This window comes from Buttiauxella sp. AC142, assembly GCF_979253435.1.
On the sequence record NZ_CEEDCH010000001.1, the window covers coordinates 807,402 to 922,744 of the forward strand.

Annotated in this window: 108 protein-coding genes, 1 other RNA gene and 1 other annotated feature (2 of these 110 cut by a window edge); of the genes, 64 read left to right on the top strand and 45 right to left on the bottom strand. The window is 50.6% G+C overall.

Annotated features, from left to right (window positions below; all coding sequences use genetic code 11):
- The 4 genes from AC0IWZ_RS03655 to AC0IWZ_RS03670 all read left to right on the top strand — a co-directional run.
- Window positions 1–40: the end of a type VI secretion system Vgr family protein gene (locus tag AC0IWZ_RS03655; RefSeq protein ID WP_471678135.1), read on the top strand. The gene continues 2,363 nt to the left of window position 1, outside the view; the window shows 40 of its 2,403 coding nt (coding positions 2,364–2,403); its start codon lies beyond the left edge, outside the window; its stop codon occupies window positions 38–40.
- Window positions 33–803 carry a M35 family metalloendopeptidase gene (locus AC0IWZ_RS03660; RefSeq protein WP_410372388.1) on the top strand — a complete coding sequence of 257 codons (771 nt, stop codon included), beginning with the start codon at window positions 33–35 and terminating at the stop codon, window positions 801–803. Before AC0IWZ_RS03655 ends, AC0IWZ_RS03660 begins: the two co-directional genes overlap by 8 nt.
- Window positions 804–850: 47 nt before the next feature.
- Entirely contained in the window at window positions 851–1,732 is an 882-nt protein-coding gene (locus tag AC0IWZ_RS03665) for a hypothetical protein (RefSeq protein ID WP_471678134.1), read from the top strand.
- Between the two features lie 71 nt (window positions 1,733–1,803).
- Window positions 1,804–2,088, top strand: a complete 285-nt coding sequence (locus AC0IWZ_RS03670; RefSeq protein WP_410372385.1) for a type VI secretion system PAAR protein — start codon at window positions 1,804–1,806, stop codon at window positions 2,086–2,088.
- Window positions 2,089–2,156: 68 nt separating this feature from the next.
- Here the strand turns inward: AC0IWZ_RS03670 and sbcC are convergent, their stop codons facing one another.
- On the bottom strand, window positions 2,157–5,312 hold the full coding sequence (gene sbcC / locus AC0IWZ_RS03675; RefSeq protein ID WP_471678133.1) for an exonuclease subunit SbcC: 3,156 nt from the start codon (window positions 5,310–5,312) through the stop codon (window positions 2,157–2,159).
- Complete coding sequence (gene sbcD / locus AC0IWZ_RS03680; protein WP_471678132.1) at window positions 5,309–6,526, bottom strand: exonuclease subunit SbcD; 1,218 nt, start codon at window positions 6,524–6,526, stop codon at window positions 5,309–5,311. Before sbcD ends, sbcC begins: the two co-directional genes overlap by 4 nt.
- A gap of 189 nt (window positions 6,527–6,715) precedes the next feature.
- Here sbcD and phoB point away from each other — a divergent pair, with 189 nt between their 5' ends.
- The 4 genes from phoB to proY all read left to right on the top strand — a co-directional run bounded on the left by phoB (window position 6,716) and on the right by proY (window position 11,948).
- Window positions 6,716–7,405, top strand: coding sequence for a phosphate response regulator transcription factor PhoB (gene phoB / locus AC0IWZ_RS03685; RefSeq protein WP_034493679.1), 690 nt, complete (start codon window positions 6,716–6,718; stop codon window positions 7,403–7,405).
- A gap of 22 nt (window positions 7,406–7,427) precedes the next feature.
- Window positions 7,428–8,720 (top strand): phosphate regulon sensor histidine kinase PhoR, encoded by a 1,293-nt coding sequence (gene phoR, locus AC0IWZ_RS03690; protein WP_034493680.1) that lies wholly within the window; start codon window positions 7,428–7,430, stop codon window positions 8,718–8,720.
- A gap of 457 nt (window positions 8,721–9,177) precedes the next feature.
- Window positions 9,178–10,500: a branched-chain amino acid transporter carrier protein BrnQ gene (gene brnQ / locus AC0IWZ_RS03695; RefSeq protein ID WP_172895410.1), complete on the top strand. Its 1,323-nt coding sequence runs from the start codon at window positions 9,178–9,180 to the stop codon at window positions 10,498–10,500.
- A gap of 71 nt (window positions 10,501–10,571) precedes the next feature.
- On the top strand, window positions 10,572–11,948 hold the full coding sequence (gene proY, locus AC0IWZ_RS03700; protein WP_034493825.1) for a proline-specific permease ProY: 1,377 nt from the start codon (window positions 10,572–10,574) through the stop codon (window positions 11,946–11,948).
- A gap of 51 nt (window positions 11,949–11,999) precedes the next feature.
- Here proY and AC0IWZ_RS03705 read toward each other — a convergent pair whose 3' ends face one another.
- Entirely contained in the window at window positions 12,000–12,293 is a 294-nt protein-coding gene (locus AC0IWZ_RS03705; RefSeq protein ID WP_471678131.1) for a YicS family protein, read from the bottom strand.
- 173 nt (window positions 12,294–12,466) lie between these two features.
- On the opposite strand from AC0IWZ_RS03705, the gene malZ reads away from it, so the two are divergent.
- From malZ to AC0IWZ_RS03725, 4 genes are all read left to right on the top strand, one after another.
- Complete coding sequence (gene malZ / locus AC0IWZ_RS03710) at window positions 12,467–14,284, top strand: maltodextrin glucosidase (protein WP_471678130.1); 1,818 nt, start codon at window positions 12,467–12,469, stop codon at window positions 14,282–14,284.
- Between the two features lie 174 nt (window positions 14,285–14,458).
- Window positions 14,459–15,100 (top strand): hydrolase, encoded by a 642-nt coding sequence (locus tag AC0IWZ_RS03715; protein ID WP_034493684.1) that lies wholly within the window; start codon window positions 14,459–14,461, stop codon window positions 15,098–15,100.
- A gap of 3 nt (window positions 15,101–15,103) precedes the next feature.
- Window positions 15,104–15,646 carry an antibiotic biosynthesis monooxygenase gene (locus AC0IWZ_RS03720; RefSeq protein ID WP_034493685.1) on the top strand — a complete coding sequence of 181 codons (543 nt, stop codon included), beginning with the start codon at window positions 15,104–15,106 and terminating at the stop codon, window positions 15,644–15,646.
- A gap of 23 nt (window positions 15,647–15,669) precedes the next feature.
- Window positions 15,670–17,538, top strand: a complete 1,869-nt coding sequence (locus tag AC0IWZ_RS03725; RefSeq protein WP_471678129.1) for an amidohydrolase — start codon at window positions 15,670–15,672, stop codon at window positions 17,536–17,538.
- A 60-nt stretch (window positions 17,539–17,598) separates the two neighbouring features.
- Here AC0IWZ_RS03725 and AC0IWZ_RS03730 read toward each other — a convergent pair whose 3' ends face one another.
- Both AC0IWZ_RS03730 and acpH read right to left on the bottom strand, forming a co-directional pair.
- Window positions 17,599–18,201 carry a peroxiredoxin C gene (locus tag AC0IWZ_RS03730; protein ID WP_115630557.1) on the bottom strand — a complete coding sequence of 201 codons (603 nt, stop codon included), beginning with the start codon at window positions 18,199–18,201 and terminating at the stop codon, window positions 17,599–17,601.
- A 200-nt stretch (window positions 18,202–18,401) separates the two neighbouring features.
- On the bottom strand, window positions 18,402–18,983 hold the full coding sequence (gene acpH / locus AC0IWZ_RS03735; protein WP_034493687.1) for an ACP phosphodiesterase: 582 nt from the start codon (window positions 18,981–18,983) through the stop codon (window positions 18,402–18,404).
- 104 nt (window positions 18,984–19,087) lie between these two features.
- Here acpH and queA point away from each other — a divergent pair, with 104 nt between their 5' ends.
- The 7 genes from queA to AC0IWZ_RS03770 all read left to right on the top strand — a co-directional run bounded on the left by queA (window position 19,088) and on the right by AC0IWZ_RS03770 (window position 25,872).
- The gene (gene queA, locus AC0IWZ_RS03740) at window positions 19,088–20,158 is read left to right on the top strand and encodes a tRNA preQ1(34) S-adenosylmethionine ribosyltransferase-isomerase QueA (RefSeq protein WP_471678128.1); all 1,071 of its coding nucleotides are present in this window, start codon (window positions 19,088–19,090) and stop codon (window positions 20,156–20,158) included.
- A gap of 81 nt (window positions 20,159–20,239) precedes the next feature.
- A complete protein-coding gene (tgt, locus tag AC0IWZ_RS03745) occupies window positions 20,240–21,367 on the top strand; it encodes a tRNA guanosine(34) transglycosylase Tgt (RefSeq protein WP_471678127.1) in 1,128 nt (375 codons plus the stop codon).
- A gap of 21 nt (window positions 21,368–21,388) precedes the next feature.
- Complete coding sequence (gene yajC, locus AC0IWZ_RS03750) at window positions 21,389–21,721, top strand: preprotein translocase subunit YajC (RefSeq protein WP_034493690.1); 333 nt, start codon at window positions 21,389–21,391, stop codon at window positions 21,719–21,721.
- Window positions 21,722–21,748: 27 nt separating this feature from the next.
- A complete protein-coding gene (gene secD, locus AC0IWZ_RS03755) occupies window positions 21,749–23,596 on the top strand; it encodes a protein translocase subunit SecD (RefSeq protein WP_072011135.1) in 1,848 nt (615 codons plus the stop codon).
- A 10-nt stretch (window positions 23,597–23,606) separates the two neighbouring features.
- Complete coding sequence (gene secF / locus AC0IWZ_RS03760) at window positions 23,607–24,578, top strand: protein translocase subunit SecF (protein WP_034493692.1); 972 nt, start codon at window positions 23,607–23,609, stop codon at window positions 24,576–24,578.
- A gap of 140 nt (window positions 24,579–24,718) precedes the next feature.
- Complete coding sequence (locus tag AC0IWZ_RS03765; protein WP_471678126.1) at window positions 24,719–25,084, top strand: VOC family protein; 366 nt, start codon at window positions 24,719–24,721, stop codon at window positions 25,082–25,084.
- A gap of 68 nt (window positions 25,085–25,152) precedes the next feature.
- Window positions 25,153–25,872 carry a helix-turn-helix transcriptional regulator gene (locus AC0IWZ_RS03770; RefSeq protein WP_471678125.1) on the top strand — a complete coding sequence of 240 codons (720 nt, stop codon included), beginning with the start codon at window positions 25,153–25,155 and terminating at the stop codon, window positions 25,870–25,872.
- Window positions 25,873–25,903: 31 nt separating this feature from the next.
- Here AC0IWZ_RS03770 and AC0IWZ_RS03775 read toward each other — a convergent pair whose 3' ends face one another.
- The gene (locus AC0IWZ_RS03775; RefSeq protein WP_410372376.1) at window positions 25,904–26,797 is read right to left on the bottom strand and encodes a nucleoside-specific channel-forming protein Tsx; all 894 of its coding nucleotides are present in this window, start codon (window positions 26,795–26,797) and stop codon (window positions 25,904–25,906) included.
- 381 nt (window positions 26,798–27,178) lie between these two features.
- Window positions 27,179–27,739 (bottom strand): SadB/YajI family lipoprotein, encoded by a 561-nt coding sequence (locus tag AC0IWZ_RS03780; RefSeq protein WP_034493694.1) that lies wholly within the window; start codon window positions 27,737–27,739, stop codon window positions 27,179–27,181.
- 151 nt (window positions 27,740–27,890) lie between these two features.
- Between AC0IWZ_RS03780 and nrdR the strand changes: the two genes are divergently transcribed.
- The 6 genes from nrdR to pgpA all read left to right on the top strand — a co-directional run bounded on the left by nrdR (window position 27,891) and on the right by pgpA (window position 31,984).
- Entirely contained in the window at window positions 27,891–28,340 is a 450-nt protein-coding gene (gene nrdR / locus AC0IWZ_RS03785; RefSeq protein WP_034493695.1) for a transcriptional regulator NrdR, read from the top strand.
- A gap of 5 nt (window positions 28,341–28,345) precedes the next feature.
- Window positions 28,346–29,461 (top strand): bifunctional diaminohydroxyphosphoribosylaminopyrimidine deaminase/5-amino-6-(5-phosphoribosylamino)uracil reductase RibD, encoded by a 1,116-nt coding sequence (gene ribD / locus AC0IWZ_RS03790; RefSeq protein WP_410372375.1) that lies wholly within the window; start codon window positions 28,346–28,348, stop codon window positions 29,459–29,461.
- Between the two features lie 79 nt (window positions 29,462–29,540).
- Window positions 29,541–30,011 carry a 6,7-dimethyl-8-ribityllumazine synthase gene (gene ribH, locus AC0IWZ_RS03795; protein WP_034493696.1) on the top strand — a complete coding sequence of 157 codons (471 nt, stop codon included), beginning with the start codon at window positions 29,541–29,543 and terminating at the stop codon, window positions 30,009–30,011.
- Window positions 30,012–30,031: 20 nt separating this feature from the next.
- Window positions 30,032–30,451 (top strand): transcription antitermination factor NusB, encoded by a 420-nt coding sequence (gene nusB, locus AC0IWZ_RS03800; RefSeq protein ID WP_034457944.1) that lies wholly within the window; start codon window positions 30,032–30,034, stop codon window positions 30,449–30,451.
- 62 nt (window positions 30,452–30,513) lie between these two features.
- A complete protein-coding gene (gene thiL, locus AC0IWZ_RS03805) occupies window positions 30,514–31,491 on the top strand; it encodes a thiamine-phosphate kinase (RefSeq protein WP_471678124.1) in 978 nt (325 codons plus the stop codon).
- Entirely contained in the window at window positions 31,472–31,984 is a 513-nt protein-coding gene (gene pgpA / locus AC0IWZ_RS03810; RefSeq protein WP_034493698.1) for a phosphatidylglycerophosphatase A, read from the top strand. Before thiL ends, pgpA begins: the two co-directional genes overlap by 20 nt.
- Window positions 31,985–32,074: 90 nt before the next feature.
- On the opposite strand, the gene AC0IWZ_RS03815 is transcribed toward pgpA, so the two are convergent.
- The 4 genes from AC0IWZ_RS03815 to xseB all read right to left on the bottom strand — a co-directional run bounded on the left by AC0IWZ_RS03815 (window position 32,075) and on the right by xseB (window position 36,180).
- Complete coding sequence (locus tag AC0IWZ_RS03815) at window positions 32,075–33,049, bottom strand: aldo/keto reductase (protein WP_410372373.1); 975 nt, start codon at window positions 33,047–33,049, stop codon at window positions 32,075–32,077.
- A gap of 54 nt (window positions 33,050–33,103) precedes the next feature.
- Window positions 33,104–34,966 carry a 1-deoxy-D-xylulose-5-phosphate synthase gene (dxs, locus tag AC0IWZ_RS03820; RefSeq protein WP_034493830.1) on the bottom strand — a complete coding sequence of 621 codons (1,863 nt, stop codon included), beginning with the start codon at window positions 34,964–34,966 and terminating at the stop codon, window positions 33,104–33,106.
- 71 nt (window positions 34,967–35,037) lie between these two features.
- Window positions 35,038–35,937, bottom strand: a complete 900-nt coding sequence (gene ispA / locus AC0IWZ_RS03825) for a (2E,6E)-farnesyl diphosphate synthase (protein WP_034493700.1) — start codon at window positions 35,935–35,937, stop codon at window positions 35,038–35,040.
- Complete coding sequence (gene xseB, locus AC0IWZ_RS03830) at window positions 35,938–36,180, bottom strand: exodeoxyribonuclease VII small subunit (RefSeq protein WP_034493701.1); 243 nt, start codon at window positions 36,178–36,180, stop codon at window positions 35,938–35,940. It abuts the gene before it with no gap.
- Window positions 36,181–36,384: 204 nt separating this feature from the next.
- Between xseB and thiI the strand changes: the two genes are divergently transcribed.
- Window positions 36,385–37,833 (top strand): tRNA uracil 4-sulfurtransferase ThiI, encoded by a 1,449-nt coding sequence (thiI, locus tag AC0IWZ_RS03835; RefSeq protein WP_471678123.1) that lies wholly within the window; start codon window positions 36,385–36,387, stop codon window positions 37,831–37,833.
- Between the two features lie 92 nt (window positions 37,834–37,925).
- Here the strand turns inward: thiI and yajL are convergent, their stop codons facing one another.
- Window positions 37,926–38,519 (bottom strand): protein deglycase YajL, encoded by a 594-nt coding sequence (gene yajL / locus AC0IWZ_RS03840; protein WP_410372370.1) that lies wholly within the window; start codon window positions 38,517–38,519, stop codon window positions 37,926–37,928.
- On the bottom strand, window positions 38,479–39,393 hold the full coding sequence (gene panE / locus AC0IWZ_RS03845) for a 2-dehydropantoate 2-reductase (RefSeq protein ID WP_471678122.1): 915 nt from the start codon (window positions 39,391–39,393) through the stop codon (window positions 38,479–38,481). Before panE ends, yajL begins: the two co-directional genes overlap by 41 nt.
- A 127-nt stretch (window positions 39,394–39,520) precedes the next feature.
- Between panE and AC0IWZ_RS03850 the strand changes: the two genes are divergently transcribed.
- Window positions 39,521–40,012, top strand: a complete 492-nt coding sequence (locus tag AC0IWZ_RS03850; protein ID WP_064516617.1) for a YajQ family cyclic di-GMP-binding protein — start codon at window positions 39,521–39,523, stop codon at window positions 40,010–40,012.
- A gap of 94 nt (window positions 40,013–40,106) precedes the next feature.
- On the opposite strand, the gene AC0IWZ_RS03855 is transcribed toward AC0IWZ_RS03850, so the two are convergent.
- The 8 genes from AC0IWZ_RS03855 to AC0IWZ_RS03890 all read right to left on the bottom strand — a co-directional run bounded on the left by AC0IWZ_RS03855 (window position 40,107) and on the right by AC0IWZ_RS03890 (window position 48,954).
- The gene (locus AC0IWZ_RS03855; RefSeq protein WP_471678121.1) at window positions 40,107–41,468 is read right to left on the bottom strand and encodes an MFS transporter; all 1,362 of its coding nucleotides are present in this window, start codon (window positions 41,466–41,468) and stop codon (window positions 40,107–40,109) included.
- 118 nt (window positions 41,469–41,586) lie between these two features.
- Entirely contained in the window at window positions 41,587–42,474 is an 888-nt protein-coding gene (cyoE, locus tag AC0IWZ_RS03860) for a heme o synthase (protein WP_034493708.1), read from the bottom strand.
- A gap of 11 nt (window positions 42,475–42,485) precedes the next feature.
- Window positions 42,486–42,815 carry a cytochrome o ubiquinol oxidase subunit IV gene (locus AC0IWZ_RS03865; RefSeq protein WP_034493709.1) on the bottom strand — a complete coding sequence of 110 codons (330 nt, stop codon included), beginning with the start codon at window positions 42,813–42,815 and terminating at the stop codon, window positions 42,486–42,488.
- A complete protein-coding gene (locus AC0IWZ_RS03870) occupies window positions 42,815–43,429 on the bottom strand; it encodes a cytochrome o ubiquinol oxidase subunit III (RefSeq protein WP_034493710.1) in 615 nt (204 codons plus the stop codon). The genes AC0IWZ_RS03865 and AC0IWZ_RS03870 overlap by 1 nt, the downstream gene beginning before the upstream one ends.
- Window positions 43,419–45,410, bottom strand: a complete 1,992-nt coding sequence (gene cyoB / locus AC0IWZ_RS03875) for a cytochrome o ubiquinol oxidase subunit I (RefSeq protein WP_410372367.1) — start codon at window positions 45,408–45,410, stop codon at window positions 43,419–43,421. The genes AC0IWZ_RS03870 and cyoB overlap by 11 nt, the downstream gene beginning before the upstream one ends.
- A gap of 19 nt (window positions 45,411–45,429) precedes the next feature.
- Window positions 45,430–46,377: a cytochrome o ubiquinol oxidase subunit II gene (gene cyoA / locus AC0IWZ_RS03880; protein WP_471678120.1), complete on the bottom strand. Its 948-nt coding sequence runs from the start codon at window positions 46,375–46,377 to the stop codon at window positions 45,430–45,432.
- A 474-nt stretch (window positions 46,378–46,851) separates the two neighbouring features.
- Complete coding sequence (gene ampG / locus AC0IWZ_RS03885) at window positions 46,852–48,327, bottom strand: muropeptide MFS transporter AmpG (RefSeq protein ID WP_471678119.1); 1,476 nt, start codon at window positions 48,325–48,327, stop codon at window positions 46,852–46,854.
- Between the two features lie 48 nt (window positions 48,328–48,375).
- Window positions 48,376–48,954: a lipoprotein gene (locus AC0IWZ_RS03890; RefSeq protein ID WP_034457986.1), complete on the bottom strand. Its 579-nt coding sequence runs from the start codon at window positions 48,952–48,954 to the stop codon at window positions 48,376–48,378.
- Window positions 48,955–49,259: 305 nt separating this feature from the next.
- On the opposite strand from AC0IWZ_RS03890, the gene bolA reads away from it, so the two are divergent.
- The 9 genes from bolA (at window position 49,260) to AC0IWZ_RS03935 (ending at window position 59,777) form a co-directional block, all read left to right on the top strand.
- The gene (bolA, locus tag AC0IWZ_RS03895; RefSeq protein WP_034457988.1) at window positions 49,260–49,577 is read left to right on the top strand and encodes a transcriptional regulator BolA; all 318 of its coding nucleotides are present in this window, start codon (window positions 49,260–49,262) and stop codon (window positions 49,575–49,577) included.
- Between the two features lie 356 nt (window positions 49,578–49,933).
- Window positions 49,934–51,232 (top strand): trigger factor, encoded by a 1,299-nt coding sequence (gene tig / locus AC0IWZ_RS03900; RefSeq protein ID WP_034493714.1) that lies wholly within the window; start codon window positions 49,934–49,936, stop codon window positions 51,230–51,232.
- Window positions 51,233–51,570: 338 nt separating this feature from the next.
- Window positions 51,571–52,194, top strand: a complete 624-nt coding sequence (clpP, locus tag AC0IWZ_RS03905) for an ATP-dependent Clp endopeptidase proteolytic subunit ClpP (RefSeq protein WP_034457992.1) — start codon at window positions 51,571–51,573, stop codon at window positions 52,192–52,194.
- A gap of 130 nt (window positions 52,195–52,324) precedes the next feature.
- Window positions 52,325–53,599, top strand: coding sequence for an ATP-dependent protease ATP-binding subunit ClpX (gene clpX, locus AC0IWZ_RS03910; RefSeq protein ID WP_034457994.1), 1,275 nt, complete (start codon window positions 52,325–52,327; stop codon window positions 53,597–53,599).
- Window positions 53,600–53,782: 183 nt separating this feature from the next.
- Window positions 53,783–56,137: an endopeptidase La gene (gene lon, locus AC0IWZ_RS03915; RefSeq protein WP_034493715.1), complete on the top strand. Its 2,355-nt coding sequence runs from the start codon at window positions 53,783–53,785 to the stop codon at window positions 56,135–56,137.
- Between the two features lie 209 nt (window positions 56,138–56,346).
- Window positions 56,347–56,619 (top strand): nucleoid-associated protein HU-beta, encoded by a 273-nt coding sequence (gene hupB / locus AC0IWZ_RS03920; protein ID WP_034493716.1) that lies wholly within the window; start codon window positions 56,347–56,349, stop codon window positions 56,617–56,619.
- A 236-nt stretch (window positions 56,620–56,855) separates the two neighbouring features.
- Window positions 56,856–58,727 (top strand): peptidylprolyl isomerase, encoded by a 1,872-nt coding sequence (gene ppiD / locus AC0IWZ_RS03925; protein ID WP_471678118.1) that lies wholly within the window; start codon window positions 56,856–56,858, stop codon window positions 58,725–58,727.
- A 151-nt stretch (window positions 58,728–58,878) separates the two neighbouring features.
- A complete protein-coding gene (locus AC0IWZ_RS03930; RefSeq protein WP_471678117.1) occupies window positions 58,879–59,256 on the top strand; it encodes a ComEA family DNA-binding protein in 378 nt (125 codons plus the stop codon).
- Between the two features lie 122 nt (window positions 59,257–59,378).
- Window positions 59,379–59,777 carry a YbgC/FadM family acyl-CoA thioesterase gene (locus AC0IWZ_RS03935; protein WP_034493719.1) on the top strand — a complete coding sequence of 133 codons (399 nt, stop codon included), beginning with the start codon at window positions 59,379–59,381 and terminating at the stop codon, window positions 59,775–59,777.
- Between the two features lie 40 nt (window positions 59,778–59,817).
- Here the strand turns inward: AC0IWZ_RS03935 and queC are convergent, their stop codons facing one another.
- On the bottom strand, window positions 59,818–60,513 hold the full coding sequence (gene queC, locus AC0IWZ_RS03940; RefSeq protein ID WP_034493720.1) for a 7-cyano-7-deazaguanine synthase QueC: 696 nt from the start codon (window positions 60,511–60,513) through the stop codon (window positions 59,818–59,820).
- 65 nt (window positions 60,514–60,578) lie between these two features.
- Complete coding sequence (locus AC0IWZ_RS03945) at window positions 60,579–62,282, bottom strand: SgrR family transcriptional regulator (protein ID WP_471678116.1); 1,704 nt, start codon at window positions 62,280–62,282, stop codon at window positions 60,579–60,581.
- A 102-nt stretch (window positions 62,283–62,384) separates the two neighbouring features.
- Between AC0IWZ_RS03945 and cof the strand changes: the two genes are divergently transcribed.
- A complete protein-coding gene (gene cof, locus AC0IWZ_RS03950; protein ID WP_471679089.1) occupies window positions 62,385–63,206 on the top strand; it encodes an HMP-PP phosphatase in 822 nt (273 codons plus the stop codon).
- Between the two features lie 152 nt (window positions 63,207–63,358).
- On the opposite strand, the gene AC0IWZ_RS03955 is transcribed toward cof, so the two are convergent.
- A complete protein-coding gene (locus tag AC0IWZ_RS03955; protein WP_410372364.1) occupies window positions 63,359–64,420 on the bottom strand; it encodes a PLP-dependent cysteine synthase family protein in 1,062 nt (353 codons plus the stop codon).
- Window positions 64,421–64,534: 114 nt separating this feature from the next.
- On the opposite strand from AC0IWZ_RS03955, the gene AC0IWZ_RS03960 reads away from it, so the two are divergent.
- The 5 genes from AC0IWZ_RS03960 (at window position 64,535) to amtB (ending at window position 70,505) form a co-directional block, all read left to right on the top strand.
- Window positions 64,535–64,996 carry an Lrp/AsnC family transcriptional regulator gene (locus AC0IWZ_RS03960; protein WP_034493833.1) on the top strand — a complete coding sequence of 154 codons (462 nt, stop codon included), beginning with the start codon at window positions 64,535–64,537 and terminating at the stop codon, window positions 64,994–64,996.
- 58 nt (window positions 64,997–65,054) lie between these two features.
- Window positions 65,055–66,833, top strand: a complete 1,779-nt coding sequence (locus tag AC0IWZ_RS03965; RefSeq protein ID WP_471678115.1) for a SmdA family multidrug ABC transporter permease/ATP-binding protein — start codon at window positions 65,055–65,057, stop codon at window positions 66,831–66,833.
- Window positions 66,826–68,604, top strand: coding sequence for a SmdB family multidrug efflux ABC transporter permease/ATP-binding protein (locus tag AC0IWZ_RS03970; RefSeq protein ID WP_259268208.1), 1,779 nt, complete (start codon window positions 66,826–66,828; stop codon window positions 68,602–68,604). The genes AC0IWZ_RS03965 and AC0IWZ_RS03970 overlap by 8 nt, the downstream gene beginning before the upstream one ends.
- A 243-nt stretch (window positions 68,605–68,847) precedes the next feature.
- Window positions 68,848–69,186 carry a P-II family nitrogen regulator gene (gene glnK, locus AC0IWZ_RS03975; RefSeq protein ID WP_002891893.1) on the top strand — a complete coding sequence of 113 codons (339 nt, stop codon included), beginning with the start codon at window positions 68,848–68,850 and terminating at the stop codon, window positions 69,184–69,186.
- Window positions 69,187–69,218: 32 nt separating this feature from the next.
- Window positions 69,219–70,505, top strand: coding sequence for an ammonium transporter AmtB (amtB, locus tag AC0IWZ_RS03980; RefSeq protein WP_034493725.1), 1,287 nt, complete (start codon window positions 69,219–69,221; stop codon window positions 70,503–70,505).
- A gap of 56 nt (window positions 70,506–70,561) precedes the next feature.
- Here amtB and tesB read toward each other — a convergent pair whose 3' ends face one another.
- Window positions 70,562–71,422, bottom strand: coding sequence for an acyl-CoA thioesterase II (gene tesB / locus AC0IWZ_RS03985; RefSeq protein ID WP_034493726.1), 861 nt, complete (start codon window positions 71,420–71,422; stop codon window positions 70,562–70,564).
- Between the two features lie 215 nt (window positions 71,423–71,637).
- Between tesB and AC0IWZ_RS03990 the strand changes: the two genes are divergently transcribed.
- Window positions 71,638–72,213 carry a YbaY family lipoprotein gene (locus tag AC0IWZ_RS03990; protein WP_034493727.1) on the top strand — a complete coding sequence of 192 codons (576 nt, stop codon included), beginning with the start codon at window positions 71,638–71,640 and terminating at the stop codon, window positions 72,211–72,213.
- A gap of 39 nt (window positions 72,214–72,252) precedes the next feature.
- Here the strand turns inward: AC0IWZ_RS03990 and AC0IWZ_RS03995 are convergent, their stop codons facing one another.
- On the bottom strand, window positions 72,253–72,564 hold the full coding sequence (locus AC0IWZ_RS03995) for an MGMT family protein (protein ID WP_034493834.1): 312 nt from the start codon (window positions 72,562–72,564) through the stop codon (window positions 72,253–72,255).
- 172 nt (window positions 72,565–72,736) lie between these two features.
- On the opposite strand from AC0IWZ_RS03995, the gene ffs reads away from it, so the two are divergent.
- An RNA gene (gene ffs / locus AC0IWZ_RS04000) (signal recognition particle sRNA small type) lies at window positions 72,737–72,833 on the top strand.
- 170 nt (window positions 72,834–73,003) lie between these two features.
- On the opposite strand, the gene AC0IWZ_RS04005 is transcribed toward ffs, so the two are convergent.
- On the bottom strand, window positions 73,004–74,980 hold the full coding sequence (locus tag AC0IWZ_RS04005; protein ID WP_471678114.1) for an alkyl/aryl-sulfatase: 1,977 nt from the start codon (window positions 74,978–74,980) through the stop codon (window positions 73,004–73,006).
- A gap of 260 nt (window positions 74,981–75,240) precedes the next feature.
- On the opposite strand from AC0IWZ_RS04005, the gene AC0IWZ_RS04010 reads away from it, so the two are divergent.
- Window positions 75,241–75,879: a helix-turn-helix domain-containing protein gene (locus AC0IWZ_RS04010; protein ID WP_471678113.1), complete on the top strand. Its 639-nt coding sequence runs from the start codon at window positions 75,241–75,243 to the stop codon at window positions 75,877–75,879.
- Between the two features lie 42 nt (window positions 75,880–75,921).
- On the opposite strand, the gene yczR is transcribed toward AC0IWZ_RS04010, so the two are convergent.
- Window positions 75,922–77,352, bottom strand: coding sequence for a MocR-like transcription factor YczR (gene yczR / locus AC0IWZ_RS04015; RefSeq protein WP_471678112.1), 1,431 nt, complete (start codon window positions 77,350–77,352; stop codon window positions 75,922–75,924).
- Window positions 77,353–77,442: 90 nt separating this feature from the next.
- On the opposite strand from yczR, the gene yczE reads away from it, so the two are divergent.
- The 3 genes from yczE to AC0IWZ_RS04030 all read left to right on the top strand — a co-directional run bounded on the left by yczE (window position 77,443) and on the right by AC0IWZ_RS04030 (window position 79,376).
- Complete coding sequence (gene yczE, locus AC0IWZ_RS04020) at window positions 77,443–78,057, top strand: membrane protein YczE (RefSeq protein ID WP_034493836.1); 615 nt, start codon at window positions 77,443–77,445, stop codon at window positions 78,055–78,057.
- A gap of 35 nt (window positions 78,058–78,092) precedes the next feature.
- Window positions 78,093–78,914: a GNAT family N-acetyltransferase gene (locus tag AC0IWZ_RS04025; protein WP_471678111.1), complete on the top strand. Its 822-nt coding sequence runs from the start codon at window positions 78,093–78,095 to the stop codon at window positions 78,912–78,914.
- Window positions 78,915–79,022: 108 nt separating this feature from the next.
- Window positions 79,023–79,376, top strand: coding sequence for a DUF1428 domain-containing protein (locus AC0IWZ_RS04030; RefSeq protein WP_034493731.1), 354 nt, complete (start codon window positions 79,023–79,025; stop codon window positions 79,374–79,376).
- An 82-nt stretch (window positions 79,377–79,458) separates the two neighbouring features.
- On the opposite strand, the gene norW is transcribed toward AC0IWZ_RS04030, so the two are convergent.
- The gene (norW, locus tag AC0IWZ_RS04035; RefSeq protein ID WP_471678110.1) at window positions 79,459–80,592 is read right to left on the bottom strand and encodes an NADH:flavorubredoxin reductase NorW; all 1,134 of its coding nucleotides are present in this window, start codon (window positions 80,590–80,592) and stop codon (window positions 79,459–79,461) included.
- Window positions 80,589–82,028 carry an anaerobic nitric oxide reductase flavorubredoxin gene (norV, locus tag AC0IWZ_RS04040; RefSeq protein ID WP_471678109.1) on the bottom strand — a complete coding sequence of 480 codons (1,440 nt, stop codon included), beginning with the start codon at window positions 82,026–82,028 and terminating at the stop codon, window positions 80,589–80,591. Before norV ends, norW begins: the two co-directional genes overlap by 4 nt.
- A 218-nt stretch (window positions 82,029–82,246) precedes the next feature.
- Here norV and norR point away from each other — a divergent pair, with 218 nt between their 5' ends.
- Window positions 82,247–83,761 carry a nitric oxide reductase transcriptional regulator NorR gene (gene norR / locus AC0IWZ_RS04045; RefSeq protein ID WP_471678108.1) on the top strand — a complete coding sequence of 505 codons (1,515 nt, stop codon included), beginning with the start codon at window positions 82,247–82,249 and terminating at the stop codon, window positions 83,759–83,761.
- 5 nt (window positions 83,762–83,766) lie between these two features.
- Here the strand turns inward: norR and AC0IWZ_RS04050 are convergent, their stop codons facing one another.
- Window positions 83,767–85,332 carry an EAL domain-containing protein gene (locus AC0IWZ_RS04050; protein ID WP_471678107.1) on the bottom strand — a complete coding sequence of 522 codons (1,566 nt, stop codon included), beginning with the start codon at window positions 85,330–85,332 and terminating at the stop codon, window positions 83,767–83,769.
- A 143-nt stretch (window positions 85,333–85,475) separates the two neighbouring features.
- Between AC0IWZ_RS04050 and AC0IWZ_RS04055 the strand changes: the two genes are divergently transcribed.
- The gene (locus AC0IWZ_RS04055) at window positions 85,476–86,198 is read left to right on the top strand and encodes a GntR family transcriptional regulator (RefSeq protein WP_471678106.1); all 723 of its coding nucleotides are present in this window, start codon (window positions 85,476–85,478) and stop codon (window positions 86,196–86,198) included.
- Here AC0IWZ_RS04055 and AC0IWZ_RS04060 read toward each other — a convergent pair.
- Window positions 86,186–87,385, bottom strand: a complete 1,200-nt coding sequence (locus tag AC0IWZ_RS04060) for an enolase C-terminal domain-like protein (RefSeq protein WP_471678105.1) — start codon at window positions 87,383–87,385, stop codon at window positions 86,186–86,188. The genes AC0IWZ_RS04055 and AC0IWZ_RS04060 overlap by 13 nt on opposite strands.
- Window positions 87,386–87,689: 304 nt before the next feature.
- Here AC0IWZ_RS04060 and AC0IWZ_RS04065 point away from each other — a divergent pair, with 304 nt between their 5' ends.
- A complete protein-coding gene (locus tag AC0IWZ_RS04065) occupies window positions 87,690–89,060 on the top strand; it encodes a PTS transporter subunit EIIC (RefSeq protein ID WP_471678104.1) in 1,371 nt (456 codons plus the stop codon).
- A gap of 68 nt (window positions 89,061–89,128) precedes the next feature.
- Here the strand turns inward: AC0IWZ_RS04065 and AC0IWZ_RS04070 are convergent, their stop codons facing one another.
- The 4 genes from AC0IWZ_RS04070 to AC0IWZ_RS04085 are packed head-to-tail and all read right to left on the bottom strand — an operon-like array spanning window position 89,129 to window position 92,438.
- Window positions 89,129–89,800 (bottom strand): methionine ABC transporter permease, encoded by a 672-nt coding sequence (locus tag AC0IWZ_RS04070; protein WP_410372350.1) that lies wholly within the window; start codon window positions 89,798–89,800, stop codon window positions 89,129–89,131.
- Complete coding sequence (locus tag AC0IWZ_RS04075; RefSeq protein WP_172895372.1) at window positions 89,785–90,576, bottom strand: methionine ABC transporter ATP-binding protein; 792 nt, start codon at window positions 90,574–90,576, stop codon at window positions 89,785–89,787. Before AC0IWZ_RS04075 ends, AC0IWZ_RS04070 begins: the two co-directional genes overlap by 16 nt.
- A complete protein-coding gene (locus AC0IWZ_RS04080; RefSeq protein ID WP_471678103.1) occupies window positions 90,573–91,382 on the bottom strand; it encodes a MetQ/NlpA family ABC transporter substrate-binding protein in 810 nt (269 codons plus the stop codon). Before AC0IWZ_RS04080 ends, AC0IWZ_RS04075 begins: the two co-directional genes overlap by 4 nt.
- An 18-nt stretch (window positions 91,383–91,400) precedes the next feature.
- The gene (locus tag AC0IWZ_RS04085; RefSeq protein ID WP_471678102.1) at window positions 91,401–92,438 is read right to left on the bottom strand and encodes an isopenicillin N synthase family dioxygenase; all 1,038 of its coding nucleotides are present in this window, start codon (window positions 92,436–92,438) and stop codon (window positions 91,401–91,403) included.
- Between the two features lie 297 nt (window positions 92,439–92,735).
- Here AC0IWZ_RS04085 and ykgO point away from each other — a divergent pair, with 297 nt between their 5' ends.
- On the top strand, window positions 92,736–92,876 hold the full coding sequence (gene ykgO / locus AC0IWZ_RS04090; protein ID WP_072011136.1) for a type B 50S ribosomal protein L36: 141 nt from the start codon (window positions 92,736–92,738) through the stop codon (window positions 92,874–92,876).
- Between the two features lie 25 nt (window positions 92,877–92,901).
- On the opposite strand, the gene AC0IWZ_RS04095 is transcribed toward ykgO, so the two are convergent.
- From AC0IWZ_RS04095 to acrA, 6 genes are all read right to left on the bottom strand, one after another.
- Complete coding sequence (locus AC0IWZ_RS04095; RefSeq protein WP_034493742.1) at window positions 92,902–93,360, bottom strand: YlaC family protein; 459 nt, start codon at window positions 93,358–93,360, stop codon at window positions 92,902–92,904.
- Window positions 93,361–93,462: 102 nt separating this feature from the next.
- Window positions 93,463–94,017, bottom strand: a complete 555-nt coding sequence (maa, locus tag AC0IWZ_RS04100; RefSeq protein ID WP_115630472.1) for a maltose O-acetyltransferase — start codon at window positions 94,015–94,017, stop codon at window positions 93,463–93,465.
- A gap of 329 nt (window positions 94,018–94,346) precedes the next feature.
- A complete protein-coding gene (locus tag AC0IWZ_RS04105) occupies window positions 94,347–94,565 on the bottom strand; it encodes an HHA domain-containing protein (RefSeq protein ID WP_034493744.1) in 219 nt (72 codons plus the stop codon).
- 28 nt (window positions 94,566–94,593) lie between these two features.
- A complete protein-coding gene (gene tomB / locus AC0IWZ_RS04110) occupies window positions 94,594–94,968 on the bottom strand; it encodes an Hha toxicity modulator TomB (protein WP_034493745.1) in 375 nt (124 codons plus the stop codon).
- A gap of 553 nt (window positions 94,969–95,521) precedes the next feature.
- Window positions 95,522–98,671: a multidrug efflux RND transporter permease subunit AcrB gene (gene acrB / locus AC0IWZ_RS04115; protein WP_471678101.1), complete on the bottom strand. Its 3,150-nt coding sequence runs from the start codon at window positions 98,669–98,671 to the stop codon at window positions 95,522–95,524.
- Between the two features lie 22 nt (window positions 98,672–98,693).
- On the bottom strand, window positions 98,694–99,893 hold the full coding sequence (acrA, locus tag AC0IWZ_RS04120) for a multidrug efflux RND transporter periplasmic adaptor subunit AcrA (protein WP_034493747.1): 1,200 nt from the start codon (window positions 99,891–99,893) through the stop codon (window positions 98,694–98,696).
- A gap of 143 nt (window positions 99,894–100,036) precedes the next feature.
- On the opposite strand from acrA, the gene acrR reads away from it, so the two are divergent.
- Window positions 100,037–100,678, top strand: a complete 642-nt coding sequence (gene acrR, locus AC0IWZ_RS04125) for a multidrug efflux transporter transcriptional repressor AcrR (protein WP_034493748.1) — start codon at window positions 100,037–100,039, stop codon at window positions 100,676–100,678.
- A gap of 143 nt (window positions 100,679–100,821) precedes the next feature.
- A complete protein-coding gene (mscK, locus tag AC0IWZ_RS04130) occupies window positions 100,822–104,160 on the top strand; it encodes a mechanosensitive channel MscK (protein ID WP_471678100.1) in 3,339 nt (1,112 codons plus the stop codon).
- Window positions 104,161–104,194: 34 nt separating this feature from the next.
- Here the strand turns inward: mscK and rsmS are convergent, their stop codons facing one another.
- Window positions 104,195–104,395 (bottom strand): pleiotropic regulatory protein RsmS, encoded by a 201-nt coding sequence (rsmS, locus tag AC0IWZ_RS04135; RefSeq protein ID WP_471678099.1) that lies wholly within the window; start codon window positions 104,393–104,395, stop codon window positions 104,195–104,197.
- A 32-nt stretch (window positions 104,396–104,427) separates the two neighbouring features.
- The gene (gene priC / locus AC0IWZ_RS04140) at window positions 104,428–104,964 is read right to left on the bottom strand and encodes a primosomal replication protein PriC (protein ID WP_034493750.1); all 537 of its coding nucleotides are present in this window, start codon (window positions 104,962–104,964) and stop codon (window positions 104,428–104,430) included.
- Between the two features lie 57 nt (window positions 104,965–105,021).
- On the opposite strand from priC, the gene AC0IWZ_RS04145 reads away from it, so the two are divergent.
- The 4 genes from AC0IWZ_RS04145 to AC0IWZ_RS04160 all read left to right on the top strand — a co-directional run bounded on the left by AC0IWZ_RS04145 (window position 105,022) and on the right by AC0IWZ_RS04160 (window position 108,639).
- Window positions 105,022–105,399: a DUF454 family protein gene (locus tag AC0IWZ_RS04145; protein ID WP_471678098.1), complete on the top strand. Its 378-nt coding sequence runs from the start codon at window positions 105,022–105,024 to the stop codon at window positions 105,397–105,399.
- Window positions 105,400–105,525: 126 nt separating this feature from the next.
- The gene (gene apt / locus AC0IWZ_RS04150) at window positions 105,526–106,077 is read left to right on the top strand and encodes an adenine phosphoribosyltransferase (protein WP_034493753.1); all 552 of its coding nucleotides are present in this window, start codon (window positions 105,526–105,528) and stop codon (window positions 106,075–106,077) included.
- 228 nt (window positions 106,078–106,305) lie between these two features.
- A complete protein-coding gene (gene dnaX, locus AC0IWZ_RS04155) occupies window positions 106,306–108,222 on the top strand; it encodes a DNA polymerase III subunit gamma/tau (protein ID WP_410372345.1) in 1,917 nt (638 codons plus the stop codon).
- Window positions 107,558–107,622 (top strand) — a sequence feature (DnaX frameshifting element). It overlaps the preceding gene by 65 nt.
- A gap of 87 nt (window positions 108,223–108,309) precedes the next feature.
- Complete coding sequence (locus AC0IWZ_RS04160) at window positions 108,310–108,639, top strand: YbaB/EbfC family nucleoid-associated protein (protein ID WP_034458087.1); 330 nt, start codon at window positions 108,310–108,312, stop codon at window positions 108,637–108,639.
- A 56-nt stretch (window positions 108,640–108,695) separates the two neighbouring features.
- Here the strand turns inward: AC0IWZ_RS04160 and AC0IWZ_RS04165 are convergent, their stop codons facing one another.
- Window positions 108,696–109,601, bottom strand: a complete 906-nt coding sequence (locus AC0IWZ_RS04165) for a LysR family transcriptional regulator (protein WP_034493755.1) — start codon at window positions 109,599–109,601, stop codon at window positions 108,696–108,698.
- A 110-nt stretch (window positions 109,602–109,711) separates the two neighbouring features.
- Here AC0IWZ_RS04165 and AC0IWZ_RS04170 point away from each other — a divergent pair, with 110 nt between their 5' ends.
- The 6 genes from AC0IWZ_RS04170 to hemH all read left to right on the top strand — a co-directional run.
- Window positions 109,712–110,578 carry a pirin family protein gene (locus tag AC0IWZ_RS04170; protein ID WP_410372344.1) on the top strand — a complete coding sequence of 289 codons (867 nt, stop codon included), beginning with the start codon at window positions 109,712–109,714 and terminating at the stop codon, window positions 110,576–110,578.
- Window positions 110,579–110,649: 71 nt separating this feature from the next.
- Complete coding sequence (locus AC0IWZ_RS04175) at window positions 110,650–111,327, top strand: isochorismatase family protein (RefSeq protein ID WP_115630456.1); 678 nt, start codon at window positions 110,650–110,652, stop codon at window positions 111,325–111,327.
- A 108-nt stretch (window positions 111,328–111,435) separates the two neighbouring features.
- Window positions 111,436–112,041, top strand: coding sequence for a recombination mediator RecR (recR, locus tag AC0IWZ_RS04180; RefSeq protein ID WP_034493758.1), 606 nt, complete (start codon window positions 111,436–111,438; stop codon window positions 112,039–112,041).
- 115 nt (window positions 112,042–112,156) lie between these two features.
- On the top strand, window positions 112,157–114,031 hold the full coding sequence (htpG, locus tag AC0IWZ_RS04185; RefSeq protein ID WP_471678097.1) for a molecular chaperone HtpG: 1,875 nt from the start codon (window positions 112,157–112,159) through the stop codon (window positions 114,029–114,031).
- 180 nt (window positions 114,032–114,211) lie between these two features.
- Window positions 114,212–114,856, top strand: coding sequence for an adenylate kinase (gene adk, locus AC0IWZ_RS04190; protein ID WP_034458097.1), 645 nt, complete (start codon window positions 114,212–114,214; stop codon window positions 114,854–114,856).
- A gap of 134 nt (window positions 114,857–114,990) precedes the next feature.
- Window positions 114,991–115,343, top strand: partial view of a ferrochelatase gene (gene hemH, locus AC0IWZ_RS04195; RefSeq protein WP_471678096.1) — the start only. Its footprint extends 610 nt past the window's final position; only the first 353 of its 963 coding nucleotides appear in the window; it begins with the start codon at window positions 114,991–114,993; the stop codon falls past the right edge of the window.

Consider the following 115,343-nt stretch of genomic DNA (forward strand, 5'->3'; position numbering starts at 1 on the left):
TCCGGACTTTGATACATTTTGGGGAGATGAAAATGAGTAATACAACAAAAGGAAAACCATCAAAGAAAACAACAATCATTAATCAATGTAAAATTAATGATTTCAATGCAATGATGAAAGAGGCTGGCGAAGCCATGGATAGAGTGCTGGCGCGAAGGAAAAAAGATCTTGAAAACTGGGGTAATGACGAGCAAGAGGAATTTTACGCTATATTTGGCTCCAAAGGTGAACGATTGGTTCATGTAAACATGCCGATAAAAGGAGTCGAAAATATTGTTGAAATAAAAGCATTAGATGTTATGAAAGATTGCATCAGAAGGCTTTGCGAGATTAAGAAAAAATTAACAACCGATAGTTATATCAATTTAATCTATGATCCTGATAACCCTGAGGCTCCAACCAATTCTAAAATCCCCCGAGACCCCAATCTTCCGGATACATTTTGTGCTTATGTAAATCCAGAACAACAAGATAACTACAAAGTAAATATAGGGATAAATTTTACTGGGAGAATAAATGCTAAAAATATGAGGGCTTGTGGAGAGGTAATGGGAGAGAGTTCTCGTGTATCTACACTGTGCCATGAAATAAGTCATTTTAAGAAGAAATTTGTCGATTCTTCCTTAGGAGGAATGGGTACAGTTGATTACGATGTTGATGGTCACAGAAGGGAGCCAACAGAAGAGGATAAGTGGACCCTTATAGAGCACCAGTCCGGGGCGATGAAACTTATAGATAAGGGAAGCGAGAATGTTTTTGATAATTCTTATAACATTGAAAAATATTTTGAAATAATAGTATAACCCTTTGATAGTTTGACAACCAAACACGATCATATAAGGACAAGGGAATGTTACATATCGTTAAAAATAAATCATTAAGTATTCCGCTTATAGGGGTATTTTTTTTATTATCATTTCAGTTGGTTGCCGGTGATTTAACAGTTATGAAATATGGGTATGGTAAGCGAGGGTTCAATGGTACAGACTATGAAAAGGCGGAGGTTCATTTTCTGAACGAAAAATATGATGAATATACTGTTTTTGATTTTAAAAAAATATATAAAAACACAAAATTTAATGCCGATATTGGCCTTTCGATTGAACAAAAGAACAATGATGTTTTAGCAACGGTTACCATTAAAAATCTCGGTACTAAAACTTTTTATATTCGGAAAATAGAATTCCCTTTGTATTTATCATCTGAGAAACCTAACAAACACGGTGTAGCTAAATCCATGTCATGTGGCTCAGGTTTTTTCGTAACTACCAGCAATATATTACTGGATTATTTAGGTTCAATGTGTGATTACGGTGGTAATTTTGATAAGGAAGACTGGGCTGAATTTCAAGCAGGAGAGACCTTTTCATATACAGTAATGCTCAATGATAGTTTTGTATTTTTTCACGATAAAAAAAATTATGAGATTGGAACTGCAGAGTATAATTTAGTTAATGATGAGTGGTTCCTGGATCGTGATATATATAACTATTTGTTTTCTATATTTGATGTAGAATTATATGATTGTTATTTAAAAGGTAACGTTAAATATATTTATAAGAAAAATAAAATATGTCAAAGGTATTATTTTAGGGATAAAGGAATGGAGAAAACATTCGATATGATAAATTTTGACGGCATAAATAATGATAATGAAATTAACATAATGTCTAATCAGGTTAGTGTGGAAATTGATGGAAGAAAAATCAAGTCTCTGTTTGATGAAGACTGATTTGATAGAGTTAATATATTTCTATATTAATATTTTGATGTGAAACCATTAAACAATCCCGGAGATAGAATATGCCCTTCGCCGCAAAACTCAATGACAAAGGCTCCCAACATGATGGCTACCGCGAAACTGTCATAACAGCGGGTTCACCAACCGTATCCATTGACGGGTTACCGGCAGCCCGAATGGGGGATCCGTTGACACCCCATGACAAACCTAAACATCCGCCTCACCCGCGTAAAATAGCGAGTGGTTCAGGCACCGTATTTATTGATGGTCTTCCCGCAGCGAGAGCCGGTGATGCTATTGATTGTGGTGGCGTTGTTATTGGTGGTAGTACGGTTAATATTGGCTGAGCATCAGGCGGTGCTATCAGAATACGGCTTCTTAGATGGAAGCCGTCCATTCCAGAAAGTTAGAGGGATCACCCGACCGCAAACTCTTTCGCCAGCCGACTTACGCCTAATCCGTTAATCTTCTTCACCTTAATCTGCACCGGAATACGCTCTTTCATCGCTTCGACGTGGCTAATAACCCCGATGGTTTTACCGCTGGCGTTAAGCGTGTCGAGCGCATCCAGCGCGGTATCCAGCGTTTCTGCATCCAGTGTGCCAAAACCTTCATCAAGGAATAGCGAGTCGATTCGTGTTTTATGGCTGACCAGGTCTGAAAGTGCCAGCGCGAGTGCAAGACTGACCAGGAAACTCTCTCCGCCAGAAAGCGTGCGAGTGTCGCGCACCGCATCGGCCTGCCAGGTATCGACCACCTGCAATTCCAGCGCTTCGCTGTCTTTGCGTTGCAGCAAATAGCGCCCGTGTAAACGGTTGAGCTGGTTGTTTGCCAGCCACACTAAGTTATCGAGCGTCAGTCCCTGGGCAAATTTACGGAATTTGTCACCTTCCTTCGAACCAATCAGCGCATTGAGATAGCCCCAGTCTTCAACTTGCTGCTGGCACTCAACAATAGACTGCATCAACCCTTGCTGGCGCTGGCGGTTTTCTGCGTCATGGCGGAGCTGTTGCTGAATTTGCCCCTGCTGTGTCGTGTTGTCGCGCAGCTGCTGATTGCATTGCGTCAGTTGGTCTTGCAGGGCATTAAGCTCGACATCGGCAACCAGCGTTTCCGGGCGTGCAGATTTGTGTTCTGCCAATGCTTTTTCAACCTGCCCGAAGAGCACGGTCTGCTGCTGAAGTTGTTGCTCAAGCTGTTGTTTTTTAAGTTCGAGTCTTTGGCATTCGGCTTCATCCAGCAACGCTGCCTGGAATGTTTGCGCATCAGCAAACGGGCTGGCGGCGAGTGCTGCGAGAAATTGCTCGCTTGCCTGAGCAACGCGCGTTTCTTCTTGCTTTTGTTGCTGTTGCAGCGTCCGCCACTGGCTTTCCAGCGCAATACAATCACTGTGCAGGCTATGCCAGTTCTGTAACGCCGCATTTTGTTCGTTTTCCGCTAGCGGTGCAGGCGTGGTGCCATCGTCAACAAATGTGCTGAGAATATTTTCCAGCAACGTCAGTTGCTGTTGCACGCGGGGAAGCTGTTCATGGCGCTGTTGCCACTGTTGTAATTCCTGCTGACGCTCCGCCAGCCAGTTATTCTCTTCGCCAGGAGTCGGGTATTGCAGCCCAGCGTTATTAAGCGCGGTAGTGATTGCTTCGCGCTGTATAGCAATTTCAGCGACAAGTTTAGCGTGTTGAGCACGTGTCTGAGCAAGCTGCTCTTCCAGCACAATGCGCTGGCTTAAGTGATGTAACTGTTGTTCGCGCTGTTCTTCGCTTTCCAGCCACTGCTGGAGGTCGTCTTCCGGCGCGAGAGTCAGTTGCAGATTTGCGCACAGTTGTTGCCAGCGTAAGCGCAATCCGTTTTCTTCTTCGTTCAGCGCAGTGATAGCCGCCAGCAGGTTTTCGCGCTGTTTACGCTGCGTATCAAGCTGGCCTTTCATCGCAAAGCCCGCTTCCGCAAGAATGGCGACTTCACGTTTAAGCTCGGTTAGCCGCTGCTGATTTTCTCCGGGCTGAATCGCCTGATAATCAGAGACCGCCGGATGTTGCGTCGAGCCGCACAGAGGGCAAGGTTGATGAGGCTGTAAACGAGCGCGCTCGGCTTCAAGGCTGACGATACGCAGTTCAAGCTCACACACTTTCTCGAGATCACTCTCATGCTGGCGGCGTTCTTTATATTGCTGGCGCTTTAAAACCAGCTCCGCATCACCCTCGGAAATTTGTTTTTCGAGGGCGGCAATCTCTTGTTGTTGCTGCGATTTGCGTTTGAGAAGCGATGAAAATTGAGGCTGTAATGTGGCGAGCTGCTGGCGCTGCGGACGTGCAGCCATCGTTGCTTGTAAGTAGGCACTTACTTCATCAGCACTGATAGACATTTCAGCGACTGGCAGAAGTTCGAGCTTCTTCTGGCTTGAATCGATATTACGCTGCAATTCCTGTAGTTTTTCAGCCTCACGCTGCTGCTGACCAAACCCCATGCGCCAGCCCGCCAGCTCAGTCCCCCATTGGCTGTATCGGTCGTGAGATTTCAGCCATTCCTGGAGTTGCGTGCTTTCCTGCGTGAGTTTTGCAGCCATGCTTGCGGCAGCCTGCCGTGTCTGCTGGCGTCGTACTGTCGCCTGATGTAAGCGAGCATTCACTTCTTCACACTGAGCATGTGTGTTTTGCAACGTTGCCTGCAACTCCTGCAAACGTTGCCAGTCAGGGCGCAGTTTTTCTGCCGGTTGTGCGCGAGTCAGTTTATCTAATTCTGGGGCGGCAGCTTCTATTGCCCGGTTCGCCGCATTCAACGATTGTTCTGCCTGCGCATGTTTTTGCGTGAACTGCGTCAGTTGGCCTAGCCATTGCTGATGCTGCTGGAGTTTCATTTGTTCTGCGAGTAGCGCTTTTTCTTCAGCGCTCAAGGTCTGCAAACTCTCAGAAAGCCGCTGGTGCTGCTCTTCACTTAACAACGCTACGCCAGCGGCCTGCGCTTGTAGGTTCTCAAGCTGGCTGCGCACATTTTTATGATTCTCGAACACCGCCGCAGAAACGGTGCCGTAAATTTCAGTTCCGGTCAGCTCTTCGAGCAAAGAGGCGCGGTCATTGGCATTGGCATTTAAGAACGCGGCAAACTGACCCTGGGATAGCATCATTGAGCGGGTGAAACGGTCGTAATCCAGACCGGTAAGTTTGGCCGTAACCTCAAGTTTGTCTTTCACTTTATCGGCAATAATCCTGCCACTTGCCACTTCTGCAAGCTCGACACGCGGGGCTTGTAGATTGCCGTTGGCCGCATTGCGCGCCCGGTTCTGGCTCCAGAAGGCACGATAGGCAACTCCTTTTACTTCAAATTCCACTTCCGCCAGGCATTCGGCGGTATCGCGCGTCATGAGATCATTTTGCGATTGCGTGACGGTATTGAGGCGCGGTGTCTGGTGGTAAAGCGCGAGACAAATCGCATCGAGCAGCGTGGTTTTCCCTGCTCCTGTTGGCCCGGTTATGGCAAACAAACCGTTGCTGGCGAACGGTTCGCGGGTGAAATCGACTTTCCATTCCCCTTTCAGGGAGTTGAGATTTTTTAGGCGCAGGCTAAGGATTTTCATGCTTCTTCCTCCACGTCATGCAGGCTCGCCACCGTTTGGGCAAATAGCGTTCGCAAACGTTGCGCTCGTTCTTCGGAGGTGTCTTCCTGAACCAGGCGGCGCTCAAAAACCTCTTCAACCGTCAGTTCACTCAGCGTTTCTTTATGTTGCTGGGCGATAACGCGCTCGCGCTGTTCGCGGCTGCGGCGCAGCAACACCACTTCGACGGGGAGCGTTTCGGTTAATTGCTGAATATGGCGTTGCATATCATGCAGATATTCTTCGGTAGCGATTTCAATATCCAGCCAAACTTTGGGTTCTGCTGGTGCATCGCACCACTGCGCGAGTTGCTGTTCGATTTCACTCAGAGAACCTTTGATGACCGCTAAAGGCTGGCTGACAGGCACCGTCAGCGGAGTCACTTCATGAAGCACGCCTTCGGCAAACTCAACCAGATAAACACTTTTGTTCTTGCCCGTTTCGTCAAAACTTAACGGGATGGGCGAGCCGCTATAGCGAATATGTTCAGTGCCACCAATGAGTTGGGCGCGATGGATATGGCCGAGTGCGATGTAGTCGGCAGCAGGGAAATGCTGCGCCGGGAAAGCATCCAGCGTGCCGATGTAAATATCGCGCACCGCATCGCTTTTGGTTACACCCACGGTGGTTAAATGGCCGGTAGCGATAATCGGCAGCTTCGCATCAGCGCGTAATTCGCAGGCGGCGGTGTAACACTGCTGGTAATGTTCGCTGATGGCTTCCATCAACGAACGCTGCTTTTCGTGGCCGGAAAGTCCCGCCTGGCTGTTTTGAATATCCCGGGGGCGCAGGAACGGAATCGGACAAAGAATGGCACCCGGTTCGCCCGATTTAGTGTTGAGTACGATAGCTTGCTGGCTGGCATCATGCCGCGCACTGGCGATGACATAAGTATTCAGGCACGCCATTAATTCACGAGATTCATTCAGCGTGGCAACGGAATCGTGGTTTCCCGCCAGCACCACAAGGGAGCAGCCGGTTTGCTGCAGTTGCACCACAAAACGGTTATACAATTCGCGCGCGTAACTCGGCGGCGAGCCGGTATCAAAAATATCGCCTGCGACAATTATCGCATCCACATCATGCTCGACTGCGGCTTGCAGCAACCATTCAAGAAACGCCTGGTGCTCTGGCCCACGGCTTTTGGTATAAAAATTTTGACCAAGATGCCAGTCTGATGTGTGAATAATGCGCATTGGTTGTCCCTTGGCATAAAAAAGCGTGGCGGGATTATAAAGCGGATGAGCAAGAACGACACAATTGAGTGTCATAATTCATTGTGATGAGTCGCCAGGCATTTATGTTTTTCATAAATCTGTCATAAATCTGACGCATAATGGCACCGCATTGAAACAACAATAATTATTCCTTGAGCAGGGCGAATCATGGCGAAGCGTATTTTAGTCGTAGAAGATGAAGCTCCAATCCGTGAAATGGTGAGCTTTGTGCTCGAACAAAACGGTTTTCATCCTGTAGAAGCGGAAGATTATGACAGTGCAGTGAATCTGCTTATCGAACCCTTTCCGGATTTAATTTTACTGGACTGGATGTTACCGGGTGGTTCAGGTATTCAATTCATTAAGCATCTGAAACGTGAAGCATTAACACGTGAAATCCCTGTCATGATGCTGACGGCGCGTGGCGAAGAAGAAGACCGCGTGCGAGGGCTTGAAGTTGGAGCCGATGACTATATTACCAAACCGTTTTCCCCGAAGGAGCTGGTGGCACGCATTAAAGCTGTGATGCGCCGCATCTCTCCGATGGCGGTGGAAGAGGTGATTGAGATGCACGGACTGAGCCTTGATCCGTCATCGCACCGCGTCATGACTGGTGAGAACCCGTTGGATATGGGGCCAACAGAATTTAAATTATTACACTTCTTTATGACACACCCGGAACGGGTGTATAGCCGTGAGCAACTGCTTAATCATGTATGGGGCACCAATGTTTATGTCGAAGACCGAACGGTGGACGTACATATTCGGCGGTTACGCAAAGCGCTTGAACATAGTGGACATGACAGAATGGTACAAACAGTACGCGGTACGGGTTATCGGTTCTCAACCCGCTTTTAATTCCTTGTCAGGAGAATGACGCGTGCTGGAAAGGTTATCATGGAAAAGGTTAGTGATGGAGCTGGTGCTCTGTTGCATACCCGCCGCCATCTTAGGTCTTATTTTCGGCCATTTACCGTGGTTTTTATTACTGGCAGTTACCGGACTGCTGGTTTGGCATTTCTGGAATTTACTGCGTTTATCGTGGTGGCTGTGGGTGGATCGCAGTATGACGCCGCCGCCAGGCCGCGGGAGTTGGGATCCCCTGTTGTACGGTCTTCATCAGATGCAGTTGCGTAACAAAAAGCGCCGCAAAGAGTTAGGTAATCTGATTAAGCGTTTTCGTAGCGGAGCCGAATCGCTGCCCGATGCGGTAGTTCTGACCACGGAAGAAGGGACGATTTTTTGGTGTAACGGTCTGGCGCAACAATTGCTGGGGTTACGCTGGCCGGACGATAACGGGCAGAACATCCTTAACTTATTGCGCTACCCGGAATTTACTCGCTATCTGTCGCAAAAAGAGTTTTCACGTCCGTTAACTTTGGTACTCAATACGGGACGCCATCTGGAGTTCCGTGTGATGCCCTACAGCGATGAGCAGTGGCTGCTGGTGGCTCGCGATGTGACTCAGATGCACCAGCTCGAAGGGGCGCGACGTAATTTCTTTGCTAACGTCAGCCACGAACTGCGAACGCCGCTCACGGTGCTGCAAGGTTATCTGGAGATGATGCAGGACCAGACGCTTGAAGGGCCGCTGCGTGAGAAAGCATTAGGCACGATGCGCGAGCAAACTTCGCGCATGGAAGGGTTGGTTAAGCAGCTTCTGACGCTTTCAAAAATAGAAGCCGCTCCGGCCATGGTGCTCAATGAAAAGATTGATGTGCCGCTGATGCTGCGTGTTGTAGAGCGTGAGGCGCAAACTCTCAGCCATGAACGGCAGACGATACAATTTGATATCGACCCCACGCTGAAAGTCTTTGGCAATGACGAGCAACTCAGGAGTGCGATTTCCAATCTTGTTTATAACTCGGTCAACCATACGCCAGAAGGCACGCATATTACGGTGAGCTGGAAACGCGTGGCGGGTGGGGCAAGTTTTAGCGTGACTGATAATGGTCCGGGGATTTCAGCAGAACACCTTCCGCGCCTGACGGAGCGTTTTTACCGCGTCGACAAAGCGCGTTCGCGTCAGACGGGCGGCAGCGGGCTTGGGCTGGCGATAGTCAAACACGCTTTAAGTCACCATGACGCACGCCTGAATATTGAAAGCCAGCCGGGCAAAGGTTCGACGTTTTCCTTTGTTTTGCCCGAGCGTTTAATCGTTAGCGAGAAATAGACTGATAATCAGTTTTCGTCGCCTGGATAAGCGAAGCGTCATCCGACATTAGCGCAATAAGTGTCAAAATAACTTTCCACAGGCCAGTTTTCTGGCCTGTGTTTTTTTTGCCCACATGTTAATAAAAAATCCTCGATTGTTTATAATTTAACCACACAAAAGACCATAATCTTTTCTTATGATTAATCAGATTCACTAAATATGTTGTTAATTAAAGGATATCAATCTGGTTTCTGGATCCGTTCTTGCCTTCAAACGCTATAAGCGTTTTAATTGCCGCCCTGTGATTGGCAGACCGACTGGATATGAGTGGTAATTCAAACAACTATTCTTCTCCACCGATCCCGGAAAGGATTTTCCGCTGTCGAGTCTACTGATTGCCGCTTTTATGCCGAGTTAACAGGTATAAAAATTTGAATACTTTCAACACCACACATCCACAGGCTGCAAATATTTTATGACCCATCATTTGAAATCTCGAGACATCCTCGCACTGGGCTTTATGACCTTTGCGCTGTTTGTCGGCGCAGGCAATATCATTTTCCCTCCTATGGTGGGGCTACAAGCGGGTGAACACGTTTGGATTGCGTCACTTGGCTTCCTGGTGACGGCTGTAGGCCTGCCAGTGCTGACTATTGTCGCCATCGCTCGTGTCGGTGGGGGCATTGATAGCCTCAGTTCGCCAATTGGCCGCCGTGCTGGTGTGTTGTTAGCCACTATCTGCTATCTGGCTGTTGGGCCGCTGTTCGCCACGCCGCGTACTGCTACCGTTTCTTTTGAAGTGGGAATTGCCCCGCTGGTCGGTACCGGTGAGTTACCGCTGTTTATCTACAGCCTGGTTTACTTTGCGATTGTGATCGGCGTTTCGCTGTATCCGGGCAAACTTTTAGACACCGTTGGCCATGTGCTGGCCCCGGTAAAAATTGTCGCGCTGCTGGCATTGGCTGCGGGCGCAATGTTGTGGCCTGCGGGTGGTATCAGCACGGCGACTGAAGCGTATCAGAATGCTGCGTTCTCAAACGGCTTCGTGAATGGTTATCTCACCATGGATACCTTGGCATCGCTGGTATTCGGCATAGTGATTGTCAACGCCGCGCGTTCTCGTGGGGTGACTGAATCCCGCCTGCTGACGCGCTATACCATTTGGGCTGGCTTGATTGCCGGTGTTGGCTTAACGCTGATTTATCTGGCTCTGTTCCGCCTGGGTTCTGACAGCGCAACATTGGTTGCCGATCAAAACGCGAACGGTGCCGCAATTCTGCATGCGTATGTGGCTCATACTTTCGGCGGTGCGGGTAGCTTCTTCCTGGCAGCCTTGATTTTCCTGGCTTGCATGGTCACGGCAATTGGCTTGACATGTGCGTGTGCTGAATTCTTCAGCCAGTATTTGCCACTGTCTTATCGCTCGTTGGTATTTATCCTGGGCCTGTTCTCAATGGTGGTTTCCAACCTGGGTTTAAGCCATCTGATTCAGGTTTCCATTCCAGTGCTGACGGCAATTTACCCGCCGTGTATCGCGTTGGTGGTGTTGAGTTTTACCCGTCCGTGGTGGCATAACTCAACCCGCGTGATTGCTCCAGCGATGCTCATCAGCACCTTGTTTGGTATTCTCGATGGGATTAAATCATCGGCAATCAGTGATATTTTGCCCGCGTGGGCCGCGCGTTTGCCGCTGGCCGATCAGGGGCTGGCATGGTTAGCGCCAACGGTGATTATGGTGGTTCTCGCCATCATTTGGGACCGCGCCGCAGGGCGACAGGTGGCTTCAACCGCCCACTAAAATTTTTGATTTTCTTTAACCACGGGGCTTTGCTCCGTGGTTTTTTTATTGTTAAGCAGGGTGTGGAATCAATGGAAAACGCTAATAAGCTCAAGCGCGGCTTGAGTACCCGGCACATACGCTTTATGGCGTTGGGTTCGGCAATTGGCACCGGGCTGTTTTATGGCTCGGCAGACGCTATCAAAATGGCTGGTCCAAGTGTGTTGCTGGCTTACATCATCGGTGGTGTGGCGGCATATATTATTATGCGCGCGCTGGGCGAGATGTCGGTTCATAACCCATCAGCGAGTTCTTTTTCTCGCTATGCGCAAGATAACCTCGGCCCGCTGGCAGGCTATATCACCGGCTGGACCTACTGTTTCGAAATCCTGATTGTGGCAATTGCGGATGTCACCGCGTTTGGCATCTACATGGGGCTGTGGTTCCCGGCGGTGCCGCATTGGGTCTGGGTGTTGAGCGTGGTGTTAATCATTTGCGCCATCAACCTGATGAGCGTGAAGGTGTTCGGCGAGCTTGAATTCTGGTTCTCGTTCTTCAAAGTTGCCACCATCATCATCATGATTGCTGCCGGTATTGGCATCATCGTGTGGGGTATTGGCAACGGCGGCCAGGCAACGGGGATCCACAATCTGTGGACCAACGGCGGCTTCTTCAGCAATGGCTGGATAGGCATGATTATGTCGTTGCAGATGGTGATGTTTGCCTATGGCGGCATTGAAATCATCGGTATTACGGCTGGCGAAGCGAAAGATCCGCAAAAATCTATCCCGCGCGCTATCAACTCCGTACCACTGCGTATCCTGGTGTTCTACGTGGGTACGCTGTTTGTCATCATGTCCATTTACCCGTGGAACCTGGTGGGAACAGAAGGTAGCCCGTTTGTGCTGACTTTCCAGCATATGGGGATTAACGCTGCGGCAGGTATTCTGAACTTCGTGGTGATTACCGCGTCCCTTTCAGCGATTAACAGCGATGTGTTTGGTGTGGGTCGTATGTTGCACGGTATGGCGGAGCAGGGCAGCGCACCGAAAGTGTTCGCTAAAACTTCACGTCATGGCATCCCTTGGGTGACGGTATTAGTGATGTGCTTTGCGCTGTTACTGGCGGTGGTACTGAACTATCTGATTCCAGAAAACGTCTTCCTGGTGATTGCATCGCTGGCAACTTTTGCCACGGTATGGGTATGGATAATGATTCTGCTGTCGCAAATCGCTTTCCGTCGCAAGCTTTCACCAGAAGAAACCAAAGCGCTGAAATTCCCGGTTCCGGGTGGGATTGCAACCACCATCGTTGGCCTGATCTTCCTGGTGTTTATCATTGGGTTAATTGGCTGGCATCCAGACACTCGCATCTCACTATATGTGGGCTGCGTATGGATTGTGATGCTGCTGGTGGGCTGGATGTTTAAACGCCGCCAGATATTGGCCGCGAGCGAAAGCAACAGCTGAGTTTAAGCACCGATAAACGGTGGATGGCGTAAAACGTCATCCGCCGTATCACTACATCTCCGGGCACTCGACCTTACTTATCGCATCCCAGTAGTTTTTCTCGTTATTGCGTTCCAGAGCAATCCTCGCATCACGGATATACCGCTTATTATCTCCGTTGGAGAGGATTTTGTTCCCCCACGCTTCATCCGACATTTTCTTTTGTGGATGGCAGGTCTTTTTTAAGTCAACCGTAATCTGTTGTTTATACTTGCCAAATTCCAGACCTTCGTACGGCGAGCTGGCGAGTGTATTGGCCGAGTAAATGACGAAAAGAAACAGGGTGAGGTTGCGGGCGATAGACATTTCAATTTCCTCAGGCAGTGAGAATGTTCTCACTATAGGTAGCGCTAACTTATTAAGCAAACGGCTTAATTTCTCCACCCCCGTATTCCTCCCCCAATAAAAATAGCAATGATGAGTGATCCCCAGCTACGCTGTGGCAAGGTGGCGCAAATTAATTATCTGGGGACACGATTATGTTGAATGCCTGGCACCTCCCGGTGCCCCCTTTCATACAAACACGTAAAGATAAGCTGCACATCACGTTATGGGTTTCCGGCACCGACTTACCGCAGCGCGTCGTTTTGCGCTATGAAAAAGATAACGAAGAAACCTCGCTTCAAATGACTCGTCAGAAAGCGGCTCCTGAAAGTGGGGTGGTCGCCTGGCGTGGAGTAATTGATTTATCCGAAGGCCAGCCGCGCCGCCGCTACAGCTTTAAGCTGTTGTGGCTGGATAAACAGCGCTGGTTTACGCCGCAAGGTTTGAGTTCTATTCCTCCAGCGCGCCTCGAGCAATTTGCGGTCGATCTTCCGGATGATGGCCCGCAATGGGTGCAGGATCAGGTTTTCTATCAGATTTTCCCCGATCGTTTCGCCCGCAGCGAGCAACGCACGCCGGAGCAGGATCAGGTTTATTATCACCACGCCGCCAAACGCGACATTATCTTGCGTGACTGGGATGAACCGTTGATCGCGGACGCGGGTGGATCAACGTTCTATGGCGGCGATCTGGACGGTATCAGCGAAAACCTGCCGTATCTCAAGATGCTGGGCATCACCGCGCTGTATCTCAATCCGATCTTTACCGCGCCGAGCGTCCATAAATACGATACGCAGGATTACCGCCACGTTGATGTCCAGTTTGGCGGCGACCATGCATACCTGCGGCTGCGGAAAAATACGCAGCGTTACGGTATGCGTCTGATGCTCGATGGTGTATTCAACCATAGCGGCGACACTCATCAATGGTTTGATCGCCAGCAAACGCATAGCACTGGGGCCAGCCACAATCCACAATCACCCTGGCGGGATTTTTACAGTTATAACCAAGACGGGCGCGCGCTCGACTGGCTCGGCTATTCCAGTTTGCCCAAGCTCGATTACCAGTCAGCTTCGCTGGTTGACGAGATTTACCAGGGCGAAGACAGTATCGTGCGCCACTGGTTGCGGGAACCATGGGGCATCGACGGTTGGCGGCTTGATGTGGTGCACATGCTCGGCGAAGCGGGTGGCGCGAAGAATAATCTGCTGCATGTCAGCGGTATCACCAAAGCGGCAAAAGAAACCCAACCAGAAGCGTATATTTTGGGCGAGCATTTTGGCGATGCGCGTCAGTGGTTGCAGACCGATGCCGAAGATGCGGCGATGAACTATCGTGGTTTTACTTTCCCTATCTGGGGATTCCTTGCGAACACGGATATTTCCTACGATCCGCAATATATCGACGCCGAAACCTGCATGATGTGGATGGATGAGTATCGCGCCGGGCTTTCTCATCAGCAGCAACTGCGGATGTTTAACCAGCTCGATAGCCATGATACGGCGCGCTTCAAATCGATCCTTGGCAAAGATGCTGCGCGCTTGCCGTTGGCCGTGGTGTGGCTGTATTGCTGGCCTGGTGTTCCTTGCGTTTATTATGGCGATGAAGTGGGCCTGGATGGCAACAACGATCCCTTCTGTCGTAAGCCTTTCCCGTGGAACCCGGATCATCAGGATCTGGATTTGCTCGCACTTTACCAACGTCTTGGAAAGCTACGCCACAAAAGTCGCGCTTTGCGCCACGGTGGTTGCCAGGTCATTTATGCTCAGGGTGATGTGGTGGTATTTGTTCGTGTCTATCAGGGCGAGCGGGTACTGGTGGCAATCAACCGGGGTGAAGAAACGGCGGTTAACTTGCCGTGGGAGCCATTGCTAAACAACAAAGCCTGGACTCAGCTTGAAGGTGAAGCGAGTTTTGAAAATCACCAGCTTTCGTTGCCTGAGGTTTCTGTTGCGGTGTGGCGTTGCCAGTGATTCTGTAACCGGTTTCCCCTTTTGCCAGGCGGAGGGGGAAACCGGTGCTATTCTTATTCTTCGTCTCCCTGCTTAAGACCCGATTAAGTTAGACATTTCCAGATCTCATGCCAATTGGGAGGTAGCACTGCGTGCTTTCTCCTTAATTATTCTGATGAAATTTAAGGAAACCTGATGTCTATACGTGAACTTCTCGACCCAACTAACTCCACACTGATCTTTATCGATCACCAACCACAAATGTCGTTTGGTGTTGCTAATATCGATCGCCAGACCTTGAAAAACAACACGGTAGCGCTCGCCAAAGCTGGCAAAATCTTTAACGTTCCCACTATTTTTACCTCGGTTGAAACCAAAAGCTTTAGCGGCTACATCTGGCCTGAACTGCTGGCGGTACATCCTGAAATTACGCCCATCGAACGCACTTCCATGAACTCATGGGAGGACGCTGCTTTTGTCGCGGCAGTGAAAGCGACCGGGCGCAAAAAACTGGTGATCTCTGCATTGTGGACAGAAGTGTGCCTGACTTTCCCTGCATTAATGGCGCTGGAAGAAGGATTTGAGGTTTACGTCGTTACGGATACCTCTGGCGGGACTTCTGTGGACGCGCACGAGCGCTCTATTGACCGTATGGTGCAAGCCGGCGCTGTGCCCGTCACCTGGCAGCAAGTGTTGCTCGAATATCAACGTGATTGGGCACGCCGCGATACCTACGATGCGGTGATGGACCTGGTGCGCGAGCACAGCGGCGCATATGGCATGGGGGTCGATTACGCCTACACCATGGTTCATGGCGCACCGGAACGGAAAGCCTGACAGATGGCTGACAACAACACTGTCACGCTGGTGATTACTCACGCCCTGATACCGGGACAGTCTACGCGCTACGAAGAGTGGCTCGCGAAAATCATGCCTGCGGCGGCGCGCTATCCTGGGCATCTTGGCGTACATGTTATTCGCCCAACCACTGGAAATGATATTTACAACATCGTTATCCGCTTCGACACCCTGGAAAATCTCACCGCCTGGACGAAATCGGCGGAGCGGGAAGCGCTCGTCGATGAGATCAAACCGATCCTGAGTCAGGACGATCATCTGGAGGTACGCACCGAAAACGTTTTTTGGTTTACCCCGGAAACGCCGACCGTAAAACGTCCGGCAAAGTGGAAGCAATTCCTGATAACGCTGGCGGTGATCTTCCCCAGCACCAATGTTGTCCCGCGAATCACCGCTGTGATTTTTCCGTCCTGGCATGGCTCGCTTTTGTTGCACCTCATTAACGATGCGCTGGTTGTCGCGCTGGTGGTCTGGCTTTGGATGCCAGGTATGACGCGGCTGTTTGCGGGCTGGTTGAAAAAATAACGTTTCACTGCGGAGAACAGGTTATGTCGCAATCTGCTTCATTAATTCTCACGAACGGACAATTTCACACGCTTGATAGCGAAGCGCCGTTGGCGCAAGCGGTGGCGATAAAAGACGGCAAAATTATCGCTGTGGGTAACGAATCATGGGTAATGAGTTTTGCTGACAATCAAACACAACGGATCGATCTCAAAGGTCATACCGTCATTCCCGGCCTCAATGATTCGCATCTGCATCTGATTCGCGGTGGATTGAACTACAACCTCGAATTACGTTGGGAAGGCGTGCCTTCCCTTGCTGATGCACTGCGTATGTTGAAAGAGCAGGCGTTACGCACGCCATTTCCGCAATGGGTACGCGTGGTCGGCGGCTGGACGGAATTTCAGTTTGCCGAGCGCCGGATGCCAACGCTTGAAGAACTCAATGAGGCTGCACCGGATACGCCCGTTTTTGTGTTGCATCTCTACGACCGCGCACTGTTAAACCAGGCCGCGTTAAAAGCAGTGGGATACACCAAAGAGACGCCAAATCCGCCGGGTGGCGAAATCATGCGCGACCGCAATGGCAATCCAACCGGAATGTTAATAGCCAAACCGAATGCGATGATTCTGTACTCAACGCTGGCAAAAGGGCCGAAATTACCACTGGAAATGCAGGTAAATTCGACGCGCCAGTTTATGCGCGAACTCAACCGGTTGGGCATCACCAGCGCGATTGATGCCGGGGGCGGGTTCCAGAATTACCCGGAGGATTACCAGATAATCGACCAGCTTCATGCGCAAAAACAGATGACGGTGCGTATCGCCTATAACCTTTTTACTCAGCGTCCGCAGCATGAGCTGGAGGATTTTGAAAAATGGACGGATATGCTCAAACCGGGGCAGGGGACGGATTTCTATCGCGCCAATGGCGCCGGAGAAATGCTGGTCTTTTCCGCCGCCGACTTTGAGGATTTCTTGCAGCCGCGCCCGGATTTGCCCGACGGGATGGAACAAGAGCTGGAACGTGTGGTGCGCCATCTGGTTGAGCATCGCTGGCCGTTCCGTCTACATGCGACTTATAACGAGTCCATCAGCCGCATGTTGGATGTGTTTGAGAGGGTGAATCGCGATATTCCGTTTGACGGTTTGCACTGGCTTTTTGACCACGCAGAAACCATCACTGAAAAGAATATCGAGCGTGTTAAGGCGTTAGGCGGCGGGATTGCCGTTCAGCATCGCATGGCATTTCAGGGGGAATATTACGCCGCACGGTACGGAGCAGAAGCGGTTAAACAGACACCGCCGATAGCCAAAATGCTGGCTGCGGAACTACCTGTCGGCCTTGGCACTGATGCCACGCGTGTGGCGAGCTATAACCCATGGACGGCGCTGTACTGGCTGGTTTCCGGGCGTACCGTGGGTGGAATGCAAATGTATGACGACAATAACCGTCTGTCGCGTGATGTGGCGCTTGAATTATGGACGGCGGGCAGTGCGTGGTTTTCCAGCGAACAAGGCAAAAAAGGGCGTATTAAAGCCGGGCAACTGGCCGATTTAGTCGTCCTTTCAAAAGATTATTTCAAAGTGACAGAAGAGGAAATTAAAGTCATCGAGTCGGTGTTGACGCTGGTGGATGGCAAAGTGGTTTATGCCGCAGGCATGTTTACCTCCCTGGCTCCTCCTCCGATTCCCGTGTTACCCGAATGGTCGCCCGTCGTAAATGTGCCTGGGCACTATCGAGCCGAACCGCCCGCAGCGGCAAAAGTGGGCATGAACGCGCAAGTTCATCAATGTTGTGGGAGCTGTAATGTGCATGGTCATCAACATGACGCAGCGCGTAAATCGGCGATACCGGTTTCTGATGAAGGGGCATTCTGGGGCGTGATGGGCTGTTCTTGTTTTGCGTTTTGAGCAGAAAAAACCATTAAAAAAGGCCGCTTGCGCGGCCTTTTTGGCAAAAACATTTAGCGATTACAGGCTAGAAACGTTTTCGCTCAGGTATTTAGCAACGCCGTCTGGAGACGCGTTCATGCCTTCTTTCCCTTTTTCCCACTGAGCAGGGCACACTTCGCCGTGCTCTTCGTGGAATTGCAGCGCGTCAACCATACGCAGCATTTCATCAACATTACGGCCCAGCGGCAGGTCGTTAACAACCTGGTGACGCACGATACCGTTTGTGTCGATCAGGAAAGAACCACGCAGCGCAACGCCTGCGTCTGGATGTTCGATGCCATAAGCTTTCTGAATTTCACGCTTAATGTCAGCAACCATCGCGTATTTCACTTCGCCGATACCGCCGTTTTCAACAGGGGTTTTACGCCATGCGTTGTGAACGAATTCGGAGTCAAAAGATACACCAACGACTTCTACGCCACGTTTCTGGAATTCTTCGTAACGCTTGTCGAACGCAATCAGTTCAGACGGGCACACGAAAGTGAAGTCCATTGGCCAGAAGAACACAACGGTGGTTTTACCATTGGTGTGTGCTTTGAAGTTGAAGTTTTCAACGATTTCGCCACTGCCGAGAACGGCTGCAGCGGTAAAGTCAGGGGCTGGACGAGTAACCAGGACCATATGTACTCCTGTTAATTTTGTTAAAGTGAGTGTTAACGCAACGGGGGGAGTATAGGGGTGGCAATCCCTCTAACTCAAGCATACTGCGCCAATTAATCAGATAGGATTTACCTATCAAAAAATGAATATTCACATAGCGGCGATCCAAAATAGCCCTTTTTAGTAAAAGGGCAAGTATTTAATCGTGGTGCTGCGACAGGCTACAAATTCTTTCGTTCGGCCAGTTCCATCATGCGTGGGTAAAACTGCCAGAACAGCTCCTCAAGTTCGTTATAATGGGTATCGAGATCCTGCCAGGAGGCTCGCAAAGCATCGAGTTTTGGTCTACGCGACGCCATCCCATTGAGAACATTCGCAATAAACGCCATGTCGCTGTAACGCTCGAGCCAGCGCTCGTCCCACAAGTACTGATTAAGATTGATAAAGCGGGGCGGGGTATCTGACAGGAAGGGTTCGATCCTGGCGCGTGCATAAGCGACAAATTCCGGCAGAGGGATCGCTGGGTTCAGGGTTTGCCAGTGGCGTGACACAAAATGATCCCACATCACATCAAGCGTTATTGGTGCGACGCGTCGGGTTTCCGGGCGGAACCATTGCCGCGCAATCGCCACTTCCGGTAAACCATCAGTCAGAACATCCACACGGCGGTGCATTCGGATGCCAGCCACTACATCGCCTGGGAAACTTTCATCCGGGTTTCCACGCACAAAATCAGCCAGCAGATTTCCGAGAAGGGAACTGTCAGCAAGACTTGCGAGATGTAAATGGGCGAGAAAATTCATAGTAACCTTATTCGTAAATGGCGTAAGGGGAGGCTTATTCCTTGCAGGGAAAGCCCCCTGGCACTAGACTGTAGCGCCACTTTTTAAGTCTTGAGTTCTAAACCATGCGTGTTGCCGATTTTTCCTTTGAATTACCTGAATCCTTGATTGCCCATTATCCACAAGCACAGCGTAGTGGGTGTCGTTTGCTGTCGCTGGAAGGGCTGACAGGTAATTTAACGCATGGCACTTTCACCGATCTGCTCGACAAGCTCAACCCTGGAGATTTGCTGGTCTTTAATAATACCCGCGTCATCCCGGCACGCCTTTTTGGCCGTAAAGCGAGCGGCGGTAAGATTGAAGTGCTGGTCGAGCGTATGCTGGATGACAAACGCATTCTCGCGCATATCCGCGCCTCTAAAGCACCGAAACCAGGCGCTGAATTGTTGCTGGGCGATGATGAAAGCGTACATGCCACCATGGTTGCGCGCCACGATGCGCTGTTTGAAGTGCAGTTTGAAGATGAGCGCAGCGTGCTTGATATCTTAAACAGCATCGGCCATATGCCGCTGCCGCCGTATATCGACCGCCCGGATGAAGAGTCTGACCGCGAACTTTATCAAACCGTGTACAGCCAGAAACCGGGGGCTGTAGCCGCACCGACCGCTGGCCTGCATTTTGATGAACCACTTCTGGAAGCGCTGCGCAATAAAGGTATTGAGCAGGCGTTTGTCACGCTGCACGTAGGAGCCGGGACATTCCAGCCAGTGCGCGTTGATAGCATCGAAGACCACATCATGCATTCCGAATATGCGGAAGTGCCTCAAGATGTCGTTGATGCTGTATTGGCTTGTAAAGCACGTGGTAATCGCGTTATCGCGGTTGGCACCACATCCGTTCGTTCGTTAGAAAGCGCGGCTCAGGCAGCAAAAAATGACCTGATCGAACCTTTCTTTGGCGACACACAAATTTTCATCTATCCAGGTTATCAATACAAAGTGATTGATGCGCTGGTGACCAATTTCCACCTGCCGGAATCGACGCTGATCATGCTTGTTTCCGCGTTTGCTGGTTATAAAAACACCATGAACGCCTATAAAGAAGCCGTAAGTTCCGAATATCGCTTTTTTAGTTACGGGGATGCCATGTTCATCACGTACAATCCGCAGGCGATTAATGAGCGCCCTGGCGCTTAATCATTGAATTTTGCGCCGCTGGCTATCGCCAACGGCGTATTGGCTTAATCATCAGACTGTTTATCTGATGCAGGAGAAAATGTGAAATTTGAATTAGATACCACCGATGGACGCGCCCGCCGTGGCCGCCTGGTGTTTGACCGTGGCGTAGTAGAAACGCCAGCTTTTATGCCAGTTGGCACTTACGGCACCGTAAAAGGGATGACGCCGGAAGAAGTTGAAGCCACTGGTGCGCAAATTATTCTGGGCAACACTTTCCATCTGTGGCTGCGTCCTGGCCAGGAAATCATGAAGTTGCACGGTGACTTACATGATTTCATGCAGTGGAAAGGCCCAATCCTGACTGACTCTGGCGGTTTCCAGGTGTTCAGCCTGGGCGATATCCGTAAGATTACCGAAGCTGGTGTGCACTTCCGCAACCCAATCAACGGCGATGCGATTTTCCTCGATCCTGAAAAATCTATGGAAATTCAATACGATCTCGGTTCTGACATCGTCATGATCTTTGATGAATGTACGCCTTACCCGGCTGACTGGGATTACGCTAAGCGTTCAATGGAGATGTCTCTGCGTTGGGCACAGCGCAGTCGCGATCGCTTTGATTCTCTTGAGAATAAAAATGCGTTGTTTGGCATTATTCAGGGCAGCGTTTACGAAGATTTACGAGATATCTCGGTAAAAGGTCTGGTAGAGATTGGCTTTGATGGCTACGCTGTCGGCGGCCTTGCAGTAGGTGAGCCGAAGGAAGACATGCACCGTATTCTGGAGCATGTTTGCCCACAAATCCCTGCGGACAAGCCTCGTTACCTTATGGGCGTAGGTAAACCGGAAGATTTGGTTGAAGGTGTTCGTCGCGGTATTGATATGTTCGACTGCGTGATGCCAACCCGTAATGCACGTAATGGCCATCTATTCGTCACCGAGGGCGTGGTGAAAATCCGTAATGCGAAGCATAAAGATGACACTTCGACGCTGGATTCTGAGTGTGATTGCTATACGTGTCGCAATTATTCACGTGCCTACTTGTATCATCTTGACCGTTGTAACGAAATACTCGGCGCGCGGCTCAACACGATTCATAACTTGCGCTACTACCAGCGTTTAATGGCTGGTTTACGCAAGGCCATTGAAGAGGGTAAATTAGAGCACTTCGTGAGTGATTTTTACGAGCGAATCGGTAAACCAGTTCCACCTTTGAATGTTGATTAATTTAATAATGAGGGATTTTTAATGAGCTTTTTTATTTCTGATGCGGTAGCCGCAGGTGCTTCACCTGCGCAAGGTAGCCCGTACTCTTTGATTCTTATGCTGGTGGTATTTGGTCTGATCTTCTATTTCATGATCCTGCGCCCACAGCAAAAACGTACTAAAGAGCATAAAAAGCTGATGGACTCCATCTCTAAAGGGGATGAAGTGCTGACTACCGGTGGTCTGGTTGGTCGCGTAGTGAAAGTAGCTGAAACTGGCTATATCTCTATCGCACTGAACGACACTACCGAAGTCGTTATCAAGCGTGATTTCGTAGCTGCCGTTCTGCCGAAAGGCACTATGAAGGCGCTGTAATATTCGTTTTTCCCTAAGGGAACTACCGTGCTAAACCGCTATCCTTTGTGGAAGTACATCATGCTGATCGTCGTCTTTGCCGTCGGTCTGCTATACGCACTTCCCAACCTATATGGTGAGGATCCGGCAGTTCAGATCACTGGCGCGCGCGGCGTCGCCGCCAGTGAGCAAACGCTGATCCAGGTCCAGAACACCTTAAACGCAGAAAAAATAACCGCTAAGTCTGTGGCGCTGGAAGAAGGTGCGATCCTTGCACGCTTTGATACCACTGACACGCAACTGCGTGCTCGTGAAGCGCTCATGGGCGTCCTTGGCGATAAATACGTTGTCGCTCTTAACCTTGCTCCAGCTACTCCTCGCTGGTTATCTGCCATTTCCGCAGAACCGATGAAACTCGGTCTTGATCTGCGTGGTGGCGTGCACTTCCTGATGGAAGTTGATATGGATACCGCCCTGAGTAAACTCCAGGAGCAGACCATTGATAACTTGCGCACCGATTTGCGCGACAAGAGCATTGCTTACACCAACGTGCGTAAAGCCGATAACTATGGTGTTAATGTTGTCTTCCGTGACAGCAAAACGCGCGATGACGCTATCTCTTATTTAACTCCACGCCATCGTGATCTGGTGATTTCTGCTCAGGGCAGCAACGCAATGCGTGCTGTAATGACAGATGCTCGCCTGAGCGAAGCGCGTGAATATGCCGTTCAGCAGAACATTAATATTCTGCGTAACCGTGTAAACCAACTGGGTGTGGCTGAACCTCTGGTACAGCGTCAGGGTGCGGACCGCATCGTCGTTGAACTGCCAGGTATTCAGGATACAGCACGTGCAAAAGAGATTCTTGGCGCGACTGCAACGCTTGAATTCCGTCTGGTTAACACTAACGTAGATGCTTCCGCTGCGGCTTCTGGCCGTGTGCCGGGCGATTCCGAAGTGAAAGATACCCGTGAAGGTCAGCCGGTTGTCCTGTACAAGCGTGTGATTCTGACCGGTGACCACATCACTGACTCGACTTCCAGCACCGATGAATACAACCAGGCTCAGGTGAATATTTCACTCGATAGTGCTGGCGGTAACATCATGTCTAACTTCACCAAAGACAACATCGGCAAACCGATGGCGACTCTGTTTGTGGAGTACAAAGACAGCGGAAAGAAAGATGCAACCGGTCGTGCGATTCTGGCGAAACAAGAAGAAGTTATTAACGTGGCAAACATTCAGTCACGTCTGGGTAACAGCTTCCGTATCACCGGCATCAGCAACCCGAACGAAGCGCGTCAGCTTTCTCTGCTGCTGCGTGCTGGTGCGTTGATTGCGCCTATTCAGATTGTTGAAGAGCGTACCATCGGCCCAACTTTGGGTATGGAAAACATCAAGCAAGGTCTGGAAGCATGTCTGGCAGGTCTGGCCGTTTCAATCATCTTTATGCTGTTCTTCTATAAGAAGTTTGGCCTGATTGCGACCTCAGCGCTGTTGGTTAACCTGGTGATGATTGTTGGGATTATGTCCCTGTTACCAGGGGCGACGCTCACTATGCCAGGTATTGCGGGTATCGTGTTAACCCTTGCGGTGGCGGTGGATGCCAACGTACTGATAAACGAACGTATTAAGGAAGAACTTAGTAACGGGCGCTCGGTACAACAGGCTATCCACGAAGGCTACCAGGGCGCGTTCAGCTCTATCTTCGATGCCAACATTACGACGCTTATCAAGGTCATCATCCTGTATGCCGTAGGCACCGGGGCAATTAAAGGCTTTGCAATCACAACCGGTATTGGTGTGGCGACGTCCATGTTTACCGCCATTGTCGGTACCCGTGCCATCGTAAACCTGTTGTACGGCGGCAAACGCATCAACAAGCTGTCTATCTGAGGAGTGCGTTGTGGCACAGGAATATACTGTTGAACAATTAAACTACGGCCGTAGAGTCCATGACTTTATGCGCTGGGATTTCTGGGCTTTCGGTATCTCCGGGTTCCTGTTAATCCTTTCTATCGCCATTATCGGTGTGAAAGGTTTTAACTGGGGTCTGGATTTCACTGGCGGTACGGTTATCGAAATCTCGCTGGAAAAACCAGCAGATTTAGACCAGATGCGCGAAGCACTGCAAAAAGCGGGCTTTGCGGAGCCGCTGGTTCAGAACTTCGGTAGCAGCCGTGACATCATGGTGCGCATGCCACCTGCCCAAGGGGAAACCGGTGGGCAAGTGCTGGGCAGCAAGGTTGTTCAGGTTATTAACGAAGCGACTAACCAGAATGCTGGCGTAAAACGTATCGAATTTGTCGGCCCAAGTGTGGGTGCGGATCTGGCTCAGAATGGGGCACTGGCGTTGTTAGCCGCGCTTATCTCAATTCTGGTTTATGTCGGCTTCCGCTTTGAATGGCGTCTGGCTGCGGGTGTGGTAATTGCGTTGATGCACGACGTGGTGATTACTCTGGGCGTGCTGTCGCTATTCCACATTGAGATTGACCTGACAATTGTCGCATCGTTGATGTCGGTTATCGGTTACTCACTGAACGACAGTATCGTAGTATCGGACCGTATTCGTGAGAACTTCCGTAAGATTCGTCGCGGTACACCGTATGAAATCTTCAACGTTTCTTTGACGCAAACGCTGCATCGTACGTTGATTACTTCTGGTACTACCTTAGTCGTGATTCTGATGCTGTATCTCTTCGGTGGAGCAATGCTGAAAGGCTTCTCACTGACGATGCTCATCGGTGTTTCTATCGGTACGGTTTCTTCTATCTACGTCGCGTCTGCACTGGCGTTGAAACTGGGCATGAAGCGTGAGCACATGCTACAGCAGAAAGTAGAGAAAGAAGGTGCGGATCAGCCGTCGATTCTGCCTTAATCATCAGGTCGTTCACTGATAGTAAAACCGCAGCCCTGGTGCTGCGGTTTTTTTTCGCCTGAGCAAAAGTCTCCTGACAGTAGGCTGTCAGGAGGGGCTGGGTAGACTCAATGTTGAACATCACCATTGAGGAGTTAAAAATGAACACTATCATCAATTGGTTTGAAATCCCTGTGCAGGATCTTGAACGGGCTACAGCATTTTATGAGGCTGTTTTTACAGCTAAATTTCATCGCGAATCGATGCCTGGAATGGAAATGGCCATATTCCCACACGATAAACCCAATCCTGGCGGTGCATTACTGAAGGCGGATGCGTTTAAACCTTCCGCGCAAGGGTCTGTGGTTTACCTGCATGCTTCTGATTTAACGACCATGCTTGAACGAGTCGCAAAAGCTGGCGGGGAATGTGTTTTTGGTCCGCAAGTTTTGCCTGATGATATTGGTACTTTTGCGCTGATTTTAGATAGTGAAGGGAATCGAGTTGGGTTACATCAACCCGCGTAAGGACAGATATACTCAATGAGCAATGCCTGCTGATTAATCGGCAGGCATAACCATCACCAGGGAGGCCTATGAGCCGAAGAGCTGACCGCCTTTTTCAGATAGTCCAGATCCTGCGTGGGCGGCGTTTGTCTACGGCAGCCATGCTTGCGGAGCGGCTCGAAGTTTCTGAGCGCACCATTTATCGTGATATTCGCGATCTTTCCCTTTCAGGCGTTCCTGTTGAAGGGGAGGCGGGTTGCGGCTACCGGTTATTGCCCGGTTACGATTTACCACCGCTGATGTTTACTCCCGGCGAAGTGGAAGCCTTAGTGGCGGCTATTCGTTTAGTTCAAACGTGGAGCGGTGAAACTCTGGCGCAAAATGCCGGAACAGCGGAAGAAAAGCTGTTGGGGATACTGACGCCACAACGACGCGCAGTGGCGGAGCGATGCCGGATTATCTCGCCGGATTTTAATAAGTATCCGCAGGTAAAAATTTGGTTTGACGTTTTTCATGCCGCTATCGGCAAACTGCAGATGGTGAATCTGAGCTACCGGGATGAAAAGGGAAATGCGTCGAGCAGAAAAGTACATCCGCTCGGACTGACCTTCTGGGGCGAAGTTTGGTTGTTGGTGGCCTGGTGTGAAACGCGTGAAGATTACCGCAGTTTCCGGTTGGACAGGTGCCTTTCGGTGACGCTCACTGGTGAGTACTTTGCTGAGCGGCCCGATCGTTCTCTGGCTGACTTCATTAATTTGCAGCATAGCGAAGGCTGTTTACCAGACACAAAAAAGCCGATCGGCAAATAGCGGATCGGCTTTTCGATGATTCAGACGGTTATCAGAAGTTGTAACCTACAACCAGGTAACCACCCCAACCGGTAGAACGCACATTGAAATCACCATCACCGAAGTTCAGGCTGGCGTTATCTGCCCACTGACCACCGTTGTGCCAGTAACGAGCAACCACAGAGTAATGCCAGTGATCGTAGTTCAGCGCAAGGATATGGCTGGAAGCGATGGAGTTGCTGGTACGGGCGTGTTTGCCCTTATTGTCGATGAAGTTGTCATCGCCCAGATCTGAACCCCAGTCGAAGTTGGTGAAGCCGATGTAGCTCAGGTTACCGCCCCACAGGGAAGTAATCGGCACAAAGTATTTCACTTTGAAACGGTAGCCATCCCACTCGTTTTCGTTGGACGCGCCATAGTTCTGCCACTGGTATTTTGCATACACGTTCAGAGACAGGCTCATCGGCAGACCGGTGTCGATGTCGGTACCCAGACCCATATACCAGGTGTTTTGTTTGCTGGCATCGTCGCCGTGAGCACCCATATCGTAGATATAGTTGTTCGCGATGTACCATTCTTTAAATGGACCAAATGCCAGGCTAGTGCCGGTCAGCTTGTCGATAGAGAAGCGGGGTTCAATCTCCATAAACATACGAGAACCGTCATCCCAGATGCCCTTATCGTTGCCGTTGCCCCACTCGAAGGTTTTTGGAATATCGATGTAGCCATAAAAATCTAACCAATCTTTTTTGGCAAACGCTTCATATTCCAGGTAGACGTCGTTAGTGATTTTTGGTCCGAAACGCGTGTGGTAGCTACCTACAACGTTAACGCTTTGGTGCCACCAGTCGGAAACGTACTCAGAGTTTTTAGTATCGTCGGCGTGCGCCGTGAAAGAGCTTGAAAGCGCCAGGGCGGTGCTAGCCGCCAAAATAATTTTTTTCATAATTTTATATGCCACTGTTTTTTCATGATTCCCGTGAGGGCAGGAGGCGAGTCATCACCTAAAGTCATCAACCATTCAGCTGGTTTCTTATTGACGCGCCTATTATAGAAATCCCTGCTCACAAAAATATGTTTCATTTCACATTATCGCCACATGCGTAATCGATTGCGTTCACGTTTGCGCACATTAAAAACGGGCGATATTCTACCTGCTTCGTAAATTTAAGCAAATGCATGAGGCAAAGTTACAAATATATGTGATTCAGATCACTGGATTTATTGGCGGTACGGTAGGCCATTTGTCACACTTTCTCTGGCAAGATGTAACAAAAAACGCAGATGTTACTGAGGTTTACCCCCACTGGCGTGAGGGTTGCGGAGATTATTGCGCGGGCAATGCCTGTGAAGGGTCTACCGGCTGAATGTCATGAATACGCACGAAACCGGGTTGATTTGGTGAAAGCCCTGAAAGTTGCAATGGAATGCTGACATCGCTCGGCGCTAAGACGCTGGCAGGTGCGCTGAATTGTTGCGACTGAACGTTCACTTCCTGGTAGTTATCGGTCGTGCCCTGAATCTGCCCCCATTCTACTTTGCCAGTGAAAGCAGGCAGCGGATCGTTCGACTCGCCCTTAATGATGAGCATCACCCGGCTGCCGTTGGCTTCAGGCGTGATGCTGCTCAGAGACATTTGCAAATTGCCCAATTGGCTGTTCAGGCGAGCGGGCGTTTTGGAGCCGGGTAGCAAATAAACGCCAGTTGTTGATTTGGCATTGAGCGAATTTTGTTGCGTCAGCTTGACGGTCTGGTCGGTGAGTTGGGTCATTTCTTTATTTAACGAACCCACTTCATTCTTCATCTGGCGGACTTCAGTTTGTTGGGCGCAGGCGCTGAGGCTTACCAGGCTGCTAACCAGGAGAATTCTTAGGTAACTCTTTGTCATCGCTAATTTTTCCTTAAAGTTTCGTCCTGATTTAAGCGTAGTCTGGCAGGAATGAAAAGTCATATTTCTTAGCATTACGTGGCGTTGCCTTTGTACTACCGCTACTTCGCGGTAAACTATTCTTCATTTGAAAAATCATTCAGGACGCGCCATGCATTGCCCATTCTGTTTCGCAGTAGACACCAAAGTGATTGATTCCCGGCTTGTCGGCGAAGGGTCTTCCGTGCGTCGTCGCCGTCAGTGCCTGGTTTGTAATGAACGTTTCACGACGTTTGAAGTGGCAGAACTTGTTATGCCGCGCGTGGTGAAAAGTAATGATGTTCGTGAGCCGTTTAATGAAGACAAACTGCGCAGCGGTTTTTTAAAAGCGCTGGAAAAGCGCCCTGTCAGTTCCGATGACGTAGAAATGGCGATAAACCATATCAAATCCCAATTACGTGGCACCGGCGAGCGTGAAGTACCGAGCAAAATGATCGGTAATCTGGTGATGGAGCAGCTCAAAAAACTCGATAAAGTGGCCTATATCCGCTTTGCTTCGGTTTATCGCAGCTTTGAAGATATCCGTGAATTTGGCGAAGAAATTGCCCGCTTACAGGATTAATGCTGATGTCGCTTGATGAAAAATTTATGGCGCGTGCTCTGCAACTGGCAAAGCGCGGACGTTTCACCACCATGCCAAACCCGAATGTTGGCTGTGTGATTGCCAAAGATGGCGAAATCGTTGGCGAAGGTTTTCATTTTCGTGCGGGCGAACCTCATGCAGAAGTTCACGCGTTGCGTATGGCGGGCGACAAAGCACAAGGTGCGACGGCGTATGTCACTCTGGAACCCTGCAGCCACCATGGGCGCACACCGCCTTGCTGCGATGCTTTAATTGCTGCGGGGGTGAAGCGAGTGGTTGCCGCGATGCAGGATCCGAATCCGCAAGTTGCCGGGCGAGGTTTGTACCGTCTGCAACAGGCTGGCATTGATGTCAGTCACGGCTTGATGATGAATGAAGCCGAGGCCATTAACCGCGGTTTCCTGAAGCGTATGCGTACTGGCTTCCCTTATATTCAACTTAAACTTGGTGCATCGCTGGACGGACGTACCGCCATGGCGAGCGGCGAAAGTCAGTGGATCACTTCGCCTGAATCACGCCGCGATGTGCAGCGTCTGCGTGCGCAAAGTGCCGCGATTCTTAGCAGCAGTGCCACGGTTCTGGCGGATAACCCTTCATTAACCGTACGCTGGAATGAATTAGATAGCGCCACACAGGCGGTTTATCACGAAGAAAACCTGCGTCAGCCAACACGCATTATTCTGGACCGTGAAAATCGAGTGACGCTAGAGCATAAAATTATCACGCAAGCAGGAGAGACCTGGCTTGCCCGATGCAATGCAGACCAGCAAACGTGGCCCGAAGGGGTTGAGCAGTTTATCGTGCCGGAGCATAACGGCCATCTGGATCTGGTGGTGATGATGATGCTGCTGGGCAAGCGCCAGATAAACTCTATTTGGGTAGAGGCGGGCGCCACCCTCGGCGGCGCGCTGCTGCAGGCAGGTCTTGTTGATGAACTGATTGTCTACGTTGCGCCAAAATTATTAGGCAATGATGCGCGTGGCCTGTGTAACCTGCCAGGGCTTGAAAAACTCGCTGATGCGCCCGAATTTAGCTTTAGCGAAGTTCGTCAGGTCGGCCCAGATTTGTGCCTGCATTTGACACCGCGATACGCGCGTTAGTAAAACGTAAGCAGCCGCGAAAAGATTATGATAAAATCCGCCCCCCTAACGGGGCTAAACAGAACCGGAAAGGAAGAATATGAACATCATTGAAGCAGCCGTTGCTACTCCAGACGCTCGCGTCGCCATCACCATCGCGCGTTTTAATAACTTCATCAATGACAGCCTGCTTGACGGTGCGATTGACGCCCTGAAACGTATTGGCCAGGTTAAAGATGAAAATATCACCGTGGTCTGGGTTCCGGGTGCTTATGAGTTGCCACTGGCGGCAGACGCACTGGCGAAAACCAAGCGTTATGACGCAGTGATTGCGCTGGGTACGGTTATCCGTGGCGGCACAGCTCACTTTGAATACGTTGCTGGTGGTGCCAGCAACGGCCTGGCGCATGTTGCTCAGGAAACGGGTATTCCAGTCGCCTTTGGCGTGCTGACCACTGAAAGTATTGAACAAGCCATCGAACGCGCTGGCACAAAAGCCGGTAACAAAGGTGCAGAAGCTGCACTGACCGCGCTTGAAATGATTAATGTATTGAAAGCCATCAAGGCCTGATTTTTTGTAAGGGGAAATCTGTGAAACCTGCTGCTCGTCGCCGTGCCCGTGAGTGTGCCGTTCAGGCGCTTTACTCCTGGCAGTTATCTCGAAATGACATCGCTGATGTCGAATACCAGTTCCTGGCGGAACAGGACGTCAAAGACGTTGACGTTAACTACTTCCGCGAACTGTTGGTCGGGGTGGCTACTAACAGCGCGTATCTGGATGGGCTAATGAAGCCTTATCTGTCCCGTCAGCTCGAAGAGTTGGGTCAGGTAGAAAAAGCGGTTCTGCGTATCGCACTGTTTGAACTGGCTAAGCGTGATGACGTGCCGTACAAAGTGGCGATTAACGAAGCCATCGATCTTGCGAAAACCTTCGGCGCCGAAGACAGCCACAAGTTCGTGAATGGTGTACTTGATAAAGCTGCTCCGCAAATTCGTCCCCGCAAGAAATAATCTCCAGGCCGGTTAACCCCGGCCTATTTTTCATTCCTTTATTAAACTCAGAGGCATTACGCATGGCATGCGGTGAGTTTTCTCTGATTGCCCGTTATTTTGATCGCGTAAGCAGTTCCCGTCGCGATGTGGAAACCGGAATCGGCGATGATTGTGCATTGCTGACGATAGCCGAGAAGCAAGTCCTCGCGATCAGCACCGATACGCTAGTCTCAGGCATCCACTTCCTGCCGGATATTGACCCTCGTGATTTAGGCTACAAAGCGCTGGCGGTTAATTTGAGCGATTTGGCTGCTATGGGCGCCGATCCGGCCTGGCTGACGTTGGCTATTACCCTTCCTGAAGTCGATGAAAGCTGGCTTGAAGCCTTCAGCGACAGCCTGTTTGAACAACTCGATTACTACGATATGCAGCTGATTGGCGGCGACACCACGCGTGGCCCACTCGCGATGACGCTCGGCATTCATGGCCTCGTGCCAGCGGGGCGTGCTTTAAAACGCAGCGGCGCACGTCCTGGCGACTGGATTTACGTGACGGGTACACCGGGCGATAGCGCCGCAGGTCTGGCTATTTTGCAGGACCGTTTAGCGGTTAAAGAGGCTACACAATCTGCTTATCTGAAAAAGCGCCATTTGCGACCGACGCCGCGAATCCTGCATGGTCAGGCATTACGTGATTTAGCGAGCAGCGCCATTGACCTGTCTGACGGGCTAATTTCCGATTTAGGTCATATCCTTAAAGCCAGCGAGTGCGGGGCGCGTATCGATCTCGACGCTCTGCCATATTCGACCGCCTTAAAAGAAAACGTCAGCGCAGAACGTGCGTTGCAGTGGGCGCTTTCGGGTGGCGAAGATTACGAGTTATGCTTTACGGTCCCGGAAATGAACCGTGGCGCACTGGATGTTGCGATAGGCAATCTGGGTATTCCATTTACCTGTATCGGTCAGGTTGGGCCTGAGTCTGAAGGGCTACAGTTTTTACAAAATGGCAAACCGGTTACGCTGGACTTAAAAGGATACGATCACTTTGCTCCGCTCTAAAGATGTAGCTAAAAGCCGTCTCAAGCTCAGCAATCCGTGGCATTTACTTGCTACCGGTTTTGGCAGTGGATTAAGCCCGATTATGCCTGGCACAGTGGGGTCGCTTGCGGCGATCCCGTTCTGGTATTTGATGACTTTCCTGCCGTGGCAGGTCTATTCCATGGTCATCATGCTGGGTATTTGTATCGGTGTTTATCTTTGCCATCAGACCGCACGCGACATGGGCGTTCATGACCACGGCAGCATCGTGTGGGATGAGTTTATTGGCATGTGGATTACCCTGATGGCGCTGCCTGTTAACGACTGGCGCTGGGTGGCCGCAGGATTTTTAGCTTTCCGTATTCTTGATATCTGGAAGCCATGGCCCATCCGTTGGTTCGATCGCAACGTTCACGGCGGCATGGGGATTATGGTGGATGATATTGTCGCAGGCGTGGTTGCTGCGGGGATTATTTACCTGATTGGTCACCATTGGCCGATTGGTTTGTTCTGATTTGAACTAACCCTCACCCCGGCCCTCTCCCTGAGGGAGAGGGAGAGGGAGAAAACCGAAGTTCCCTCTCCCACAGAGAGGGCGAGGGGGTTACTTAAATCCAACCCTCTCATGTGGTTGATAAACCGTTTCCAGCTCGGCAATCTCTTCTGGCTTCAGCGTTAAATCCACCGCTCCAAGCAAATCATCCAACTGATGTTCGCGAGAAACGCCAATAATTGGCGCGGCAATACCTCGTTTACTCAGCAACCATGCCAGTGCAACCTGCGCACGCGACACGCCTTTATCATCAGCGACATTCGCCAGGCGTTCGGCAATCATGGCATCGTTATCTTTACTGCCGTCATAGAGATTTTTACCAACCTCATCGGACACTGAACGTGCCGTGGTATCGCCCCACGGACGAGTCAATTTACCGCGAGCCAGTGGACTCCACGGGATCACCGCGATCCCTTGTTCGTAGCACAGCGGCAGCATATCGAGTTCTTCTTCACGATAGATCAGATTGTAGTGATCCTGCATGGTGGCGAAACGCGCCCATCCATGTTGATCCTGTAAGGCCAGCGCCTGCGCGAGTTGTGAACTGTGCATCGAGGACGCGCCGATATAACGCGCTTTACCCGCTTTCACCACGTCATTGAGCGCTTCAAGCGTCTCTTCAATGGGCGTGTTGTAATCCCAGCGGTGGATTTGCAGCAGATCGACATAATCGGTGCCGAGGCGGCGCAGGCTGTCGTCTATCGAACGCATAATTTGTGGACGCGAAAGGCCTTCCGCTAAATCACCGACCGGGAAGTACACTTTGGTGGCGAGAACGGCATCTTCGCGACGCATGAAATCTTTAAGAGCGCGCCCGACAATCTCTTCGCTGCTACCGTCGGAATAACTATTGGCGGTATCAAAGAAATTAATGCCGTTATCGATGGCGTGCTTGATGATGAGGCGGCTGCTCTCTTCGGGAAGCGTCCAGGCGTGATTGCCACGGTCTGGCTCACCAAAGGTCATGCAACCCAGGCAAAGACGGGAAACCTTGAGGTCTGTTTTTCCTAACGTGTTGTATTGCATGGTTCCACTCCGGCTATTCAGGTTCTTTAAGCATAGCAGGAGTGGAGCAGGGGATTATTTGAGCCAGTCGCGGATCTTGGTTTCCATACCAATTGCATCAAGACCGATGGCGGCGCGCGCTTCTTCCTGCGTGCCTTGCGGAATAAAGTAATCCGGCAGACCGATATTGAGAACCGGAACCACTTTACGATTAGCCATCAGCACTTCATTCACGCCACTGCCAGCCCCACCGATAATGGCATTCTCTTCAATGGTCACTAACGATTCGTGGCAGCCTGCCAGTTCAAGAATCAGCGCTTCATCGAGCGGCTTCACAAAGCGCATATCGACCAGCGTTGCGTTAAGTGACTGCGCAACGGCCTCGGCTTCTGGCAACAAAGTGCCGAAGTTCAGCAGCGCGACTTTTTCACCTGCGCGTTTCTTCACGCCTTTGCCGATTGGCAGTGATTCCAAAGGTTGCAACTCAGCGCCCGTCCCGGTTCCACGCGGATAACGCACGGCAGATGGGCCGTCGTTGTAGTGGTAACCCGTATGTAGCATCAGGCGGCATTCGTTTTCATCGCTTGGCGTCATGATGACCATTTCCGGAATGCAGCGCAGGAAGGAGATATCAAACGCGCCCTGGTGGGTTTGCCCGTCAGCACCGACAATTCCGGCGCGGTCGATGGCAAACAACACCGGCAGTTTCTGGATAGCGACGTCGTGAATCACCTGATCGTAAGCACGTTGCAGGAAGGTCGAATAAATGGCGACAACCGGCTTGTAACCGCCAATCGCCAAACCTGCGGCGAATGTTACGGCGTGCTGTTCGGCGATGGCGACATCAAAATATTGCGACGGGTACTGGCGTGAAAATTCAACCATGCCCGAGCCTTCGCGCATTGCTGGCGTCACGGCCATGAGTTTGTCGTCATGGGCGGCGGTTTCGCACAGCCAGTTACCAAAGATTTTTGAATAGCTCGGCAGGCCACCAGATGCTTTTGGCAGCGTGCCGCTTTGCGGGTCAAACTTAGGCACCGCATGGAAGCTGATAGGGTCTTTTTCCGCTGGCGCGTAACCACGACCTTTTTTGGTCATGATGTGCAGGAATTGCGGGCCGTTCAGGTCACGCATGTTTTTGAGCGTGTTAACCAGCCCGACCACATCGTGTCCGTCAACCGGGCCAATATAGTTAAAGCCTAACTCTTCAAACAACGTACCCGGAACGACCATGCCTTTCAGGTGTTCTTCGGTGCGTTTGAGCAGTTCTTTAATTGGCGGTACGCCAGAGAAGACTTTCTTGCCGCCTTCGCGCAGAGATGAATAGAGTTTGCCTGAAAGCAGTTGTGCGAGGTGGTTGTTCAAGGCCCCGACATTCTCGGAAATCGACATTTCGTTGTCGTTGAGTATCACCAGCATGTTCGGGCGAATATCACCGGCGTGGTTCATCGCTTCAAAAGCCATGCCTGCCGTAATCGCGCCATCACCAATCACGCACACGGTGCGGCGGTCTTTGCCTTCTTTCTGAGCGGCAACAGCGATACCGATTCCGGCGCTGATGGAGGTGGACGAGTGACCCACACTCAGAACGTCATATTCACTTTCGGCACGCCATGGGAACGGATGCAGGCCGCCTTTCTGGCGGATGGTGCCAATTTTGTCACGACGTCCAGTAATGATTTTGTGTGGATATGCCTGATGACCGACATCCCAGATCAGCTGGTCGAACGGTGTGTTATACACATAGTGAAGCGCCACGGTCAGTTCTACCGTGCCAAGACCAGAGGCAAAGTGCCCGCTGGAGCGGCTTACGCTATCGAGCAGGTAACGACGCAGCTCGTCACAAAGTTTCGGCAAGCTCTCTTTTGGCAACAGGCGTAGCTCAGGGGCTGACTCCACCAGTGCGAGGGTCGGGTATTTGGCAATATCAAAACTCATTAGAAACTCATCGTGGTTTTTACCCTTCATCCTTCAAGCCTGCGCCTGAATGCCAAAGAGTAAGTTAATAATTATTTATCACGTTGGATGATGTAGCTCGCTAACGCTTCCAGTGCGGTAGTGTCTAACGACTGGCGAGCCAAGCCTTCCAGCGCCCTCAGAGAATCCTGGTAAAGATCCCACGCTTTAGTTTTGGCATTTTCTAGCCCCAGCAATGCCGGATAAGTGCTTTTACCCAATTGCTGGTCGGCGCCCTGGCGCTTACCCAATGTTGCGGTATCACCGATAACGTCGAGAATATCGTCCTGAACCTGGAATGCCAGGCCGATGCTTTCTGCATAACGGTCCAGCAATGGCAGTGCGTTACGGCCAGCTTCACCGGCACTCAACGCGCCCAGGCGAACAGCGGCACGAATTAACGCTCCGGTTTTATGACGATGAATACGCTCGAGGCTTTGCAAATCGACATGCTTGCCTTCGGCTTCAAGATCCAACGCCTGGCCGCCACACATTCCCGCCACACCGCTAGCCACAGCCAACTCTTTTACCATCGCTAATCGATCAGCAATAGCAACACCAGGCATAGGGGCATCACTGAGTATAGAAAACGCCAGCGTTTGCAGAGCGTCTCCGGCTAATATCGCGCTGGCTTCACCAAATTTAATGTGACAGGTGGGCTGCCCACGACGCAGATCGTCATCATCCATGGCGGGTAAATCGTCATGAATCAAAGAATATGCATGGATGCACTCAACTGCCGCAGCAGGCGCATCCAGTGTTTCTTGCGCTATGCCGAACATTTCTCCGGTCGCATAGACCAGAAAAGGGCGGAGTCTCTTCCCACCAAATAATGCGCCATAATGCATTGCCTCAACCAGAGGAGTGTTCTGAAACGGTAGCGGTGCCAGAAAACGCAGCAGCGCATCGTTGGCCCGTTCTGCGTGGGCCTGCAACTGATGGTTAAAATCCATTTACTCGTTATCCGGGGTAAAAGGCTTGAGTGGGGCGTCTTCGCTATCGTTTAGCAGGATTTGTACGCGTTGTTCTGCCTGTTGCAGTTTCACCTGACCCTGGCGCGCAAGTTGCACACCACGTTCAAATTCATTTAACGCCTCTTCGAGCGCTAAATCTCCGCTCTCCAGACGAGTAACAATCTGCTCAAGCTCCACAAGCGCAGTTTCAAAACTGGCCGGGACTTCGGTTTTTTTCGGCATAGTGAATGTCTGACTCTAATAATTTTTGCGACTCTGCAATGGTAGCGGAAACTGACAAGCAAGTAACCATGAGCATGTTGGTTAGCAGAGGTTAGTGATATACTTGCGCGCCTCGGATGCAGCGGCAACTCGCCGTTGCAGTTCTTTAAGTCTTCCAGCCCGCATGATTAGTCATGCCTGGCTCATCAACGAATCTAAGCCGCCATGAAGTTTATCATTAAATTGTTCCCGGAAATCACCATCAAGAGTCAATCTGTGCGCATACGCTTTATTAAGATGCTCACCGGGAACATTCGCAACGTTTTAAAGCACTACGATGAAGACCTGGCGGTTGTTCGCCATTGGGACAACATTGAAGTTCGCGCTAAAGATGAAAATCAGCGCATCGCCATTCGTGAAGCGCTGACCCGCATTCCTGGTATCCACCACATTCTTGAAGTTGAAGATGTGCCATTTACCGATTTGCATAATATCTTCGAACAGGCGCTGGAGCTTTATCGCGAGCAACTGGAAGGCAAAACCTTCTGCGTGCGAGTGAAACGTCGTGGTAAGCATGAGTTTAGTTCGATTGAAGTTGAACGCTATGTCGGCGGTGGCCTGAATCAGCACATTGAATCGGCGCGTGTAAAACTGACTAAGCCTGATGTGACCGTTAATCTGGAAATTGAAAACGATCGCCTGCTGCTGGTGAAAGGCCGTTATGAAGGTATCGGCGGCTTCCCGATTGGTACCCAGGAAGATGTGTTATCGCTGATTTCCGGTGGTTTCGACTCCGGTGTTTCCAGCTACATGCTGATGCGTCGCGGTTGCCGCGTGCATTACTGCTTCTTTAACCTGGGTGGTGCAGCGCACGAAATCGGCGTCAAACAAGTCGCGCATTACCTGTGGAACCGTTTCGGCAGCTCCCACCGCGTGCGTTTCGTGGCGATCAACTTTGAGCCTGTGGTGGGTGAAATCCTCGAGAAAGTCGAAGACGGCCAGATGGGCGTGGTGCTTAAACGTATGTTCGTGCGTGCGGCTTCCCGTGTTGCAGAGCGCTACGGCGTGCAGGCACTGGTTACTGGCGAAGCGCTGGGCCAGGTTTCCAGCCAGACGCTGACCAACCTGCGTTTAATCGACAACGTTTCCGATACGCTGATTCTGCGCCCGCTTATTTCTCACGACAAAGAGCACATCATCGATCTGGCGCGTGAAATCGGTACCGCTGATTTCGCTCGTACCATGCCGGAATATTGCGGTGTTATCTCGAAAAGCCCAACCGTCAAAGCGGTGAAGGCGAAGATTGAAGCAGAAGAAGCCAACTTCGATTTCTCGGTCCTCGATCGCGTGATTGAAGAAGCGACCAACATCGACATCCGTGAAATTGCCAATCAGAGCAAAGAAGTGGTAACGGAAGTTGAAACCGTTGGCGAATTTGGCCCGAATGACGTGTTGCTGGATATTCGTTCTATCGACGAACAAGACGATAAGCCATTTAAGCCAGAAGGCGTGGAAGTGGCGTCGCTGCCGTTCTATAAACTGAGCACCGCATTTGGCGATTTGGATCAGAGCAAAACATATTTGCTGTGGTGCGATCGTGGTGTGATGAGCCGTTTGCAGGCGCTGTATCTGCGTGAGCAAGGTTTTGAGAACGTGAAGGTTTATCGCGCTTAATTCCACACCCTCATCCCAGCCTTCTCCCCCAGGAGAAGGAGAAGAACGGTTTTTCCCCTCTCCCTCAGGGAGAGGGCCAGGGTGAGGGTGGTTTAGTAATCTCTGTAACTGTAAATTCCCGCCGCCATCACCAATTGCTGTGAAACCTCATGAGCTTTTTCACGGCTCACCAGCAAATCAATAATCTTCAGCGCGAAATCTATTGCCGTACCCGGCCCCTGGCTGGTCAGCAGATTGACGCGTGGGTCCCAGACGATACGTTTATCCTGCCATTGTGCTTCTGGAATCGTCTCTTTCAGCCCCGGAAAACCAGTCATATTGGCGATTGGGAAAAGCTCATGCGGAACCAATACCGTACCGGCTGCGGCACATATCGCGGCAACGATGCGCCCCGAAAGATGGAACTGGCGTACGGTTTCCACTAACAGCGGGCTGTCACGGAAACATTCGGCCCCTTTCAAACCACCGGGCAAGACAATGACATCAAACTCGCCGTCTGCCACTTCAACCAGCGGGGCATCTGCCAGCAGTTTTACCCCTCGTGAACAGACAATCGTGAGATTTCCGTCACTGGCAACGCTGGCGGTCGTCACGCTGATTCCGGCTCGCACCAGAAGATCGATGGTGGTAACGGCTTCCGTTTCTTCAGTTCCAGGAGCCAGGCAAACCAGTGCTCGTGCGCTCATACTCATTCTCCTTACGCTTAATCAGCTCATACAAGCGGCTGTTCACCGGCACTGAAAGGCCATGGGCGCGCGCGCGTTGCAGTAAATAACCGGTAATGTAATCAATCTCGGTGTGACGTTGCACCCGAACATCCTGAAGCATCGAAGAGATGTTCGCAGCGGTGCTTTCGATAACTTCTTCGACATAAAAAAGCAGCGCTTCGGCTGATGTATGGTGGCCTTCACGTTCCATCACCATCGCGACTTCATTGCAAATTTGGCTCACTTCGCCAGGGTAGTGACGTAATTCCCCATTAGGGCAATTGTAGAGCGCGGTGAGCGGGTTAACCACGCAGTTCACCGCCAGCTTCTTCCAGTTAGCCGCCATAATATTGTTGTGCCAGGCTATTTCCGGTAAAGCGTGGTGCAGCATATCGGCCAGAAAACTAAAATCGTTGCCTGCTGCATTGCCGGGACCAATATGCGTGATGCCGTTAGCAACGTGAATAATCATATTGCCATCATGACGTGCTGCGTGCGTAGTGACTCCAGTCAATAACGGTTGAGAGAGTGTGGCGAGTTCCTCAAGCGTACCCATTCCATTGTGCAAAAGCAGAATAGGGCAGGTGACGGGAAGCCGCGCTGCGAGTGTTTTCACCGCAGTGGAAACCTGCCAGGCTTTAAGTGTGACCAGCAATAATTCGCTGCTGGCGAGAAAATCAGGATCGTTGGCCGTCAGCGTTTGGTTAAACACGCTACCGTCGGTTTCGAGTACATTGACATGGCAAAAAGGCTGCGGCACACGCAACCATCCCTGAACCTCATGTCCTTGCTTATAAAGTGATGCCAGCCAAAGTTGGCCAAGTGCACCGCAACCCAGTACGGTGATTTTCATTTTGCCTCCTGCCAGCAGATGTTTGTCTTAATCTATATTATACAGAGCTCTCTACTGCTTTAACGGGTTGTTTTGCGTGGCCCAGCAGGTATTATGCAACGCAACAAAAAGAGAGGGAGAAGAAAGCATGCCATCTTTTGACATTGTGTCTGAAATTGATATCCAGGAAGTGCGTAACGCGATTGAAAACGCGGAGCGTGAGGTTGCTACTCGTTTTGACTTCCGCAATGTACCGGCGACATTTGAACTGAATGAGAAAAATCAGTCCATTAAAGTAGCCAGTGAGTCTGACTTCCAGGTCAACCAGCTGTTGGATATTCTTCGTGCCAAGCTGCTTAAGCGCGGTATCGAAGGGGCTTCAATTGATGTGCCGGAAGAGTTCGTGCACAGCGGTAAAACCTGGAGCGTTGAAGCGAAGCTCAAGCAGGGCATTGAATCGACTATCGCCAAGAAAATTGTGAAGCTGATTAAAGACAGCAAAACCAAGGTTCAGGTGCAGATTCAGGGCGAAGAGTTGCGTGTAACGGGCAAATCTCGCGACGATTTACAGGCCGCAATGGCGCTGGTTCGTGGTGGTGATTTGGGGCAGCCGTTCCAGTTTAAAAACTTCCGCGACTGATTTACGCCCTCACCCCGGCCCTCTCCCCCAGGAGAGGGGGAAAACCTATCAAATGCCCTCTCCCTGTGGGAGAGGGGTAGGGTGAGGGTTGTTTTTACCCTTTTACCAACTGCTCAATCTCAAACCGATTCGTCAGTTTGCTGTCTATCTTCACGTAAGCACTGCGTTCCTGCGCAATAATATTCACATCACTCACGCCATTTTGAGCAAGTATTCGTTGCTTCAGCGTTTCGTCATCCGCCACATCTTCCGGTAATTCAATACGCAAGCTTGCGACATACGGTGGCTCAGTCATCGTGCTGCTTACCAGCAACCAAATCATTGCCAGCAATGCGCCCGCGAGGAAAACGGTTTGCGAATCAAATAATCCGTCAATCCAGCCGCCAAATGAACCGCCAATCGCCACACCCAGGAACTGGCTGGTGGAGTAAATTCCCATCGCTGTGCCTTTATAACCGGCTGGCGATTCTTTGCTGATAAGTGACGGTAAGATGGCTTCCATCAGGTTAAAGGCGAGGAAGAACAACTGCACGCCTAACACCAGTTCCCAGAAATGCGGGCCGGAACCCCACAGCACAATCTCAGCAATCAGCAGTAGCGCAACGCAGCCAACAAAAACGCGTTTCATGCGGCGTTTTACTTCCGCATAAATGATAAAGGGAACGACCGATGCGAAAGCAATGAGCATCGTGCACAGATAGATTTTCCAGTGCTCGGAGGCCGGGAAACCCGCCTGTTCGAGTTGACCGGGTAGGGCGACAAACGTCGACATCAACATGATGTGCAGGCACATGATGCCGAAGTTCAGCTTGAGTAATTTCGGTTCTGCCAGCACTTTGCTAAAGCAGCCTTTCACCATGCCGGACTCACGGTTTAGCACGTGGCTTTTAGAATTCGGCACCACCCAAAGGGTGATTAAAATGCCGCAGGTCGCCAGAATCGCAATCATCCAGAACAGCGCATTTAAGCCCAGGTTATGAGTGATTATTGGGCCGAGCACCATGGCAATGGCGAAAGTGACGCCAAAGCTGACGCCGATAAACGCCATGGCTTTGGTGCGATTCTGTTCGCGGGTTAAGTCTGAAAGTAGGGCCATAACCGCAGCGGCAATCGCGCCGGAGCCTTGCAATGCGCGGCCGAGGATCACGCCCCAGATGGAATCAGAAAGTGCGGCAATAACGCTGCCCAGCACGAAAATTAAGAGTCCGCCGATAATCAGCGGCTTGCGCCCAATTCGGTCGGAAAGTAGACCAAAAGGAATCTGGAAGATAGCCTGTGCGAGGCCATAAATACCGATGGCGATACCAATCAGCGCTTCGCTCGCGCCCTGGAGTGCCATGCCATAAGTGGTAAGAACCGGGAGCACCATAAACATGCCGAGCATGCGTAGTGAAAATACCGTGCCTAAACCCCACGTCGCACGTAACTCGACGGGCGTCATTTTATAATCGTTCATTACCACCTCTGATAAAAAGCCGGCCTTAGTGTAGTGCGTGGGAAAAGGAGGGTAAATGGATAGATTGTTAACACAAATAAAAAAGGGCGCAAATGCGCCCTTTTAAGAGGTTCACGACTTACCAGACGTAAGTCATCAGATTTTGTGAATCTGGCACCATAAAGTCGACTGACATCATTACGCTGAGTGAAGTGATGGCAACGATTGAAAAGACGAACAGTTTGCGCGCCCAGACTTTATCGTCTTCGACTTTATACCCACGCAATGCCATGCCTAACCACCAGACGCTTACTGCGGCGGCTACAACCAGATATTTCCATCCGGCATAACCGCCCAGTGACAGCATCAACGTTGCGACGGCAAAGGCGATGATATAAACCGTAATGTGGTTTTTTGCGACCGAAATTCCTTTAACCACCGGCAACACCGGAATGTTAGCGGCCTGGTAATCTTTAAAGCGGAAGATGGCAATCGCATAGGAATGCGGCATCTGCCACAGGCTAAAGATAGCCAGCAGGATCAAAGCACCGGCATCAAATTCATTGGTGACAGCGCAGTAACCAATAACCGGCGGTGCGGCACCGGACAGGCTACCGATCAGCGTGCCGTAGACGGAGTGGCGCTTCATGTACAGGCTATAAACGCCGACATAAACCACAAAGCCCATCACGCCTAACCACATGGCCAGCGGGTTAGCACCAAACCACAGCAGCATGAAGCCAGCAATACCCAACAAGGTGGCGTATACCAGCGAGGTTTTCGGCGCAATCAGGCCTTTGACCAGAACCCTGTTCTTGGTTCTCTCCATTTTGCGGTCGATGTCGCGGTCAATGAAGTTGTTATAAACACAACCCGATGCCACGACCAACGACACCCCAACCAGGGTGGAGATAAACAGGGTGTAATCAATACTGCCCTTTGAGGCCAGTAAAAATCCGCCAATGACAGAAATTAAATTGCCGAAAATAATTCCTGGTTTAGTGACTTGTAGGTACCGCTTCATCATATAGGCTGCTCTTAGTGAACCATCATGTTCTGGTTGAGGTTCCACATAATCCAGATAGAGCCGACCACCAGAATGGCAATTATTAGCGCAGTAAAGGCAAAGGCTACCAGGTTCCAACGTTCCTCAGAAGAGGTGTTCATGTGCAGGAAGCACACCAGGTGAACCAAAATCTGTACTACCGCACTGCCCAGCACCACGCCAAGAATCACGGCGTGGGAGGCGGTACCTGTCATGACCATCCAGAACGGAATTGCCGTCAGGATGATCGACAGGATAAAACCTGTCATGTAGGTTTTAACGCTACCGTGGTGGGCGCCAGCGTGTTCATTTGAATGGCTCATTACATCGCCCCCATCAGATAAACAACCGAGAATACGCAGATCCATACTACGTCCAGGAAGTGCCAGAACAGGCTCAGGCACATCAGGCGAGTGCGGTTAGCACTGGTCAAGCCGCGGCGATAGACATGGAACATCATCAACGCCATCCAGACCAGGCCAGAAGTTACGTGCAGACCGTGCGTACCGACCAGGGCAAAGAAGCCTGACAGGAAGCCGCTACGATCCGGCCCGAAACCTTCCACAATCAGATGATGGAATTCATAGATTTCCATCGCGACGAAGCCCGCACCGAACAGGAAGGTCATCGCAAGCCAGGAAATAACCTGGCTCTTGTTGCCTTTGTTCATGGCGATAATCGCCATGCCGTAGGTGATGGAGCTGAATAGCAGCAGGGCAGTTTCAACCAGCACAAATGGCAGTTCGAAAATGTCTTTCCCTGTCGGACCGCCGGCAGTGCCGTTCACCAGAACGGCATAGGTAGCAAACAAGCAACAGAACAGAATGCAGTCGCTCATCAGGTAGATCCAGAAACCAAAGACTTTGTTGGTTCCTGCATCGTGATGCCCATGCTCCGCAGCGTGGGCGTTAGCGTGAGTGAGAGTTTCAGTTGACATTTTTCAGCCCTGCTTTGGTAATTTCATCGAAGTGCTGGTTTTCCAGTTTTTCGACTTCCGCAACCGGAACGTAGTAATCCACATCTTCGTCGAAGCTTTTCGCAATCCAGGTGATGATGATGCCTGCGAATGCCGCAATCGCCATCCACCAGATGTGCCAGATCATCGCGAAACCAAACACGGTAGCGAACGCGGCAATGACGATGCCCGCAGCGCTGTTACGTGGCATATGAATTTCTTCATAATGCGTTGGCTGTTTGTACGCTTCGCCTTTCTCTTTCATTTCCCAGAATGCATCACGTTCATGAACGTGCGGCAAGTGAGCAAAGTTGTAGAACGGAGGAGGGGAAGAAGTTGACCACTCCAGCGTACGGCCACCCCACGGGTCACCTGTCAGGTCACGGTTCTGCTCGCGGTCACGAATAGAGACGTAGAACTGAATCAACTGAGACAGAATACCCAGAGCAATCAGACCCGCACCACAAGCTGCAACAACCAGCAGAGTGTGGAACTGTGGATCAATCTGTTGGCTCAGGCGACGGGTCATACCCATGAAGCCCAATACGTACAGCGGCATAAATGCGACGAAGAAGCCGATGATCCAGAACCAGAAGGCACGTTTACCCCAGGTTTCGTTCAGGGTGAAGCCGAAGGCTTTTGGCCACCAGTAAGTCAGGCCAGCGAAGCAACCGAATACCACACCACCGATAATCACGTTATGGAAGTGAGCAATCAGGAACAGGCTGTTGTGCAGTACGAAGTCAGCACCCGGAACCGCTAACAGAACACCGGTCATGCCACCAATAGAGAAGGTGACGATGAAGCCAATGGTCCACAGCATCGCGGAGTTGAACTCGATACGACCCTGATACATGGTGAACAGCCAGTTGAAGATCTTCACCCCTGTTGGGATGGCGATGATCATTGTGGCGATACCGAAGAAGGCGTTGACGTTCGCGCCGCTGCCCATGGTGAAGAAGTGGTGCAGCCAAACGATGAACGACAGTACCGTAATCGCGATGGTCGCCCACACCAGAGAGGTGTAACCGAACAGGCGTTTTTTCGAGAATGTCGCAACCACTTCGGAGAACACACCAAACACAGGCAGTACCAGGATATAAACTTCCGGGTGGCCCCATGCCCAGATGAGGTTGATATACATCATCATGTTGCCACCCATATCATTGGTAAAGAAATGGGTGCCAAGGTAGCGGTCAAGGGTTAACAGTGCGACGGTCACGGTAAAGATTGGGAATGCCGCGATAATCAGTACGTTGGTACACAGCGAAGCCCAGGTAAACACCGGCATTTTGAACATAGTCATGCCAGGCGTACGCATATTCAGGATAGTCACGAAGAAGTTAATACCCGTTAATGTCGTACCGATCCCCGAGAGCTGGAGTGCCCATATCCAGTAGTCGACGCCGACCCCCGGACTGTACTCTATGCCCGATAGCGGCGGATAAGCCACCCAACCGGTCTGTGCGAATTCACCCACCCCAAGAGACAGGTTAACCAACACCACACCTACAACAGTGAACCAGAAGCTCAGGTTGTTCAGGAATGGGAAGGCAACGTCACGCGCACCAATCTGCAACGGCACGACGATGTTCATCAGGCCGATAACAAATGGCATCGCCACGAAGAAGATCATGATTACGCCGTGGGCAGTAAAGATCTGGTCGTAGTGATGAGGTGGCAGGAAGCCTGCTTCTCCGGCGGAAGCCAGAACCTGCTGGCTACGCATCATGATGGCGTCAGCAAAGCCACGCAGAAGCATGACGATTGCGACAATCACGTACATTATGCCGAGGCGTTTGTGGTCAACCGAGGTGAACCACTCTTTCCATAAATATTCCCACTTACCGAAGTAAGTGATAGCTGCAACTAGCGCCAGTCCCCCGACGATAATTGCTGCCACCGTAACCATGACAATGGGTTCATGGTATGGGATTGCATCCAGTGTAAGTTTTCCGAACATCGTATTATTCCTCGGCCCCTTAGTGAGAGGTTTCCGCGTGACTCATGTCCATGCCTTCCATTCCTTCGTGCGCTGCATGCTCGCCTTCAGGTTGGGTCATGTCCATGCTCTTCCCGTGCCCCATGAATTTGCTAATAACGTCTTTAAACAAATCTGGCTTAACAGCGGAGAAGTATTCGACTTTGTTGTATTCGCTAGGCTGTGCCAGTTTCTCGTAAGTTGCCATATCGTTCATGACTTCCGGAGACTGTTTGGCTTTAGCTACCCACTGGTTAAAGGTGTCCATATCTGGGGTGGCGATTGCCTTGAACTTCATCCCAGAGAAACCTTTACCGCTGTAGTTAGACGAAATACCGTCGTAGGTGCCTGCTTCGTCTGCAATCAGGTGCAATTTAGTTTGCATACCTGCCATTGCGTAGATTTGGCTGCCCAGGCGCGGAATAAAGAAGGAGTTCATCACTGAGTTAGAGGTGATTTTGAATTCCACCGGGGTGTTGGCCGGGAAGGCAATTTCATTGACCGTAGCAATACCTTGCTCTGGGTAGATGAAGAACCATTTCCAGTCCATAGCGATAACTTCGATGGTCACCGGCTTCGCATCGTGAACAAGCGGTTTGCTTGGCTCAAGAGCGTGCGTGGTTTTCCAGGTTAGTACCGCGAGGAAGATGACGATAAGGATAGGAATCGTCCAGACCACAGCTTCAACTTTGTTCGAGTGCGACCAGTTGGGGCTGTATTTGGCGTTTTTGTTTGATGCACGATATTTCCAGGCAAAACCGATAGCCATTGCGATAGCGGGTATAACGACTATCAACATCAGCCCGATCGCTGTCAGTATCAATGAACGTTGTTCCAGTCCAATTTGTCCTTTGGGGTCCAGAAGTGCAGAATCACAGCCACTCAGTAAAAAAGTGCCTGTAATTAATGCCAACCATCCCAAACTTTTATTGTATTTCCTGAGTCTCATTTAACGACCTCAATTCCGGGGAGCTCTAATTGTCGTTTAAAGTGTGGAGGCATTTTACGGGAAGGTTACATTACTGTAAACATGAATGGCATAGTGTCAGTGTGGTGTTACTGGGTTCTGCCAACAATGTCACATAGAATGCAACAAACTGTAAAATCTCGAGATAGGCCGCGGCCCGGCAAGGTTATAACGAAAACCTATGTTGCCATTAATAGTACAGGTTAATTGGTATAACCAATCATTTTGTTAAACATAAATTTAACAAGTTAGCATCAATTGACAAACGAATTGATCTACAAATTTAATTAACCAAAAGCTGAATCGGTTAAAGGCAGGGTGAAAATAATTTCTCTGCTAATTATGTAAAAAAAGAGTCTTGCTTTCGGGAAATAATTCACTCAACTTATTGTCTGCGTATTAATTGAACAATATAGTCACGCGTCGAAACTTATTATTAATATTTATCTGGCGGTTTTAGACCAACGCCGTTTTTCGTAAAGCCAGATAATCAAGCAGCCCACCAAACAAAATCCCCCCAATTGCAAATAATGCCCCCCATTCGAGGAACTGAATGTTGAAGGCCCAGTTTGTGAGGCCGATGGCATTGGTAATCAACACAACCAACCACACCGCGAGAAGTGCGCAGCCCAGCATTAATGCGCGAAGCGCAATGCGATAGGCCGATGAAAATTCACTGCGTGGAATGAAGCTATCGTTATTTTGCGTATATTCCAGCGTCGTTTTGCAAACTAAAAGCAGCAAGATGCCGGGTACCGCGGCGACCACGGAAAATAAGTAAAACGTAGGCCAACCCTGGGCTTCAACAAACCAACCGGCTATTGGCCCGACATAAACACGACCTACAGCCGAAAGAGCCGATAACAAAGCGAATTGGGTCGCGGAAAAAGATTTATTACACAGTGTCATCAGAAGGGCGACAAATGCTGCCGTACCCATCCCGCCGCAGAGATTTTCAAAGAAGACAGCGCTCGCCATGCTGATCATGTTTTTGTCGGTGACCGAGAGAATCCAGTAACCCGCATTGGACACCGCCTGCAAAATGCCAAAGATCAGCAACGCGCGGAACAGCGACAGGCGTTGCATCAAAATGCCGCCGTACAATGCGCCAATAATGGTGGCAATCAGCCCCAGCGATTTATTCACGACGCCGACTTCACCGGCATCAAAACCCACACCACGAATCAAAAATGTAGTCGTTAAACTCATGGCAAACGCATCGCCGAGTTTGTACAACACAATTAGCAGTAGGATAAGCCAGGCATTGTTGCGCCCAAAGAAATCACGCAAAGGGGCGACAACGGCTTGTTCAAGGCTTTTTGGAACGGGGATCGCATCAGTCGGTTCAGGCGCAAACAAAGTGGCAATGATACAAGGCAGCATTAATGCGGCCATCAGCCAATACATGCCTTGCCAGCCGAGGTATCTATCCGCAAGCCAGAGCGCCAAACCACCAGAAACCAGCATCGCCAGGCGATAACCCAACACACTGATTGCTGCGCCCGTGCCGCGTTCTTCTGCCGGAAGAATATCGGTTTTCCAGGCGTCAAAGACAATATCTTGTGAAGCCGAGCAGAAAGCAATGATGACCGCTAGCGCCGCCATCCAACGCAACTGCGAGCCGGGTTCAAGGAAGCCCATGCCCGCAATAGCAATCAATAACAAGACTTGGGTAATCAGCAGCCAACCACGACGACGCCCCAGCAGCGGCGGCGTATATCTGTCCATAATCGGCGACCACAGAAACTTAAACACATAGGCTTGCCCGACGAGCGAGAAGAAACCAATGGTTTTAAGATCGATGTTTTCCACCGTCATCCATGCTTGTAGCGTGCCGGAGGTGAGGGCGAGAGGGAGGCCGGACGCAAAGCCTAAAATCAGAAGAATGGCTGATTTAGGTTGCTGGAAGAGACGCAGATAATGGTTGGGCATACTTTGCTCTACAGCCAGCCCGCATGACACGGGCTGGTGGGGTATTGATTAACGAGCGTTCTGCTTAATAAAGTCGTGAACGCTGGTGTCCTGAGCCATATCAGCAATGGTATCAGTCAATACGGAGTTCACCGCGTTGGCGATATTCTTGTTGGTAGCCTGGAACGCCCCTTCTACGTTATAGCTAGAACGGTAGTTTTTGGTCATCTTGTTGCCATTTTTTGCTGTCGCAATGATCACGATGTCAGCTTTAGTGGCGATGTTGTAGCGCACGCTGCCCTGAGACACGTCAGCAAATAACTGGTTTACGATGATTTGCAGATCAACCGGGCTGTTTGGCCCAACCATGTAACCACGTGCAGTCATCTGTTTTTCCAGCACTTCTTGCAGCAAGAAGCGCAGGTCACGAGATGGAGTCAGCGTAACCAGTTGGTTATCACGGGTGACTTTCGCCAGCGCCTGGTCTTTACGTTGATCAGCACCGTTGATGCTTACAGTTACGCCCATCAGGCTTGGGTCTTGCTGTGGCAAGCTGATCGTCGGAGAAACATCAATGGTCGTTGGTGGTGTTGCGCAGCTGGCCAGCATAAATACGGCGACCAACGGGAATAATAATTTTTTTAACATGTTCGCTATCTCAATGTACTCAAGGGGCAGGCAGATAAAAAATCACGCCATCATAACACTGCGGTTGCCCAGTGGAAGTAGCTAACGCACGTAATTTCATCGCGTTGCGCTTTTTCTGAGCGGTTGCAAAGCTATCTGACCACTTTGCCCCCAATTAGTGCCGTAATCACATTAAGCTACAGGGGCTTGGCTCAGAAAATAGGACGAAAGCTAAATAATTGTTGGAATTCCGTTAATAAAACGGCTAAAAGCGGCTAACATTTAAAGGGATGAGTGGCATCTCTACGTAGTCGAGGAGAAAGTTCATGATGATGCGCGAGCAAATAGAATCAAAATTAAGGGCAGCGTTTGAACCCGTGATCCTGGAAGTCGCGGATGAAAGCTATCGTCACAATGTCCCGGCGGGTTCAGAGAGTCATTTTAAAGTGGTTCTGGTCAGCGATCGTTTTGTGGGTGAGCGTTTTTTAAATCGTCATCGTATGATTTATGGCACTTTAAGTGCGGAACTCTCGTCCACAGTGCATGCGCTGGCCCTGCACACCTATACCATTAAGGAATGGGAAGGATTGCATGACACTATTCTCGCCTCCCCACCTTGTCGTGGAGCAGGTTCAATCGCCTGAAGTTAACCTTCAGGCTTGCAACTAAGGGAACTTTTCCTTTATGTTGCGGTATATGAATCGTGTTTTACAAAACGGCCTGCGGGCCGTTTTGTTTTGTCTGAAATAACCCTTGTTTTTCCAGGGGCAGGACAATAAATCCAAAAGAACTGTGAAAAGGGCCGCAGCAACACTGTGTTGCCGTTCTCGACTCACCTTGGTGATGCCGCTATAATGCTGCGTCTTATTTTTCGGAATGTCTTCGGGACGATTCTGACGACAGGGAATGTGATTCTGATTCAGAAGGCATCCCGGTTCTGTGGAGCGCAAATGAGCACTTCCAGAGTTGACCGAGCACTGTGATTTTTTGAGGTAACAAGATGCAAGTTTCAGTTGAAACCACTCAGGGCCTTGGCCGCCGTCTCACGATTACTATCGCTGCAGACAGCATCGAAACCGCTGTAAAAAGCGAGCTGGTCAACGTGGCAAAGAAAGCCCGTATCGACGGTTTCCGTAAAGGAAAAGTGCCGATGACTGTTATCGCACAACGCTATGGCGCTTCTGTTCGCCAGGACGTGTTGGGCGAACTGATGAGCCGCAACTTCGTTGACGCGATCATCAAAGAAAAAATTAATCCAGCTGGCGCACCAAACTACGTTCCAGGCGAATACAAACTGGGCGAAGACTTCACCTACGCGGTTGAGTTTGAAGTGTACCCAGAAGTTGAGCTGCAAGGTCTGGAAGCAATCGAAGTTGAAAAACCGGTTGTTGAAGTGACTGACGAAGACGTTGATGCAATGCTGGACACCCTGCGTAAGCAGCAGGCGACCTGGAAAGATTCTGACGCTGCTGTAACTGCAGAAGACCGCGTTACCATCGACTTCACCGGTTCTGTAGACGGCGAAGTATTCGAAGGCGGCAAAGCGTCTGACTTCGTACTGGCAATGGGCCAGGGTCGTATGATCCCTGGTTTCGAAGAAGGTCTGGTTGGTCACAAAGCTGGCGAAGAGTTCACTATCGAAGTGACCTTCCCGGAAGACTACCACGCTGAAAACCTGAAAGGTAAAGCGGCTAAGTTCGAGATCGTTCTGAAGAAAGTTGAAGAGCGTGAACTGCCAGAATTTACTGAAGAATTCATCAAACGTTTTGGCGTTGAAGATGGTTCAGTTGCGGGTCTGCGTACCGAAGTTCGTAAAAACATGGATCGTGAGCTGAAAGGCGCAGTGCGTAACCGCATCAAGTCTCAAGCAATCGACGGTCTGGTTAACGCGAACAACATCGACGTTCCAGCTGCACTGATCGACAGCGAAATCGACGTTCTGCGTCGCCAGGCTGCTCAGCGTTTTGGTGGCAACGAGAAACAAGCGCTGGAACTGCCACGTGAACTGTTCGAAGAACAAGCTAAACGTCGCGTAGTTGTTGGCCTGCTGTTGGGCGAAGTGATTCGTACCCACGAGCTGAAAGCTGACGAAGAACGCGTTAAAGGTCTGATCGAAGAAATGGCTTCTGCCTACGAAGATCCGACTGAAGTTATCGAGTTCTACGGCAAAAACAAAGAACTGATGGACAACATGCGTAATGTTGCTCTGGAAGAACAAGCTGTTGAAGCAGTACTGTCTAAAGCGAAAGTGTCTGAAAAAGCGACTACCTTTAGCGAACTGATGAACCAACAAGCGTAAGCATAATTTTTGGCATCATCGCCAAAATATTGCTGCATCAAGCCCGTCACCCAATGGTGGCGGGCTTTTTTTATCAGTGACTCCCTGAAAACACATCAATAAAACGCAGTTTCAGGGTTAGCGTAACAAGAAAAGGTTGTTATGCTTGAAACAGGGTAAGCTCATCCCCATAAATACGGGTATGGCTAGAAAACAGAACCCCTGACTGATAATCCGTCCATTTAAGGTTGGAGACGCAAGGAGCTTAGTCTTCTTTTAAGGAGCGTAGTCTTCTTTTATCGTCTCAAGTAGAATCAGTGCAGCAGGTATCGAAGGCTCAATTATTCCAGGAGACGGAAATGTCATACAGTGGCGAAAGAGATCAATTTGCACCCCATATGGCCCTGGTGCCGATGGTTGTTGAACAGACATCGCGTGGCGAGCGTTCATACGATATCTATTCCCGCTTGCTCAAGGAACGTGTCATCTTTATGACAGGCCAGGTCGAAGACCATATGGCTAACCTTATCGTGGCGCAGATGCTGTTCCTGGAAGCAGAAAACCCAGAAAAAGACATCTATCTCTATATCAACTCACCAGGTGGCGTCATTACCGCTGGGATGTCTATCTACGATACGATGCAATTTATTAAGCCGGATGTCAGCACTATCTGTATGGGACAGGCCTGTTCTATGGGGGCTTTCCTGCTGACCGCTGGTGCTAAAGGTAAGCGTTTCTGCTTGCCGAACTCACGAGTCATGATTCACCAGCCGCTGGGTGGCTATCAGGGGCAGGCAACGGATATCGAAATCCATGCGCGTGAAATCCTGAAAGTCAAAGCGCGTATGAACGAACTTATGGCGCAACACACGGGCAAATCTCTTGAAGAAATAGAGAGAGACACAGAGCGTGACCGTTTCCTCGCAGCAAGTGAGGCGGTAGAGTACGGCTTAGTTGACTCAATCCTGACTCACCGTAGCTAATGCCCGATAACAGTGAGCCGTATACTATAGTTACTGTAGTGGCTCATAGTGCGCTTACGATTGGCTGCGCCGTAGAATGGCACTTGCACCGTCTCGTACGGTGCAAAGAAACAGAAAAGAGGTTTTACCGATGACAGATAAGCGCAAAGACGGTTCAGGCAAACTGCTTTACTGCTCTTTTTGCGGCAAAAGCCAGCATGAAGTGCGTAAACTGATTGCCGGGCCGTCAGTGTATATCTGCGATGAGTGTGTCGACTTATGTAACGACATTATTCGCGAAGAGATTAAAGAGGTCGCACCGCACCGCGAGCGTAGTGCGCTGCCGACTCCGCATGAAATCCGTCACCATCTCGATGATTACGTCATCGGTCAGGAACAGGCTAAAAAAGTCCTGGCGGTTGCGGTTTATAACCATTACAAACGTCTGCGTAACGGCGACAGCACCAACGGTATCGAACTGGGCAAAAGTAATATTCTGCTCATCGGGCCGACGGGTAGCGGGAAAACCCTGCTGGCTGAAACCCTGGCGCGTTTGCTGGATGTTCCATTCACCATGGCAGATGCCACAACGTTAACCGAAGCGGGTTACGTGGGTGAAGACGTTGAAAACATCATCCAGAAACTGCTGCAAAAATGTGATTACGATGTGCAAAAAGCACAGCGCGGTATCGTGTATATCGATGAGATCGACAAAATCTCCCGCAAATCTGATAACCCGTCCATCACTCGTGATGTGTCTGGTGAAGGTGTGCAGCAGGCGTTGCTGAAACTTATCGAAGGTACCGTTGCAGCGGTTCCACCGCAGGGTGGACGTAAACATCCACAGCAAGAATTCTTGCAGGTTGATACCTCCAAGATTCTGTTTATCTGTGGTGGTGCATTCGCAGGCCTCGATAAAGTTATCGCTAACCGTGTCGAAACCGGTTCTGGTATCGGCTTTGGTGCGACCGTAAAAGGTAAGTCTCAGAAGGCGACTGAAGGGCAGTTACTGGGCCAGGTTGAGCCGGAAGATCTGATCAAATTTGGTCTGATCCCTGAGTTTATCGGCCGTCTGCCAGTTGTTGCTACGCTGACTGAACTGAGCGAAGAAGCACTGATCCAAATCCTGAAAGAACCGAAAAACGCCCTGACTAAGCAATATCAGGCGTTGTTCAATCTGGAAGGTGTGGATCTGGAATTCCGCGACGAAGCGCTGGATGCGATTGCCAAGAAAGCAATGGCACGTAAAACCGGTGCTCGTGGTCTGCGCTCCATCGTTGAAGGTGCACTGCTCGATACCATGTACGACCTTCCTTCCATGGAAGACGTCGAGAAAGTGGTGATTGACGAGTCCGTCATCGACGGTCAAAGCAAACCATTATTAATTTATGGTAAGCCAGAAGCGCAACAAGCATCCGGTGAATAATTCGCCAAAATAACCAGTCAGTTAGTATAAAAAGGGGGATTTATATCCCCCTTTTGCTTTTCCTTCATTCCTGCCATTGAATGTGCGGGAAACATCCCAATATACTGACTTACTTGTTGGTGATGCCATAAAAGCGGAGGCATTGCCCCATCACCAGGCGGACCTTAACTAAGAGAGAGCTCTATGAATCCTGAGCGTTCTGAACGCATTGAAATCCCCGTATTGCCATTGCGCGATGTGGTGGTTTATCCGCACATGGTAATTCCACTGTTTGTCGGGCGAGAAAAATCCATTCGTTGCCTGGAAGCGGCCATGGATCATGATAAAAAAATCATGCTGGTGGCGCAGAAAGAAGCCTCGACAGATGAGCCAGGTGTTAATGACCTGTTCTCAGTGGGAACCGTCGCATCCATTTTGCAAATGCTGAAACTGCCAGACGGCACGGTAAAAGTGCTGGTTGAAGGTTTACAGCGTGCGCGTATCACCACGCTTTCTGACAACGGTGACCATTTCTCAGCGCAGGCTGAGTACCTGAATTCGCCAGCTATCGAAGAGCGCGAACAGGAAGTGCTGGTGCGCACCGCAATTGGTCAGTTTGAAGGCTACATCAAGCTGAACAAAAAAATCCCGCCAGAAGTGCTGACATCGCTGAATAGCATTGATGATCCTGCTCGTCTGGCTGACACCATTGCGGCCCATATGCCATTGAAACTGACTGATAAACAGTCCGTTCTTGAGATGTCCGATATTAACGAACGTCTTGAATATCTGATGGCCATGATGGAGTCGGAAATCGATCTGCTGCAGGTTGAGAAGCGCATTCGCAACCGCGTTAAAAAGCAGATGGAAAAGAGCCAGCGTGAGTACTATCTGAACGAGCAAATGAAAGCCATTCAGAAAGAACTCGGCGAAATGGACGACACGCCAGATGAAAACGAAGCGCTAAAACGCAAAATCGACGCGGCTAAAATGCCGAAAGAAGCGCGTGAAAAAACCGAAGCGGAACTGCAAAAACTGAAAATGATGTCGCCAATGTCTGCGGAAGCTACCGTGGTTCGTGGTTACATTGATTGGATGGTGCAGGTTCCATGGAATGCGCGCAGTAAAGTGAAAAAAGATCTGCGTCAGGCGCAGGAAGTCCTCGATACCGATCACTACGGCCTTGAGCGCGTGAAAGATCGTATCCTGGAATACCTCGCAGTCCAGAGCCGCGTTAACAAGCTCAAAGGGCCAATCTTGTGCCTGGTAGGGCCTCCAGGTGTAGGTAAAACCTCACTGGGTCAGTCCATCGCACGTGCGACAGGACGTAAATATGTGCGCATGGCTTTGGGTGGCGTACGTGACGAAGCTGAAATTCGTGGGCACCGTCGTACTTACATCGGTTCCATGCCGGGAAAACTGATTCAGAAAATGGCGAAAGTGGGCGTTAAAAACCCATTATTCCTGTTGGATGAAATCGACAAAATGTCTTCTGATATGCGTGGCGATCCGGCATCTGCTCTGCTTGAAGTGCTTGATCCAGAACAGAACGTGGCGTTCAACGACCATTATCTGGAAGTGGATTACGATCTCAGCGATGTGATGTTTGTAGCAACGTCCAACTCCATGAATATTCCGGCGCCATTGCTGGATCGTATGGAAGTGATTCGTCTGTCCGGTTACACCGAAGATGAAAAACTGAATATTGCTAAACAACACCTGCTGACCAAGCAAATTGAACGCAACGCGCTGAAAAAAGGCGAAATTACCGTTCACGATAGCGCTATTACCGGCATCATTCGTTACTACACGCGTGAAGCAGGTGTGCGTAGTCTGGAACGTGAAATTTCCAAACTGTGTCGTAAAGCGGTTAAACAGTTGCTGCTGGATAAAACGCTCAAACACATCGAAATCGACGGCGATAACCTGAAAGATTTCCTTGGCGTGCAGCGCTTTGACTATGGTCGTGCAGACAGCGAAAACCGCGTAGGTCAGGTAACAGGCCTTGCGTGGACCGAAGTTGGCGGTGATTTGCTGACTATCGAAACCGCCTGTGTGCCGGGCAAAGGCAAGCTGACTTACACCGGTTCTTTGGGTGAAGTTATGCAGGAGTCTATCCAGGCTGCACTGACCGTGGTGCGCGCGCGTGCAGAGAAATTAGGCATCAATGCTGATTTCTATGAAAAACGCGACATCCACGTTCACGTACCGGAAGGTGCGACACCGAAAGATGGCCCAAGCGCGGGTATTGCGATGTGTACCGCGCTGGTATCTTGCCTGACAGGTAATCCTGTTCGTGCAGATGTGGCGATGACCGGCGAAATCACGCTGCGTGGTCAGGTTCTGCCAATCGGCGGTTTGAAAGAAAAACTGCTGGCGGCACACCGTGGCGGCATTAAAACTGTTCTGATTCCGGATGAAAATAAACGTGATCTGGAAGAGATTCCTGACAACGTTCTCGCCGACCTGGATATCCATCCGGTGAAGCGAATCGAGGAAGTTTTGGCTCTTGCCTTGCAGAATGAGCCTTACGGAATGCAGGTCGTCACCGCAAAATAGTGACCTGACGCATATTCAGTGCATAAAATCAGAGCTGGCTGGTGAATTGTCACTTGCCAGCTTTTTTTGTATCGCTACTTTAGACTGCTGGTGATGCGTGCCATTAACAACGGGTGTTGTAAGGGCATGACAGGCCTGATATAACTGCTGCGCGGTCGCACTTTGAAGGATACTGGTGCGATATAAATTATAAAGAGAGGAAGAGAAGAGTGAATAAATCTCAACTGATAGACAAAATTGCCGCAGGTGCTGATATTTCTAAAGCCGCGGCTGGACGTGCATTAGACGCTGTGATTGCTTCTGTTACCGAATCTCTGCAATCTGGGGAAGACGTGGCATTGGTTGGCTTTGGTACCTTTGCTGTTAAAGAGCGTGCTGCCCGTACAGGCCGTAACCCTCAGACCGGTAAAGAAATCACTATCGCTGCTGCAAAAGTCCCAGGGTTCCGTGCTGGTAAAGCGCTGAAAGAAGCGGTTAACTGATTTATCGTCCGCTTCAGGGCAAGGTTAATCTAGTAAAGTTAGGTCAGGGCGCATCGTTAGATGTGCCTTTTTTTATGCATGGCTGTTAATTTTGCGCATGTTTGATGATTTGAACCTGTTTTCTTGTCACAATACCCGCTTGCACGCAGCGGCACAGCAGTACGCGTATTCAGGGATGCCCATTTAGCGACTGCGCTGGGTTTACCATTCACACTACAGTGGAGTGTTGTTACACCATGATGGACAATTTACGTACGGCGGCCAACAGCCTCGTAATCAAGATAATTTTCGGGATCATTATCGTGTCATTCATTTTGACTGGCGTGAGTGGATACCTGATTGGCGGAAGTGCCAACTACGCCGCAAAAGTGAATGGCCAGGAAATCAGCCGTGGTCAGTTTGAAAATGCCGTTGCCAGCGAACGTAATCGCCAACAGCAGCAACTTGGCGAACAATTCTCTGTACTGGCTGGCAATGAAGGCTACATCAAGCAGATGCGCCAGCAAGTGCTGTCACGCCTGATTGATGAAGCGTTAATGGATCAATACGCCAAACATCTTGGTCTTGGCATTAGCGACGAACAAATCAAACTCGCTATCTTCAAAGAGCCCGCTTTCCAGAATAACGGTAAATTTGATAACGCCCGTTATACCGCAATCATCAACAACATGGGGATGACTGCTGACCAATATGCACAAGCGCTGCGTAACCAGCTAACGACGCAGCAGTTGATCAACGCCGTTGTCGGTACTGATTTCATGCTGGCAGGTGAAACTGACGAGCTGGCAGCCCTGGTATCACAGCAACGTGTTGTTCGTGAAGCGACCATTGATGTGAATGCTCTGGCAGCGAAGCAAGAAGTGACCGAGCAGGAAATCAACACCAGCTACGAGCAAAACAAAAACCAATACATCGCCCCTGAACAGTTCAAAGTAAGCTACATCATGCTTGATGCCGCTTCTCAGAAAGTTGAAGTGGCGGATACAGATATTCAGTCCTACTACGACCAGCATCAGGACGAGTTCACTCAACCTCAACGTAACCGTTACAGCGTGATTCAGACCAAAACTGAAGCAGAAGCTAAAGCGGTTCTGGATGAACTGAATAAAGGCGGTGATTTCGCGGCCCTGGCAAAAGAAAAATCTGCTGACATCATCTCTGCCCGTAACGGCGGTGACATGGGTTGGCTGGAGTCAGGTACCACTCCTGATGAGCTGAAAAATGCCGGTCTGAAAGACAAAGGCCAGTTGTCCGGTGTTATCAAATCTTCAGTCGGTTTCCTGGTTGTGCGTCTTGATGACATCCAGCCTGCGCAAACCAAACCGCTGTCTGAAGTTAAAGACGCGATTGCAGCGAAAGTGAAGCAAGATAAAGCAGTTGATGCTTATTACGCGCTGCAACAAAAAGTGAGCGACGCGGCAAGCAACGATAACGAATCTCTGGCAAGTGCTGAAAAAGTGGCTGGCGTTAAAGCGGTTGAGACTGGCTGGTTCGGTCACGATAACTTACCGGCAGAGCTGAACTTCAAGCCTGTTTCCGATGCCATTTTCAATGGTGGTCTGGTGGGTGCGAACGGAACTCCGGGTATGAACTCTGACATCATCACTGTTGATGGTGATCGTGCGTTCGTTATTCGTATCGCTGAACATAAAGCCGAAGCCATTAAACCGTTAGCGGAAGTTCGTGACCAGGTTATCGCGAAGGTTAAATTCCAGAAAGCGGAACAACAAGCGAAACTGGATGCTGACAAAACGCTGAATGCTCTGAAAATGGGCAAAGGCGATGAAGCGATGAAAGCTGCGGGCTTGAGCTTCGGTACGGCAAAAACTGTCGTGCGTACTGGCCAGGATCCTATCAGCCAGGCGGCCTTCTCACTGCCGTTACCTGCCAAGGACAAACCTTCTTATGGCGTGGCTAACGACATGCAGGGCAACGTCGTTCTGCTGGCTGTGGATGAAGTGAAAGCCGGTGATATGCCAGCTGAGCAGAAAAAAGCCATGGTTCAGGGGATTACCCAGAACAATGCGCAAATCTCTTTCGAAGCGCTGATGACCAGTCTGCGCAAAGAAGCGAAAATTAAGATGGGCGACAGCATCGAACAGCAGTAACACTCTTCGAGGTTACTCGCAGTAAACTGCAACGCTCTGCAACAATCAAAGGCCGCTTTCGCGGCCTTTTCCACATTTGAAGATTGCCAATTGTTCCTGTTTTTTTCCCCGAGTAAGGTGGCCTCGCTGTCAACACACAAGGAGAAACAGCATGAAAACAGGATTCAAAACCGGACTTAAAGCAATGTGTATTGCCGTGGCACTTATTGGCGCAAGCACATGTACCCCGGCTGCAGCCGCACCGGCTGTCGTTAAAAATGACACAGCACAACAGCACACTGATAAAACCACAGCCACTCCCGTAACGGTTGCTAAACCCGGCGATGCTGACGATGGCGTAGTGAGTATTAACACCGCCAGTGCGGAAGTGCTGGCGCAGGCAATGAACGGTGTCGGCTTGAAAAAGGCGCAGTCTATTGTGAGCTACCGCGAAGAATATGGTCCATTCAAAGCGCTCGAACAGCTTCAGGAGGTGCCAGGGATTGGCAGTGCGTTGGTAGAACGCAATCTGTCTCACATTAAGCTTTAACGCTTAGTGCTGAACGTTCGCGTAGCGTAGAAATTTTGCTATGCTAAAAACAGGTCATACCAGTTTCGTATGGCCTGTTTACCTCACCTGACTATTAAAATTAGAGATAGGGTTTTAGCGCTATGCAGACACATATCAAAGTCCGTGGTTATCACATGGATGTTTACCAGCACGTAAACAACGCCCGCTACCTTGAGTTCCTTGAAGAGGCTCGTTGGGAAGGGTTGGAAAATACGGCTGGTTTCCAGTGGATGACGGAACACAACATCGCGTTCATCGTGGTCAATATCAATATTAACTATCGCCGCCCTGCGGTATTGGGTGATTTGCTACGCATCGAAAGTAGCTTGCAGCAACTCAACGGCAAAAGCGGCGTATTGAGTCAGGTTGTGAAGCTGGAACCAGAAGGTGAGATAGTGGCAGATGCGCTGCTGACTTTCGTCTGCATTGATTTGAAAACACAGAAGTCAGTTCCGCTGGAAGGGGAATTGCGCGAGAAACTCGTGCAAATGATGGAATAGCAGAAACAGGAAAGGCGTGGTAAACACCACGCCCATTGAATTATTTGAGACCGGTTTTCTTTTTCATCGCCGCCATTACCGCGGGTTTATCCGCCAGATAGTGGTTCAGGCCGTTAGCCCGTAAGTGACAGGCCGCACATTCACCACATCCGTCGCCCTGAATCCCGTTGTAGCAGGTCAGCGTGTCGTTACGCACCAGTTCCAGTTGCTGCCAGTAATCAGCCAGCGCCCAGGTTTCTGCTTTATCAAGCCACATCAGTGGAGTTTCAAAACGGATATCACGAGCCATACCGAGGCTGACAGCATGGTTCAGCGCTTTCACAAACTCATCGCGACAATCCGGGTAGCCAGAGAAATCTGTTTCACAAACGCCCGTAATAACCGCTTCGGCTTCAACCTGATACGCATAAATTGCGGTCAGCGTCAGGAACAAAATATTGCGCCCTGGAACGAAGGTGCTGGGAATGCCGCTTTCTTGCGGGTCGTAATCAGGCACAGGAATGTTATCGCGCGTCAGGCTGCTGACAGCCAGTTCGTTCAGCAATGTGACATCCAGAACTTTGTGGGCACGAGCGCCTAATTTCAGCGCTAATTCGCGGGCAACGTCAATCTCAGCGCGGTGGCGTTGGCCATAATCAAACGTCACACAATGGACTTCATCATATTGCTGTAAGGCCTGAATCAGGCAGGTTGTGGAATCCTGGCCACCACTAAAGACGACAACTGCACGTTTCATGAGTAATCCTGTTAATCACTTAAAAATATATGGTAACGCGTGGACGTATTGGCTGCCCAGCTTCTTCACACCATTGTCGGCGGTGGCAACCATGCTTGCGTAAAATCGAACCAGCCCCAGGCATTCAACTCAATGCCGTTAACGCCTGGCGGCGCGCTGATTTGGTAGCGGTAATTAAACAGCGGCGACACTATCGCATCGCGCATTAACGCGCTGAACACTTCCTGCAACCCGACATGACGGGCGCTCTCTTCAGGGTGAACTTGTACGGCATCAAGCGTGGCTTGCAGATGGGTGTACTGAGTTTCCGTGAGAATAGCAGGCCAGATAACATCGCTGCGTAACCACTGCTCCAGCGTGTAAACCGGAGCTTCGCCAATCAAGCGGTCGCCCATCATTAAATCGGCCTGTACCAGGGCTTCGCAACCCGTCCAGTTTTTGGCGTCGTGAAAGACCAGATTCAGTTCGCAGCCTAAATCAGCCAGATGGGTTTTCAACTGTTGCGCCATAACATGTAACTCAACCGGCAAATGATACAGCAGTGTCAATCGCGGTGGCAGGGGGACGGTTTTACATGAGTCCCACTCGGGGATCTTCCAGCCGGGGATCATCTCAACGCTTGGGGTGATCAGCGATTCATCTACCGGCAGGCTGGCGATCAACTGCTGCTGGTGAATTATCTGCATCAGGAAACGTGCCTGCTCCGGAGACAAATTGCTGTTTTGTTTGACCGCCAGATAGCAAAACCCAAGGCTGATACTGTTGCTGACGGGCCTTAGATGTACCAGTTCATCTTGCTGCCCGATGGCGATTTGCACCGGATGGCGGCAACTGGTGCCCAGTTCAGTATCGAAAAGCTGTGGGGTAATCCAGTATTCCACGGCTTTAAGCAGCGGATGGCAGAGATGGTAGGACTCGAAACTTTCAATGCGCACCAGATTTTCTTTAAAGCTGCTGAGTCGAAATGGCCCGCATCCCATTTGGTTATCTTCAGGATGTGCCAGACGGCTGCAATAACTTGCCAGTCGGTGAGCCAGCCAGTAATCAGGGGTATGCAGAATAAAACGGATGCACTGTGTATGGGTCAGTTCGATGCTTCTTACGCTGACAAACAGGCGTCGCATTGCCGGAAGTGTCAAAAGCATCATCAACCGTTGCTGTAATTGCGTCGTTTCCACCGGCTCCCCATTGTGCCAGTGCAATGTGGAGCGTATGAAGAAATACCAATTCAAACCATCTTCCGATACTTGCCAGTGATGGGCGAGATCGGGCTGCGGAACCGGGCTATTTGAGGTGAATCGGGTCAGTCCGGCAAAGATTTGCCCGGCTAAATGTTGTTCGGCGCGGCCAGGCAGAAACCCCGGCTGCAAGGGTTCCAGTGGCCGGTAATACGGAATACGCAGCGTTGGAGTATCGTTTTGCCACTGCCCGCCGAGAAACGGTTGCAGCAGCTGGCGTAACTGTTCAGGCGCAATTTGTGCCAGCTCCAGCGCATTCTGATGTTGTTCCTTGTGCAGAACCTGTTCCATCATGCCTGAGCGCACGCTTTCAGGCGTGACCAGGAAACTCAGCGTGCCGCGTTTTCCTCTCCCTGACTGTGCATGCCACGTCAGCCAGCCCGCGTCCTGCAACTGGTTAAGCAAAGTCCGCACATGACGCTCGCTGCAAAAACAGCGCGCCGCCAGTTCAGCCACCGTAACTTGTTGAGGTTCTCCCGCCGAGGGTTGCCACAAACGTTGAAACTGATTGAGTCGATTTAACAAGCGCATGAGAAAAACCCGGAACAATTTTTAAAAAGTATTCACTATTAGTTCCGTATATGCCAGGTGATACTGCCAGCAGTGTTTTAGATGTCACAAATCGGAGTAAACATGGCTCGTCTGGCTGCATTTGATATGGATGGTACGTTGTTAATGCCCAATCACCATTTGGGTGATGAAACGCTACGCACCCTGAACCGACTGCGGGAAGAACGCCAAATGACTCTCGCGTTTGCTACCGGTCGCCATGTGCTGGAAATGCGCCATATTCTGGGCACGTTATCACTCGAGGCATTTTTAATTACCGGAAACGGGACGCGCATCCATTCGACGGAAGGAGAGTTGTTGCACAGGCAAGATCTTGCCCCGGAAGCGGCAGAAATTGTCCTGCACAGCCATTGGGAAACCCTGGCGAGCATGCATGTATTTAACGATACCGGGTGGATGACGCAAAACGAGATCCCTGAATTACTGCGAGCGCATGTCTACAGCGGTTTCAAATACCGCCTGACGGATCTTAAGCGTTTACCTTCACATCAGGTGACGAAGATCTGTTTCTGCGGCGATCACGACGATCTGCACCGTTTGAAAATCCAGTTGAATGAAGCACTAGGCGATAAAGCGTTTCTTTGTTTCTCGGCAGTAGATTGCCTGGAAGTGTTACCGACAGGCTGCAATAAAGGCTCGGCGCTGAATGTATTAAGTCAGCATCTTGGCCTGACGATGAAAGATTGTATGGCGTTTGGCGATGCGATGAACGACCGCGAAATGCTCTCAAGCGTGGGTCATGGTTTGATCATGGGCAACGCGATGGCGCAACTGAAAGCAGATTTACCGCATTTACCTGTTATTGGTCACTGTAACAAGCAGGCAGTTTCTCATTATTTGACTCATTGGCTGGATACACCAAATCTCACTTATTCCCCCGAATGACGAGACCTTGCAGCAGGCCGGGCATATACCCGGCCTCTTTTTCCCCGTCATACTTCAAGCTACAGCTGTGTTGGCTGCGCTCGCTCACCCGAATCACTTACTCATGTAAGTTCATCGGTATGAACTCTCTTGCCGCCTTGCTGTAACTCGAATTATTTAGGGGAAGGGGCAGTTAATAGTTTTTCCATCTCCGCTTGAGCTGGTCGCAAATCCCCGATATTCGCCTTCACCCATTCCGCGTTGTAATAGGTTTCCAGATAACGTTCGCCGCTATCACAAAGCAGCGTCACAATCGAACCGGTACGTCCTTCGTCACGCATACGCGCAGCCAGTTGCAGTACGCCCCACATATTCGTCCCGGTGGAGGCGCCAACTTTACGACCCAGAATAGTTTCCAGCCATTGCATGGTGGCAATACTGGCGGCATCTGGCACGCGCATCATGTCGTCAATCACATCCGGAATAAACGAAGGCTCGCAGCGCGGGCGACCAATCCCTTCGATTTTGCTACCCACGGCGCTGCGTAAGCTGCAATCCCGGTTCTGCCAGTAATCCATAAACACTGAATTTTGTGGGTCCACAACGGTCAGTTTTGTTGGATAACCCTGGTAACGTAAATAGCGACCGATAGTGGCCGATGTGCCGCCTGTTCCCGCGCTCATCACCACGTATTCCGGGACCGGATGCGGTTCATGTTCCATCTGGCGGAAAATACTGTCGGCAATGTTATTATTGCCGCGCCAGTCGGTGGCACGTTCAGCGTAAGTAAACTGGTCCATATAATGGCCGTTCAGTTCGCGCTCCAGCATTTCAGATGCGGCGTAGATTTCACACGCGCTCTCCACGAAATGGCAACGACCACCATAAAACTCGATTTGTTCCACTTTGCGTTTTGCGGTGCAGGCTGGCATGACCGCGATAAACGGCAGACCTAGCAGACGGGCAAAATAGGCCTCGGACACAGCAGTTGAACCGGAAGACGCTTCAATAATCGTGGTGCCTTCTTTAATCCAGCCGTTACACAGACCGTACAAAAACAGCGAGCGCGCCAGGCGATGTTTCAGGCTGCCGGTCGGGTGTGTGCTTTCATCTTTCAGGTATAGCTGAATACCGGGGAAACCAGGCAGCGCAAGGCGAATCAAATGTGTATCGGCGGAGCGTTGGTAATCGGCGTTAATTTCGCTAATAGCGTGGTTTACCCAGTTGCTGGTCATGGTCGTATCCGTTTGTCTATTTGTGCTTAGAGTAATGCAAAAACAGGATAAAAAAGTTGCCTTTTAGCCTTCCCAGGGAATTAAATGGAGAAAAAATTTCTCCCTGAGGTCGCCATGTTAGATAAAATTGACCGTAAGCTGCTATCCTTGCTGCAAATCGACTGCACCCTTTCTTTGCAGGCTCTCGCTGATGCCGTTAATCTGACCACCACCCCCTGCTGGAAACGCCTGAAACGGCTTGAAGACGACGGTGTTATCCGGGCGAAAGTCGCATTACTCGATCCAGAAAAACTGGGCCTTGGGTTGACCGCTTTTGTGCTCATTAAAACCCAGCATCACAGCAGTGAGTGGTACTGCAAATTTGTATCAGTGGTTGCCGAAATGCCCGAAGTGCTGGGTTTCTGGCGGATGGCAGGGGAGTATGACTACCTGATGCGTGTGCAGGTAGAAGACATGAAACGATACGACGATTTTTACAAACGGCTGGTGAACGGTATTCCTGGTTTAAGCGATGTCACTTCGAGTTTTGCCATGGAACAGATAAAATACACCACGGCTTTGCCATTAGAGCGTTGAAACCCGCGCTCCCGGCCTTCAATAGCATTTCACTAGTATTTCTCAGGAATCTGACTGCGTGCGATTATTTGCTCAACTAAGCTGGTACTTCACCCGCGAATGGCGACGCTATCTCGGGGCGGTTGCCTTGCTGATTATCATTGCCATCCTGCAACTTGTGCCGCCTAAACTTGTGGGCGTGATTGTTGATGGCGTCACCCAACACACACTTTCAGGCAGCGACGTGCTGATGTGGATTGGCGTCATGCTGGTCATCGCGGTCGTTGTCTACATGTTGCGTTACGTCTGGCGCGTGCTGCTATTCGGCGCGTCTTACCAACTCGCGGTGGAACTTCGCGAAGATTATTACCGCCAGTTAAGCCGCCAGCATCCCGAGTTTTACCTGCGCCACCGCACTGGGGATTTAATGGCGCGAGCCACCAACGATGTCGATCGCGTGGTGTTTGCCGCAGGCGAGGGCGTATTAACGCTGGTGGATTCGCTGGTGATGGGCTGCGCGGTGTTGATTGTTATGTCGACGCAAATCAGCTGGGAATTGACGCTGCTGGCGCTGCTGCCGATGCCCATTATGGCGCTGGTGATTAAGCGTTATGGCGATCAGTTACATCACCGTTTCAAACTCGCACAGGCCGCATTCTCAACGCTCAACGACCGCACGCAAGAAAGTTTATCCAGTATCCGTATGATCAAAGCATTTGGTCTGGAAGACCGCCAGTCCGCGCTGTTTGCCGCCGAAGCCAAAGATGCCGGAGCGAAAAACATGAAAGTCGCACGCGTGGATGCGCGTTTCGATCCGACGATTTACATCACTATCGGCACGGCAAACCTGCTGGCGATTGGCGGCGGAAGTTGGATGGTTATTCAGGGCACGCTGACACTCGGCCAATTGACCAGTTTCGTGATGTATCTTGGGCTGATGATCTGGCCAATGCTGGCGCTGGCGTGGATGTTCAATATCGTTGAGCGCGGCAGCGCGGCGTACAGCCGTATCCGCAGCATGTTAGCCGAAGCGCCGTCAGTGGTTGATGGTGAGCAAGAAGCTCCGGCGGGGCGCGGCATGGTAGAAGCGAATATTCAGGCGTTCCATTACCCACAAACCACGCGCCCGACGCTTGAAAACGTCTCTTTCACCTTGAAGCCGGGCGAAATGCTTGGCCTTTGCGGGCCGACAGGCGCCGGGAAAAGTACTATTCTCTCGCTCCTCCAGCGCCATTTTGATATCGATCAGGGCGAAATTTGCTTCCACGGCATTGCATTGCCACAGATGAAGCTTGATTCCTGGCGCAGCCGTCTGGCCGTTGTGAACCAAACGCCGTTCCTGTTCTCCGATACCGTTGCCAGCAATATTGCGCTTGGCAAACCGGGCGCGACGCAGGAAGAAATTGAACACGTCGCCAGGCTTGCCAGCGTGCATGACGATATTCTGCGTCTGCCGCAAGGTTACGAAACGGAAGTTGGCGAGCGCGGTGTGATGCTCTCTGGCGGCCAGAAACAGCGTATCTCTATTGCGCGGGCGTTATTACTCGATGCGGAAATTTTGATTCTTGACGATGCCCTTTCGGCGGTCGATGGGCGTACCGAACACCAAATCCTGCACAATTTGCGCCAGTGGGGTGAAAACCGCACGGTGATCATCAGCGCACATCGTTTGTCGGCGCTGACCGAAGCCTCGGAAATTCTGGTGATGCAGTACGGGCATATCGTGCAGCGCGGGAATCACGATGCGCTGGTGGGAATGCCGGGTTGGTATCGCGACATGTATCGTTATCAACAGCTCGAAGCGGCGCTGGATGATGCGTCAGAAAATACGGCCGATGAGGAACCCGCCAATGCGTAAGGCAATCAAGCAGTGGCCAACCATAAAACGCCTGCTGGCTTATGGCTCTCCTTGGCGTAAACCGCTTGCGGGGGCTGTGGTTATGTTGTGGATTGCCGCAGCAGCCGAAGTGACAGGCCCCATTCTGGTGAGTTACTTCATCGACAACATGGTGTCTGAACATCGCCTGCCGATTGCGGCAGTGGCCGGGCTGGCCACGGCGTATTTATTTTTATCTATTTCAGCCGCGGGTCTGCATTACTGGCAGGCACTGTTATTTAACCAGGCCGCTGTGGGCGTGGTGCAAAAGCTGCGTACCGACGTAATGGATGCCGCACTGCGCCAGCCGCTCAGCACCTTTGATACTCAGCCGGTTGGGCAGTTGATCTCTCGCGTTACCAACGATACTGAAGTGATCCGTGATTTGTACGTCACCGTCGTTGCGACTGTTTTGCGCAGTGCAGCGCTGATTGGCGCGATGCTGGTGGCGATGTTCACTCTCGACTGGCGCATGGCGACGGTGGCTATCACTATCTTCCCAGCAGTGATTATCGTGATGTTTATTTATCAGCGCTACAGCACGCCAATTGTGCGCCGCGTGCGCAGCTATCTGGCTGATATCAACGATGGCTTTAACGAAGTCATCTCCGGCATGAGCGTTATCCAGCAATTCCGCCAGCAGGCGCGTTTTGGCGAGCGCATGAATGCCGCCAGCCGCTCACATTATCTGGCACGGATGCAAACCCTGCGCCTCGATGGCTTTTTACTGCGCCCGTTGCTGAGTCTTTTCTCCGCGATGGTTCTTTGCGGCCTGCTGATGCTGTTCGGTTTTACTTCTGTCGGCACGATTGAAGTTGGCGTGCTGTATGCCTTTATCAACTATCTGGGGCGTCTTAACGAACCGTTAATCGAACTCACCACCCAACAATCCATGCTGCAACAGGCGGTGGTTGCTGGTGAGCGTGTGTTTGAGTTAATGGACGGCAAGCGTCAGGATTACGGCAACGACAATCGCCCGCTGGAAAGTGGTCGCATCGAAGTGGATAACGTGTCGTTTTCATACCGTGGCGATCGCCTGGTATTGCAGGACATTAATCTGGATGTTCCAGCGCGTAGTTTTGTGGCGCTCGTCGGGCACACCGGAAGCGGGAAAAGTACTCTCGCCAACTTATTGATGGGCTATTACCCGCTGACAAAAGGCGAAGTTCGTCTTGATGGCCGCCCACTCGATACCTTAAGCCACAGCGTTTTGCGCCAGGGTGTGGCAATGGTGCAACAAGATCCGGTGGTGCTGGCGGACTCATTCTTTGCAAACGTCACGCTTGGGCGCGACATCAGCGAAGCGGCAGTCTGGCAGGCACTTGAAACCGTGCAGCTTGCGGAACTGGCGCGCACCATGAGCGAAGGCATTCACACGCGTCTGGGTGAGCAGGGCAATAATTTGTCCGTTGGCCAAAAGCAGTTACTGGCGCTGGCGCGAGTGCTGGTGGATGCACCGCAGATCCTGATCCTCGATGAAGCCACAGCTAATATTGACTCCGGCACCGAGCAGGCTATTCAACAGGCGCTGGCGGTTGTCCGCGAACACACCACACTAGTGGTGATTGCGCACCGTTTATCGACGATAACCGATGCCGATACCATTATGGTGCTGCATCGTGGGCAGGCTGTTGAGCGCGGCACACACCGTGAATTACTGGCTGCGCAAGGGCGATACTGGCAAATGTACCAGCTGCAACTGGCTGGCGAAGAATTAGCCGCCGCTACGCGCGAAGAACCCGCCACTGCGTGATGCACCAAAATCACGCATAAAACCAATGGTTATCGCCGTTGGTGCAGAACTGAAACGCACCATGCACTTAAATGGTGCGTTTTTATTTCCTAAGAACTTTCTTAATCCCAGTCATCGTTATTTCTCTCCTTAAAATCCCCATCTGGCGCAGCTCAACGCGCTGAAAAAACTGTTTTTCAATTTTGGCATGACCTTTGCTTTATCTAAATCGTGTCGTTTGCCAATTCTCACTGGAGAGGATCTATGAAGCTAGTTACCGTGGTGATTAAACCGTTCAAACTCGAAGATGTGCGTGAAGCGCTGTCTTCAATCGGTATTCAAGGGCTGACTGTCACCGAAGTGAAAGGCTTTGGTCGCCAGAAAGGTCACGCTGAGTTGTACCGCGGTGCTGAATACAGCGTCAATTTCCTGCCTAAAGTGAAAATTGATGTAGCAATTGCCGACGATCAGCTCGATGAAGTAATTGATGTTATTAGCAAAGCTGCCTACACCGGCAAAATTGGCGATGGAAAAATTTTCGTTGCCGAACTGCAACGCGTCATCCGCATTCGTACCGGCGAAGCCGACGAAGCCGCACTGTAATCGTCTTAGCCACTCGTGAAAGGGATGGAAAAATGAAGAAATTAGCCTCTATCTTAGGCGTTGTAGCCCTGGCACTTGCGCCATCAATCGCTCTGGCGGCACCCGCTGTGGCCGATAAAGCAGACAACGCCTTTATGATGATTAGCACCGCATTGGTGCTGTTTATGACAATTCCTGGGTTGGCGCTGTTTTACGGCGGCCTGATTCGTTCCAAAAACGTGCTGTCGATGCTGACGCAAATTACGGTCACATTTGCACTGGTTTGTGTGCTGTGGGTGGTTTACGGCTACTCATTAACCTTCGGCACGGGCGGAAGTTTCTTCGGTAACTTCGACTGGGTGATGCTCAAAAACATCCAGCTCACCGCGCTGACCGGTTCTTTCTACCAGTATATTCACGTTGCGTTCCAGGGCTCTTTCGCCTGTATCACCGTTGGACTGATTGTCGGTGCGCTGGCTGAACGTATTCGTTTCTCTGCGGTGCTTATCTTTGTGGTGATTTGGCTGACGCTGTCTTACCTGCCAATCGCACACATGGTGTGGGGCGGCGGTTTACTGGCAACGCACGGCGCGATGGACTTCGCAGGCGGTACAGTGGTTCACATCAACGCCGCGGTTGCAGGCCTGGTGGGCGCTTACCTGATTGGCAAACGTGTGGGTTACGGTAAAGAAGCCTTCAAACCGCACAACTTGCCGATGGTGTTTACCGGTACGGCAATCCTGTACTTCGGTTGGTTCGGTTTCAACGCCGGTTCAGCCAGTGCTGCAAACGAAATCGCAGCCCTGGCGTTCGTGAACACGGTTGTTGCAACAGCGGCTGCGGTGCTGGGCTGGGTCTTCGGCGAGTGGGCATTGCGTGGCAAACCTTCTCTGTTGGGCGCGTGTTCCGGTGCCATTGCAGGCCTGGTCGGTATCACCCCAGCGTGTGGTTATGTTGGCGTCGGAGGCGCACTGATTATCGGTATCGTGGCGGGTCTGGCGGGCTTGTGGGGCGTGACGCTGCTGAAGAAATGGCTGCGTGTTGATGACCCTTGCGATGTGTTCGGTGTCCACGGCGTGTGCGGTATTGTTGGCTGCATCATGACCGGTATCTTCGCCTCTCCATCCCTTGGCGGTGTGGGCTACGCAGAAGGCGTGACCATGGGCCATCAAGTTCTGGTGCAGTTGGAAAGTATCGGTGTGACGATTCTGTGGTCTGCGGTAGTCGCCTTCATCGGCTTCAAGGTTGCTGACCTGACTGTCGGCCTGCGCGTGCCAGAAGAGCATGAGCGCGAAGGTCTGGACGTTAATAGCCACGGCGAGAATGCTTACAACGCATAAGTAACGCGTCAATAAAAAAGCGGAGCACAGGCTCCGCTTTTTTTATGCTTTCAGGATTAACCCCGCTTGCGCATCACTCCTTCCTGCACCGTCGATGCCACTAACACCCCGTCACGAGAATAAAACTCCCCGCGCACAAAGCCACGAGCACTCGAGGCGGAGGTACTTTCCACGCTATACAGCAGCCAATCGTTCATATCGAACGGGCGATGGAACCACATTGAGTGATCGATGGTGGCGACCTGCATTCCCGGTTCGAGGAAACCGACGCCATGCGGCTGAAGGGCGACAGGCAGGAAGTTAAAGTCCGACGCATATCCGAGCAAATACTGATGTACATGCAAATCGGCAGGCATTTTACCGTTAGCTTTCATCCACACCTGGCGTACCGGCTCATCAACATGGCCCTGCATTGGGTTATGGAAAACCACCGGGCGAATCTCCAGCGGTTTCTCACACAGAAACTTTTCTTTCAGCGTCTGAGGCAGAAGTTTCTCAAATGCCATCGCAATTTCAGTTTCTGATTTCAGATTTTCAGGTGCCGGGGCAGCAGGCATGGTTTTTTGATGTTCAAAGCCCGGCTCTGGCGCCTGGAAAGACGCGGTCATGTAGAAAATCGGTTTGCCATTTTGAATCGCAGCCACGCGGCGGGCGCTGAAACTATTCCCGTCGCGCAGGGTTTCAACGTCATAAACGATAGGTTTCTGGCTATCGCCGGGACGCAAAAAATAGCTGTGAAATGAGTGCACCAGACGGTCAACCGGCACGGTTTCTTTGGCGGCATACAACGCCTGGCCAACTACCTGCCCACCGAACACCTGACGTAAACCTAAGTCTTCGCTCTGGCCACGAAAAATACCTTCTTCAATCTTTTCCAGATTGAGTAATGCCAATAAATTGCTGAGCGCCTGACTCATAAAAGGTCCTCAATAAAATAAATAAAATCGTGCAATTGGCCTGATTATAACAGGTTTCCTGCAATCGCCACGTAGTGGCCCGACCTGACGATCGGTTTCGCTTTTGGGCAAAAACCAGTTATATGTGCCACACTTAGCGTGATAAGTAAGTTTAACCACTCATTACTCGTGGGCCTACGGCCTGCTGGTGCATTGATAATAAGGAGAACAAATCAATGAAACTTGTGCACACGTTAAGTGGTTTAGCCATTGCCGTAGCGATGGCGGGATGCGCGCAGAAAAGCGCTGATATCCCAACGCCTGCACCTGCCGCTACAACTACTTCGGCAGCAGCAACTGCGCAGTCTGATATTGCACAGCCTAATGTTTCCGGTACGGTATGGATTCGTCAGAAAGTCGCTTTACCACCGGATGCGGTACTCACTGTCACGCTGTCTGATGCCTCTATGGCTGATGCGCCGTCACGAGTATTGTCACAGAAAGCCGTTCGCACGGAAGGGAAGCAGTCACCGTTCAGCTTTGTGCTGCCGTTTAACCCAGCCGATATTCAGCCGAATGCGCGAATTATCCTGAGTGCGGCGATTACCGTGAACGATAAACTGATGTTTATCACCGATACTATTCAGCCGGTGATTAACCAGGGCGGGAAAAAAGTCGATCTGACGCTGGTGCCGGTCCAGCAAACGGCGGTTCCTGTTCAGGCCAGTGGCGGTGCGATGACAACGGTTCCATCAACTTCACCGACTCAGGTGAATCCTTCTGCAGCGGTTCCTGCGCCAACGCAGTTCTGATCTTCACCGTAATGCGAAGCGCCTCGCCCGAGGCGCTTTTCAGTAATTCCAGCGATAACGTTCCATATCAATTTTCCCATCGCCAGAAACCATAATGCCTTCTGAAAGCAGGGCTTGCCGTTGGCGTTGTAAATCCTGGCCGGTCAGGGAGATATGCCCGTGGCGATTCACCACTCGGTGCCACGGCAGTTTGCTGCCTTCGGGTAAACGCTTGAGAACGCCGCCGACTTGTCTTGCCGCACGCGGAGATCCCGCCAGACGTGCGACATCGCCATAAGTTGTGACGCAACCTTCTGGAATAGCAGCAATAATCTGGAAAACCCGCATCGGGAATGAATCATTGTTATCCATAGCAAACCTCGTAAACGCCTGCTGTACAGGATAATCGCCGGCCATCAAACAAGGAAGCAAAACGCAGGCTGCGCAAGAAACCAACACCTGACCGCTCGTTGCTTGCAATTGCATAGGGCAACATGGATAATGCGCCAGCGCGTTAGGTAACTAGCGCTCTCAATGGGGGCCCTGTTGGTTCTCCCGCAATGCTAATTTGTGAATTCGGTCAGGTCCGGAAGGAAGCAGCCGCAGCAGATGACGCGTGTGCCGGGATGTAGCTGGCAGGGCCCCCACCCAATTCTGGCGCATGTAAAACTCCAACATACTTAAGCCTGTCTCTGCATTATTCTGTTTTAACTTCATCCCCTTAAAGCGCAAACCGATAAAGCAATAAAAATGCCCCGCAACTGACGTCACAGGGCATTCAAGTTATAGACTACTTATTTTGGTGGAACGGTTAAGGCGTTACAATATTGAACCAGAAATCAAACTTGTCCATATAACCCAGTACTTCATCCAGTTTTCCTGCATCCCCAGTGATTTTTACATCACCTTTCTCTTTCGCCTGTTGCAATGTTTCTTCTTTCAACACAATGCGATTGAGCGTATCGCGGGAAACATTAATTGTGGCGTCAGCATTAGTGGCTGCTGAATTTGGCGTGTGGTTAAGCACACCGTTTTCCAGTTCCAGTTTGTACTTCCCGCCCTGGTCGCCGAAGTTAAAGTTCAGCACCGCGTGGGCATTAGCCGCTTTCTCACCGTTGATATGCACAGCCATATAATCGAAGAACATTTCTGGCGTCATGGCGCGAACGGTATCCGGGCTTGCGGTATTTGGTGTTGCAGCTTTGACCACACCATTACGCAGTTCCTGTGCCCCCGACAAATAGAAGTTACGCCATGGGCCGGATTCTGCCTGATACCCCATTTGCTCCAGCGCATCCGCTTCCAGTTCACGCGCAGCCTTGTTATCGGGATCGGCAAATACGACTTTACTCACGACCTGAGCCACCCAGCGGTAATTACCCTGGCGGTAATCAGACTTCGCTTTTTGCAGAATGCTGTCTGCTCCGCCCATATATTCGACGAATTTCTTCGCTGATTGCTCTGGCGGCAGTTCATCAAGTGTTGCCGGGTTGCCATCGAACCAGCCGAGGTAGAACACATAGGTGGCTTTCACGTCGTGGCTGACGGAGCCGTAATAGCCACGGCTAGCCCAGGTTTTCTCGAGGCTCGGTGGGAGTTTGAAGTTGGCTGCGATTTCATCGCGGGTCAGGCCTTCGTTCGCCATACGCAACGTCTGGTCATTGATGTAGCGATACATATCGCGCTGGCCTTTCATCAGGTTGACGACATTTTCCTGACCCCAGGTTGGCCAGTGGTGCTGAGCGATAATGATTTCAGCATCGCTGCCCCAGCGATCAATGGCTGCATTAATATATTTAGACCATGCCAGCGGATCGCGGATTTTCGCCCCGCGAAGAGAATACGTGTTGTGCAGCGTATGGGTGACATCTTCCGCTGCTTCTATCATCTTCTTCTCTTTGACATACCACAGCATTTCTGACGGCGCTTCCGAACCAGGCGCCATCATAAAGTCGTAAGTCAAACCATCGATCACTTCTTCCTGGCCGGTGTGAGTGATGTAGTTTGTTGGCGCCAGTAATGTCACTGTACCGGCAGAAGTGGTGGTACCCAAGCCCGCACCGACCTGGCCTTTTGCATCGGCAGGTAAAAGATTGCCATACATATAGCTCGCACGGCGGCTCATGGCATTACCCGCCATAATGTTCTCGTCAACTGCGGCACCCATAAAGCCTTGCGGAGCATAAAGTTTCACTTTACCCGCTTTGACATCAGCTTCATCTACCACACCCCGCACACCACCGTAGTGGTCAACGTGGCTGTGGGTGAAAATAACCGCGACAACGGGTTTTTTGCCGCGATTTTTGTAATACAGATCCATTGCCGTTTTAGCTGTTTCGGCAGAAACCAGCGGGTCGACAACGGTAATCCCGGTTTTACCTTCAATAATGGTCATATTGGAAAGGTCGAGGTTACGGATCTGGTAAACACCGTCTGTCACTTGAAATAGACCGCTAATATTAATTAGCTGGGACTGACGCCACAGGCTCGGGTTAACCGTCGCTGGTGCTTTGTCGCCCTCTTTAATAAAAGCGTACTGCTGCGGGTTCCAGATAACATTGCCTTTCTCGCCCTTTATAGCCTCTTGCGGGAGGGCGGCGATAAAGCCTTTATGCGCATTGGCAAAATCAGTTTTATCAGCAAAAGGCAGCTGATTGTAAAGTGCTTCATTCGCTTGCTGAGTTGCAGCAGTTGCATCTTTTGTTGGCGCTGGCGTTGCAGCGCTGACTGACAGCGATGTCAGTAAACCTGCAGCAATCAGGCTTGTGGCTATTAGATTCAGTCTCATTAATTCAACCTCTAAACTTAATAAAGTCTAAAAGATAAGAAATATTTTTTAGACTTCACTTTATTTTGAATAAACTGGTTTGAAAAACCTGTATGTTTACCACTTCGTCAACTTTAATCGATTACATAATGATGAAGTAGTACCATATGGGACTACAGTTTATTTTGCTATTTAGATGGAATTACGCCTTTCATTTTGTACAGACATTTTGATTTGATGGCGCTATACTATAATTACTGATGATATATATTGGATATGTTATGGCAGCTAGCTTCGAAAATATTCATCGTTATTATAAATCGCTGAACATGGAGGGTCAGGTTAATGATATCTGCAAAAGTGGAGAGCCATTGATTTTTGCCGTAACTAAAAAATTAGATCTGACGCCAGGTTTTATTTATGTTCCGGTTGAAGGTTCTGTTGCTATTCTACATGCAGAAAGTGAACTCACTATTGGCAATGCGATTGACTTTATGCCCATTGGTTTGATGGAGCGCTATTGTCCGCTACTGAGTTTTGAATATAAATGCATGACACCAGTGAAAGTCGTTAAAATTTCTTACGAGAACTTTGATAATATTTTCTTTCAAAGCACTGAAAATATGCAGGTATTATCAAATATTTTGATTTTCATGACCATTTTCTCACTTGAATTACACGCTGAGAGAAAGCAACTCACCAGCTATCAAACAATCAAACCCATGTTGTACCGTTATCTCTACAGAGCTAAAACCTACCCCAAAGAAAGTGAAGGTCTGGCGAATTTTATTATACGTCGCACCAAATTATCTCGTACTCATGTATTCAGAGTGCTGGCTGATTTAAAAGAGGGTGGATATATTACGATGAAGAATGGAAAGCTGGTATCAATAAACAAAGTCTTGCCGGATGGATACTAATGATTGTAATAAATCACATGGCTATCTGTATTATCTGGACGCTCAAACCACCACTCTTCTTATATATTCATTCCCAGTTTGCGCCAGGTTATCCCAAAGCGGTTTTAATCGTTCCAGGGCTGCACGCATTTGCGTCGGTTCAAGCGTAAACGGCAAACGTAAATATCGCTCAAATGCGCCGTCAGTTCCAAAGCGAGGCCCTGCGCCAATGCGTATCCCGATTGACTCTGCACTTGCCGCGAATACTGTTGCCAGCGGTTTGGGTAATTCAATCCACCAGGACAGACCGCCTTGCGGCACGACGGTAATTTTCCACTCCGGGTACAGCTCTTTAATGGTTTGCGCACAGGCATCCCTGCGTTCTCGCAATAATGCGCGGCGTTGAGGCAGGAAGGTTTCGGCTTCACTGAACAAGTGAATGGCGGCAAGTTGCTCAAGAACCGGTGAGCCTAAATCTAATGAATCGCGGATTTGAATCAGAGACGCAATGGTTCGCGTGCTGGCGCGTATCCAGCCCAGGCGCAAACCGCCCCAGAAACTTTTTCCGGCAGAACCCAACGTGATCACCCGGTCTGCATCGTCGAAAGCGGCGAGCGGTGGCGGCGGAGGGGCGTCGTACCACAGGTCGACCATGGTTTCATCGGCCACAATGGTGGTGCGCGTTCGGGCGGCAATCTCAGCGATAGCGGCACGTGTGTCAGCATTCATACAACGCCCGCTCGGGTTATGGAAATCGGCCAGCAAATAGGCCAGGCGCGGCGATGTTTGTGCGATGGTTGCCGCCAGCCCATCCGTATCCCAACCGTCTTCGGTCAGGCTGACGGGAACGGCCCGGCACGATGCGCCCTTAATGGCTGAAAGCGCCATCGGGTACGTGGGATTGTCGATAACTACACGGTCGCCAGGCCCGGTCAGCAAGCGCAGAATCAGGCCAAAACCACTTAACGCACCGTTGACGATCATAATCTGATCGGCTGTTGTCGGTAGCCCGCGTGCAGCGTAGCGTTGCGCGATAACGTCGCGCAGTTCAGGCAAGCCTTGCTGATTGTAACCGGTGCTGCCGAGATGTTCTGGCAGCGCAATCAGGGCATTAGCATAGGCCTGATGAATCTCCGGCCCGGCGCTGAGTGCGGCTGTCGATAAATCCAGTGTTGCGGCACGTCCTGGCAGCGGTGAAACAGTTTGCCCGCTTTCTGGCAGCATCGTGATCGAACCCGAACCCTGGCGGCTTGCCAGATAACCTTCATCACGCAGTTGCGCCAGAGCCGTTGCTACCGTCGTGCGGCTAATCCCCAGCGCTGTAGCCAGCTCGCGCTCCCCTGGCAGGCGGCTATCCAACGGCAGGCGACCATCCAGAATCAACAGCCGTAGCCCGTCCGCCAGTTGCCGATAAACGGGCGTACGCGGTAAATCCTGATGCCAGTTCCCCAGCAATTTTACCAGTGATGACGATCCCGTTCTGCGCTGTGCCATAGCAATCCACTTTTTGATAACTGGACCTTAATTTCATATCCATTTTGTATAAAAGTAAAGCCATAACAGATTTCTGAGGTAAAGATCATGATCGCTCGTCGCTTGCTGCAACTGTATACCGGACTGGTGTTGTACGGAGTTTCCACGGCTATGTTCGTGCGGGCAAATTTGGGGGCCGATCCCTGGAACGTATTCCACCTTGGCGTGGCGCGGATCTTTTCTTTAAATATTGGCATGGTGATGATCGTGGTTGGGGCGCTGGTGTTGCTGCTGTGGATCCCGCTGCGCCAGAAACCGGGCCTGGGGACAGTCAGCAACGTGATCGTTCTCGGTCTTGCTGCGGATGCCGCGTTAGCACTGATGCCACCGGTTGAATCGTTAGTGGCACGCAGTGTTTTACTGCTGGCGGCCATCCTGGTCAATGCGATAGCGACCGGTATGTACATTGGCGCCGGGTTTGGTTCCGGCCCACGCGATGGTCTGATGACCGGGATTAACGCCCGTACCGGCTGGTCGGTGCGCAGTGTGCGAACGGCGATTGAGTTAACGGTTTTACTGGCGGGATGGCTGATGGGTGGCACATTTGGCGTCGGCACCGTGTTATATGCGCTGGCCATTGGCCCGCTTATTCAACTCTGTTTGCCGTGGTTTCGCATTCATATTCAGCGGGAAAAAAGCCTGGTCGAACCGACTGTTGTGCCCTAATGTGGATGAAAAACACACCATCTGATGAGGTAGCAATGCACAACAAGGTCATGAGTAACGCGGCGGCGAACTGGAATAGCTATCAATTGGCTGAAATTCTTTCTCATTGTTTTGAAGGATATTTAGTCCCTTTTACCATCGATGGTGAAACTTTCGCGTCGCGTTTTAGTGCCGAAGATATCAGTTTTAACGACAGCAGAGTCTGGACACAAGACGGTGAACCGAAAGCGCAGGCAATCATCACTCGCCGTGGGCAAACCAGCCGCCTGGCGGCATTTGCACTTCGCCCTGAATTACGCGGTCAGGGTTTTGGCAAACAGTTCATGCAGCAATTAATCAATGAAGCGCGTGCGCGTGGCGATAAAAAGATGTGGCTGGAGGTGATTGTCGGTAACGACGGGGGGCTGGCGCTGTATGAACGCATGGGGTTCGTGCGCCAGCAGACGCTGGTGGGGTTCAATGCGGTGAATTCGACGCTGTTTACCGAAACGGGCGAGCTGCAAGAAATCGACCCGATGGTCATGGCGAAAAAAATGATGACGGATTCCGGTCAGCGTTTGCCGTGGCTGACCGCCCCCGAGACGCTCTATAAATTACCCGGCAAAGCCTATGTGCTGAACGACGTGGCTTACGCGATGGTCGCGACTTCTCCCCAGCCGCCACGAGTGCGTATGCTTTATGTTGAACCAACAGCACGTGGCCAGGGGCAGGCCAAAAAATTGCTGACGCTTTTACGCGAGCGTTTTCCGGGGATTTTTACCGCCACGGCCATCCCGGAATCTTTCGCCCCACTTTTCGAAAGCAGCGGTTTCCGTCAGGATCCCTGTACGCAATATGAAATGCTGCTCAATCTTTAAGCAGGAAGCATTCATTCTTAACGACTAAACTTATCAATCGTAATCATCACGGGTAGAAATTATCTACCCGTATGGTCTGCCGTACTTCCCACACCGTGGAGGTTCACAATGAGTTATGTTGATGGTTTCGTAGTTGCTGTACCCGCAGCAAAGAAGGATGAATACAAGCAGTTAGCCGCAAAAGCCGCACCGTTATTTAAAGAATTTGGTGCATTACGCGTTGTTGAATGCTGGGCTGACGATGTGCCCGATGGCAAGATCACTGATTTTCGTATGGCAGTGAAAGCCGAAGAGAGCGAAGAAGTGGTGTTTAGCTGGATTGAGTACCCATCCAAAGAAGTACGTGATGCCGCGAATGCGAAAATGATGTCTGACCCACGGATGAAAGAGTTTGGTGAGTCGATGCCGTTTGATGGCAAGCGTATGATTTATGGTGGCTTTGCGCCAATTCTTGACGAGTAGACTTTTCAATAAGTCAGGAAAGGGGTGACGCAGATATTATCCGCCTCACGCAGGAAGCCTGCGTCACCCGTATGATTACCCGCTAAATCTGTAATTCCCGCAATAATCCAAACGCCAGTTTCATATGCGCTTCGCTGACAATAAACGCCCGTAACTGTTGCGCCTCATCATACCCTTTGGCGATAAGACCCTGTGGCTCGGCGGTGATTTGCCAGGTCAAATCACTGCGTTGCGTTTCCCCTGCCAGATGTAAAGGTAGCTCCGGCGTTTTCACCTTCACCAGCATTGCAGGAAGGGCCAGGCCGTCTGTTGCTCCCAGTAGATTTTTGGCAAGGGTCATCGCACTAAACTGAATCGGTTGCAGGAATGGCAGCACTTTTCCGTCGATTTCCGCACAATCACCGAGGGCGTAAATATTCTCATTTGACGTCTGCAACTGGCGGTTTACCTCAATCCCCCGGTTCACCGCCAGCCCGGCATGCTGCGCCAGACCAACGTTTGGACGCAGGCCGATCGCGGCCACTACGGCATCCACGCAGATAGTCCGCCCGTTGCTCAATGCCGCATTGATTCCCTGTGATGTTTGCTTCAGCGACTCAAGGCGCTGATTAAACAGCAGTTCGACGCCCATCTGGTTCAGTCGCTGCTGCAAACGGCTACTGACTTCCGCAGGTATCAGCGAGGCGAGCAGGTTGGAGGCGTTATCCAGCAAAATAACCTGCTTCCCGGCGCGGCAAAAATCCATCGCCAGCTCTGTGCCAATCAAACCGCCGCCCAGAATCATCACGCGCTTCGCCTCGCGTAATGACGATTCGCAGGCCAGATATTCTTGTTGGCTATTGAGCGTGAGCATCAGCTCTTTGCCTTCAATCGGCGGGAGCAGGGCGCTCGAGCCGGTTGCCAGCACCAGTTTGTCGTACGGCCATTGCTGGTCGCCACATTTTACCAGGCGCTCGCGAGTATTAATTTCGGACACCCAACTGTTGGCATTGAGCGTTAAATTAAACTGCTCGGCAAACTCCCCGGCACGCTGCCGGGTGAGGTCGTCTGCACGTTGATTCAGACTGATGACATGGCTGAGATCGGGTTTGTTGTACTCGTCCATGCTGTCGGCGGCAATCATGCGGACAGGGATCTGCGCGTCATGCTTACGGATATTTTTGACCAGTTGACGGGCTGCAAAGCCCGAACCGACGATCACAATGCCATGTTTCATTTTGCCTCCGTTGCCAGCACATCAAAGACGTCTTTCCCCAATGAACATTCCGGACACAGGAAGCTATCTGGTACATCGGCCCACGGCGTTCCCGGTGCTACATCCTGCATCGGTTCCCCGGTTTGCGGACAGTAAATCCACTGGCAGACACTGCACTGCATTCGTGGGCCTGAATCAGCGCAGGTAGTCGCTTCAACCACGCTTTCCTGCGGTACGGAAGCGGGGGCAGAAACAAGCGGAGTTAATGCCCACTGACGGGCGATTTCGCGGCCATGCTCACGGCAGATTTCCAGCGCATCAATATCCGGACGCCATTTCGCTTTCAAACTGAGCGACATTTCAAAACCGGCATCCTGCAAACGGGTGGAAAGACGGTCTACCGCGCCGCCGCTCCAGCCGTGGGAGCCGAAGGCGCTGCCACGTTTATTACGAAAACGCAGCCCGGTCATCTCTTCTACCAGACCGGCAATTTTTGGCATCATTACGTTATTCATCGTGGATGTTCCGGCCAGCACGCCTTTGGAGCGGAACACGTTTGTCAGAACTTCATTTTTATCATGTCGGGCGACATTGAAAATTTTCACCGCCACGCGTGGGTCTACTTCCGTAATGCCTTGCGCAATCGCATCCGCCATCATGCGAGTGTTGTTGGACATGGTGTCGTAGAAAATCGTGATGCGATCTTCCTGATAATCCGCTGCCCACTTCAAATACAGCTCCACAATTTGTGTTGGGTTGTCGCGCCACACCACGCCATGGGATGTCGCAATCATATCCACCGGCAAATTGAAGCCGAGGATTTCAGTGATTTTCGGCGTCACCAGGCGGCTGAACGGGGTAAGAATGTTGGCGTAATAACGTTGGCATTGTTCGAACAATTCACCCTGATCAACTTCATCGTTAAACAGATGTTCATCACAGTAATGCTGACCAAAGGCATCGTTACTGAACAGCACTGCATCGCCCGTCATGTAGGTCATCATGCTGTCTGGCCAGTGCAACATGGGGGTTTCAACGAAGATGAGTTGTTTGCCGTTGCCGATATGCAGACTGTCACCGGTTTTTACCACATTGAAATTCCATTCAGGATGATGGTGATGCCCGTTGATAGAGTCCACGCCGTTGGCAGTACAGTAAATTGGCGTGTTCGGTATCCGCGACATCAGCTCAGTCAGTGCGCCTGCGTGGTCTTCTTCCGCATGGTTAATGATGATGAAATCAAGCGTATTCAGGTCAATTTCAGCCGCCAGATTTTGCACAAACTCACGGCTGAACTTGTGGTCAACGGTATCAATCAGCACGGTTTTTTCTTCACGAATCAGGTAGCTGTTATAGCTGCTGCCTTTCAGTGTTTTATATTCGGTGCCATGAAAATCACGCACTTCCCAGTCACGTTGACCTACCCATTGGATGTTGTTTTTAACCTGAATCGCCATTGAAAATACCCTCAAAAATAATTAAAAAATGATGCTCGTATTTGATGTATTACAATCGGCGTGCCAACTTTTTAATTGTTTGATTTTTATTGTTATTTATGAAAATACTTAAAATTTTGTTGTCATAAAGACAGTGCTTGAAATTGTCTTTATGACAATGGTTTTGTCATTTTGACCATTACGCGGTAACGTTAATCTTTCCCAATCTGGAGCCGCTAATGAGCCTGTCTATTACTTCCCTTGCCAATATCGCCATCGACCTGCAAAGCGGCATTTCTCACCAGGATCGTTTTGCCCGTTTGATTCGCACTTTGCGCCAGCTTTTAGGCGGGGATGCCACGGCATTATTGCGTTACGAAGCGCGGCAGTTTCGCCCGCTGGCGATTGATGGACTGGCGCAGGATGTGCTCGGCCGGCGTTTTGATTTGGACGCACATCCGCGCCTTGAGGCGATTGCTCGCGCGGGTGATGTGGTGCGTTTTCCGGCGGATAGCGAATTACCTGACCCTTACGATGGGCTGATTCCCGACCATACAGATTTAAAAGTGCATGCTTGCCTGGGGCTGCCGCTGTTTGCCGATCAAAATTTGATTGGTGCGTTAACGGTTGACGGTATGGACCCGCTGCAATTCGACCATTTCAGTGATGAAGAGTTACGGTTAATTAGCGTGCTCGCTGCGGGAGCACTGAATAACGCATTGCTGATGGAACAACTTGAAAATCAAACGCCTGCTGCGACGAGCGCCCCCATCAGCACGAAAAGCAGAAGCGCTGAAATGGTTGGTTTATCTACGGGAATGTTGCAACTCAAGAAAGAGATCGAAATCGTTGCTGGCTCTGATTTGAATGTGCTGATCACCGGGGAAACTGGCGTTGGGAAAGAGCTGGTGGCGCGTGCTATTCACAGTGGCTCGGCGCGTGCGGCGAATCCACTGGTGTATCTCAACTGTGCGGCACTGCCGGAAAGCGTGGCGGAAAGTGAATTATTCGGCCATGTAAAAGGGGCGTTTACCGGAGCCATTCATCATCGAACCGGCAAGTTTGAAATGGCAGACAACGGCACGCTGTTCCTGGATGAAATCGGCGAGTTGCCATTAACGCTTCAGGCGAAATTGCTGCGGGTTTTACAATATGGCGATATTCAGCGCGTGGGCGATGACAGCAGCCAAAGAGTGAACGTGCGAGTGTTGGCGGCGACCAATCGTGACCTTAAACAGCATGTTCTGGCAGGAGCGTTTCGGGCCGATTTATTCCACCGTTTGAGCGTGTTTCCGCTGCATGTGCCGCCACTGCGCGAGCGTGGCGATGATATCACTTTGCTGGCAGGGTTTTTCTGCGAGCAAAGCCGCGTGAAAATGGGACTCAAGCAGGTGGCTTTGAGCGATGCTGCCCGTAATCTGCTCCGCCGATATGACTGGCCGGGGAATATTCGCGAACTGGAACATGCGCTTTATCGAGCCACGGTACTGGCGCGTTCAGGTAAGCCGGACGGTGAAATTTGGTTGCAACCGCAGCATTTCCAGTTAGCCGATAGTGAACCCAAATCCGTGAGTAAGCCTGCTGTTTCAGCGCCGCTGGTGGATAATTTGCGCACCGCAACGGATGATTTCCAGCGTCAGATTATTATCAGCACTCTGGCGTCCTGCGCGGGGAATTGGGCGGCATGCGCCCGCCAGTTACAGTTGGACGTGGCGAATTTACACCGGCTGGCTAAACGCCTGTGGGTTAAATAACCGGCTTATTTCGCCACTTTGGCGCGATAACTCTCAACCCATTGGATAAATTCATCTTTTGCCAGGGCTTTACTGAACAGCCAGCCCTGGCCGTACTGCACGCCTTGTTCGCGTAACCAGGTGGCCTGGCGCGGGGTTTCAATCCCTTCGGCTACCATCAAAATACCCAATGCATTGGCCATTTCAATAATATGCGGTGTGACGTTTTTATATTCGAGGGCATCAACAAATGACTTGTCGATTTTAAGAATATCGACGTCAAGATCTTGCAAGTAACTCAGGCTTGAGTATCCCGTCCCGAAATCATCAATGTAGATGGCGTGTCCGGCTTGACGATATTGCGCAACGATCGGCGCAGTTATTTTGGGATCAGCAAAACCACGCTCGGTAATTTCAAATGCGATTTGTCCCGGCTTGACAGAATACCGAACCAAATAAGGCTGAATAACCTCCAGAATATGCAGGCTACGAATATCGCGTACACCTAAATTAACCGAAATATGGTGGTCAGGATGCTGGCAAAGCCACTCCCCCAGCTCGATAAATATTAACTCAATGACTTGTTCGGTTAATTGCGTCACTAACCCAGTCTGCTCTGCCAGGGGAATAAATGCATCCGGGTTAAGCATAGAACCATCTTGTTGCTGCCAGCGAATCAGGGCTTCAGCGCCAACACTTTCACCACTTTGCAGATGGACAATAGGCTGATACACCACACTGATTTCATGATTTTTAATGGCATCCATCAGTCGATTGCGCGGCGATAATAAACGTCGCAGGATGCTAATCAGGAATATCCCCGCAGCAAGACTAATGACCAGACCAATAGGGAGCCAGATGAAAAGCTGTTCATACCAGACGCCGTTCATCGGCTCTCGCGATGCCCAGGTAATCATTGCCAGCCCAAGATCGTTATCGCGGCGGATAATGTAAAAATCGTCGTCAGTCTGAAACTCATCGAGGCCCTGGGCAAGCGGAATGCGCCATTCATCAGGCACATAGTGGCTATTGCTGGCAATAAGCAGGTTTTGACCCAAACCCACCATGGCGATATTTAAGGTATATTTTCCGAACGGCAGGATATCAATAAACGACATCGGATCGATAAGCGCCAGATGTGGCAGTTTCCCGATATACACCATTTTCCGTTTAAATCCCGGTGCGGGTGGGGTGGTGTACCAGGCATTAAAACCATTGGGGCCAATACGATCCGGTCTGCCAATTAAAGTGCTATCACCGTAAGGCACCAGCGACGTGCAGAGAATATGGTTATTATCCTGAAACATGACTTCTTGCACGTAGCGATATTTAAGCGCGATGCGATGCATGGCATCTGTATGGGTTTTTGAACACGTATTATCATTGACCAGGTTGATTTCATCTACGGCCGCCACTGCCTGATCGATGACTTTGCCGGTGCGATACATGGCGTGATCGGCAAATTCGGCTAATTCCTCGTGGAAAACCTCTTCAGCATTACGATGTGCGAAATAGACACTGAGAAGAATAGGGGACAGAACTGCCAGAATCAGTACACCGCTTACCAGGCTTATGAGCTTGCGAGATGTCATTCTTTAAGCTCCGTTAAGAGATTAGTTTTTATAATGGTTTCCATAGACGAGGTTAGTCTATCTCAGCTCAATACGGGATGTTATGTTTTACTTCAAACTGGGCTATTTAAACATCATGCAAATCAGCGGCTGGTGAATCGGACATGAAGAAAAAAGAGTTTGTTATCCAGGATCTGTTAAGCAAAATTTACCAGCACAACGACAATCAGCGGCGCAAATTACCGCCCGAGCGCCAGCTTGCCGCAGAATATGATGTTTCGCGTTTCACTATTCGCAAAGCGCTGGAAAAATTGGTCAGCATTGGCGTCGTCGAAATTATTCAGGGTTCCGGTATCTGGATTAATCCACAGGCACGTAATAATCCGCTGGTTTATAACTCCATCACTGAAAAGCGTTTCGACCAGATGGCTTTTCGGATGGTGAATCTGCATAAAAAATTACCCGGTCTTGAGGAGCAGCAGGTATTTGGCCTGGGTGCCGATGAGTATATCTGGCAGTTTTGCCGCCTGCGCTATGTCGATAACCAGAAAATACAAATTGAAATATCACGCATGCCGGTAAAGGATTTTCCTGATTTGAATCAGAAGGTTATTGAACGGTCGATTCAACAATATGTGCTGAGTAAAGGTTTTCGGATCTCTCATTTATTAACCAGTTATCAGGCTGTGGCAATTAACAAAGAACAGTCAGCATTGCTGGAGTGTAAAAAGGGCAGCCCGGCGATGCGTATCATCAACCGGGGAATTCTTGAAGGGGGACGCGTGTTCGAAATTAGCGATATCGTTGATATCAATTATTCTTGCACCTACGTCACCCCCTATAACCACGATAATTTAGCTTATCGCCGGGGAACTCAAGGCGTGTGAATCGCGCCATTGGGTAAGCGGCTTTGCGTCCACTCGTGCGGGCGATATTCCACCGGGAAGGCTTCTGCTTTTTGCTGGTCGAACCCGACACCAATACCCGGTTTTTCCAACGGATAAATATATCCTCGCTCCGCAACGGGGGCGCCCGGGAACACGGATTCAGTATTTGGCTTGTTCGGAATGAATTCCTGAATAGCGGCATTATGCAGATGAATATTTAAATGGGTATTCACGGCAACACCAATCGGCGTCATGTCTGACGGGCCATGCCAGGCGAGGCGCACGCCAAATGCCTGGCAAAGAACCGCGAGCTTCAGCGCAGGCGTAATCCCACCAATTTGCGAAACGTGGCAGCGAATAAAATCGATGCGTCGATTCACAATCAAATCATGCCATTCAGCCGGGTTATTGAATAGCTCGCCCATTGCCAGCGGAACGGAGGAATGCGCACGAACCTGTTCTAACCAGGCACTTTGCTGAGGCGGCAGAATATCTTCGATAAACCACGGCTGATAGGGTTCCAGCGCTTTTGCCAGTTGCACCGCTTGTTGTGGGAACAGGCGTTCATGCACATCATGAAGAATATGGAATTGGTTGCCGTATTTCTCACGCAGCGCTTTAAACATCGCCACCGTGTTGGCCATGTATTCATCCTGGTCATAATAGGCGCCTGGCGTCGGGGATTTCGTGGCATGTAAACCCTGCGGTGTGCCGCCATAAAACCCAAGCTGGCAGCGGATGTAGCGATAACCTTGCGCCAGCAGTTTGTCCACTTCGAGATATAAACCTTCCAGCGTTTCACTCGCGGCGTGGCTATAAGCTGCAATAGCGTCCTTCGATTTTCCACCAAATAGCTGATACAGCGGCATATTGGCGAGCTGGCCCTTGATATCCCACAGGGCCATATCAACACCTGCCATTGCGTTGTTGATGACCGGGCCATTGCGCCAGTAGGCGTTGACCGTCATCATTTGCCACAGCTCTTCGATGTTATTGGCATCGCGGCCGATGAGCAGCGGTTTGAGGTACTCATCAACCATGGTTTTTACCGCAAGTGGGCGCTGCTGGAAAGTGGCACAGCCCAGGCCGGTGACGCCTTTATTGGTCGTCACGCGCACAGTTACCAGGTTATGACGATCGGGGCGGGTAATAAAGCATTCGATATTTTCAATAATGGTTGGTAGCACGAGATTACTCCAAACGCGTTTTAATAACGGTCAATTGCTCATCAGATTTAAGGCTTCTGTTTATTACTATCACCTTATTTTTGAGTGCCGGTAAATCATTTTTTTTGCTTATTTTTATTGGTCAGGAAAAGGGGCGTGATTTGTAATAAAACCATACCAATTTGTTCTGTAACGCTGTTTTATGCCTTTCATGGCGGCTAAGTGTGACAGTGGTCAAAGTTTATTGGTTTGTTTTCATGGTTGTGATTCCCTAACATCAATGGCATTCAACACATAACAATAAGCAATTCTTTGGGAGTGACAGATGGGGACTCGTGATGCCATTAATAATATTATTCACCTGATTGGCGGTGCGGATAATATTAGTAAGGCCTGGCACTGTATGACGCGCTTGCGCTTCTCTCTGGTCGATGAAAATAAAATTGATCAGTCAGCAATTAAAAAAATACCGGGTGTTTTGGGGGCGCAAATCCAGAGCGACCAATTTCAGATAATCATTGGCCCGCAGGTCAATACCTGGTACGAACAACTGACCGCGGCGCTCGGTTCATCGCCTGAACAAACCGCTCAGGCTGGCGAGAAGAGAACGCGCAAAAGTCTGGTGTCGATGTTTATGGATACCGTGTCGGGCGTGTTTGGCCCGATTGTCCCCGCTATCGCTGGCGCCGGGATGATCAAAGGCCTGCTGGCAGGATTGATTGCGCTTAAAATGGTTTCGGCAAAAAGCGATACGGTTATCGTCATCGATTTGATTGCCAGCGGGGTGTTCTATTTTTTACCGTTCTTCCTCGCCATTTCCGCCGCGCGTATCTTCAAAACCAACGAGTACCTGGCCGCTGCGGTAGCCGCCTGTTTGATGTATCCGTCGCTGATTGAAGCGGCAAAATCGCTGGCAAGCCATGCACCGAATGCCGTTGATGCGTTCTACTTTTTGAACGTGGTGCCAATTTCAGTCTTTAACTACGCATCGAGTGTGATTCCGGTAATTTTCTCAGTGCTTGCATTGAGTTACATCCACCGTTGGGTGGATAGATTTATGCCGGACGTGCTAAAAACCGTCTTTACGCCAACACTCACGTTGTTCCTGGCCGCCCTGGTTGCGCTGGTGGTGATCGGGCCGATGGGGATTTATCTGGGTAAAGCACTCGCGTGGTTTATTGAAGGGCTGTTTGGGGTTTCGGCAAGTTTTGCCGGACTGGTGGTGGGGGCTATTCGCCCGGTGGCGATTTTAACCGGTATGCATCACGCGATGACGCCTATTGCGCTGCAAAACTTCACCGACCGTGGTTATGACATGCTGATGCCGATGATGTTTATGGCAAATATGGCGATTGCCGGGGCGACGTTTGCTATCTGGATGCAAAGTAAATCACGTGAAGAGCGGGCCGTAGTGTTACCTGCGGCGATTTCTGCCCTGCTGGGGATTACCGAACCTGCGTTATTTGGCGTGCTGACACGCTATAAGAAAGCGTTTATTGCCGCCACTGTGGCAAGCTCCATCGCCTCGGCATTCATTGCTTTCTTCGGTGTTCGCTTGTATGGCTATATTTTATCGAGCATTTTTAGCCTGCCCGCGTATATCGGCCCGTATTTTATCTTTGCTTTAATGGGCGTGGCGCTGGCATTGGGATTATCGTTTACGTTGACCACCTTGCTGGTGCGCGAGAAAGCCTGAAAAACTGGCGGATGACGCTTGCGCTTATCCGCCCTACGAAAAATTGCTCATCCATCCTACTGGACGCTTTAACGCCGGTGCGCGAGTTGGCGCACCAGGCGGTCACCCATACTTTGCACAAGCTGAACCATTATCACCAGAATCACCACGGTGCCAATCATCACCTGGTCATTAAAACGCTGATAACCGTAACGAATCGCAAGGTCGCCCAAGCCGCCCCCGCCAATAACTCCCGCCATAGAAGAAAAACCAATCAGCATCACAACGGTGAGTGTGATACCGGCCAACAATGCGGGCAATGCTTCGGGCAACAGCACTTTGCCGATGATATGCCACACATTGCCGCCCATTGATAAAATGGCTTCGATGCGGCCTTTATCGACTTCATCTAAGGCGTTTTCAACCACACGCGCAAAGAAAGGGAATGCGCCAATGGTAATCGGCACCACCGCTGCGGTGCTGCCCAGAGTGGTGCCGACGATTAATCGCGTAAAGGGGATCAGAGCAATCAGCAGCACAATAAAGGGCAGCGAACGCCCGACATTCACCACGCTACCGATAACCTGATTCAGTTTTGGTGTGGGTAATACGCCATCGCGACGAGTGAGAAATAACAGTACGCCCAACGGCAAACCGATAATCACCGTAAACAGAGCCGCTAGTCCCACCATGTAAAGCGTGTCGAGTGTGCCGTCGAGCAGCAATGGCCATAAATCTTCCCAGGCTAAGCGACTTCGCATAACACTCTCCCTGAAACGCCGAGTCGGCGTAAAAATGCTTTTTCTGCCGCGTCGCCAGGGAGCAATGCCTGGCGCAGGCGGGAATAGGGGCTAACCAGTAAATCAGACAGCGAGCCGCTTTCGACTAACTTGCCGTTCTCAAGTAATGCCGCGTGATCGCAGATCGCCTTCACCACTTCTAGTTGATGGGTAATCAGCACGATAGTGACGCCCAGTTTGCGATTAATGTCCATCAGCAGCGCCAGCACAGACGCGGTGGTTTCGCTATCTAACGCGCTGGTTGCCTCATCGCAAAGCAGCACATCGGGGTGAGCGGCAAGGGCACGTGCAATTCCCACGCGCTGTTTTTGCCCGCCAGACAGTTGCGACGGGAAAGCGTGGGCTTTATCACTCAGACCCACTAATTCGAGCAACTCATGAACCCGTTGCTGGCGTATTTCACGCGGCTGCCCGGCGATTTCCAGCGGGACGGAAATATTGTCCGCCACGTTTCGGGCATGAATTAAATTAAAATGCTGGAACACCATTCCTGTGCGCTGGCGATGAGCGCGCAGCTCGCGATTATTCAGCGTAGTGATATCCACATCGTGCATCAGAATGCGGCCCGACGTGGGCCGCTCCAGCAAGTTCAAACAGCGAATCAAGGTGCTTTTCCCCGCGCCACTACGCCCGAGAATGCCGTAGATTGCGCCATCTGGCACAGTCAGTGAGACATCATCCAGTGCCGGTTGGCCTCCTCCGGCATACACTTTGCTCAGCCGTTCAAGCGTAATCATGACTGTGGCGTGGCAACCGGGATAACAGACCCGTTGAACTGCGTACGAATAAATTCAGCAACCTGCGGTGATTGCAGATCTTTCGCCAGTTCTTTGATGCGCGGATCGTTGGCTAAATTCGGGTTAGTCACCAGAATATTGGCATACGGATTATGGGTCGCACTTTCCAGTCCCAGCGCGTCTTTTGACGGCGTTAAACCGGCTTCCAGCGCGTAGTTACCGTTGATCACCGCCAGATCCACATCATCAAGTGAACGCGGTAATTGCGGGGCTTCGATTTCAACAATCTTCAGATGTTTTGGGTTACTGGCGATGTCACGCGGCGTGGCCTGGTTTTGCGCAGCATCTTTAAATTCCGGCTTCAGGGTGATTAACCCTTTGTCTTGCAACAAATAAAGAGCGCGGCTCAGGTTAGTGACGTTATTAGGCAGCGCGAGGGTGGCATTATCCGGCACGGATTTCAGGTCTTTGTATTTGTGCGAGTAAATCCCCAGTGGTTCAATATGAACGGTAGCGGCAACGGCGAATTTTTTACCCAGCGCTTTTTCCTGGTCGCGTAAGTACGGCACATGCTGGAAGTAGTTAGCATCGACATCGCCATTCGCCAGCAATTCGTTGGCATTCACGCCATTACTCAGCTCCACCACTTTGAGTTTTAAATTAGGATCGAGTTTTTGCACGAAGGCCAGAATTTCTGCATGTGGCACAGCATCTGCGGCAATGCGTAAGGTTTCTGCGGCGTGAGCGTTGAAAGCCAGAGTCAAAGACAGCGCGACCCCTGCCAGTTTAAAAGCGGCATTTTTCATGGTGTTTTCCTTTATTGTTTAAGCGATGAGTTCAGTGCTGTTACGCAAGACATCCGGGTAATAACGTTCTGCCACGTCAGGGTGCGAACGCAGGCGGCCTTTTAAATAGTTCCAGCCGACGTCACGGAGCAATGGATTATGTGGATCGCTCTCCGGCCCTAAAGCCTGTTGCGCCAGTTCAGGCGGCAGGGCGTAAACCGGCACAACGGCGTCGAGTTGAGCGCCGAGGAAAAAGGCAATGGACTGGCGTTCTTGCCCCGGTGGCGGCGATATCACACGGTGAACCGTGGCTCGTAAATAGCCGTTAGTCGCAAGCTCCAGCAACTCACCAATATTCACCACAAAACTACCGGGCAGTGGCGCGGCATCTATCCAGTTATCAGGCGTGACTTCTACCTGTAAACCTGGCTGCTGGTCTTGCAGTAAAAAGCTCAGGAAACCAGAATCTTTATGCGCCCCCACACCCTGATTGCTATCAGTGGCGGATTTGCCTGGATAGCGAATCAGCTTGATGTGTTCGTTGGGCTTGTTGCCATAGAGATTGTCGAAGCTGTCAGCCGGTAATTTCAGCGCTTGTGCAAAGGTGCGCAACAGTTTGAGCGCGACGGCAGTCATCTCGCGTTGAAACTGCAAAAGGGTTGGTTTCAGGGTTGGTTGCGATTCCGGCCACAGGTTTGGCCCTTGTAGCCGCAGCCAGCCGGGTTGGGATTCATTGATGGAAAGTGCCAGGCGCTCAGCGCCGATATCAAACTGTTCGCGCCAGTCAGGTTTGCCACGTGTTAATTCACTGGCGGCGCGGTTATAACCGCGAAAGTGAGGAGAGTGGATCATCGCCACTTTCTGCTTTTCAGCTTCTGGCAAAGTGAAAAACTGTTGTGCTTCATCCTGAACGGCTTGTTGCAGTTCGGGGCTAATGCCGTGGTTAATTAAATAGAAGAAACCGATATCACGAGCCGCCAGGCGCAGTTGTTCAAGAAAAGCAGCGCGGTCAGTGGCTGTGCCCTCAAGGGCTAAGAGATCGAGTATTGGCAATGTCTGGATCGTTGTTTTGCTCATCATGGACTCCGCTTATTTCAGATGTTTTCTTGATACGTTCTGATTTTCTCGCCCGACAACAACAATACTGATTCATGATTTATCCCTTCTGAAACGATGTGGTGTTCATGAAAGTTACATTGCCGCAAGCATGTCACGCCGCCCAATATTGTTATCTTCTAAGATATTGTCGCGCGGGGTTCTAAGCTTTTGCGGGATTTAGCTATGGCGGGTTTTGCAGACAAACTGGCTTGCGTTTTGGTCGCTCATCTTTTATCTTGTTGTTATGTTATAAAGTAACAATAAAAGGGTGTGGACATGAAGGTTTTAAATTCGTTACGCAGTGCTAAGCAGCGCCATCCGGATTGCCAGATAGTGAAGCGCAAAGGGCGGTTGTATGTGATTTGCAAAAGTAATCCGCGTTTTAAAGCGGTGCAGGGCAGGAAGAAGCGGCGTTAAGACAAGGGGCTTTGGCCCCTTGTTTTCAGGAACGGGCGAGCGAAAAGATATCGTAAAAAGAGAGTTCGCCTTTGGTGGAAACCATTTTATGCAGTAGCGATTTTTTCTGTTCGTCAACACCAGGGGATTGCAGGATTTTATCAATCAACGTTGGCGGCACATTGCGCGTGTTATACCACTCGCCGTTGTAGCAAACGCGAAGGTCAAGCACATCAATATCGTCGTACCGATAGCGCGGATTCACATCAAAAAAGAAAAAGCCGTTTAGCAGCGCAAACAACACCACCAATAACCAGACCGATCCTGACAGAGTGTCCGATTCCAGCATCACCCACAGTGTGGCAAACCAACCTATCCACATGCCGATAAACAAACCTGGATGTTTGCGAATAAAGCTGATGCTAAAACGTGGGCGATTATCGCGTTTTTCATCGGTGTTGAGTTGCTCAATGGTGTCGGTGAGCAGACGCTGAATTTCAGTCATGATGGGCCTTTTGAACAGAAACGCTACAGGCAGAGAACTGTTATTCTAAGAATCCCACCTGGGGTAAAAAAGTAACAGTTCTGCCAAAAAAAAGCATAACAGTTAGTCGACCATTTTAATTACCCGCGCTGGGTTCCCGGCGACGACTGCGTTTGCTGGAATATCTTTCGTTACCACGGAGCCTGAGCCAACCACCACGTTATCGCCAATGGTCACGCCAGGGTTGATCACTGCGCGTCCGCCAATCCAGACATTATGCCCAATGGTGACGGGTTTACCGAACTCAACACCGCTGTTGCGGGTTTCGGCATCCAGTGGATGCGTGGCGGTGTATATATGGACGCCAGGGGCCAGCATGCAATTGTCGCCAATGTGAACCGGACAAACGTCGAGGATTACGCAGTCGAAATTAGCGTAGAAGTTTTTGCCGAGGAAAATATTGTAACCATAATCACATCGAAACGACGGTTCAATATAAGCATCGAGGCTTTGACCAAGCAATTGACCCAGTAATTCGGCGCGAACAGCTTGCTCATCAGGGGCAGTGTGATTAAAGCGGTGAATCAAGTGACGAGCATTAACACGATCGGCACGAAGTTGCGTGTCAGCAGGGCGATAAAGCTCGCCTGCTATCATTTTCTGTTTTTCTTCACTCACGGAGATGCCTTTAATAAATAGTTGGGACATCGGTTAACGTAAGCGATTAGTTTGTTATTTATGAGAGCGCTCTTTCATTTTGTGACTGTAATCACACAGTTAAATGTGAATCTTAACAATCAAAGATAAAGGAAAGCTGCAGACGCATTGCTCCAGCAGGCCTTACAGGTAAAGCGAGGAATATCGAGCCTTGAGCATAACGATACTGTCCAGAATCATATTGCTACTTAGCCACGCCAGGCGTTGCTAACCAGGATATAACTTCTGCTGGCCGATGGTGTAACAGCATGTCAATCTAAATGCCTAAACGTAATAACGATTCAGAAGTATTAACGAATAAATGACCATACAGAAGGCGGTATTTTATCGTAAAGCTTATTCATGGTCAGTTCTGCCAGACGGTGGTCTGCGGCTGAATAAAATACTGCCAATTCATTATCTGATAATTCGTATTTATTCTTTTCAATCACTCGTTCTAATGTATCAATTGTTTGGCAGCGTCGCAGGCGCATCAAATAATCGGTCTTTGTTAATGGTTTTGTAGTCATGAAGTCACCTTGTACATCTTGTAATAGTTTAAAAGGAGAGGCTTACTGGGTTTGCGCGGCTCTCAGTAACGAAGCATCGGAATAATCGGTTTCCAGACTTTCTCCATTTCTGAAGATCCTGGGCATTGATACCGTAGTTACTGAACAGCATAAATGTATCGTCCAAATATTCATCAATTTGTTCAATCAATTTACTCTCATCATCGTACTTAATTTTGTAATTAAGTGCGAATGCCGCAATGTGCTCAATCAATTCATTCAACTGCAAGTTAATGGCCGAAGTAGGATCATTAACCCAACCATGATTACTCTCGCCAAGGTTGGTAAGGCAGTCATGATACATGTTTTCGCAGAGAAACTTAAGCTGCGCGATATCATGCCGTTTTGGTGAGTATTCGTCCATAATGCAGCCCCTTTTATCGAACAAAAATTTGATAAACATAACGCGTTGGGGTGGACACACCTGGATGAGGTGGGGATCAATTACAACGATTATTCCATATACTTTTACTATAAATCAATCTGTACCAGATTTCCTTTCGGTATTACGAAAAATTACATTTGCTGAAAAGCCGTTTACCCTAACGCAATGTTTATTAAGACTTTCACGTTTTTTAAAAGCTTTTTCCTATAAATGAACCAAAAAGACCACTTCAAGAAATAGTTTATTTTCAAGAGGTTAATTTTATGTTGCTCGATGTGAATCTTAAGCGATGTATATTAGTTATCGCTTAAGATTTATCCTAATAAATAAGTATGATTCGATTTTGCTGGTTTTGCAGAAAAATTAAGTAATATCATGCCACAGACTCAGGATTTGCAGGGTTTATATTGCAACATTTTGAAACTTATCGTCGGAAAAACCGACGACGCTAATTATTAATTAATATGACAAATAAGACTCAACATAAATAAAAAAGGCCGCTTGCGCGGCCTTTTAGATGCAGAACTTAGTCTTACTTGTGATGCTCAACTGCGTGAGTGTGTTCAACATCTTCAGCCTTGCTGCTGAAGCGGCGGCGTACCACCACGAAGAACACCGGCACGAAGAAGATAGCCAGGACAGTTGCTGTCACCATCCCGCCCATTACACCCGTACCTACCGCGTTCTGTGCGCCGGAGCCAGCACCGGAGCTGATTACCAGCGGCATTACACCGAGGATAAACGCAAGTGAGGTCATCAGAATCGGACGCAGACGCATACGTACAGCTTCGAGTGTCGCTTCAATCAGGCCTTTACCTTCTTTTTCCATCAAGTCTTTGGCGAATTCCACGATAAGTATCGCGTTCTTCGCCGACAAGCCAATGGTTGTCAGCAGGCCTACCTGGAAGTACACGTCGTTAGTCAGACCACGTAAGGTTGCGGCAAGTAATGCCCCCACAACACCCAGCGGAACAACCAGCATAACCGAGAATGGAATCGACCAACTCTCGTACAATGCAGCCAGACACAGGAATACCACAATCAGGGAAATCGCATACAGGGCAGGGGCCTGGTTACCAGACAAACGCTCCTGATAAGACATACCCGTCCAGTCGTAGCCGATACCGGTTGGCAACTTGCTCGCCAGTTCCTGCATCAGATCCATCGCTTCACCGGTACTTTTACCCGGTGCTGCCTGACCCAGGATTTCCATGGATGGCAAACCGTTGTAACGTTCCAGACGCGGTGAACCGTATTCCCAGTGCGCGGTTGAGAACGCAGAGAATGGCACCATCTGGCCGGTAGAACCGCGAACATACCAGCTGTTGATATCGCTTGGCAGCATACGGAATGGCGCATCAGCCATCAGGTAAACTTTCTTCACACGACCACGGTCGATGAAGTCGTTCACGTAGCTACCACCCCATGCTGCACCCAGCGTGGTGTTGATATCACTGATAGAAACGCCCAATGCCTGTGCTTTTTCCTGGTCGATATCGACTTTGAACTGCGGCGTATCTTCCAGACCGTTTGGACGTACGCCCACTAACAGGTCAGGATGTTTTGCCACTTCGCCAAACAACTGGTTACGTGCCTGAGTCAGTTTTTCGTGTCCAAGGTTTGCCTGGTCAATCAACTGGAAGTCGAAGCCCGTTGCAGTACCCAGTTCTACGATAGCTGGCAGGTTAAATGCGAACACGATGGCATCTTTGATTTTCGAGAATTCGGCGCTTGCGCGACCAGCAATCGCTGGAACCTTATTCTCTTCACCCGGACGCTCGTCCCAGTCTTTCAAGGATACGAATGCCAGACCGGTGTTCTGTCCTTGTCCTGAGAAGCCAAAGCCGTTAACGGTAAATACAGAGTTAACGTTGTCTTTCTCTTTTTCAAGGTAGTACTTGGTCACATCATCAAGAACGGCTTGTGTACGTTCTTGCGTTGCACCCGCAGGCAACTGCGCCATGGTCAGGAACACGCCCTGGTCTTCGTCTGGCAAGAAGGAACTTGGCAGGCGAATAAACAGGAAGGCCATGCCAACCACAATCAGCAGATACAACACCAGGTAACGACCGGTGCTACGCAAAATGTTACCGACGCTGTCGGTATAGTGATGCGTGCTCTTGTCGAACATGTTGTTAAACCAGCCGAAGAAGCCTTTCTTCTCGTGGTGTTCGCCTTTCGCAATCGGCTTGAGCAGAGTGGCGCAAAGTGCTGGTGTCAGGATCATTGCTACCAGTACAGAAAGCACCATTGCCGATACGATGGTAATAGAGAACTGACGATAGATTGCCCCTGTGGAACCGCCGAAGAACGCCATCGGTATAAATACCGCTGACAGAACCATCGCGATGCCGACCAGAGCGCCCTGAATCTGTTCCATTGATTTGCGCGTGGCTTCTTTTGGTGGCAATCCTTCCTCCACCATCACACGCTCAACGTTTTCTACTACGACGATGGCGTCATCTACCAACAGGCCTATCGCAAGCACCATCCCGAACATCGTTAGGGTGTTTATCGAATAGCCAAAGATGGCAAGGATGGCAAACGTCCCCAGCAGTACCACTGGTACCGCAATCGTTGGAATCAATGTGGCGCGGAAGTTCTGCAAGAACAGATACATTACCAGGAACACCAGCACGATGGCTTCAACGAGGGTTTTGACTACCTCTTTGATAGAAATTTTAACGAACGGCGTGGTGTCGTATGGGTAGACGACTTTCAAGCCTGCCGGGAAGAACGGTTGCAGTTTTTCTACGGTGGCACGTACCGCATTGGCAGTATCCAGGGCGTTAGCACCGGTTGCCAGTTTGATACCTAAACCAGACGCAGGCTGACCGTTGAAACGCGCGACAACGTTATAGTTCTCGCCGCCCAACTCAACTTTTGCCACATCTCTGAGCAGAACACGTGAGCCATCTTGATTCACTTTCAGCAAAATTTTGCTGAACTCATCGGCAGATTTCAAACGGGTCTGAGCAATGATTGAGGCGTTAAGTTGCTGGCCTTTAACCGGCGGAGTACCGCCTAACTGACCTGCTGCTACCTGGGCGTTCTGCGCTTTGATAGCGTTAATAATATCTACCGGCGTGAGCTGGTAATTGTTCAGTTTGTTCGGGTCCATCCAGATACGCATCGCGTACTGTGCACCAAACAGCTGAACGTCACCCACACCACGAGTACGGCTGATTGGGTCTTTAATGGTTGCGCCAACGTAGTCCGAAATATCTTCCTGTGTCATGGAACCGTCGGTATTGATCATACCCAGAACCATCAGGAAGCTACTTGAGGACTTCTCAACGCTTACACCTTGCTGCTGGACTTCTTGTGGAAGCAGCGGCATTGCCAGTTGCAATTTGTTCTGCACCTGAACCTGCGCGATATCGGCATCAGTGCCGGAATCGAAGGTAATGGTGATGGTGACAGAACCCGAGGAATCACTGGAAGAGGACATGTACAACAGGTTATCGATACCGTTCATGTTCTGTTCGATAACCTGAGTCACAGTATCCTGTACCGTTTTCGCATCAGCACCTGGATAGTTTGCAGAGATAGAAATTGCCGGTGGCGCAATGGTTGGATATTGCGCGATAGGCAATTTCATGATCGCAAGCCCACCCGCCAACATAATAATGATGGCGATTACCCAGGCGAAAATAGGGCGATCGATAAAAAACTTAGCCATGTCTTAACGGCTCCTGTTTAAGTTAAGACTTCGTTTGTTCAGACTGTGCGCCAGCGGCTGCTTGATCCTGGCCTTTATTCTCTGCCGCCACTTCCTGCGCCTTCACCTGAACACCGGGTTTCACTTTTTGCAAACCGGTTACAATAACGCGATCGCCATCCTTCAACCCTTCAGTAACCAGCCATTTGTCGCCGATAGCCTGAGATGCAGTGATATTGCGCACTTCCACTTTGTCATCTTTACCAATAACCATTGCTGAAGCATCGCCACGCGGTGTACGAGTCACACCTTGTTGCGGAACTAACAGTGCATTTGGATTAGTACCTTCTTCCAGTTGTGCGCGAACAAACATGCCCGGCAGTAACGTTTTATCTGGATTCGGGAAGATGGCACGCAAAGTGATAGAACCGGTGGTTTGGTCAACCGTCACGTCAGAAAACTCTAAAGAGCCTTCCTGCGGGAAAGTGATACCGTCATTGGTGACTAATTTGACTTTAGCTTTACCGTTTTCTTGTTTCAGTTTGCCGTCAGCTAACTCTTGCTTAAGGCGCAAGAAATCGTTGCTGGATTGGGTCACATCAACATAGATAGGGTCGAGCTGTTGTACGGTTGCTAACGCAGCAGATTGTCCGCTGGTAACCAGTGCGCCTTCTGTTACAGAAGATTTGCCAATGCGACCACTAATAGGTGAAGTCACTTTGGTGTAAGCAAGGTTGATACGAGCAGATTCAACGGCGGCTTTAGCCGCAACGACGGATGCATTTGCCTGTTGAGAATCGGCAAGCGCGGTGTCGTAATCTTGTTGACTGATGTACTTAGTACCCAAAAGTTTCTGATAACGTTTAAGCGTCAGCTGAGCAATGTTTGCACTTGCCTGTGCTTTCGCGAGGTCGCCTTTTGCACTGTCATACGCAGCTTGATATGTTGCAGGGTCAATCTGATACAGCGAAACGCCAGCCTTGATTTCACTTCCTTCTTCGAAGTTACGTTTCAGGATGATGCCACTGACCTGTGGACGGACTTCTGCAATACGGTAAGCGCTGGTACGGCCCGGTAGCTCTGTTGTTATCTGCAAAGGAGCACTTTTCAAAGTCACCACACCCACTTCTGGGGTATGCGGGGCACTCTGTTGTGTCTCTTTGTCATTACATCCTGTAAGCACTAAGCTGCCTGAGAGCATCAGAACGGCCGCCAGAGGCGTAAACCCTCTGTTTTTGTTCATATGTAAACCTCGAGTGTCCGATTTCAAAGTTGTTCAATGGATCAAGTGTCCACAAACCCATTGCTGCGTTTATATTATCGTCGTGCTATGGTACATACATTCACAAATGTATGTAAATCTAACTACCTTAATTTCACCCACTTATGGCACGAAAAACCAAACAACAAGCACTAGAGACCCGCCAACATCTTCTGGATGTTGCAATCCGCTTGTTTTCCCAACACGGTGTTTCCGCAACTTCGCTGGCGGATATCGCAAAGGCAGCTGGTGTCACCCGTGGTGCAATCTACTGGCATTTCAAAAATAAGTCGGATTTGTTTAATGAAATCTGGGAGCTAACGGAATCCAGTATTGGTGACTTAGAAACTGAGTATCAGGCAAAATTTCCTGACGATCCACTTTCTGTTGTCAGAGAGTTACTTATTTACATATTACAAGCAACTGTCGCCGATGAACGCCGTCGCCTGATGACTGAAATCATCTTCCATAAATGTGAATTTGTCGGGGAACTGGCTGTTTTACAACAGGCCAGGCGCGAACTTTATATGGAAGGTAATGAAAGAATCGAGAGCAGTTTACAGCGTTGCATTGATGCAGAGATGTTACCAAAAAACCTACGCCTATCCCACGCTGTTATCCTTCTTCGTAGTTACATTACCGGGCTGATTGAAAACTGGTTAGTTGCGCCCGACAGCTTCGATCTTCACGGTCAGGCGGAAGACTACGTGGCTATATTATTGGAAATGTTCCAAAACTGCCCAACCCTGCGATCAAGTCCACACTAAAAATAGGATTAATAGGGTAATTCTGAACATAGTTGCCCAAGGTTTTTCCGAAAAGACGTGCTAATCTTGCGGCTCGTATTTCGTCTCTAACTCGCCAACCTTTTCGGCCAGTTTTTAAACACTGTCAAACTATGCCGCAACTCATGAGTTCACTGTATTCACGTCGTGTTTCCGCGCGGTTTTTACTCATCGCTTTGGTTAGCCTGTTTTGTATATTGGCGCAGCCAGTCTGGGCGAAAAGTAATTCCAGCGATCTCCCAAGCCGCGAAGAAATTCAAAACCAGCTCAACGCGCTGAATAAGCAAAAAACGCTGTCGCCAAATGACAAACTCACCCAGCAAGATCTTAATGAAACGCTTGAAGCGTTGGACAAAATTGATCGGGTCAAGGATGAAACAGCAAAACTTCATCAGCAGGTAACCGAAGCGCCAAAAGCGCTGCGCAAAGCCACCGAGGCGTTGAACGAACTCAAAAACCAGCGTGAAAATCAGGCTGCGGAAGAGGCCGAAATTGAATCGTTAAATTTGCGTCAGCTTGAATCGCGTCTGAATGATTTGATGACGGATTTACAGAATTCGCAAAGCGATTTAGCCACCTGGAACAGCCAGCTTATATCCCTGCAAACGCAGCCTGAGCGTGTGCAAAATGCGATGATGACGGTCTCGGCCCAACTTGAAACCATCCGTAACCGTCTGAACGGCGTCACACCCGGTGCGGTAGAGCTGCGCCCAAGCCAGCAAACCTTGTTACTGACTCAACAGGCGTTGCTTAATGCGCAACTCGATCAACAGCGCGACAGCCTGAAAGGCAACACCATCTTGCAGGATGCGCTGCAAAAACAACGCGACTACACCAACGCCCATATCAATCAGCTGGAGCACACGCTGCAACTGCTGCAAAAAGCGGTCAGCAGCAAGCGTTTAACGCTGACACAGCAGACAGCGCAGGAAGCGATAGACTCTGAAGATACGGTTAAAATTCAGCAAAACCCGTTGGTGAAACAAGAGCTGGATATCAACCACCAGTTAAGCCAGCGTTTGATTGATGCCACTCAGCACGCCAATGAAATGGTGCCGCCGAGCATCCGCATCAAAAATACCCTCGACCGGGCGCTGCAATCTGAACGTAACCTCAAAGAGCAAATTGCCGTCCTGAAAGGCAGCCTGCTGTTGTCACGTATCCTTTACCAACAACAGCAGCAAAACTTGCCGTCAGCGGAAGACACCGAAGACCTGACCAACCGTATTGCGGATATTCGTCTCGAACAGTTTGATGTCAACCAGCAGCGTGATGCCCTTTTTCAACCAGACGAACTGGTGCAGAAAATTGAAGACGGGCACATCGATGAAGTGACGCCTGACGTTCATGAAGCGTTATTACAAGTTCTGGATACGCGTCGCGAATTGCTCGACCAACTGAACAAACAGCTCGGCATGCAACTCATGCTGGCTATCAATCTGCAAAACAATAAGCAGCAACTGCAAAACGTCACGAAATCGCTCGATCAAATTCTGACCGAGCAGATTTTCTGGGTGACCAGTAATAAGCCAATGGATTGGGACTGGCTGAAATCATTGCCTTTATCAATACGCGATCAGTTTAAAAGCGCCCGCATTAACCTGAAGGGGCCAGAAAGCTCGTTAAAAATCATCGCCATCTTGTTGCTGATGATTCCGGCATTATTACTGGCCGGTATCATTCGCTGGAAATTTAAAGCGATTGATCGCTACCTGGAAAAACAGGCGAGTCGGGTAGGACAACTGCGCAACGACAGCCAGATGCTGACGCCAAAAGCTATTGCACTCACCCTTGTGAAAGTCCTGCCCGGTGCGCTGGTTATTTACTCCATCGGGCTGGTATTTGCTGGTATGGAGATGAATATCAGTGAATCCATGCTGGCGTTCTGCAAACAGCTTTCTCTGTCCTGGTTAGTGTTCGGCTTAACGTATCAAGTGCTTTCTACCAACGGTGTGGCCGTGAGCCACTTTAATATGGCGCCGCAATTGTGCAGCCACTATCGTCGCCAGCTAGTGCGTATTGGTTGTGCGTTACTACCGTTATTATTCTGGTCGGTGTTGGGTGAGCGTTCTCCGCTGCACCTGGTGGAAGATGCGCTTGGGCAGTTAATTATCTTCTTCAACCTGCTGCTCATTGCCGCCCTGGTGTTCCCAATGTGCCGTGAAAACTGGCGCAACAAAAACAACCACACCATTCAATTGTTTACCGTCACGATGATGGGCGTGGTACCCGTGGTGTTAATGGTGCTGACGGCGATGGGGTATTTCTATACCACCTTACGCCTGGCGGGCCGCTGGATTGAAACCATCTACCTGATCCTTATCTGGAATCTGGTTTACCAGACCGTACTGCGCGGGCTGAGCGTTGCGGCACGCCGCATGGCCTATCGCCGCGCGGTATTACGCCGTGAAAACCTGGTGAAAGAGGGCGCAGAAGGCGGTGAGCCGGTAGAAGAGCCTCCGTTGGCACTCGACCAAATCAACCAGCAAACCATGCGTCTGGCCATCATTGCGCTGTTCGCACTGTTTGCCATCGTGTTCTACACCATTTGGTCAGATTTGTTCGGGGTATTCGGTTATCTCGATAGCATCCAGCTCTGGAGCTACAACGGGACTGAAGCCGGTGCCGCCATCGTGAAGCACGTCACCATGGGCAGTCTGTTATTTGCGGTGATTGCCTTTGCCATTGCGTGGGTGCTGATTCGCAACTTACCCGGCCTGTTGGAAGTGCTGGTGCTCTCGCGTCTGCAAATGCGCCAGGGCGCGTCGTACGCCATTACCACGATTCTGAACTATGTGATTATTGCCGTCGGGGCGATGACCATCTTTGGTTCTCTCGGTGTGTCGTGGGATAAATTGCAATGGCTGGCGGCGGCATTGTCGGTCGGCCTCGGTTTTGGCTTGCAGGAGATATTCGGTAACTTCGTTTCCGGTCTGATTATTCTCTTCGAGCGCCCGGTGCGTATCGGCGATACCGTCACCATCGGCACTTTCTCCGGTAGCGTCAGCAAAATCCGTATTCGCGCCACAACGATTACCGATTTCGACCGTAAAGAAGTGATCATTCCGAACAAAGCGTTTGTCACGGAGCGCCTGATCAACTGGTCGCTGACCGATACCATCACGCGCGTGGTGATTCGCCTGGGCGTTGCGTATGGATCCGATCTGGATAAAGTGCGCGAGATCTTACTCAAAGCGGCTCATGATCATCCAAAGGTCATGCACGATCCTGAGCCAACCGTGTTCTTCACCACCTTTGGTGCCAGCACACTCGATCATGAATTACGTCTGTATGTGCGTGAACTGCGCGACCGCAGTTATACCGTCGATGAGCTGAACCGGAGCATTGATCGTCTGTGCCGTGAGAACGGAATTAACATCGCCTTCAACCAGTTGGAAGTGCATCTGCGTAATGATAAAGGCGATGAACTGACTGAGGTGAAGCGCGATAACAACGGGAAATGAGATGCTGTGCCGGATGACGCTGCGCTTATCCGGCCTACGGTAAAGCTTTTGTAGGGTGGATAACGCTTACGCTTATCCACCGATTTTCTTTTTGTTCTTCCCGCTTACGCAAAAAATCCTGACGGACAATCTCAAGTGCTGCGAGCGCGGTTTCCGTCGGGATTTCATGTTGTTCCAGCAGCATAATCAAATCGACCGCAAGTTTGACTTCTTCTGGTGCGTTATCCAGCGACATATCGTTAATCTCGTTAATGTGTATTTTGGGTATTAGCTTAGCCCACGCTCTCGCCTTTCGATGGCACGCTCTATACGAGTCAGTGCCTGACGGCAGCGCTGCAAACGCCCCTCGAGCGCGGCCAATTCCTTCTGGAGTTTTTGCTGTCCGGCAAGCGTTGCCTGCAACGAAAGCTGGCTTTCGCGATCGCTAATCATAATCTGGATACGACGTTCGTAATCCTGATGTGTCGAGAGCTTTTCATATAAATTCTCGGCAACCACGGGTTGTGGATCGTTTTTTCGCATTTTGACGGTCGCCAGTTCACGCTGTAACGCAGCGATTTGCGCCACCAGTTTTTCAGCAAGATAGGCAACTTGCTCCGTTCGGCCCACTTTCACGCTAAGCTGTAACTGTTCAAGATTTGCCTGAACTTCGCTGAGATAATCTTTAAGTTGCGTGCTGTGGGTCGAAAACAGCTTACTATCGAAACGGGCTTGCGAGGCGCGTTGTAATGAGACGGGCGCTATGGCTTGCGCGAGTTCCGCGACGCGAGTATTCAAAGCTTGTAACAGCGAAGCGGTTTTCACAAAATGACTCTCCAGTGGTGTACGTGTTTAAGCGCCAGGTTATCGATGGAATACTGAATGAAACGGACAATATTAATCATCATTGGTTGGCTGGCGGTAGTCCTTGCGACGTTGGGTGTTGTCTTGCCTTTACTTCCCACAACCCCATTTCTACTGCTGGCGGCCTGGTGCTTCGCTCGTTCATCGCCGCGTTTCCACCACTGGCTATTGTATCGCTCATGGTTTGGCAGTTATATCCACCATTGGCAAAATCATCGTGCACTGCCGCCGGGAGCAAAACCCAGGGCATTGATTTTCATCGTGTTAACTTTTGCGGTATCCCTTTACCTGGTCAACATTCTTTGGGTCAGGCTACTATTATTGTTGATGATGTGTGCGCTGCTGTTCTTTATGTGGCGCATGCCGGTAATTGACGAAAAGCAACAAAAGCCATAAACCGCATTTGCGGTGGTTGCAATTGTTGGTGCCAGCCAGTAAATTCGACCGTTTTCGAGCACGGTATGACTGATTAATAAGCAGTCTCGTGCTTTGTTAGAATCATGTTTTTAGCAGGCATTAATTATGACCGCGACTGCGCAGCAGCTTGAATATCTGAAAAACAGCATCAAAAGCATTCCAGACTATCCAAAACCTGGGATCTTATTCCGTGACGTTACCAGCTTGCTTGAAGATCCGAAAGCCTACGCCACCAGCATTGAATTATTAGTTTCACGCTTTAAAGACGCCGGTATCACCAAAGTGGTGGGTACTGAAGCGCGTGGCTTCTTGTTTGGTGCACCGGTTGCGCTGGAATTAGGTGTCGGCTTCGTGCCGGTTCGTAAGCCTGGTAAACTGCCACGCGAAACTATCGCTGAAAACTACGAGCTGGAATACGGCACCGATCAACTGGAAATCCACGTTGATGCAATCCAGCCTGGCGACAAAGTTCTGGTGGTGGATGATCTGCTGGCAACCGGCGGCACTATTGAAGCAACCGTCAAACTTATCCGCCGTTTGGGTGGGGAAGTGACTGACGCGGCGTTTATCATCAATTTGTTTGATATTGGTGGTGAGCAGCGCCTGGAAAAAATGGGCGTGAAAAGCTACAGCCTCGTACTGTTCCCTGGCCACTAAGTTCAGCCTCCATATTCCCCAAACTATACCCGTTAGCATTCGAGTTGCAGGTAGGCGGCAAGGACGAGAATCCCATGGAGCTTACTTGAGTAAGTGACTGGGATGAGCGTATGCAGCCAACACACCTGCAGCTTGAAGGATGACGGGTATAGAAGCCTCGCCCGATGGGGGAGGCTTATGTTAGCATTACCCCCTGAATTCACACCCGCGATGTAGAGCCTATCTCGTATGAGCTACCAGGTCTTAGCCCGCAAATGGCGGCCACAAACTTTTGCTGATGTTGTCGGCCAGCAACACGTTCTGACTGCGCTGGCTAATGGCTTATCCATGGGCCGAATCCACCACGCTTATCTCTTTTCCGGGACGCGCGGCGTGGGGAAAACCTCCATCGCTCGCTTGCTGGCGAAAGGGTTAAATTGCGAAACCGGCATTACTGCCACTCCTTGCGGCGTGTGCGATAACTGCCGTGAAATAGAACAAGGTCGCTTTGTTGACCTGATTGAAATTGACGCCGCTTCGCGCACCAAAGTAGAAGACACCCGTGATTTGCTGGACAACGTTCAGTACGCCCCGGCGCGTGGCCGCTTTAAAGTCTATCTCATCGATGAAGTGCACATGCTCTCCCGCCACAGTTTCAACGCCTTGTTGAAGACGCTGGAAGAGCCGCCATCACACGTTAAATTCTTGCTGGCGACTACCGATCCACAAAAGCTGCCGGTCACTATTCTTTCTCGCTGCCTGCAATTCCACCTGAAAGCGCTGGATGTCGAACAAATCCGCCATCAGTTGGAACATATTCTTGGCGAAGAGAAAATCCCATGTGAAACGCGTGCGCTACAATTGCTCTCCCGTGCCGCAGATGGCAGCCTGCGTGATGCGTTAAGCCTCACCGACCAGGCCATTGCCAGCGGTGACGGGCATGTGACCACCGCCGCGGTGAGCGCGATGCTCGGCACGCTCGACGATGACCAGGCGCTGTCGTTAATTGAAGCGATGATTCATGCCGATGGCGAGCGCGTCATGAGCTTGCTGAATGATGCCGCCGGGCGGGGTGTTGAGTGGGAAGCACTGCTGGTGGAAATGCTGAGTCTGCTGCATCGCGTGGCGATGGTTCAGCTTTCACCTGCCGCGTTAGGCACAGACATGGCTGCCATTGAACAACGTATGCGTGAGCTGGCTCGCGTTGTGCCGCCTGCCGAAGTGCAGCTTTATTACCAGACTTTGCTGATTGGGCGCAAAGAGTTGTCCTGGGCACCTGACCGCCGTATGGGCGTTGAAATGACGTTGCTGCGTGCGCTGGCGTTCCATCCGCGCAAACCTTTACCCGAACCTGAACAACCGCGACAGGCACCGAGTATTCCGGTGATAAACCCTGTTCCGGTACGCCAACAAACATCGGCCCCGCCGCCACGGCAAAGTGAAACGACGCTGCCAGACACCACAAGTCAGGTGCTGCAAGCGCGAACACAGCTAATGCGCCAGCAGGGAGCCAACAAAGCAAAAAAGAATGAGCCGGCAGCGCAAAATGTAGCGCGGCCGGCGAAGAATACCGCACTGGAACGTTTAGCCTCGGTCACCGAGCGCATTCAGTCCCGGCCCGCAACAGTTGAAGAAAAACCCGCGCCGAAGCCAGAGGCTTATCGCTGGGTATCGCAGAACGTTTCTGATGTCGTCGAAGAACCGGTCGCGACACCAAAAGCATTGAAGCGGGCGCTCGAGCATGAGAAAACCCCGGAACTTGCGCAGAAACTGGCACTCGAAGCCATAGAACGCGACGGTTGGGCAGCTGAAATTAGCCAACTTGTGTTGCCGAAGTTAGTGCAACAACTGGCGCTAAATGCCTGGAAAGAACAGGACGGCAACCGCGTTTGTCTGCATCTGCGCCCGGCGTTACGTCACCTCAATTCGCCGTCGGCTATGAAAACGCTGGCCGATGCGATGAGTGATTTTAGTGGCGAAACAGTTGAGCTGACTATTATTGAAGATGATAATCTCGCACAACGCACCCCGCTGGAGTGGCGTCAGGCCATCTACGAAGAGAAGCTGGCGCAGGCACGGGAATCAATGAGTGCTGACAACAACATCCAGACGCTGCGTCGTTTCTTTGATGCGGAACTGGATGAAGACAGTATTCGACCAATTTGACAAACCGGCTCACCCGGTTTGTTGTAAACCCTGATAGCCGATAATCGTACTCTGCGGTTAGTCGGCCCGAGCAAAAGAGAGAAGACTATGTTTGGAAAAGGCGGTCTGGGCAACATCATGAAGCAAGCCCAGCAGATGCAGGAAAAAATGGCCCAGGTTCAGGAAGAAATCGCCCAAATGGAAGTCACAGGCGAATCTGGCGCGGGTCTGGTTAAAGTCACTATCAACGGTGCTCACAACTGCCGTCGTGTCGAAATCGATCCAAGCCTGATGGAAGACGACAAAGAAATGGTTGAAGACCTGGTTGCTGCAGCCTTCAACGATGCAGCGCGTCGTATTGGCGAAGCGCAGAAAGAGAAAATGGCTGGCGTTTCCAGCGGGATGCAGTTGCCACCAGGCTTCAAAATGCCATTCTGATTTTGTTTTTCTCCCTCTCCTGCGGGAGAGGGCTGGGGTGAGGGCGTTTCGCGTTCTCACTCTTCCTCGAACGCCGCATAACTCTCCACCAGAAAATCAATCAGCGCCCTGACCGCCGGTAACTGACCGCGCCGGGAAGGAAACACCAGATGAATCACCTCTCGCCTTGCTCGCCACTCCGGTAACAGTCGCACCAGACTCCCGTCGGCAATCTGTTTGTTAAGCATCAACATCGGCAACTGAACAATCCCCACACCCGCCAGAGCCGCCGCTCTCAGTGCAATCATATCGGTGGTCACGAAGCGCGGTTTATGGTGCAGCGTCACTTCCTGATTATCAGGGCCAAACAGGCACCAGCGGTAAACTTGCTGCGGTTTTGACAGCGCAAGGCTCGGCCAGTGCTGAAGATCGGCAGGGGACTGAGGTTTTGAAAAACGCGCCACCAGTTCAGGGCTGGCAACCAGGCACATCCCGCGATCCGCCAGTTTACGCATCACCAGATCGCTATCGTCGAGTGGCAATGGGCGCACCCGCACCGCTAAATCGACGTTTTCATTTAGCACATCAACCTGGCGGTTAGTTTCTTCGAGTTGCACGGTGACCTGCGGATACAACGTCATAAATCGCGCCAGCATGTCGCCGATATGCACATGCAGCAGCGTAATCGGGCAGGTCAGGCGAATCAGCCCGCGAGGTTCGGCACGCAGCGTGTTAATCGCTTCCTGTGCGGCCTCGGCTTCAATAATCATCGCCTTGCAATGACGATAAAAAATCTGCCCGGCCTCCGTCACGGTAAAGCTGCGCGTTGAACGCTGAATCAGACGGGTCTCCAGACTTTCTTCCAGTAGCGCGATACGGCGACTCAAGCGTGATTTCGGAATACCAATAACGCGGCTTGCCGGAGAAAACCCTCCGTTATCTACCACTTGCACGAAATACCACAGGTCGTTGAGATCTTGCATTGCCATTGTCCTATATATGGAACGCTGAGTTCATTTTCAGAGTCTACCGGGGAATTCGTCTTATGAGTAAGCTTTATCTCAACAGAAATCGACACTCAATGGAGATAACGATGAAATCAATTCTTGGCGTTTATTCAGCACCAGCGTCCCACTGGGTGGGCGATGGATTCCCGGTTCGCTCACTGTTTTCTTATTCAAAATTTGAAAAACAGCTCAGTCCGTTCTTGCTGCTGGACTACGCAGGCCCGGCTGATTTTAAACCGAGCAACAAAGGCCAGCGCGGTGTTGATGTCCACCCGCATCGCGGTTTTGAAACCGTCACCATCGTCTACAAAGGCGAAGTGGCTCACCGCGATTCCACCGGTAGCGGTGGGGTGATTGGCCCCGGCGACGTGCAGTGGATGACGGCAGGTAGTGGCATTTTGCATGAAGAGTTCCACTCACCGGCTTTCAGCGAGAAGGGCGGTCGGCTTGAAATGGTTCAGCTGTGGGTCAATTTGCCAGCCAAAGACAAGTCAACACCGCCGAACTATCAGTCGATTACCGACGCGGATATTCCGGTCGTGACGCTGCCAGACAACGCAGGCCAGGCGCGAGTTATCGCCGGTGAAATGGATGGCGCAAAAGGCCCGGCACGCACGTTTTCTCCACTGCGTGTACTGGATATGCGCCTGAATGCACAAAGTACCACGCATTTAACGCTGCCAGACGGCTGGAACACTGCACTGGTGGTGCTCAAAGGCACCGTGCTGGTCAACGGACTGGAGGTGGCTCGTGAGGCGCAATTGGTGGTGCTGGATGCCAAAGGCGAAACCGTCACGCTTGAAGCCAATACCGATGCGGTTGTGCTGGTGTTGAGCGGTGAGCCGCTGAATGAGCCAGTGGTGGGATACGGGCCGTTTGTCATGAACACCCGTGAAGAAATCAAAGAGGCCATTGATGACTTTAACCAGGGCAAATTTGGCCAGAAAGTTTAACTAACCTAAGCGGCTACCGTTTTGGTAGCCGTTTTTTCAACACGATGATTGAACCCTAAGAGGATCTGAACATGACACCTGCAAACTTTAACGGACAAATCCCTACAATTGATGCAAACGACGCGGTAATGCTGCTTATCGACCACCAGAGCGGTCTTTTCCAACTGGTGCACGACATGCCGATGCCAACTTTACGCACCCATGCAACCGTGTTGGCTAAAATAGCCACGCTGGCCAATATTCCGGTTATCACCACCGCTTCTGTGCCGCAAGGCCCGAACGGCCCGCTGATTCCTGAGATTCACCAGTACGCTCCACACGCTCAGTACGTCCCGCGTAAAGGCGAAATTAACGCCTGGGACAACCCTGATTTCGTGGCAGCAGTCAAAGCCACAGGGCGCAAAACCTTGATTATTGCCGGTACAGTGACCAGCGTATGCATGGCTTTCCCGGCGATAAGTGCGGTGGCAGAAGGCTTCAAAGTCTTCGCGGTGATTGATGCCTCAGGCACCTACTCCAAAATGGCGCAGGAAGTGACGTTGGCGCGTGTCGTTCAGGCCGGTGTCGTGCCAATGGATACCGCAGCCGTCGTGGCTGAAATCCAGCACACCTGGAATCGGGATGATGCAATGGAATGGGCAAACCTGTGGGGTGGCGTATTTATTGAGTACGGTTTGCTGATGGAAAGCTACCAGAAAGCACAAGATGTGGTGACGAATCAAGAGCAACTGGACTCGCAGCGCGGTTAAATAATTTCCCCCTTTGCGAGACATCGCGCAGGGGGAATATCTTTTCCTATGCCCTCGCGCGGGGCTAATGTTAGGCTATGGTCCACTCTTTTTTCAGAAGTCTGAGCGATGCAAACCAGTCCTTTACTTACCACCCTTATGGAATCCCTGCGCTGCCTGCCAGGCGTCGGCCCAAAGTCTGCCCAACGTATGGCGTTCGCGCTTTTGCAACGTGACCGCAGTGGTGGCATGCGTCTTGCTCAAGCATTAACTCGTGCGATGTCAGAAATTGGCCATTGTTCTGATTGCCGTACTTTTACCGAACAAGAAGTTTGCGCCATTTGCGCCAACCCTCGCCGCCAGGAAAACGGCCAAATTTGCGTGGTAGAAACGCCCGCGGATATTCATGCCATTGAAGCGACAGGCCAGTTTTCCGGCCGCTATTTTGTGCTGATGGGCCATCTTTCTCCGCTTGACGGAATTGGCCCGCAGGACATTGGTCTCGACAGGCTTGAGCAACGCCTGGAAACCGAAACCATCAAAGAGCTGATCCTCGCCACCAACCCGACGGTAGAAGGAGAAGCCACTGCAAACTATATCGCCGAACTTTGCGGGCAATATGGTGTTGATGCCAGCCGTATCGCGCACGGTGTGCCGGTCGGCGGCGAGCTGGAAATGGTCGATGGCACGACTTTGTCGCATTCTCTGGCAGGGCGTCACAAGATTAATTTCTAACCACTTGCGGGGAGTTTCTTATACTTCCCGCTTGAAAACCTCCGCTTCTATCCTCATATCACCCTCAGCGTTTTAAACCCCTGCGTATTTTGATTTTGTTGAGGTATCAATGACCATGAAAGGACAAGAGACTCGTGGCTTCCAGTCTGAAGTGAAACAACTTCTGCACCTGATGATCCACTCCCTCTACTCAAATAAAGAAATTTTCCTGCGTGAGCTGATCTCCAACGCCTCTGATGCGGCAGACAAATTGCGCTTCCGCGCATTGTCTCAGACAGACCTGTATGAAGGTGACGGCGAGCTGCGCGTGCGTGTCTCTTTTGATAAAGAAAAACGCACTTTGACCATTGCCGACAACGGCATCGGTATGACGCGCGACGAAGCGATCGATCACCTCGGGACGATTGCAAAATCGGGTACCAAAGCGTTCCTCGAATCCATGGGTTCTGACCAGGCGAAAGATAGCCAGCTTATCGGCCAGTTCGGTGTGGGTTTCTACTCGGCATTCATCGTGGCGGATAAAGTCACCGTGCGCACCCGTGCGGCAGGCGTTCCTGCTGATCAAGCGGTGTTCTGGGAATCTGAAGGCGCGGGCGAATATACCGTTGCAGACATCACCAAAGCCGATCGCGGGACTGAAATTACCCTGCATCTGCGCGAAGGTGAAGATGAGTTCTTAGACGACTGGCGCGTGCGTTCGACCATCAGCAAATACTCTGACCACATCGCCTTGCCGGTTGAGATCGAAACCCGCGAAGAAAAAGACGGCGAAACCATCATCAGTTGGGAAAAAATCAACAAAGCCCAGGCGCTGTGGACCCGTAGCAAGTCTGAAATTAAAGACGAAGAATACAACGAGTTCTACAAACATGTGGCGCATGACTTCACCGACCCGCTGACTTATAGCCATAACCGCGTGGAAGGGAAGCAAGAGTACACCAGCCTGTTGTACATCCCGTCTCAGGCACCTTGGGATATGTGGAACCGTGACCACAAACACGGCCTGAAACTCTACGTCCAGCGCGTGTTCATCATGGATGACGCTGAACAGTTTATGCCGAACTACCTGCGTTTCGTGCGCGGTCTGATAGATTCCAACGACCTGCCGCTGAACGTGTCGCGTGAAATTCTGCAAGACAGCCGTGTGACGCAAAACCTGCGTAGTGCGCTGACTAAACGCGTATTGCAGATGCTGGAAAAACTGGCGAAAGACGACAGCGAAAAATACCAGACCTTCTGGAAAAACTTCGGCCTGGTGCTGAAAGAAGGCCCTGCTGAAGACAACGCAAACCAGGAGGCTATCGCTAAACTGCTGCGCTTTGCTTCAACTCACACGGACACTTCGGCGCAAACCGTTTCGCTGGAAGAGTACGTGTCGCGCATGAAAGAAGGGCAGGAGAAGATTTACTACATCACTGCCGACAGCTACGCCGCCGCGAAGAGCAGCCCGCATCTGGAATTGCTGCGTAAGAAAGGCATCGAAGTGTTGCTGCTTTCTGACCGCATCGACGAGTGGATGATGAGCTATCTGACCGAATTCGACGGCAAAATGTTCCAGTCAGTCAGCAAAACTGACGAGTCGCTGGAAAAAATGGCCGACGAAGAAACACCAGAAGCGAAAGAAGCTGAAAAAGCCCTTGAGCCGTTTGTTGACCGTGTGAAAACCTTGCTCGGTGAGCGCGTGAAAGAAGTGCGTCTGACGCACCGTCTGACCGACACACCAGCCATCGTCACCACCGACAGCAACGACATGAGCACGCAAATGGCGAAATTGTTTGCCGCTGCGGGCCAGGAAGTGCCGGAAGTGAAGTACATTTTTGAGCTGAACCCGGATCACGGGCTGGTGAAACGCGTCGCGGATACCCAGGACGAAGCGCAGTTCGGCGAGTGGGTCGAATTATTGCTCGACCAGGCACTGTTAGCAGAACGCGGTACGCTGGAAGATCCAAACCAGTTTATCCGTCGTATGAATCAGCTATTAGTTTCGTAATATTTACTCCTCACTCTGGTTTTCGCCCTCTCCTGAGGGAGAGGGCCGGGGTGAGGGCATTTCCAATCAACTAACAGCGCTCACAAGCCCCGCTATTCTTGAGGTGAATACGCCTTTAATGGTAAGGTCATCGCCTCTGCTTTAAATAATCAAAAATCCAAACGAATGGGGAATTACGCAATGCGTATTATTCTGCTTGGCGCTCCGGGCGCAGGTAAAGGAACTCAGGCTCAGTTCATCATGGAGAAATATGGCATTCCGCAAATCTCCACCGGTGACATGCTGCGTGCTGCAGTGAAATCTGGCTCAGAGCTGGGCAAACAAGCAAAAGACATCATGGATGCCGGTAAACTGGTTACAGATGAACTGGTTATCGCTCTGGTTAAAGAACGTATTACCCAGGAAGATTGCCGCAACGGTTTCCTGCTTGATGGTTTCCCACGCACTATTCCACAAGCTGATGCCATGAAAGAAGCGGGCATCAATGTAGATGTGGTTCTGGAATTCGCAGTACCTGACGAACTGATTGTTGAGCGTATCGTTGGTCGTCGCGTACATGCGCCGTCTGGCCGCGTTTATCACGTCACCTTCAATCCACCAAAAGTGGAAGGTAAAGACGACGCAACAGGCGAAGAGCTGACTACCCGTAAAGACGATCAGGAAGAGACTGTGCGTAAGCGCCTGGTGGAATACCATCAGATGACCGCTCCGCTGATCTCCTACTACAGCAAAGAAGCTGAAGCCGGTAACACCAAATACGTGAAAATCGACGGCACCCGTAAAGTGACCGAAGTGAGCGCAGAGCTGGCAAAAATCCTCGGCTAATTCGTTGCTGAGATAAAAATACCAGGACTTGTTCCTGGTATTTTTTTAACCAAATTTTGCCCTTTCGCTGTAATCGGTTCTCCTGCGCCGCTTTTACGTTACAATTATCAGTAATTTGTTGATAAGGAGCGGAAATGAATCAGGAAAAAGTGGGTATTTTACTGGCAAACCTGGGTACGCCTGATGCACCGACTCCCGCTGCGGTGAAGCGCTATTTACGCCAGTTTCTCAGCGATAAGCGCGTTGTCGATACTCCACGTTTACTCTGGTGGCCGCTGCTGCGCGGCGTGATTTTACCGCTGCGTTCTTCACGTGTTGCCAAACTTTATCAGTCAGTATGGATGGATGAAGGCTCGCCGCTGCTGGTTTATAGCCGTCGTCAGCAGGTTGCACTTGCCGCGCAATTGCCAGATGTCCCCGTCGCACTCGGTATGAGTTATGGCACGCCGTCGCTGAAAAGTGCGGTGGAAGAGTTGATGTCGCATCA

Bases quoted from the DNA above. Each gene is read 5' to 3' on its own strand.
- norR (WP_471678108.1), top strand. From the start codon at position 82,247: ATGAGCCTGTCTATTACTTCCCTTGCCAATATCGCCATCGACCTGCAA.
- nrdR (WP_034493695.1), top strand. From the start codon at position 27,891: ATGCATTGCCCATTCTGTTTCGCAGTAGACACCAAAGTGATTGATTCC.
- AC0IWZ_RS03990 (WP_034493727.1), top strand. From the start codon at position 71,638: ATGAAACTTGTGCACACGTTAAGTGGTTTAGCCATTGCCGTAGCGATG.
- ribD (WP_410372375.1), top strand. From the start codon at position 28,346: ATGTCGCTTGATGAAAAATTTATGGCGCGTGCTCTGCAACTGGCAAAG.
- clpP (WP_034457992.1), top strand. From the start codon at position 51,571: ATGTCATACAGTGGCGAAAGAGATCAATTTGCACCCCATATGGCCCTG.
- AC0IWZ_RS03870 (WP_034493710.1), bottom strand. From the start codon at position 43,429: ATGTCAACTGAAACTCTCACTCACGCTAACGCCCACGCTGCGGAGCAT.
- AC0IWZ_RS04160 (WP_034458087.1), top strand. From the start codon at position 108,310: ATGTTTGGAAAAGGCGGTCTGGGCAACATCATGAAGCAAGCCCAGCAG.
- AC0IWZ_RS03930 (WP_471678117.1), top strand. From the start codon at position 58,879: ATGAAAACAGGATTCAAAACCGGACTTAAAGCAATGTGTATTGCCGTG.
- AC0IWZ_RS03705 (WP_471678131.1), bottom strand. From the start codon at position 12,293: ATGTCTATCGCCCGCAACCTCACCCTGTTTCTTTTCGTCATTTACTCG.
- AC0IWZ_RS04025 (WP_471678111.1), top strand. From the start codon at position 78,093: ATGCACAACAAGGTCATGAGTAACGCGGCGGCGAACTGGAATAGCTAT.
- acrA (WP_034493747.1), bottom strand. From the start codon at position 99,893: ATGAACAAAAACAGAGGGTTTACGCCTCTGGCGGCCGTTCTGATGCTC.
- ribH (WP_034493696.1), top strand. From the start codon at position 29,541: ATGAACATCATTGAAGCAGCCGTTGCTACTCCAGACGCTCGCGTCGCC.
- adk (WP_034458097.1), top strand. From the start codon at position 114,212: ATGCGTATTATTCTGCTTGGCGCTCCGGGCGCAGGTAAAGGAACTCAG.
- AC0IWZ_RS03720 (WP_034493685.1), top strand. From the start codon at position 15,104: ATGGCTGACAACAACACTGTCACGCTGGTGATTACTCACGCCCTGATA.
- AC0IWZ_RS03955 (WP_410372364.1), bottom strand. From the start codon at position 64,420: ATGACCAGCAACTGGGTAAACCACGCTATTAGCGAAATTAACGCCGAT.
- norV (WP_471678109.1), bottom strand. From the start codon at position 82,028: ATGGCGATTCAGGTTAAAAACAACATCCAATGGGTAGGTCAACGTGAC.
- AC0IWZ_RS03935 (WP_034493719.1), top strand. From the start codon at position 59,379: ATGCAGACACATATCAAAGTCCGTGGTTATCACATGGATGTTTACCAG.
- queA (WP_471678128.1), top strand. From the start codon at position 19,088: ATGCGTGTTGCCGATTTTTCCTTTGAATTACCTGAATCCTTGATTGCC.
- AC0IWZ_RS04175 (WP_115630456.1), top strand. From the start codon at position 110,650: ATGACACCTGCAAACTTTAACGGACAAATCCCTACAATTGATGCAAAC.
- AC0IWZ_RS03765 (WP_471678126.1), top strand. From the start codon at position 24,719: ATGAACACTATCATCAATTGGTTTGAAATCCCTGTGCAGGATCTTGAA.
- AC0IWZ_RS03725 (WP_471678129.1), top strand. From the start codon at position 15,670: ATGTCGCAATCTGCTTCATTAATTCTCACGAACGGACAATTTCACACG.
- AC0IWZ_RS03970 (WP_259268208.1), top strand. From the start codon at position 66,826: ATGCGTAAGGCAATCAAGCAGTGGCCAACCATAAAACGCCTGCTGGCT.
- AC0IWZ_RS04105 (WP_034493744.1), bottom strand. From the start codon at position 94,565: ATGACTACAAAACCATTAACAAAGACCGATTATTTGATGCGCCTGCGA.
- phoB (WP_034493679.1), top strand. From the start codon at position 6,716: ATGGCGAAGCGTATTTTAGTCGTAGAAGATGAAGCTCCAATCCGTGAA.
- AC0IWZ_RS03890 (WP_034457986.1), bottom strand. From the start codon at position 48,954: ATGTTAAAAAAATTATTATTCCCGTTGGTCGCCGTATTTATGCTGGCC.
- recR (WP_034493758.1), top strand. From the start codon at position 111,436: ATGCAAACCAGTCCTTTACTTACCACCCTTATGGAATCCCTGCGCTGC.
- yczR (WP_471678112.1), bottom strand. From the start codon at position 77,352: ATGGCACAGCGCAGAACGGGATCGTCATCACTGGTAAAATTGCTGGGG.
- brnQ (WP_172895410.1), top strand. From the start codon at position 9,178: ATGACCCATCATTTGAAATCTCGAGACATCCTCGCACTGGGCTTTATG.
- AC0IWZ_RS03770 (WP_471678125.1), top strand. From the start codon at position 25,153: ATGAGCCGAAGAGCTGACCGCCTTTTTCAGATAGTCCAGATCCTGCGT.
- thiL (WP_471678124.1), top strand. From the start codon at position 30,514: ATGGCATGCGGTGAGTTTTCTCTGATTGCCCGTTATTTTGATCGCGTA.
- AC0IWZ_RS04030 (WP_034493731.1), top strand. From the start codon at position 79,023: ATGAGTTATGTTGATGGTTTCGTAGTTGCTGTACCCGCAGCAAAGAAG.
- sbcC (WP_471678133.1), bottom strand. From the start codon at position 5,312: ATGAAAATCCTTAGCCTGCGCCTAAAAAATCTCAACTCCCTGAAAGGG.
- AC0IWZ_RS03715 (WP_034493684.1), top strand. From the start codon at position 14,459: ATGTCTATACGTGAACTTCTCGACCCAACTAACTCCACACTGATCTTT.
- AC0IWZ_RS03945 (WP_471678116.1), bottom strand. From the start codon at position 62,282: ATGCGCTTGTTAAATCGACTCAATCAGTTTCAACGTTTGTGGCAACCC.
- AC0IWZ_RS04145 (WP_471678098.1), top strand. From the start codon at position 105,022: ATGAAACGGACAATATTAATCATCATTGGTTGGCTGGCGGTAGTCCTT.
- AC0IWZ_RS04075 (WP_172895372.1), bottom strand. From the start codon at position 90,576: ATGATTACGCTTGAACGGCTGAGCAAAGTGTATGCCGGAGGAGGCCAA.
- cyoB (WP_410372367.1), bottom strand. From the start codon at position 45,410: ATGTTCGGAAAACTTACACTGGATGCAATCCCATACCATGAACCCATT.
- AC0IWZ_RS03865 (WP_034493709.1), bottom strand. From the start codon at position 42,815: ATGAGCCATTCAAATGAACACGCTGGCGCCCACCACGGTAGCGTTAAA.
- cyoA (WP_471678120.1), bottom strand. From the start codon at position 46,377: ATGAGACTCAGGAAATACAATAAAAGTTTGGGATGGTTGGCATTAATT.
- AC0IWZ_RS04005 (WP_471678114.1), bottom strand. From the start codon at position 74,980: ATGAGACTGAATCTAATAGCCACAAGCCTGATTGCTGCAGGTTTACTG.
- thiI (WP_471678123.1), top strand. From the start codon at position 36,385: ATGAAGTTTATCATTAAATTGTTCCCGGAAATCACCATCAAGAGTCAA.
- xseB (WP_034493701.1), bottom strand. From the start codon at position 36,180: ATGCCGAAAAAAACCGAAGTCCCGGCCAGTTTTGAAACTGCGCTTGTG.
- AC0IWZ_RS03850 (WP_064516617.1), top strand. From the start codon at position 39,521: ATGCCATCTTTTGACATTGTGTCTGAAATTGATATCCAGGAAGTGCGT.
- sbcD (WP_471678132.1), bottom strand. From the start codon at position 6,526: ATGCGCATTATTCACACATCAGACTGGCATCTTGGTCAAAATTTTTAT.
- tig (WP_034493714.1), top strand. From the start codon at position 49,934: ATGCAAGTTTCAGTTGAAACCACTCAGGGCCTTGGCCGCCGTCTCACG.
- lon (WP_034493715.1), top strand. From the start codon at position 53,783: ATGAATCCTGAGCGTTCTGAACGCATTGAAATCCCCGTATTGCCATTG.
- acrB (WP_471678101.1), bottom strand. From the start codon at position 98,671: ATGGCTAAGTTTTTTATCGATCGCCCTATTTTCGCCTGGGTAATCGCC.
- cof (WP_471679089.1), top strand. From the start codon at position 62,385: ATGGCTCGTCTGGCTGCATTTGATATGGATGGTACGTTGTTAATGCCC.
- AC0IWZ_RS03665 (WP_471678134.1), top strand. From the start codon at position 851: ATGTTACATATCGTTAAAAATAAATCATTAAGTATTCCGCTTATAGGG.
- acpH (WP_034493687.1), bottom strand. From the start codon at position 18,983: ATGAATTTTCTCGCCCATTTACATCTCGCAAGTCTTGCTGACAGTTCC.
- bolA (WP_034457988.1), top strand. From the start codon at position 49,260: ATGATGATGCGCGAGCAAATAGAATCAAAATTAAGGGCAGCGTTTGAA.
- AC0IWZ_RS03780 (WP_034493694.1), bottom strand. From the start codon at position 27,739: ATGACAAAGAGTTACCTAAGAATTCTCCTGGTTAGCAGCCTGGTAAGC.
- malZ (WP_471678130.1), top strand. From the start codon at position 12,467: ATGTTGAATGCCTGGCACCTCCCGGTGCCCCCTTTCATACAAACACGT.
- tomB (WP_034493745.1), bottom strand. From the start codon at position 94,968: ATGGACGAATACTCACCAAAACGGCATGATATCGCGCAGCTTAAGTTT.
- yajC (WP_034493690.1), top strand. From the start codon at position 21,389: ATGAGCTTTTTTATTTCTGATGCGGTAGCCGCAGGTGCTTCACCTGCG.
- dxs (WP_034493830.1), bottom strand. From the start codon at position 34,966: ATGAGTTTTGATATTGCCAAATACCCGACCCTCGCACTGGTGGAGTCA.
- panE (WP_471678122.1), bottom strand. From the start codon at position 39,393: ATGAAAATCACCGTACTGGGTTGCGGTGCACTTGGCCAACTTTGGCTG.
- ampG (WP_471678119.1), bottom strand. From the start codon at position 48,327: ATGCCCAACCATTATCTGCGTCTCTTCCAGCAACCTAAATCAGCCATT.
- ykgO (WP_072011136.1), top strand. From the start codon at position 92,736: ATGAAGGTTTTAAATTCGTTACGCAGTGCTAAGCAGCGCCATCCGGAT.
- rsmS (WP_471678099.1), bottom strand. From the start codon at position 104,395: ATGTCGCTGGATAACGCACCAGAAGAAGTCAAACTTGCGGTCGATTTG.
- AC0IWZ_RS04080 (WP_471678103.1), bottom strand. From the start codon at position 91,382: ATGAAAAATGCCGCTTTTAAACTGGCAGGGGTCGCGCTGTCTTTGACT.
- AC0IWZ_RS04065 (WP_471678104.1), top strand. From the start codon at position 87,690: ATGGGGACTCGTGATGCCATTAATAATATTATTCACCTGATTGGCGGT.
- AC0IWZ_RS04095 (WP_034493742.1), bottom strand. From the start codon at position 93,360: ATGACTGAAATTCAGCGTCTGCTCACCGACACCATTGAGCAACTCAAC.
- AC0IWZ_RS03660 (WP_410372388.1), top strand. From the start codon at position 33: ATGAGTAATACAACAAAAGGAAAACCATCAAAGAAAACAACAATCATT.
- AC0IWZ_RS04070 (WP_410372350.1), bottom strand. From the start codon at position 89,800: ATGCGAAGTCGCTTAGCCTGGGAAGATTTATGGCCATTGCTGCTCGAC.
- AC0IWZ_RS04010 (WP_471678113.1), top strand. From the start codon at position 75,241: ATGGCAGCTAGCTTCGAAAATATTCATCGTTATTATAAATCGCTGAAC.
- ppiD (WP_471678118.1), top strand. From the start codon at position 56,856: ATGATGGACAATTTACGTACGGCGGCCAACAGCCTCGTAATCAAGATA.
- AC0IWZ_RS03995 (WP_034493834.1), bottom strand. From the start codon at position 72,564: ATGGATAACAATGATTCATTCCCGATGCGGGTTTTCCAGATTATTGCT.
- mscK (WP_471678100.1), top strand. From the start codon at position 100,822: ATGAGTTCACTGTATTCACGTCGTGTTTCCGCGCGGTTTTTACTCATC.
- AC0IWZ_RS03815 (WP_410372373.1), bottom strand. From the start codon at position 33,049: ATGCAATACAACACGTTAGGAAAAACAGACCTCAAGGTTTCCCGTCTT.
- AC0IWZ_RS03960 (WP_034493833.1), top strand. From the start codon at position 64,535: ATGTTAGATAAAATTGACCGTAAGCTGCTATCCTTGCTGCAAATCGAC.
- cyoE (WP_034493708.1), bottom strand. From the start codon at position 42,474: ATGATGAAGCGGTACCTACAAGTCACTAAACCAGGAATTATTTTCGGC.
- norW (WP_471678110.1), bottom strand. From the start codon at position 80,592: ATGAAACATGGCATTGTGATCGTCGGTTCGGGCTTTGCAGCCCGTCAA.
- glnK (WP_002891893.1), top strand. From the start codon at position 68,848: ATGAAGCTAGTTACCGTGGTGATTAAACCGTTCAAACTCGAAGATGTG.
- ispA (WP_034493700.1), bottom strand. From the start codon at position 35,937: ATGGATTTTAACCATCAGTTGCAGGCCCACGCAGAACGGGCCAACGAT.
- dnaX (WP_410372345.1), top strand. From the start codon at position 106,306: ATGAGCTACCAGGTCTTAGCCCGCAAATGGCGGCCACAAACTTTTGCT.
- AC0IWZ_RS03855 (WP_471678121.1), bottom strand. From the start codon at position 41,468: ATGAACGATTATAAAATGACGCCCGTCGAGTTACGTGCGACGTGGGGT.
- acrR (WP_034493748.1), top strand. From the start codon at position 100,037: ATGGCACGAAAAACCAAACAACAAGCACTAGAGACCCGCCAACATCTT.
- AC0IWZ_RS04170 (WP_410372344.1), top strand. From the start codon at position 109,712: ATGAAATCAATTCTTGGCGTTTATTCAGCACCAGCGTCCCACTGGGTG.
- amtB (WP_034493725.1), top strand. From the start codon at position 69,219: ATGAAGAAATTAGCCTCTATCTTAGGCGTTGTAGCCCTGGCACTTGCG.
- apt (WP_034493753.1), top strand. From the start codon at position 105,526: ATGACCGCGACTGCGCAGCAGCTTGAATATCTGAAAAACAGCATCAAA.
- AC0IWZ_RS03775 (WP_410372376.1), bottom strand. From the start codon at position 26,797: ATGAAAAAAATTATTTTGGCGGCTAGCACCGCCCTGGCGCTTTCAAGC.
- proY (WP_034493825.1), top strand. From the start codon at position 10,572: ATGGAAAACGCTAATAAGCTCAAGCGCGGCTTGAGTACCCGGCACATA.
- yajL (WP_410372370.1), bottom strand. From the start codon at position 38,519: ATGAGCGCACGAGCACTGGTTTGCCTGGCTCCTGGAACTGAAGAAACG.
- AC0IWZ_RS04055 (WP_471678106.1), top strand. From the start codon at position 85,476: ATGAAGAAAAAAGAGTTTGTTATCCAGGATCTGTTAAGCAAAATTTAC.
- AC0IWZ_RS04085 (WP_471678102.1), bottom strand. From the start codon at position 92,438: ATGAGCAAAACAACGATCCAGACATTGCCAATACTCGATCTCTTAGCC.
- htpG (WP_471678097.1), top strand. From the start codon at position 112,157: ATGAAAGGACAAGAGACTCGTGGCTTCCAGTCTGAAGTGAAACAACTT.
- clpX (WP_034457994.1), top strand. From the start codon at position 52,325: ATGACAGATAAGCGCAAAGACGGTTCAGGCAAACTGCTTTACTGCTCT.
- AC0IWZ_RS04050 (WP_471678107.1), bottom strand. From the start codon at position 85,332: ATGACATCTCGCAAGCTCATAAGCCTGGTAAGCGGTGTACTGATTCTG.
- AC0IWZ_RS04165 (WP_034493755.1), bottom strand. From the start codon at position 109,601: ATGCAAGATCTCAACGACCTGTGGTATTTCGTGCAAGTGGTAGATAAC.
- queC (WP_034493720.1), bottom strand. From the start codon at position 60,513: ATGAAACGTGCAGTTGTCGTCTTTAGTGGTGGCCAGGATTCCACAACC.
- AC0IWZ_RS03730 (WP_115630557.1), bottom strand. From the start codon at position 18,201: ATGGTCCTGGTTACTCGTCCAGCCCCTGACTTTACCGCTGCAGCCGTT.
- tesB (WP_034493726.1), bottom strand. From the start codon at position 71,422: ATGAGTCAGGCGCTCAGCAATTTATTGGCATTACTCAATCTGGAAAAG.
- AC0IWZ_RS03670 (WP_410372385.1), top strand. From the start codon at position 1,804: ATGCCCTTCGCCGCAAAACTCAATGACAAAGGCTCCCAACATGATGGC.